This is a genomic window from Streptomyces sp. NPDC090025, from assembly GCF_044748125.1.
Lineage (GTDB): Bacteria > Actinomycetota > Actinomycetes > Streptomycetales > Streptomycetaceae > Streptomyces.
The window spans coordinates 1-110,817 of the sequence record NZ_JBIVFL010000001.1; the positions used below are offsets into that span (position 1 = coordinate 1).

Genomic DNA, 110,817 nt, shown 5'->3' on the forward strand with positions numbered 1-110,817 from the left:
TGGAAGCCCAGTAATGGGTGGAGCTGACCGGTACTAATAGGCCGAGGGCTTGTCCTCAGTTGCTCGCGTCCACTGTGTTTGTTCTGAAGCAACGACCGTGTGTTTTTCCGGTCGAACTTCATAGTGTTTCGGTGGTCATAGCGTTAGGGAAACGCCCGGTTACATTCCGAACCCGGAAGCTAAGCCTTTCAGCGCCGATGGTACTGCAGGGGGGACCCTGTGGGAGAGTAGGACGCCGCCGAACAATCATTGTGGGAAAGCCCCGCACCTTATGGTGCGGGGCTTTTCTGCGTTCCGGGGCATTTTTCCGGACCAATTTACCGGACCAACTTTTGCGGCTCAGTCCGCCGGGGACACCAGGCCCGTGTCGTACGCCAGGATCACCGCCTGGATGCGGTCGCGGGAGCCGGTCTTCGCGAGGACGCGGGTGACATGCGTCTTCACCGTCGATTCGGCGAGGTGGAGCCGGGCCGAGATCTCCGTGTTCGTCCAGCCCCGGCCGATGACCGTGAGGATCTCGTGCTCGCGCTCGGTGAGGCCGGCGAGGCGCGGGTCCTGGCTCCGGCGGACCACGGCGGGTTCGGCGGCCGCGGGCTTCGGGAGCGGGCTCGGCAGATGGTGGATGTAGGTGTCCAGGAGCCGGCGGGTGAGGCTCGGGGCGACCACCGCGTCGCCGCTCGCGACCGCGCGGATGCCCGCGAGCAGCTCCTCGGGCTGGGCGTCCTTCACCAGAAAGCCGCTGGCGCCCGCGCGCAGGCCCTCGTACGCGTACTCGTCCAGGTCGAAGGTGGTGACGATCAGGACGCGGGTGCGGGCGCCGGTGGCGACGACACGGCGGGTGGCCTCGATGCCGTCGAGGCCCGGCATCCGGATGTCCATGAGGATCACGTCCGGGCGGTGCCGGTCGGCGAGGCGGACCGCCTCCGTGCCGTTCGCCGCCTCGTCGACGACCGTCATGTCGTCCTGGCTCTCCAACAGCATGCGGAAACCGAAGCGTTGCATCGGCTGGTCGTCCGCGATCAGCACGGTCGTCACGGGCGGGAGTCCTCCTGAGTGGGAGCGGGAAGGTGAGCCGGAAGGCGGGCGGGAAGGCGGAGCCTGACCTGCCAGCCGGTGCCACCGGTCGGCGGCGGGCCGCATTCGAGTGTGCCCTCGTAGAGCGCCGCCCGCTCGCGCATTCCGGCGATGCCGTTGCCGTTGCCGTTGGCGTGGACGCCGTCGATGCCGTCGATGCCGTCGATGTGCCGGCCGCGGCCGGTGTCGGTGACCGTGACGACGAGGCCGCCGTCGTCCGGAGCCGGGGCCGGAGCCAGCGTCACCGTCGCGGTGGCGGCCGGGCCGCCGTGCTTCAGGGTGTTGGTCAGGGACTCCTGGACCACCCGGTAGACCGTCAACTGGGCGCCGGGCGGCAGCGGGTGGGCCGGTGCGGCGAGGTGCGCGTCGACCGGGAGGCCCGCCCTCCGTACGCCGTCGATCAGGGCCGGGAGTTCGTCGAGACCCGGCTGGGGGCTCCGTACCGCCGTCTCCTCGTCGCCGAGGACACCGAGCAGCCGACGGAGTTCGGCCAGGGCCTGCCGGCTGGTGGTGCCGATCGCGTCGAGGGCCTGGGCGGCCCGCTCGGGGTTCTTGGCGGCGGCGTAGCGGCCGCCGTCGGCGAGACCGGTGATCACGGCGAGGTTGTGGCCGATGATGTCGTGCATCTCGCGGGCGATCCGGGCGCGTTCGTCGGCCGCGGCGAGCCGGACCTCCTGGTCGCGCTCCTCCCTGCGGGAGCGGACGGTGATGCCGAGCAGCGCGACGAAGAGGTACGACCACACGGCCGGGGAGGCGTGCGCGTCCCAGGTGTCGGCCTGGAAGCGCAGACCGCCGATGACGAGCGGCGGTACGAGCAGCGCGGCCGCCCACAGCAGGGCGCGGGGCGGGCGGGTCAGGGCGATGTGGAACAGCGGGATGACCTGGAGGAAGGCGCCCTGCAGGAACGCGCCGGACACCTCGCTGACCAGGGTCGCCGCCGCCATCACGACGAGCGCCGCCGTCGGGTGGCGGCGGCGCAGGTGGAGCGGGAGTGCGAGGGCCAGGCTGACGGCGACGACGAGCCAGGACGGCACGGTCGGGTCGGCGGCGACGGACCGCCAGCCGCCCGCCGCGTCGACGAGCGCGGCGACCGTCCAGGTGCCGGTCACCGCCGTGTCCCACACCCACGGTCGTACGGCGTCGAAGGCCCGGGCCCGGGCGAGGAGCCGACCGATGTAACGGGTGGGGCCCGTGGTGCTGACGCTCGTGGTGCTGACGTTCGTGGTGCTGGTGGGTGGCTTCGGGGGCTCGGCGCGGGTCACCCGTACATCCTCGTCGGTGGGCGCGGGGCGGGCGTCGTACCAGGGTCGTACGCGCGGGGCGGGGGCGTGCCCGGGTCGTACCGGAGTCGTACCCGGGGGCGTACCCGCAGCAGGCCCGAGGGACAAAATTGCTTGTCAGGGGGCGTGTCGATGGTGAGGATCGGCGCATGGACTATTCAATTCGCAGCATTCGCGCCGACGAGTGGGAGCGGGTGCGTGAGCTGCGGCTCGCCGCGCTCCAGGACCCGGTCGCGCACATCGCCTTCCTGGAGTCGTACGAGGACGGGCTCGGCCGTTCCGACGCGTTCTGGCAGGAGCGGGCGGCGGGCGCCGCCGAGACGGGCGACGGGCAGGTGCGGCAGTTCGTGGCGGAGACGGTGGACGGGCGCTGGGTCGGCACGGCGTCGGTGCTCGTCGAGCGCGCGGGGGTGGAGTCGTACTTCGGGGACGTGCCGGCGTGCGAGCAGACGCATGTGGTCGGGGTGTTCGTCCGGCCCGAGGCGCGCGGTGCCGCGATCGGGGTGACCGACGCGCTGTTCCGGGCTGCGGTCGACTGGTCGTGGGGGCTCGCGGAGCCGGTGGTGGAGCGGGTCCGGCTGTATGTGCACGAGGACAACGCGCGTGCCGCCGCCTTCTACCAGCGCTTCGGTTTCGTCGCGACGGGCGCGCGGATGGCGACGCCGGGCAGCGACCACCTGGACGAGGTGGAGTACGAGGTGCGCAGGGAGACGGGTCAGGGCGCCGGGGTGTGAGCGGCTGGTGGCGCTGGCTGGAGGAGCGGACGCGTGCCGAGGTCGACGCGGACGTGCTGCGGGACCGTCGGATGTCGGCGGTGAAGTCGGTCTGGGAGGCGCTGCGTCCGTTGGGCGTCGGCCTTCACGAGGCCGAGGCGGTCGTCCACGCCCGGTACGAGGCGCTGGGTGACCGGGTGCGGCGCACGCCGCCGGATCCGCTCGACCTGCCCTCGCTGGTGGCCCGCGCCGAGGCGCTGCCCGGTCGGGTGGTGGCGGTGGAGGGGCTGTGGGACGGCGACACCGTGCACGACTGGTTCGTGGTGCTGGTCGCGGTCCTGGCAGAGCCGGACGGGGAGTCGGACGGGGAGTCGAGGGGGGGAGGGTGAACTGGCGGTCGTGTACCGGCGGGCCGGTGATCCTTCGCCCGGGGCGGCGGCGGCCGTGGCCGGGCGGGCGCTGGCCGAGCGGCTCGGGGTGCCGTTCCACTTCGCCTCCCCCGAGGTGCCGGACGATCGCCTGCCGCGGTGGCGGGAGCTCTGACGGGCCCGGCCGCCCGGTGTCCCCTCGCCTTGGCAGGGGTGGAGCGGCGGAGCTGCGACTGATCGGGGCGGGGCTCGCGGAGGCGCTGCAGACGATCCACCGCAGCGGTCTGGTGCACCGGGACCTCAAGCCGTCGAACGTGCTGGTCACCGAGGACGGGCCGCGGATCATCGACTTCGGCATCTCGAAGGCCCTGGAGGGTGCGACGGCGCTGACCGGGACGGGGCTCGTGGTCGGGACGCCCGGCTTCATGTCGCCGGAACAGGCCCTGGGGCGGCCGGTGGGCGCGCCGAGCGACGTCTTCTCGCTGGGCGCGGTGCTGGCCTTCGCGGCGAGGCGGGAGGGGCCGTTCGGGGTGGGGAGCGTGCCCGCGCTGCTGTTCCGGGTGGTGCATGACGAGCCGGTGCTCGACGGGGTGCCGGAGGAGCTGCTCGGTGTCGTACGGCGCTGTCTGGCGAAGGACGCGGGGGCGCGGCCGACGGCGGACGAGTTGGTGGCGTGGCTGGGAGGTGGAGGCGGTGCGGAGGCGACCGTGACGGTGACGGTGGCCGGGTGGGGGCCGGAGCCGGGGGCTGTGGAGCCTGTGGCGCCTGTGGTCACCGAGGTGTCGGAGCCTCCTGAGCCGCCCGTACCGCCGTCGCGGGTCGTCCGGCCCAGGCCCAGGGGTGAGGTGGACCGGGGGTGGCTGACGCCGGGGCGGTTCGCCGCGATCGGTGGGGCGGTGCTGTGCGTCGGCGGGGTGCTGGTCGGGCTGGTGATGAGTCAGCCGTGGCTGCTCCTGGTCGCGTTCGTCGTCGGGCTTGTCCTGATGGCCAACGGAGTGGCCAGGAGCCGATGACGGCGCCCGGAGGGACGAGGAGGCGGAGGCGGGCGTCTTGGTCCCGTACGCGGGCCGAGCGGTCCTTCAGAGCTGGGGGAGGGGTTCGGGCCAGCGGGCGCGGGCCTGTTCCTGGGAGCGCATCAGGGCGAGGGTCGGCAGGCCGAGGTCATGGCCGGTGGCGGTGAGCTCGGGGAGCCGGGGGAGCGGGGCGACGGCGGCGACGTCGTCGAGGACCAGGGTCAGTGGTGGGTCGAGCCGACCGTCGGATGACCGTGCGGCCATGCGGCGGCCGTGCTCGACCACGCTTGCGGCGAGCGCGGTCAGGAGGGGCATCGCGCCCGGGTGGGTGCGCGGGTCCTCGATCGGTTCACCCACCACGTAAAGGGTGCCCTGCTCGGCGACGAAAGATGCGAGCGTGAGCGAGTCAGTTCGATTCGGCGTGCATGCCTGCCGGATGTGGACGGACGACAGGACGGACAGCGCGCGCGCCGTCAGTTCCTGGGCGGCGGCCCGGCGTTCGGGGTGCGCGGTGAGGGCGGATTCGAGGAGTCCCGCGTGGCCCGCGGCGGCCTTCTGGTGGGTGCGGAGGATCCGTACCGGTTCGTGGGCGTCGGTGCCCTGGGCCCAGCGGTGCACCTGCTTGAACGGCCGGCCGTCTACGGCGGCGGCGTGCAGCCAGCAGCGCAGGAGCGTTTCGGCGGTGTCGGCGACGGCCGCGTCGAGCCGGGCCTGCGGGCGTACCGGCGCGAGCAGCGCCGCCGCCCGGTCGCGGGCGGTGTCCGGGTCCTCGCACTGCTCGGACGGGCTCCAGTGCAGCCGGGCCGGGGTGTCGCAGAGGTGCGAGGGGTCGTAGACGAGGACCGGGCCGAGTTTGCCGCGGGCGTCCTTGGTGTCGGCCCACAGGGCGGGGTCCGAGGTGACGACCAGGACCGCGCCCTCCGCGTCCCGTACCGCCTGGGTGGCGAGCGGGCGGCGGGCGGCGGCGGGGGCGTAGACGATCCGGGGGGTGGCCACCGGCGGGGTGGGCTCGGGTGCGGGGGTGGGTGCGAGCCCGGGTGCGGGCTCGGCGAGGTCCACGGGGGTACGGGGCGGGGGCGGGGCCTGTAGCGGGGCCGGGGGCTCGTACGGGTGCGGCTCCGGGCGCTGCTCGCGCTCGGCGCGCCGCGCGCCCTTCCCGTACGCCGCGCCCTTCCCGTACGCCATCCGCTTCTCGTACGCGCCCGCCCGTCGGCTCGCGCGGACCGTGCGCCAGCGGGCGAGGGTGCCGAGGGCGAAGACGGCGAGCACGGCGAGGATCATCGCCTCGCCGATGACCAGGCCCCAGAACAGGCCGTAGCCGGAGAGGGCGCCGGGCGGGGTGGCCGGCCAGGCGGCGGGGAGGTCGGTCGGGGCGGTGAGCAGGGAGCGCAGCGCGGGCGGGGTGGCGGTGAAGGTGACGCCGGGCGGCCAGCCGCCGTGCGCGAGGAGGCCGGAGAGGCCGGTCGCCGTCCAGATCAGGACGGCGAGGGCGAGGAGGAGGGCGAGCAGTCCGACGACGAGTCCGTCGGGGATGCCGCCCTCCTTCCGTGCTTCCCGTGCCTCTCTGCTCATCTCATGCCGTCCTTCGTGCCGCCGTCCGTGCCGTCCTTCGTGCCGCCGTCCGTGCCGTCGTTCATGCCACCGTCGACTGCGAGGGGTTGTTCATCTGCTGCTCGATGAGCATGGCCCGCTGCTCGGTCTCCCATTCCAGTTCGGGGTCGCCCGGGTGGGAGGACTCGGTCATGGCGCGGTCGGTGTAGACGAGCGGGCGTTCCTTCTCGGTGATGAGGTGTTTCACCACCTGGACGTTGCCGTTGACGTCCCAGACGGCGATGCCGGGGGTGAGGGTGGGGATGATCTCGACCGCCCAGCGGGGCAGGCCGAGGACCCGGCCGGTGGAGCGGGCCTCGTCGGCCTTCTGGGCGTAGATGGTGCGGGTGGAGGCCATCTTGAGGATCGCGGCGGCCTCCTTGGCGGCGGCTCCGTCGACGACGTCGCTGAGGTGGTGGACGACGGCGACGAAGGACAGGCCGAGGCGGCGGCCGAACTTGAGCAGACGCTGGAACAGCTGGGCCACGAACGGGCTGTTGATGATGTGCCACGCCTCCTCGACGAGGAAGATGCGCTTCTTCCGGTCGGGGCGGATCCAGGTGTGTTCCAGCCACACGCCGACGATCGCCATGAGGATCGGCATGGCGATGGAGTTGCGGTCGATGTGGGAGAGGTCGAAGACGATGAGCGGGGCGTCGAGGTCGATGCCGACGGTGGTGGGGCCGTCGAACATGCCGCGCAGGTCGCCGTCGACGAGCCGGTCGAGCACCAGGGCGACGTCGAGGCCCCAGGCCCGTACATCGTCTATGTCGACGTTCATGGCCTCGGCGGACTCGGCCTCGGGGTGGCGGAGTTGCTCGACGATGTCGGTGAGGATCGGCTGGCGTTCGGTGATGTGCTCGGTGACGAAGGCGTGGGCGACCTTGAGGGCGAAGCCGGAGCGTTCGTCGAGGCCGTGGCCCATGGCGACTTCGATGATGGTGCGGAGCAGCGCGAGCTGGCCGGTGGTGGTGATGGCCGGGTCGAGGGGGTTGAGGCGGATGCCGGAGTCGTTGGCGACCATCGGGTCGAGCCGGATGGGAGTTATTCCCAGCTCCTGCGCGATGAGGTTCCATTCGCCGACGCCGTCCTCGCCCTGGGCGTCGAGGACGACGACCTGGCGGTCGCGGAAGCGGAGCTGGCGCAGCACATAGGTCTTCTCGAGCGCGGACTTGCCGTTGCCGGACTCGCCGAGGACCAGCCAGTGCGGGGCGGGGAGCTGCTGGCCGTACAGCTGGAAGGGGTCGTAGATGTACCCCTTGCCGCTGTAGACCTCGCGGCCGATGATCACGCCGGAGTCGCCGAGGCCGGGGGCCGCGGTCGGCAGGTAGACGGCCTGGGCCTGGCCCGTGGAGGTGCGCACGGGCAGGCGGGTCGTCTCGACCTTGCCGAAGAGGAAGGAGGTGAAGGCTTCGGTGAGGACGGACAGCGGATCTCGCATCGGTCTGTGCCCCTTCGGCCCTAGCGGCGGATGCCGGTCGCGAACGGCAAGGTGTTCACAAAGGCCCGGTGGTGCTCGCGGTCGCACCATTCCAGCTTGAGGTAGGACTTGCCGGCGGAGGCCCTGATCGTGCGCTTGTCCCGGGCCAGGGCTTCGGGTGAGCGCGCCGATACGGTGATGTACCCGACGAGGTTGACGCCGGCCGCGCCGCTGGCGAGATCTTCACCCCGCTGGTCGAGTCGCCCGTGGGCGGCGATGTCGCGGGGGTCGACGGTTCGGTTCATCTTGGCCTGGCGGGACGCCTCGGCCTCGTCGTTGGTCTTCTCGGTGAGCATGCGCTCGATGGCCACTTCGGTGGGCTCCAGGTCCATGGTGACGGCGACGGTGCGGATGACGTCGGGGGTGTGGACGAGGAGCGGGGCGAGGAAGTTCACGCCGACGGGGGTCATCGGCCATTCCTTGACCCAGGCGGTGGCGTGGCACCAGGGGGCGCGGGTGGTCGACTCGCGGGTCTTGGCCTGGAGGTACGTCGGTTCCATCGCGTCGAGTTCGGCCGGCCAAGCGTTTCGTTTCGTCATGGCCTGGATGTGGTCGATGGGGTGGTCCGGGTCGTACATGGAGTGCACGAGGGAGGCGAGCCGGGACTGGCCGAGGGGCTGGCGGACGCGGATGTCGGCCTCGGCGAGGCGGGCGCAGATGTCGGTGAGTTCGCGGGCCATGACGACGGCGAGTCCGGCGTCGCGGTCGAGGCGGCGGGTGCCGGCGGCGTGCCGGGTGGCGCGGGCCATGGCGTTGGCCTCGGCGGCGAGTTCGCGGGTGTAGTGCATGCAGGCGACGAGGTAGGCGCGGTGCTGCTCGCTGGAGGTGGAGACCATGGACTGGAGCTGGTCGTAGGACTCCTGGAGCCAGCCGGGGGCCTGGTGGTCGCCGCGCTGGGCGACGTCCTTGGCGTGGGCGTCGGGGTCGGCGGGCAGGGTGCGGGCGAGCATCTGCAGGCGGGTGACGAAGCCGTCGCCGTTGGCGACGTGCTTGAGGAGGGTGCCGAAGCGGTCGACGAGGGCTTCCTGGTCCTCGGAGTCGCGCAGGCCGACGCCGGGGCCCTCGATCTCGATGGCGGCGGTGACGGTGCGGCGGTCGGCGTGCAGGAGCACGGCGATCTCGTCGGGGCCGAAGGGGGCGGCGAGCCAGCTGATCCGGCCGATGCCGGGGGGCGGGCCGATCTCGATCTCGCGGCCGTCGAGGCGGGTGCCGGATTCGGCGGCGGTGGAGCGGTAGGCGGTGCCGCGCTTGAGCATCCGCTTGTAACTGCGGTTGATCTCGAACCACTTGTAGAGCGTGCGGTGCTTGTACGGCACGTAGACGGCGGCGAGGGCGAGCATGGGGAAGCCCATGAGCAGCACGATGCGCAGGGACAGGACGGGGACGATCAGTCCGCTCATCATGCCGAGGAAGGCGCCGGCGATGATGAGCGCGATCTCGCCGGTCTCGCGGTTCTTGCCGACGATCGCGTTCGGCCGGGCGCGGCCGATGAGATACGTGCGGCGGGGCGAGACCGGCTGGGACTGGGTCGTCAACGCCCTGCACCTCCTGCTCCTGTGTTCTTGCTGATGTTGCCTGTGCCGCTGTTACGGCTGGTGTGCGGGGTGCCCGCGGTGGGGCTGCCGCTGCGGGGGGCGGGCGGTGGGGTGCCGCCGCCTCCGGTGCCTCCGCCGCCCTGGCCGCCTCGGCTGCTGTGGGCGGCGACGCCGCCGGAGAGCGGGTTGGCGGGGCGGGGAGCCGGAGTGGCGCCGCCTCCGCCGCCGTCGCCTCGGCTGCTGTGGGTCTTGATGCCCTGGGAGACGAGGGAGGCGGGGGAGGAGATGACGGCGGCGGCGGTGTTCTCGCCCGCGCGGTGGAGGCGGTTGTTGCGGGAGGCGATGATCTCGTCGCCGAAGCCGGGGACGAAGCGGTAGATCATCGCGGAGGCGAAGATCGCGAGCAGGATGATGGCGAGGCCGGAGACGACGGCGGAGAAGGAGTCGGGTCCGGTGCCGGAGGAGAGGGCGCCGGCGAGGCCGAGGACGATCACGATGACCGGCTTGACCAGGATGACGGCGATCATGATGCCGGCCCAGCGGCGGACGTGGCCCCACATGTTCTTGTCGACGAGGCCGGAGTAGACGACGACGCCGAGGAGGGCGCCGACGTAGAGGAGGACGGCGCGCAGGACGAGTTCGAGGTAGAGGACGCCTGCGGCGAGGACGGTGACGAGCGAGACGATGATGAGCATGATCGGCCCGCCGCCGATGCTGTCGCCCTTCTCCAGGGCTTGTTTGAAGCTGCCGAAGAAGACGTCGGTCTGCTGGCCGGTGCCGGAGGCGATGACCTCGGTGATGGCGTCGGTGGCGTTGACGACGGTGTAGAGGATGAGGGGGGTGAAGGCGGAGGCGAGGACGGTGAGCCAGAGGAAGCCAACGGCTTCGGAGAGGGCGGTGGCGAGGGGGACGCCGCGGATGGCTCGCTTGGCGACGGCGAGGAGCCAGAGGAGGAGGGTGAGGAAGGTGGCGGCGGCGAAGACGATGGCGTAGCGGCCGAGGAATTCGAGGTTGGTGAAGTCGACGGTGGCGGTGCTCTTGACGGCGGAGGAGAGGGTGTCGACGACCCAGGCGGCGGCTTTGGCGCAGCCGTTGGCGAGGGAGGAGAGGGGGTCGAGGGAGGCGTTGGGGTCGTCGAGGCGGGGCGCTCCGCCGCTCGGGCCTTGACCGTTCTCGCAGTACTCGCGGGCGGGGCCGACGATGAGGTCGCACTGGCCCTTGCCGGACGGCGACGGTGTCGGGGTTCCCGGGGGTGTGGGGGTCGGTGTCGGCGCGGCGTAGGCGCGGGCGGCCAGCAGGACGGCGGTCGTCTGGACGGCCACCAGGGCGGTCGTCAGCCGGAGCGGCAGACGGGAGTCAGCGCGCATAGGTGAAGCCTCCGAACTCCTGGACGGCCTTGGAGATGACGTCGGCGTCGGACGCGACGCGGTCGCCGTTCACCGGGGCGGGGCCTTCCTTCTGGGCGAAGGAGTCGAGCTTCCAGTCGCCACCGGTCCACCGCAGGGCGAGGGTCATCGTGAACCAGTCGTTGGTCACGGGGTTCTTCGAGCCGACCCCGGCCGTACCGAACACGCCGGTGCACCACACCTCGACGGTGGCCGTGTTCTGGTCGAACCGGGTCACCTTGGTGCCGACGGGCGCGGTGCGCGACACATAGGTCATCCCGGCGGCGGCATTTCCCTGGGCGTCGAGGCCGAGCTTGTCGAGGAACTCCTTGCTGTACGCCTCGTTCAGCCTGGACTCCATCTCGGCGGCCTTGTCCTCGGCGAAGACCCCGCGCACGATGTCACCGCGCCGGTCGGGCTTGAGGATGTCCGCGGAGACCAGCGCCACCGCGTAGTTCGCCGCCGCGCTCTGCGCCCCCTGCTCGTCCCGCGCGAAGCCCGCCGCGATCGCCCCGTTCTTACCCGTCACCGGGGCCACCCCCGTCGGGTTCGTCGGCGCCGCCGAGGCGGGGCCGGTGGCCTGGGGGGAGCCTGCGGTCGGGGGGTCGGTGGGGTCGCCGCCGCGGTTGGCGAGGGCGATCGCCGCGATCAGGAGGGCCACCACGCCGAGCACCGCGAGCAGCGAGCGGGAGCCGCGGCCGGTGGGGCGGGGGGTGCCGGGGGTCGGGTCGGGGAGGCGGGTGCGGGTCTGGCCGTCGTGCTCTTCGCCGAAGCTCATGCCGGGTACGCTCCCTCGACCGTTCGCGGGTACGACGAATGGCGGGCTGGTTGCCGCGCGGGCGCGGCGTGGTGACTGGACATCAGGGAACGCGACCTCGTTGGTGAGAAACGGGTTAGACGGCCATCCCGTACACGATGGTGAAGAGCGTCCCCAGGGAGCCGATGATGAAGACTCCGGTCAGTCCGGCCACGATCAGGCCCTTGCCCTGTTCGGCGCTGAAGGTGTCGCGGAGCGCGGTGGCGCCGATCCGCTGCTTGGCCGCGCCCCAGATGGCGATGCCGAGACAGAGCAGGATGGCCACGGCCATCACGACCTCGATCATCACCTTGGCCTCGGCGCCCAGGCTCCCGAAAGGCCCCCAGTTCGGGGCGATTCCACCGATGATGGTGGTGATGTCGCCCTTCTCGGCCGCCAGGTACATGTAACTCACCGCCCCTGTTGGGTAGTTCGTCGCCCATGCCCGATGGCATGGGTCGTCGACCCTATCTTCGCTGATGAAACCGCCCGCGTGTGACGGCTTGGCGGCTCTCTTTACCCGATCCCCGTACACATGACCGATCCGACCGTCTTGACCTGCGATGGGGCGGCCGGTTCTGCGCGAGGGAGCGTATGGTCACTCTGTGTATCACGGGGGGTGACTCCGGGCAATGATTGTCGTTGTGGCACCTTTGGGGCGCCGTCCGGGTGTCCGGACGGGGATCCGGATCCGGCCGGGAGCCGGACACTTCCCGGACGTCCGGTTCGTCCACGCCCGGAAGTGACGGGCCGCCACCTAGACTGGTCCGACGGGGTGTCCAGAGCCGTACTGGCCGGAGCCGAGGGGTGGTTGACGGTGCGTAAGGCACGCGGGGCGTGGCTGCTCGGCGGCGGGGCGATCGGGGTCTGTCTCTCCTTCGTCGCGCTGCTCGTCGTCGGTACCTACTCCGCCGCGGCCGGGATGCTCGGCGGCGGGGGCGGCAAGAACGGGACCGTGGCGCTCGCGAAGGGCGCCGTGCCCGCCGCGTACCAGGCTCTGGTGCAGAAGTGGGGCAACCTCTGCCCGGCGCTCAACCCCGCGCTGCTCGCCGCGCAGCTGTACCAGGAGAGCGGCTGGAACCCCACGATCGTGTCGCCCGCCAACGCCCGTGGCATCGCGCAGTTCATCCCCGGCACCTGGGCCGCGCACGGCATCGACGGGGACGGCGACGGGGACCGTGACGTGTGGGACCCGAAGGACGCGATCCCGTCGGCCGCCTCGTACGACTGCGAGCTGGCCGGCTATGTGAAGAAGGTCCCGGGCGACAACACGAACAACATGCTGGCGGCGTACAACGCGGGCGCCTACCGGGTCATCAGGTCCGGCGGGGTGCCGCAGATCCGTGAGACCCAGCACTACGTGAAGATCATCCGGTCCCTGGAGAAGAGCTTCGCGCGGCCGGTCGGCCGGGTCGATCCGTCGCGGCAGGCGGCCGGGGCGATCTACTACGCGCAGCAGAAGCTGGGCACGCCCTATCTCTGGGGCGGCACCGGCACGGCCGCGCAGGGCGGCCGGTTCGACTGCTCGGGGCTCACCCAGGCGGCGTACCAGTCGGTGGGCATCGAGCTGCCACGGGTCGCCAACGACCAGTACAACGCGGGGCCGCACCCGAGCCGGGACGAACTGCTCCCGGGCGATCTGGTGTTCTTCTCGGACGACCTGACCAACTCGCGGGCGATCCGGCACGTCGGCATCTACGTCGGCGGCGGCTACATGATCGACGCGCCGCGCACCGGGGCCGTCATCCGCTTCGACCGCATCGACACCCCGGACTACTTCGGCGCCACCCGGGTCACCGAGGACGGCGCGGCGGCACTGCCCACGCATCTGCCGCAGCAGGCGTGAGGGCGCCACGCAGCGTGAGGCTACGGCCCTGGGCTGCGACGGGGCGTCACCTTTGGGTAACGTCGTAGTGATCTTGGGCGGTGAGCGGAACGCTGCCCTCGAACGGATCGTTTCCCGATCCGACCGTTCTGACCACGGGGGTTGGACACTCGCACACGACAAGCAAGGGGCGGCGGCAGATGGCTGGACTCGCATCGGACGGTTCGAACCCCGATGTCAGCCTGCTCTACGACATCAACGGGCTGGCGAAGGCCGCCCCGCCGTGGTTCGACCGCGTCATGGAGTTCGTCGGCGAGTACGGGATCATGCTCGCCCTCGTCCTCGTCGTGCTCGGCTGCTGGTGGAGCGTGCGCCGCCGCGGCACCGTCAACGACTCGGTGACGGGCCTCGCCGGACTGCTCTGGGCGCCGCTCGCGGCCGGCATCGCGGTGCTCGTGAACATCCCGATCCGCGGCTTCGTCGAACGGCCCCGCCCCTTCAAGGACCACCAGGGACTCGAGGTCCTCATCGGCGGCAAGACCGACTTCTCCTTCGTCAGCGACCACGCCACCCTCGCGATGGCCCTCGCCGTCGGGGTGTTCGTCGCCCACCGCAGGTACGGGCTGCTCGCCATCGGCCTGGCCCTCGTCGAGGGCTTCTGCCGGGTCTACATGGGCGTCCACTATCCGACCGACGTGCTCGGCGGGCTCGCCCTCGGCACCGCGGTCGCCCTGCTCCTCGCGCCGCTCGCGCTCGCCCTGCTCACCCCGCTGGTCTCCGCCGTCGCCCGCGCGCCGCGGGCCGGCCGCCTGGTCCGCTCCCGGCGCGCCGGGGACCGGCAGCCCGCGCTGGCCGGGACCGCCGTCATCCCCGACCCCCGGCTCGGGGCCCAGGCCGGGCCGGGCAACGGGGAGAACGACCTCGCCGCGTAGCACCCCGCAGCAGCCCGGAGGCGCCCGGCCGACGGGCCATCAGGGGGAGCTGTCGTCCGCGGCCGCCGACGCCAGATGCTCCGGTACGTCCCGGCGCGCGCGGTCGCGGGATCTTCGGGCCGGGCCGCGCCAGCCGCAGCTGCAGGAGGCGAACGCGAACGGACCGTTCTCGGCCGTCGTCGCGTGGTGCCGGGAAGACGAAGGGTGCTGGTCGGAGAGGGGCTGCGGAGGCTCCGCGGACTGCTCGTGCACGTCAACCACCGTACTGCGCGTGACGACCGGTCCCGACCATCGTTATCCGGTGGGCGGGATCCGGACAGCGGCCGTAGGGACGGCATTGGGGGTCGGCGAGCGATGGTGCTGCGGAGCGGACGCACGGGCGGGGCATGGGCCGTGGCCGCCACCCTGATGGTCGGCGGCTGTGCCGCCCCCACCGACGACGCGCCCCCCGGCGGCGGCGACCCGGCGAGCAGCGTCCGCGACGCCGCCGAGGCACTGGCCAGGGCCGGTACGGCCAAGGCCAGCACCTCGATGGAGATGGCGTCCGGCGGCACCCGGGTCACCATCCGCGGCGAGGGCGCCTACGACTTCCGCCGCCGCACCGGCACCCTGCGGGTGGTGCTCCCCAAGGACGCGTCCGGCGAGAGCGCGCACCGCCCGATCACCGAGCTCCTCGCGCCCGGCGCGCTCTACATGAAGAACCGCGGCGCCGGGGTCCCCGCCGACAAGTGGGTACGGGTCGACACCACCACCCTCGACGACGGCAACCTCGTCACCGGCGGCGCCACCGACCCGGCCGCCGCCGCCGAACTGCTGCGCGGCGCCCGCAAGGTGACCTACGTCGGCGAGGTCGACCTCGCCGGGGCCAGGGTCCGGCACTACCGGGGCGTCGCCGACCTCGCCGAGGCCGCCCGGCTCGCCGCGCCCCAGGTGCGCGGCGCGCTCGCCGCCGCGGCGAAAGGGTTCACCACCGACGCGGTGCCCTTCGACGCCTATCTGGACGAGGCCGGCCGGCTGCGCAAGGTGCGCCACCAGTTCAGCTTCAGCAACCAGGGCCGTACGGTCGCGGTCGCCTCGACCACACTCCTGTACGGGTTCGGGACCCGGGTGACGGTACGGCTGCCGGCCCACGGGGACATCTACGCCGGACGGATCAAGGCGTAGGGCACCCCCTCTAGGACGGGTGCGTCATCGGCAAATGGTCCGGACGTGTCATGTGCGGTGCGTAGGGCGCTCCCTACGCTGGGAGACCGATGACGGCAGAAGAGGGGAAAGCGCATGGCTCCGCCGCCCGGTACCGCGATCGCGCTCGGCGACCCCGAGTGCGTGGCCCTGGCCGAAATCGAACTGTGCGGTGAGCTGATCATCGCGGCCTCGGCGATCGAGGAGGAGCGGCTGAGCGCCGACCGCATCGACGAGGTGCTGCGGGTGCTGCGGGTCGGCACGGACGGCGGACAGGGCGGACGGGACGGATAAGGCGGACAGCCGGGAGCCGGTGGCTCGTCGCCGGTGGCCGGTCGCCGACGGCCGGAGGCAGCTGCCCCGGCCGACGGCTCCGGTCAGGTCCGCAGCATCCGCGCGATCGCCTTCGTGGCCTCCTCGACCTTGGCCTCGATCTCGTCGCCGCCCTTGGTGGCCGCGTCCGCCACGCAGTGCCGCAGGTGCTCCTCCAGGAGCTGCAGCGCGAAGGACTGCAGCGCCTTGGTGGAGGCGGACACCTGGGTGAGGATGTCGATGCAGTAGGTGTCCTCGTCGACCATCCGCTGCAGACCGCGGATCTGGCCCTCGATCCGGCGCAGCCGCTTGAGGTGTTCGTCCTTCTGCTTGTGGTAGCCGTGCACGCCGTGGTCGTGGTCGGTACCGGCCGCGGCGGCTCCGCCGGAAGCAGGGGTCTCGGGGGTGGCGGTCTCGGGGGTGAGCTGGTCCGCCTCGGTGGTCGTCATCGCGTCCCTCCGTTGTCCAGAAAGGGTGTGTATACCCCTCGTGGGTATATGGTACCGAGCCCCGCGAAACGGGGCGGGGGCCCGTGCAGATCACTGTGCCTGATGGGCGACACTGAAGGGACGCCGGTTAGCCGTGGCCGGATGATGCGCCTAGCATCAGCCTGACCGAAACCCAGCACCCCGAGGACCCCACGTGCGATTTCGTCTGACCCCCAGGGAGACGAGCTTCTACGACATGTTCGCCGCGTCCGCGGACAACATCGTCACCGGCTCGAAGCTCCTGATGGAACTGCTCGGAGCGGACGCGTCCGCCCGGGCCGAGATCGCGGAACGGATGCGGGCAGCGGAGCACGCCGGCGACGACGCGACCCACGCCATCTTCCACCAGCTGAACTCCTCCTTCATCACGCCGTTCGACCGCGAGGACATCTACTCCCTCGCGTCCTGCCTCGACGACATCATGGACTTCATGGAGGAGGCCGTCGACCTGGTCGTCCTCTACAACATCGAGGAGCTGCCGAAGGGCGTCGAGCAGCAGATCGAGGTGCTCTCGCGGGCGGCCGAGCTGACCGCGGAGGCGATGCCGAACCTGCGGACCATGGCGAACCTCACGGAGTACTGGATCGAGGTCAACCGGCTGGAGAACCAGGCCGACCAGATCCACCGCAAGCTGCTCGCCCACCTCTTCAACGGCAAGTACGACGCCATCGAGGTGCTGAAGCTCAAGCAGGTCGTGGATGTCCTCGAAGAGGCGGCGGACGCGTTCGAGCACGTGGCGAACACGGTGGAGACCATCGCCGTCAAGGAGTCCTGAGGCTTCGTGGACACCTTCGCCCTGATCGTGACCATCGGCGTCGCGCTCGGCTTCACCTATACGAACGGCTTCCACGACTCCGCCAACGCCATCGCCACCTCGGTGTCGACCCGGGCGCTGACCCCGCGGGCGGCGCTGGCCATGGCCGCGGTGATGAACCTGGCCGGTGCGTTCCTCGGCAGCGGCGTCGCCAAGACCGTCAGCGAGGGCCTGATCGAGACCCCGCACGGCGACAAGGGGATGGGCATCCTCTTCGCCGCGCTGGTCGGCGCGATCATCTGGAACCTGGTCACCTGGTACTTCGGACTGCCGTCCTCCTCCTCGCACGCCCTGTTCGGCGGCATGGTGGGCGCGGCGCTCGCGGGCGGCACGGAGGTCATCTGGTCGGGCGTGCTCGACAAGGTCGTCATCCCGATGTTCGTCTCGCCGGTGGTCGGTCTGATCGCCGGTTACCTGGTCATGTGCGCGATCCTGTGGATGTTCCGCAAGGCCAACCCGCACAAGGCGAAGCGCGGTTTCCGGATCGCGCAGACCGTCTCGGCGGCGGGCATGGCGCTCGGCCACGGTCTGCAGGACGCCCAGAAGACGATGGGCATCGTGGTGATGGCCCTGGTCATCGCCGATGTGCAGCAGGCGGGCGACGAGATCCCGGTCTGGGTGAAGATCGCGTGCGCCGTGATGCTGTCGCTCGGCACCTACGCGGGTGGCTGGCGGATCATGCGGACCCTCGGCCGCAAGATCATCGAGCTGGACCCGCCGCAGGGGTTCGCCGCGGAGACCACCGGTGCGTCGATCATGTTCGGCTCGGCGTTCCTCTTCCACGCGCCGATCTCGACGACCCACGTGATCACCTCCGCCATCATGGGCGTCGGTGCGACCAAGCGGGTCAACGCGGTCCGCTGGGGCGTGGCCAAGAACATCATCCTCGGCTGGTTCATCACGATGCCGGCCGCAGCTCTTGTCGCCGCGCTGAGCTACTACGTCGTCGCGCTCTTCTTCGGCTGAGGCCGGGCGGCAGCCCCGTACGGTACGGACAAACGAACAGCGGCACATGGTTGGGCCCGGCTCCCCTGAGGGGAGCCGGGCCCGGTTCGTCGTACGGCGGCACCGCCATGCAGCGCCGTACAACGTGTTTATCCGAAGCGGCCGGAGATGTAGTCCTCGGTCGCCTGGACGCTCGGGTTGGAGAAGATGCGCTCGGTGTCGTCGAGCTCGATCAGCTTGCCGGGCTGGCCGACCGCCGCCAGGTTGAAGAAGGCGGTGCGGTCGGAGACGCGGGCGGCCTGCTGCATGTTGTGCGTCACGATGACGATCGTGAAGCGCTCCTTGAGCTCGCCGATCAGGTCCTCGATCGCCAGCGTCGAGATCGGGTCGAGGGCCGAGCAGGGCTCGTCCATCAGCAGGACGTCGGGCTCGACCGCGATGGCGCGGGCGATGCACAGACGCTGCTGCTGACCGCCGGAGAGGCCGGAGCCCGGCTTGTTCAGGCGGTCCTTGACCTCGTTCCAGAGGTTCGCGCCCTTGAGGGAGCGCTCGACGATGTCGTTCAGCTCGGACTTCTTGTACGAGCCGTTGAGGCGCAGGCCCGCCGCCACGTTGTCGAAGATCGACATGGTGGGGAACGGGTTGGGGCGCTGGAACACCATGCCCACGGTGCGGCGCACCGAGACCGGGTCGACCCCGGCGCCGTACAGGTTCTCGTCGTCCAGCAGCACCTTGCCCTCGACGCGGCCACCGGGGGTGACCTCGTGCATCCGGTTCAGGGTGCGCAGGAAGGTGGACTTGCCGCAGCCGGACGGGCCGATGAAGGCAGTCACGGAGCGGGGCTCGACGGTCATCGAGATGTCGTCGATCGCCTTGTGGGCGCCGTAGTACGCGGAGAGGCCGCTGACGTCGATTCGCTTGGCCATCTGAATCACTTCCAGTTCGCCGCGGTCAGCGGCCGGTCTTGGGGGCCTTCCAGCGGGCGATGCCGCGGGCCACCATGTTGAGGATCATGACGAAGGCGATCAGGACGAGCGCTGCGGCCCAGGCACGGGCCACGGCTGCGTCGGTGCCGACCGAGTACTGCTCGTACACGTAGAGCGGCAGGGAGGACTGGGCGCCTTCGAAGGGGTTCGGGTTGATGAGCTTCGTACCGAACACGAGGAGGAGTACGGGGGCCGTCTCGCCGGTGATGCGGGCGACCGCGAGCATGACGCCCGTGGTGATGCCGCCGATCGCGGTGGGCAGGACCACCTTCAGGATCGTGCGCCACTTCGGGATGCCGAGGGCGAGGGAAGCCTCGCGGAGCTCGTTCGGGACGAGCTTCAGCATCTCCTCGGTGGAGCGGACGACGACCGGCATCATCAGGATCGCGAGGGCCATCGAACCGGCGAACCCGGAAGGACCGAAGTCCAGCATCAGGGTCCACGTGGTGAGGACGAAGAGACCCGCGACGATCGACGGGATGCCCGTCATGACGTCGACGAAGAAGGTGACCGCCTTGGCGAGCCGCCCCTTGCCGTACTCGACCAGGTAGACCGCGGTGAGCAGACCGATCGGCGCGGCGATCAGGGTGGCGATGCCGACCTGCTCGATGGTGCCGAGCAGCGCGTGGTAGATGCCGCCGCCGGCCTCGGCGTCGAGGACGCCGTTCATCGAGTGGGTCAGGAAGTAGGGGTCGAGCGCCTCGACGCCCTTGCTGATCGTCACCCAGGCGAGGGAGACCAGCGGGACGACGGCGAGGACGAAGCAGACCCAGACGAGGCTGGTCGCGACGCGGTCCTTGGCCTGGCGGGCGCCTTCCACCTTGGTGGTGATGGCGAACGTGCCGATGACGAAGAACAGGGCGGCGATCATGCCCCACTGGACCTTGCTGGTCCAGCCGGCCGCGAGGCTGAGGCCGATCGCGGCGGCGATGGAGCCTATGGCGATGGCGATCGGGGTCCAGCGCGGGAGCTGGGCCTGCGCGAGCGGGCGGCGGGCGGCCACGGAGACCGGACGATCCTGTATGGCGTGGCTCATGCGTTCGCCCCCGAGTACTCCTTGCGGCGCGCGATGATCATGCGCGCGGCGCCGTTGACCAGCAGCGTGATGACGAAGAGGACGAGACCGGAGGCGATCAGGGCGTCGCGGCCGTACTCGTTGGCCTCGTTGAACTTCGCGGCGATGTTCTGGGCGAAGGTGCCGCCGCCCGGGTCGAGCAGGTGGCCCGAGAGCACGAAGCTGGGGGAGAGGACGACGGCGACGGCCATCGTCTCGCCGAGGGCGCGGCCGAGGCCCAGCATGGAGGCGGAGATGATGCCGGAGCGGCCGAAGGGCAGCACCGACATGCGGATGACCTCCCAGCGCGTGGCGCCGAGGGCGAGCGCGGCTTCCTCGTGCATCTTCGGGACCTGGAGGAAGACCTCGCGGGACACGTTGGTGATGATCGGGAGGATCATGATCGCCAGCAGGATGCCGACGGTGAACATGTTGCGGGCGACGCCGTCGCTGGCCTTGTCGAAGATGTAGGTCCAGCCGAAGTACGTGTCGAGCCACTTGTTCAGGCCGCCGAGGTAGGGCACGAGGAAGATCGCGCCCCAGAGGCCGTAGATGATGCTGGGCACGGCGGCGAGCAGGTCGACCACGTACGCGAGCGGCTTGGCCAGCTTGCGCGGGGCGTAGTGCGAGATGAACAGCGCGATGCCGATGGCGACCGGCACGGCGATGGCCATGGCGATGATCGACGAGACGATCGTGCCGAAGGCGAGCACGGCGATGCCGAAGACCGGCGGGGTGCCCGCGGGGTTCCACTCGAAGGTGGTGAAGAAGTTGGCACTGTCCTTGGAGATGGCCAGTGCGGAGCGCCAGGTGAGGAAGCCCGCGATGGAGGCCATGATCACGAGGAGCGCGATGCCGGAGCCCTTGGAGAGGCCGCTGAAGACGCGGTCACCGGGGCGGGTCGCGCTCTTGGCGCGCCGGCTCCTTTGTATGTCGGGTGTGTCGGGTGTGGTCGTAGCCATCTGAGTTCTCCGGTCTACGGGGCCGGTACGGATGACGTACGGCCCCTGGCGGCGGTGCACCGGATGCCGGGAACGGCCCCCCTACGGGAGGAGGAGGGCCGTCCCCGGTCGGGGGTCAGGACAGGGTGGGGACGATCGTGCGGACCTTGGCGGCGATCTCCGCGGGGAGCGGGGCGTAGCCGGCGTCGGTGAGGACCTTCTGGCCCTCCTCGCTGACGGTGTAGTTGAGGAACGCCTTCAGGGTCGGCAGGGTCTCCGCCTTGTTGCCCTTGTCGCAGGCGATCTCGTACGTCACCAGGGTCAGCGGGTAGGCACCCTCGGCCTTGGTGGTGTAGTCGAGGGACAGCGCCAGGTCGCTGCCGGTGCCCTTGACCTTGGCCGCGGCGATCGCCTTGGAGGCGTTCTCGGCGGTGGCGGCGACGGGGGCGGCGGCACCGGTGTTCAGGCTGACCGTGCTGATCTTGTTGGCGGTCGCGTAGGAGAGCTCGAAGTAGCCGATGGAGCCCTCGGCGTCCTTGACCGCGGTGGCGACACCGGAGGAGCCGCTGGCGGCCTGGCCGTCCTTGGCGGGCCACGACTTGCTCTTCGGGTCGTACTTCCAGTCGGCCGGGGCCGCGGCGGAGAGGTACTTGCCCAGGTTCTGGGTGGTGCCGGACTCGTCCGAGCGGTGGAACGCCTGGATGGTGGAGTCGGGCAGCTTCGCGCCGGAGTTCAGCTTGGCGATCGCCGGGTCGTTCCACTTGGTGATCTTGTTGTCGAAGATCTTCGCCAGGGTGGGGGCGTCCAGGACCAGGTTGTCCACGCCGTCCAGCTTGTAACCGATGGCGATGGGGCCACCGACCATCGGCAGGTTGACGCCCTTGCCGCCGGTGCAGATCTTCTGCGAGGCCGCGACCTCTTCGTCCTTCAGGGCGGAGTCGGAACCCGCGAAGGTGACCTGGCCCTGGTTGAACTTGGTGATACCGCCACCGGAACCGATGGGCTGGTAGTTGATCTCGACGCCGGAGCAGGCGGCCTGGAAGTTCTTGACCCACAGGTCCATCGCGTTCTTCTGCGCGCTGGAGCCGGCGGCAAGCAGCTGGCCCTTGGCGCCGTCGCACTTGATGTTCGACGCGGCGGCGGAGGTCTTGTCGCCACCCTTGGTGGGCTCGCTGTTGTTGTCCGAACCACACGCCGAGAGCATGAGCGCGCCGGAAACGACGAGGGCACCGATCGCGGAGGCGCGAAGCCCGTTCTTACGCGAAAGCTTCACTTTCGGCTGTTCCTTCCAGAATTCGCCTGCCGTGGACCTTTGCTGTCCAGAACGTTGTACGGCGGCGTGTGTCGGGGTGATCGGTGCACCACTGAGGCGTGCACCGTGTACAGCCGAAATTAGGCAGATCAGGTGAAGCGGTCGACGGGGGAGAGTGAACGGAAGGTGAACCGTGCCGTAAGTGCGGGTGCGTCATCCTCGGACGCCAGCAGAACCCGCCTCGGGGGTGGTCGGGGACCCCGATTCCGTGATCGTCCCGTTACCGAACGGTAGCGGCGAGCAGCGCGTCGAGCAGTTCCCGGTCCCGCGGCTGCGTCAGCCGCTCCCTGGCCTCGGCGGGCGGCAGCCAGCACACCGCGTCGACCTCGTCCGAGGGCGTGAACGCGCCGCCGAGCGCGCGGGCGGCCCAGTAGTGGACCTCCTTCGGGCGGCCGTGCGCCAGATAGGAGACGGAAGGCAACCGCGCGCCCAATTCGCAGAACTGGCCGGTCTCCTCCTTGACCTCACGCAGCGCGCACGCCGCGAGGGTCTCCCCGCGCTTCAGCTTTCCCTTGGGATGCGACCAGTCGCCGTACTTGGGGCGGTGCACGAGGGCGACCTCGATGCCCGGGCCGGCCGCGCGGGAGGCGGCCGGGGCCGGCCCGGGTGAGGCGCCGGGTGTGACACCGGGCGCGGTGCCGGGCGCGGTGCCGGGTGTGGCGCGCATGGCCGGAACCGGGCGCCACAGCACACAGCCCGCCGCCAGGATCACGACACCGCCGGCGCCGCCGTGCGCGACCACGCGCGCTGGAAGGCGAACCGGGCCGCCTCCACCTCGTGCCGCTGGTCCGCGTGCAGCACGCCCAGCGCGTACGCCGTCGCCGGGGCGATCCGAGGGGTACGGGCCGCCGCCGCCGCGGCGCCCGCCGCCTCGGCGGCGTCCCGGTGCTGGTCGAGCGCCCGCCCGGCCTCCCGGAGCACCGGATCCTGCTCGGCCGTGCCGTGCACCACCTCACCCGCGTACCGGTGGAGCCGCAGCAGGCTGCGGGTCTGGTGCCAGGGCGCGTCCTGCGCCTCGCCCGCCGCGAGCGCCAGCGCCTCCGCGTTGTACGGGTGGGCGGCGCGGCTCAGCGGCAGCACCCCCACCTGGTCGAGCAGCCGGTGCTCGACCACCGTCGCGGGCGCCCGCAGCACCTCGGTCGCCCGGGCCGCGCCCGCCGGGCCGAGCGGCACCTCGGACGCGAGCAGCGCCACCGCGTCGGCCACCGCGTGGAACCGGGACGAGCCCAGGGCCTGGAGCGCGGCGGAGTGCGCGCGGGTCCTGGCGAGCGTCAGCTGGCGTTCGAGCAGCGCGCCCGCCCGGGCGGCGCCGACGGTCAGGCCGCGGGCGCCGTCGCCGGCGCGGGCCGCGGGCACCCCGCCGGGACCCGCGTGCCCGGTGCCGTCACCGGCGAGCCGGGACAGCGCGTCGAGCAGCCGGACCAGCCGTGAGGTGCAGGCGTGTTCGAGGGCCAGGGTGCCGGACAGCCACGCCAGTTCGGTGCGCAGCTGGTCGGCCCAGGCGGCGTCGAGCAGCGGCCGGAAGGTGTGCAGGGTGCCGCTGATCCGGCGGGCGGCGGCCCGCAGCGTACGGGCGGCCTCCTCGGCGCCCGCCGTGTCGGCGCCGCTCTCGGTGTGCAGCCGCAGCCCGCGCAGGAAGTCCGCGGCCCGCGCGTGCAGATAGGGGGCGAGCACCTCGCCCGCCGAGAGCTCGGGCGAGAACTCCGCCACGAGCCCGGACGAGAGCCCGGGGGCGAGCCCGGGGGCGTGCTCCGGCGTGTGCTCGGGCGGGGCCGCGAGACCGGCGGCGCCCTTGCCGCCCGCCGCCCGCCGCCCGGCCCGGGCCGGTGCGGGGGAGGTGAGGACGGCGGGGGCGGCGGGGACGGCGGGGAAGCCGGACGAGGCCGTGCCGGACGTCATGGTCGAGACCGCGGGCGTACCGTCCGGGGCGAGGCCCGGCGGGGTGTCCGAGGTGATGTCAGGGTTGTGCACGCCGGCGCCTCCGCGCGTCGATGAGCATCTCCTGGACGTGCCGGAGCGGCTGGCCCTCGGGGTCGGTCGCGTGCCGCGTCCAGTTCCCGTCCGGGCCGAGGTGCCAGGAGGAGGTGGTGTCGGACATCCCGGTCTCCAGGAGCCGGGTCAGGGCTGCCCGGTGGGCGGGGTCGGAGACCCGGACCAGGGCTTCGATGCGCCGGTCCAGGTTGCGGTGCATCATGTCGGCGCTGCCGAGCCACACCTCCGGTTCGCCGCCGTTGCCGAAGGCGAAGATCCGGGAGTGCTCCAGGAAGCGGCCGAGCACCGAGCGGACCCGGATGTTCTCGGACAGGCCCTCGACGCCCGGCCGTACCGCGCAGATGCCGCGGACCCAGATGTCCACCGGCACCCCCGCCTGGGAGGCGCGGTAGCAGGCGTCGATGATGGCCTCGTCGACCATCGAGTTGACCTTGATCTTCACGTACGCCGGGCGGCCCGCGCGGTGGTGCGCGACCTCCTTGTTGATCCGCGAGACCAGGCCGTCGCGGAGCGACTTGGGCGCCACGAGCAGGCGCCGGTAGGTCTCCCGGCGGGAGTAGCCGGAGAGCCGGTTGAACAGGTCGGACAGGTCCGCGCCGACCTGCGGGTCCGCCGTGAGCAGCCCCAGGTCCTCGTACAGCCGGGCCGTCTTCGGGTGGTAGTTGCCGGTGCCGACGTGGCTGTAGCGGCGCAGCACGTCACCCTCCTGGCGGACCACCAGGGACAGCTTGCAGTGCGTCTTCAGGCCGACCAGGCCGTACACGACGTGACAGCCCGCCTCCTCCAGCTTGCGGGCCCACTTGATGTTGGCCTGCTCGTCGAAGCGCGCCTTGATCTCGACCAGGACGAGGACCTGCTTGCCGGACTCGGCCGCGTCGATCAGGGCGTCGACTATCGGGGAGTCGCCGGAGGTGCGGTACAGGGTCTGCTTGATCGCCAGGACGTCCGGGTCGGCCGCCGCCTGCTCCAGGAACGCCTGCACGGAGGTGGAGAAGGAGTCGTACGGGTGGTGCAGGAGCACGTCGCGCTCGCGCACCGCCGCGAAGATGTCCGGCGCCGACGCCGACTCCACCTCCGCCAGGTCCCGGTGGGTGCCCGCGACGAACTTGGGGAACTTCAGCTCCGGCCGGTCGAGCGACGCGATCCCGAACAGGCCCGTCAGATCGAGCGGCCCGGGCAGCGGATACACCTCGGCGTCCGAGATCTTCAGCTCGCGCACCAGCAGGTCGAGCACGTACGGGTCGATCGACTCCTCGACCTCCAGGCGCACCGGCGGACCGAAGCGGCGCCGCATGAGCTCCTTCTCCAGGGCCTGGAGCAGGTTCTCCGCATCGTCCTCCTCGACCTCCAGGTCCTCGTTCCTGGTCACCCGGAACATGTGGTGCGCCAGCACCTCCATGCCGGGGAACAGCTCCTCCAGGTGCGCCGCGATGACGTCCTCCAGCGGGACGTAGCGCTCCGGGGACGCCTCCAGGAACCGGGAGAGCAGCGGCGGGACCTTCACCCGGGCGAAGTGGCGGTGGCCGCTGACCGGGTTGCGGACCACGACCGCGAGGTTCAGGGACAGGCCCGAGATGTACGGGAAGGGGTGCGCCGGGTCCACGGCCAGCGGCGTGAGCACCGGGAAGATCTGCTGCCGGAACAGGGTGAAGAGGCGCGCCTGCTCCTTCTCGGTCAGTTCCGGCCAGCGGATGAGGTGGATGCCCTCGTCCGCGAGCGCCGGGGCGACGTCCTGCTGGAAGCAGGCGGCGTGCCGGGCCATGAGCTCGCGCGAGCGGGTCCAGATCAGCTCCAGGACCTCGCGCGGCTGGAGGCCGGAGGCCGAGCGGGTGGCGACGCCGGTCGCGATGCGGCGCTTCAGACCGGCGACCCGGACCATGAAGAACTCGTCGAGGTTCGAGGCGAAGATCGCCAGGAAGTTCGCGCGCTCCAGGAGCGGCGTGGTCGGGTCCTCGGCCAGCTCCAGGACCCGCTCGTTGAAGGCGAGCCAGCTGCGCTCGCGGTCGAGGAAGCGGCCGTGCGGCAGCTCGCCCGCGGCGAGGTCCTCCTCGTACGCGTCGAGGTCGGCGTCCAGATCGGGGTCCAGGTCGCCGCCGGTGGCCGTGCCGCCGTTGACGGCGTGCGGGCGGTGGGCGGCTATCGCGCCGAGGGCCGGGTCGGCGGCGGAGCGCGGGGCCGTCGCCTTGGTGCCCTTCGCGTTCTTGTCGCTCTTGTCGCTCTTCTTGCCGGACGTGGCGGAAGCGGGGGTGGACGGCTGGACCGGGACCTCGGCGGGCTGCTGGTTCATGGCCCCATTCTTCCGCGCGAAGGGCTGGTCGGGCGCGTCGGAGCGGGCCGCGGTGGAGGGGAGCCTCCCCTTGGGAAGTCTTCCCTTCAGGGGGGCGGGCACGGAGCGCTTCATTGCGTGAGCGTCGCAAGCGCGTCTGAATGATGGGTAACGAGGACATGTCCTCCGGGAATATGGGGCTGATCGAGGGTGGGGCGTTTTCCGGCCCTCTGGAGGCCCGTGCGCGGGGGTGCGCCGGGGGTGCGCGGTGGGTGCGCGGGGGCCGGGCCGGGGGTGGGTCCGGGACTGCATGATTGACGGCGCGGGGCGCGGCCACAAGAGACCTGGACGCCCTGTTTTCCCCGCCCCGCACATCACGCTCCACGTCCCGGACCCACCCCCCGGCCCGCCCCCCGCTTCTCGCCGTTCTCGGGTTACGGCAGTCGGGACCGCAGGACCCGGAAGGCCGCGTAGAGGGTGAGCGCGGCGATCGTCAGGACGATGCCGGTCTCGATCAGCTGGGTCGGCCAGAAGTGCGACACCGGGTGGTAGTCGGTGTAGCGGGTGGTCACCTGGTGGTCGGCGAGGCAGCTGTCGTACGCCGTGTTCCATGCTCCGTCGGACCAGGTGCCGCCGGATTCCGCGGCCCGTTGTGCCGGTGACCAGCAGGCCGACCCGTCGAAGCGGGCACCGGAGGCCGTGAGCAGGCCGGAGTCGACGGTGAGGGCGTCGTGGGGCAGTTCGGGATAGCTGCCGATGGGGGAGGCCGGGCCGGTCGCCCGGGTGGTCGGCAGGAAGGACCAGCGCAGCGCGCCGAGCGTGAGCAGGATCAGGCCGGTGATCGTGCCGGTCGCCGCCATCGCGAGCAGCGTGCGCCGGATCAGCTGGCCGACGAGCGCGCCGACGGCGACCGCCGCCAGGTCGTACGCGATCAGGACGATGCCGCTCGCCTCGTACGGGCCGCGCTCGCCCCACTGGCCGAGGGCGGTGCCGTGGATCCGGGTCCAGCCGAGGTGCCAGACCGCGAGGAGGGGAAGGGTGCCCGCGAGCAGGGCGGCGGTGACGGTGAGGAGTTTGGCGCGCAGCCAGGCCGCCGGGGTCACCGACTGGGTGAGCGCGAGCCGGTGGGTGCCGGTCTCGAACTCGCGGGCGATCAGCGGGCCCGCGACGAACGCGCCCGCGAGGAGGGGGAGCAGCAGGAGTGCCGGACCGGCGTTCTCCATGGCCCAGGTGAGGGTCTGGTACGCGGTGTTGTCGTCGCTGGTGGCCGGGTGACGGGCGTCCCAGATGCGGAGGGCGGTCATCGCGGCGGCCGCGAGGAGGACGGCGGTGAGGGCCGCCCAGAGGACGCGGCGGTGCTGGCGGGCCGTCAGCCAGGCGGTGCCGTGGAGTCCGTGGAGTCCGTTGGGGCTGGTCATGCCGCTGCTCCTTCCGTGCCGTGGGGCGTGCGGAGGTGGGCCAGGAGGAGGTCCTCCAGGGTGGGGTCGGTGATCTGCCAGGTGTCCGCGGCCGGTGCCGGGGCCTGGCGGCGGACCAGGGCGGTGAGCTGACGGCCCGTCGTGCGGGACTCGATCACCGAGCCGGGGGCGAGCCGGTCGGCCGCCGCGGCCGGGCCGGTGAGCAGGGCGTGTCCGGCGAGCAGGTCGTCGACGGCGCCGTCGAGGCGGATCCGGCCGTCCTGGAGCAGGAGGAGGTGGTCGCAGGCGCCTTCGAGCTCGGTGAGGATGTGCGAGGACATCACGACCGTGGTGCCGTGTTCGGCGGCCTCGGCCATCAGATGGCCCATCAGCTGGTGCCGGGCGAGCGGGTCGAGGTCGCTCATCGGCTCGTCCAGGAGCAGCAGTGCTGGCCGTTTGCCGAGGGCGAGCGCGAGGGCCAGGCGGGTGCGGTGGCCGCCGGAGAGGTCCCGTACCAGGGTGTCGGGGCGGGCCGCGTCGGCGAGGATCCGGGCGGCGACGGCCGGGTCCCAGCGGCCGGGGTTGAGTTCCCGGCCGAGGCGGAGGGTGTCGGCGACGGTGAGCCGGGGGTAGAGCGGCTTGTCCTGGGCGACGTAGGCGAGTTCCTCGCGGGGCGGGGCGGTGACGGTGCCCTCGGTGGGGCGCAGCAGGCCCGCCGCGAGGGCGAGCAGGGTGGACTTGCCCGCGCCGTTGGGTCCGACGAGGGCGCAGATCCGGCCGGCGGGCAGGGTGAAGGCGCAGTCGCGCAGCGCCCAGGGCCGCTGCCGGGAGCGGGGTCCTCGGCCGTAGCGCAGGCCGAGACCGGTCGTGGCCAGGGATATGTCGTGGGTCATGCGAGGGCCCCCTCGTTCGGGTCGGCCGGATGGGTGGCGTCGGGCGGCTGCTGGGCGGGCGCGGGCTCGTCGGGGAAGTGCTGGTCCAGTACGGCGGTGAAGAGCGCGGCCACGTCGTCGCGGTCGAGTCCTTCGGTACGGGCCCGCCGGGCCCAGTCGGCGAGTTCGCCGCGCAGCGGCGAGTCGGCGGGGCCGGTGCCGAGGGTGGCGCGGACGAAGGTGCCGAGGCCGCGGCGGCCCTCGACGAGTCCTTCGCGCTCCAGTTCGCGGTAGGCCTTGAGGACGGTGTTGGGGTTGATCGCGGTGGCTTCGACCACCTCGCGGGCGGTCGGCAGCCGGTCGCCCGGCTCCAGCAGGCCCATCCGGAGGGCCTGTTTGGTCTGCTGGACGATCTGGAGGTAGGTGGCGACCCCGCTGCGCCGGTCGATGCGGTAGGCGAGCACCTGAACGTCCACCACCCTTTCACTAAGGAAGTAGTGAAAGGGTGGTGGAAAGGAGGGGCGGTGTCAACCGTCTCCTGGCGAGAGACAGTGCCGACCGCCCCCGGTCGACCCCTTGATGAGGAAGGGTCAGGACTCCGTGCGGTACATGAGGTCGACCTCGTGGGTCCGGAAGCCCAGGCCCTCGTACACCCGCACCGCCGCCGTGTTGTCCGCGTCGACGTACAGCATCGCCGTCGGCAGCGTCTGCGCCGCCAGGTGCCGCAGGCCGGTCGCCGTCAGCGCCTTGCCGAGGCCGCCGCCCTGCGCGTCCGGCGAGACCCCCACCACGTACACCTCGCCGAGCTGCTCCGCCGCGTGCGTCTTGGTCCAGTGGAAGCCGATCAGCTTCCCGTCCCGCTCGGCGAGGAAGAAGCCCTTCGGGTCGAACCACGGCTCCGCCATCCGGTCGTCCAGGTCCCGCTGGGTCAGCGAGCCCTGCTCCGGGTGGTGCGCGAACGCCGCCGCGTTCACCGCGAGCCAGGCCGTGTCGTCCTGGCCCGGTACGAAGGTGCGCACGGTGACGCCCTCGGGCCACACCGGCTCCGGGATGTCGAGCGGCACCAACGGGCGGCGCAGCTGGCGCAGTTCGCGGAACAGGGTCAGGCCGAGCACCTGCGCCAGGTGCCGGGCCGCCGACTTCCCGCCGTGCGCCCAGACCCGCAGCCGCTTGCCGGACGCGTCGAGCAGCGCGGTGCCGAGCGCCCGGCCGTGGCCGCGGCCGCGCTGCGCCGGGTGCACCACCAGCTCGGCCGCCGGGGCCTCGACCGGGTCGGTCTCCTCCAGCTGGGCGTAGCCGTACAGCCGGGGTCCGACCGTGAGCAGCAGGTGCCGGACGCCCGCGCGGCTGCCGTGCCGCAGGTACAGCCGGCCCTGCTCGGAGACCGCGTGCACGCCGTCGGCCTCGTCGGCGGCCGCCAGGAGGTCGAGGACGTCCGCCACCTGCTCGGGGCTCAGCGCGTCGTGAGTGGTGATCTGCCGGCCGGGCTCGAGGGCCGGCGCCACGTCGTCGGAAGTCATGCCCAAGAGCCTACGGCGGTGCCGGGAGGTGCTGTGGGAGATCGTCAGGACACTGTCAGGTGGGCGGGCGGCGGCCTCGCGGGCGGGCAACGGCAACCAGCTCGTAACCCGTGACCCCCTGTTGCGCTACGCGCGTTGACCATAGGCTGCGCGGGCAGGACCGGAGTCGTAGGAACTGGGGAGACATGGCAGCGACACGGAAGAAGAACACGGCGGTGCGGCGGATTCTCGTCGCGGGGGCGGGGCTGGCCACCGTGGGCGCGCTGGTCGCCGCGATGCCGGCCGGTGCCGCGCAGGACCGCGCCGACTCGGCCTCGTACGGCCACGGCCACGGCAAGGGGCACGGCAAGGACTGGGGGCGGATGGTCGACGTCCAGCTCCTGTCCTTCAACGACCTGCACGGCAACCTGGAGCCGCCGGCCGGTTCCTCCGGCCAGGTCGTGCGGAACAAGGCCGACGGCACCACCGAGAAGATCGACGCGGGTGGTGTCGAGTACCTGGCCACCCATCTGCGCGACGCGCGCAAGGGGAATCGTTACTCCATCACGGCCGGTGCCGGTGACCTGATCGGTGCCTCGCCGCTGCTGTCCGGTCTGTTCCACGACGAGCCGACCATCGGCGCGCTGAACAAGCTGGGCCTCGACGTCACCTCGGTGGGCAACCACGAGTTCGACGAGGGCGCCAAGGAGCTGGCCCGGATGCAGAACGGCGGCTGTCACCCGACGGCCGGCTGTTTCGTGCCCGGCAAGAAGTTCAAGGGCGCCGACTTCCCGTACCTCGCGGCCAACGTGACGAACGAGAAGACCGGCAAGCCGATGCTCGACCCGTACTTCATCTGGGAGAAGAACGGCGTCCGGATCGGCTTCATCGGCGTGACCCTGGAGGGCACCCCGAACATCGTCACCGCCGAGGGCGTCAAGGGCCTGAAGTTCGGCGACGAGGTCGAGACGATCAACAAGTACGCCAAGGTCCTGGAGCGCAAGGGCGTCAAGTCCATCGTCGCCCTGGTGCACGAGGGCGGCATGCCCGCCTCGGCCTCGGTCAACTACGACTGCGACAGCCCCGGCGCGGGCGACGGCATCTCGGGCCCGATCACCGAGATCGCCAAGAACGTCACCCCGCAGGTCGACGCCCTGGTCACCGGTCACACCCACCAGGCGTACGTGTGCAACATCCCCGACCCGTCGGGCAAGCCGCGCCTCGTCACCTCCGCCTCCTCGTACGGCAAGGTGTTCACCGACACCACGCTGACCTACGACCGCCGCACCAAGGACATCGTCCGCACCGCGGTGGCCTCGGCGAACAAGGTCGTCACCCGTGACGTGCCGAAGGCGCCGGACCTCACCAAGCTGATCGACGACTGGAAGGCGCTCGCCGCCCCGGTCGCCAACCGCCCGCAGGGCTACATCGCCGCCGACATCAACGGCCGCGGCTCCTCGGCGTACGAGAAGCCGCTCGGCGACGTCATCGCCGACGCCCAGCTGGAGGGTCTCGCCCCGGCCGACAAGGGCGGCGCCCAGCTGGCCCTGATGAACCCGGGCGGCATCCGCGCCGACCTGGTCCACAAGGCGTCCGGCGCCGAGGGCGACGGCGTGGTGACCTATGGCGAGGCGTTCACCGTCCAGCCGTTCACCAACATGATGAACGTGGTCGACCTCTCCGGCGCGAACGTGATCGCCGCGCTGAAGCAGCAGGTCAGCGGCGCCAACCTGAACTCGATCAAGATCCTCCAGGTCTCCAAGGGCCTCACCTACAAGCTCGACATGACGAAGACGGGCGCGGACCGCGTCGTCGACGGCACCATCAAGCTGAACGGCGAGGCGATCGACCCGGGCAAGACCTACCGGGTCGCGATGAACGAGTTCCTGGCGGGCGGCGGCGACGGCTTCCCGGCCCTGGCCACCGGCACCAACAAGCTCGTCGGCGCCTCCGACCTGGACCTGTTCAACGCCTACCTGGCGGCCCACTCCTCGGCGACGGCCCCGCTGGCGGTGCCGGCGGCGGACCGGATCACGGTCGTGCAGTGACCCTGGTGCCGTAAGGGCTGACGTCTGAAGGAGGAGGCGGGGCCGCCGAGCCGGCGGCCCCGCCTCCTCCTTTTTTGAGTTTGTACGGAATTCAAGTTTTGGTAACCTCGGCCGACTTTGACACCTCTGGGGAGGGGACGCACAGCGTGCGAGGACTGGGTACGGGGGGCGGGCGCCTGCGCCGGCCGAAGGCCCTGGCGGCGATCGCCTTGGCGACGGCGCTGCTTTCGGTGGCACCGGTGGCTCAGGGAGGAGCGGCGGGACCGTTCGGTCCGGGCGCGGCCTGGGCGGCGGAGGGGCCGGCCGAGACGGTGTTCCCGGCGGAGTTCAGCGCGGATCCCTCTGCGGGTGTGATTCCGGCGGCCGGGCTGACGGGCTTCGTGCAGGGCAGGGACAGGCCGCAGTGGGTGTCGTTCGCCGACGGCTCGCGCAAGGAGCTCCCGTGGTGGGCATGGCAGGGCAAGCCCACCGGCAGCGATGCCGTGATCCGGGTCGAGGGACTGAGCGGGAACATCTACGACCCGAAGAGCGGGACCGAGACTTTCCTCCCGATTCCGCAGGACCGGTACCACCTCGGGACGATGGGCCTCGGCGTCGTCACCCGGACGAGGACGGCCCCGCACGACCTCATCCTCCGGTACGCCGTTCAAGGTGTCGTGCGGGACAAGCAGTTGTCCGGGCTGCCCGCGGGAACGTACGTCGGCAGCGTCCACGCGGGGGCGAACGGGCACGGCTTTCTCGCCATCTACGGGTCCCGAGGGGGTGGCGCAGTGGGCTGGGTCGACGACTCCTTCGCCCTGCGCCCCTTGTCGGCGGATCTCACGGGGGACCGCTGGAAGCACTGGTACGACGCGGTGATCGCGGACCGGTTCCTGCTCTATCCGACAGGCGACCGGCTCCAGATCTGGGACGTGACGGGCGACTGGTCCGGACCTGAGGCGACGATGCCGTGGAGCGGCGGCACGCCGGTCGCGTTCCTCGGCGGCCAAGTGCTCGCCCGTGTGCCGGGCGCGAGCCCGGACGCCCCGGCCGTCCTCGTCGCCCGGTCCGTCGCCGACGGCACCGAGCGTCAGGTCCTCGACCAGGTCATCGGGAACACCCAGGTGAGCGCAGACGGCAGCACGGTGGTGGCGGCCCGCCAGGGTGCGGGGACCGAGCGCACGCTGCATCTGGTGCGTGTGCCGGAGGGCGGCGGCGTGCCGGTCGCGACGCGGCTCGGGGACGTTCCGCCGGTGCGGACCGACATTCAGAGCATCTCGCTGGGGCAGGGCGTCCTGCGCTCCACCGACGTGGTGGCGGGCAACGGCACCAGGATCCGGTCGGCGGAGCTTCCGGTCGACGGCGGGCCCGCCGCCACGGCCCGTGCGGACCTCGGTGTCGACCCCCACGTGGCCGGCAACTGCGGGTACAGCGCGAACTGTCAGGCCGGGGTACCGACCGGTGACGGCCGGGTGGTGCACCAGGACGAGGGCGATGGCGACGGGCTCGTCGTGCTCGGCGCGGACAACAAGCTTCCGGCGCAGCCGCTGCCTGGCGTCGACAAGGCGTGGCCGCCGGCGGCCTCGGGCCGTTTCGTGGCCTACCGCACCTGGGATCCGAAGGACACCGGTGTGGTCTACGACCTCGACACGCGACGGATCGTGCTGCGTCGGCCGGACACCGGCCCCGTCGCCCTCGACGGCGGCACGCTGTGGGCGGCGTCCGCCAAGCCTGACGCGCGGGTGACCGCCGTGGACGTACGCACGGGTGCCGTCCTGCGGAGCCTGCGACTCACCACCGCCTCCTGTTACCTCTCCACCCTCCAGGTGCGGGGCAGCTACCTGTACGGGACCTGCGGTGACGGCAGCGCCCACCTGCGGGATCTGCGGACCGGCCAGGACGTCCAGCTGCCCAAGCACCAGCTCGCCTGGCTCGGCGACGGCTACCTGGCCTACGCGCAGGACCGCGTGGTCTCGGCCCTCGCCCTCGACGGCACCGGCCGCACCCGGGTGCTCGGCACCACGAGCAAGACGGGCACGGTGGCCGTCGACCGCTTCGGCGGTCATGTCGCCTTCGCGGACGACGAGGACCGTATCCACGTCGTCCCCACCGGCTTCCCCGCCACCGCGCTCGCCGCGCTCGACGCCGAGACGCCCGAGGTGCTCGACCGCGCTTCGGCCGGTGCGTCCTGGGCCGCGAGCTGGTGGCTGAGCAAGCCCGCCGCCTCGTGGACGCTGACCGTGAAGGACCGCGATGGGGCCGTGGTCAGCGCCACGAGCGGTGGTGCGGTGCGCGGCCGGGTGGACGCGGGCTGGAACGGCCGTACGGCCGACGGTGGCGACGCGGCCGACGGCCGCTACACCTGGGAGCTCAGCGCCGTCCCCGCCGACGGGGCCGGTCCCGAACTGCGCACCAGCGGCGAGGTGTTCGTGACCCGCGCCGGGCGTGGCACCTACCGGCCGGTCGCACCCGCTCGGCTGCTCGACACCCGGGCCGGGCTCGGTGCCGCCAAGGCGAAGGTCGGCCCGGGGCAGTCGGTGACGCTCCAGGTCGCCGGGCGCGGCGGGGTCGCCGCCACCGGGGTGTCGGCGGTGGTTCTGAACGTGACCGCGACGGCCCCGACGGCGTCTACGTTCGTGTCGGTCCACCCGTACGGCACGCCCCGGTCCAGTGCCTCGAACCTCAACGTGGCTGCCGGGCGCACGGTGTCGAACCTGGTGACCGTTCCGGTCAGGGACGGCAAGGTGACGCTGTACAACCGTGCGGGCAGCGTCGACCTGATCGCCGATGTCTCCGGTCACTACACGCTGAGCGGTGAGGGCGACCGGTTCCTGCCGGTGGAGCCCGCGCGGGTGCTCGACACCCGGGCCGGGCTCGGTGCCGCCAAGGCGAAGGCGGGTGCGGGCCGTACGGTCTCCGTCCAGGTCGCCGGGCGGGGCGGGGTGCCCGCGACGGGCGTGTCGGCGGTGGTCCTGAACGTGACCGCGACGGCCCCGACGGCGTCGACGTTCGTGTCGGTGTACCCGTACGGCACGGCCCGGTCCAGTGCCTCCAGCCTCAACCCGCCCGCGGGCGGGACGGTGGCGAACTCGGTGATCGTGCCGGTCAGGGACGGCAAGGTGACGCTGTACAACCACGCGGGCAGCGTCGACCTGATCGCCGACGTCTCCGGCTACTTCACGGCCGGGAACACCGGCCGCGGGTCCGCGTTCACGCCGCTGGCCCCGGCTCGGGTGATGGACACCCGGCAGGGTCTCGGCGGCCGCACGCTCGGTCCGGCGCGGAGCGTCGCGCTGCCGGTGGCGGGGCTCGGCGGGGTGCCGAAGCAGGGTGCGTCGGCCGTGGTCCTGAACGTGACCGCGACCGACGCGACCGCCACGACCTATCTGGCGGCCACCACCCGCCCCGGGACCCCGAAGGTCTCGAACATCAACCTGCCGAAGGGCGGGACGGTGCCGAACCTGGTGGTGGTGCCGGTGGTTGACGGGAAGCTGTACCTGTACAACCACGCGGGCTCGACCGATGTGATCGTGGACGTGTTCGGCTACTACGGCGGCTGACTCACGCAGACCTGAACCGTGTACGGGCCCGGCTTTCGCCGGGCCCGTACCGGCATCGGCCGCACGGCCCGGTCCGTACACGGTTCACCAAGGCGTCCCCCACCTAGGTCTGGCAGGGGCACGTCAATGACTGCGATAGTGCGGGCATGGACCGACGACGCTTTCTCGCGGGTACCGCCGCCACAGCCGGTGCCGCGCTCCTCGTAGGGGCCGGTGCCGGCTCCGCCCGGGCGGCCACCGTCCTCGGGACGCAGGACTGGATGGCCGCCCACGGCGACTCCACCCCGCTCCAGAGGCTCACGATCCCCGGCACCCACGACACCGGCGCCCGCTACGGCGGGCCCTGGACCGAATGCCAGAACACCACCGTCGCCCAGCAGCTCGACAGCGGCATCCGCTTCCTCGACGTGCGCTGCCGGGTCACCGGCGGGTCCTTCGCGATCCACCACGGGGCCGCCTACCAGAACCTGATGTTCGGCGACGTCCTCGGCGCCTGCTGGGACTTCCTCGCCGCGCACCCCACCGAGACCCTGCTCATGCGGGTCAAGCAGGAGTACTCGACCGACTCCGACGCCACCTTCCGCGCGATCTTCGACGACTACCTGGACAACCGCGGCTGGCGCCCGCTGTTCCGGATCGCCGACGGCGTGCCCACCCTCGGGCAGGCCCGCGGCAAGGTCGTGCTGCTCGCCGACAACGCCGGACTGCCCGGCCTGCGCTGGGCCGACAGCGCCTACTTCGACGTCCAGGACGACTACCAGGCCGAGCCCTTCGCCAAGTGGCCCAAGATCCGCGACCAGTTCCGCAAGGCCGCGGGCCGGACCGGCCCCTTCCACGTCAACTTCGTCTCCACCGCCGCGGGGCTCCCGCCGCGCTGGAACGCCGACCGGCTCAACCCGCAGGTGCACGCCCTGCTCGACGGCGAGGGCGCCGCCTGGAAGGGCCTCGGCATCGTCCCGATCGACTTCCCCAACACCCGCTCAGGACTGGTCGAATCCCTCATCCGGCACAACTGACCCACCCGCCGGCGCGGCGGGCTCGGGCGGCGGGGTCGGTGCCCCCGGCAGCCGTACCGTCGCCACCGTCCCGCCGCCGTCGGCCGCCGCCAGCGCCACCGAACCGCCCGCCCGGCCCACCGTCCGCGCCACGATCGACAGACCGAGCCCGGACCCGGGCAGACTGCGCGCCGACGGCGAACGCCAGAACCGGTCGAAGACGTGCGGCAGCTCCTCCGGCGCGATCCCGGGCCCGTGATCCCGTACGGTCAGCTCACCGCGCATCAGCCGCACCTCGACCGTCCCGCGCGGCGGCGAGAACTTCACCGCGTTGTCCAGGACGTTGACCAGCGCCCGTTCGAGCGCCGCCGGTTCCGCCCGGACGTACCAGGGCGCCAGATCCGTCTCGAAGACCAGCTCGGGACCGCGCAGCCGCGCCCGGTCGAGCGCCGACCGCAGAATGGTGTGCAGCGGTACGACCTCCAGCGGGCCCGGCGCCGCCGCCTCAGGCCGGGACAGCTCCTGGAGATCGCCGATCAGCGCCGCCAGCTCCGTCATCTGCGCCTTCACCGACGCCATCAGCGCCCGCCGGTCCTCCGGCGGCAGCGCCCGCCCGGTCTGCTCGCTGCGCGCGAGCAGCTCCACATTGGTCCGCAGCGAGGTCAGCGGCGTCCGCAGCTCGTGCCCCGCGTCCGCGATCAGCTGCGCCTGCCGGTCCCGCGAGGTCGCGAGCGCCGCCGTCATCGCGTTGAACGAGCGCGACAGCCGGGCGATCTCGTCCTCGCCCTCCACCGGGATCCGCACCGTCAGATCCTCGGTCGCCGCCACGTGCTCGACCGCCCCGGTCAGCCGGTCCACCGGGGCAAGACCGGTCCGCGCCACCCACAGACCGGCCGCGCCCGCGCCGACCACCCCGATCCCCGACACCAGGAGCAGCACCCAGCCCAGCGTCGACATCGAGTTGTCGATCTCCGACAGCGGCCGGGCCAGCGAGACCGCCTGCCCCGGCCTGCTCGGGTCGTCGTAGGTGTAGACGCGCATCTCGCGCCCGTCCTCGTCCTTCGTGGTGTGCAGCGTCTCGGCGAGCAGCCCGCGCGCCACCTCCACGTCCGCGGTCTGCGCCGGGATCGGCGCCTTCCCCGAGGTGCACACGCCGCCGCCGGCCAGCACGATCTGCACCGTGTACGGGGGCAGCGGCGGCACCTGGGTGCCCTGCCGGCAGCCGGTCAGGACCAGGTTCAGATAGGAGTTGTCGACCTTGCTGCCGCGCAGCGAGGAGTCCAGCTCGTGCTCCAGCTGCGCCCGGGTCACGAACCAGCACGCGAGGGACACGGCGGCCACCGCCACCGCCACGGCGAGCGCCGTGAGCAGCGCGAGCCGGGAGCGCAGCGGCCGGGTCCTGAACCAGGCGGCGGCCCGTACGGCCGGATTCGTCACTCCGGACCTCCGGTGACCGGGCCCGTGGTGGCCGGGCCCCCGGTGACCGGGCCCGTGGTGGCCGGACCGGTGCCGCCGCCGACACCGGAGGAGCCCGTGCCCGCGCCGCGCAGCACATAGCCGACCCCGCGCACCGTGTGCACCAGGCGCGGCTCGCCGCCCGCCTCGGTCTTGCGGCGCAGGTACATCACGTACACGTCCAGCGAGTTCGAGCTCGGCTCGAAGTCGAAGCCCCACACCGCCTTCAGGATCTGCTCCCGGGTCAGCACCTGCCGGGGGTGCGCCAGGAACATCTCCAGGAGGGTGAACTCGGTGCGGGTCAGCTCCACCGGCCGCCCGCTCCTGGTCACCTCGCGGGTCGCCAGGTCCATCCGCAGGTCGTCGAACGACAGCACGTCGCCGCCCGGGCCGTCCGCCGACGGCCCGCCCGCCGCCGCGGCCGCGTACGAGCTGCGCCGCAGCAGCGCCCGGATCCGCGCGAACAGCTCGTCCAGCTCGAACGGCTTCACCAGATAGTCGTCGGCGCCCGCGTCGAGCCCGGTGACCCGGTCGCCGACGGTGTCGCGGGCGGTCAGCATCAGGATCGGCACGGTCGAACCGCCCGCCCTGATCCGCCGGGCCGCCGTCAGCCCGTCCATCCGGGGCATCTGCACGTCGAGGACGACGAGATCGGGGCCGTACGACTCCATCGCGGCGAGCGCGTCGAGCCCGTCGACGGCGTCCCGCGTGTCGTACCCCTCGAAGGCGAGGCTGCGCCGCAGCGCCTCGCGCACCGCGGGCTCGTCGTCGACGATGAGAATGCGCTCGGCGCCGTTCGTGTGCTCGTCGGCCCCGCCGGGCCCAGCGCTCCCACCGTGCCCGCTCCCGCCACCGTGCCCGCCGCCCGCGGTGCTCTCGTGGTGTCCCGTGTGTCCCGTCGTCATGGGATCAGCGTCGCATGCGTCCCGTCGCCCGAGGTCAGCTGCCGCTGCCCGAGCGCAGGCTGTCGAGATCGGCCTTCACGGTGTTCACCGGGATCGCGAATCCGAGGCCGACGCTGCCCGCCGACGAACCCGAGGAGGAACTGGGCGAATACATGGCCGAATTGATTCCGATGATCTCGCCGTTCATATTGATCAGCGCGCCGCCGGAATTCCCGGGATTGAGCGAGGCGTCGGTCTGGATCGCCTTGTACGTGGTCTTCGACGAGCCGGTGTCGCCGTTGAACTGCTGGCCGCCGAACTCGAACGGCCAGCCCTGCCGCGGGTCCCACTGCTGCCCGCCGCCACCGCTGCCGTCCTGGCCGCCGCTTCCGTCGCCGCCGTTGCCCCCGCTGCCGCCGTCCTCCTTGGCGACGGTCACATCGCGGTCGAGCGCGGAGACGATGCCGCTGGTGACGGTGCCGGTCAGGCCCTCGGGGGAGCCGATCGCCACGACCTGCTCGCCCACCGCGAGCTTGGACGAGTCACCGAGCTTCGCCGCCTTCAGGCCGGACGCGCCCTGCAGCTTGATCAGCGCCAGGTCCTTGTCGGGGTCGGTGCCGACCACCTTGGCGTCGTAGGTCTTGCCGTCCGAGAGCCGCACCTTGATCGAGGAGGCGCCGGAGATGACGTGGTTGTTGGTGACGATCTCGCCGTCGGAGGTGATGATCACGCCCGAGCCGGTGGACTTGCCGGAGTTCGAGCTCGCGGAGATCTCCACGATCGACGGGGCGACCGCCTGCGCGACCCCGGCGACCGTGCCCTTGCTGCTCGCCGAGACGTTGGTGCCGTTCACACCGCTCGCCGTGGCGCCACCGCCGTCGGAGGTCCACCGCTCGACGAGGGTCGCCGTACCGCCGCCGACCGCCGCGGCGGCGATGGCCACGGCCGCGAGCAGACCCACACCGCGCCGGGCCCTGCGGTGCGGGGTGGGCACCGGGCCCGCCCCGGCGGCCGGCGGGCCGGGGTCGGCCGGGGGACCGAAGGGCGGGACCCGGCCGCCGGAGGCGGCGTAGGAGGCGGCCGCCTCGTACGAGGCGGCCGAGGGCCAGACGGTGGTGCCGGGCTCGGTGACGATCGGCTCGACCGGCCGCTCGACCGGCCGCGTCGGCTCGTGGCCGGACGGGTAGCCGGACCCGGACTCGTGGCCGGGCTCGTAAGCCGGCTTCGGCGGGTAGTACGGCTGCTGCTGCGGCTGGGGCTGCTCGTGGTCCGTCATGGCTATGACTCTCGGAGCCGTACATGAGAACCGTCTGAGGGGGGAGTGAGAAGCCCGACAGAAGCCCGTATGCCCGAAATAAAGGCCCCTTCGGGCCCAGGGCGGGCCCCGGGCCCTGGCGGCTCAGCCGCAGCCGCAGGAGCGGCGCACGATCAGCGCCGAGGGGAACTGCTTCACCCGCTCCCGCCGCGAGCCCGCGACCCGCAGCGAGTCGTCGAGCACCAGGTCCACCGCGGCCCGGGCCATCGCCGGGCGGTCGGAGTAGACGGTGGTCAGCGGCGGATCGGCGAGCGCCGCCTCCTTGACGTCGTCGAAGCCCGCCACCGCGAGCTCCGTCGGCACGTCGATGCGCAGCTCGCGCGCGGCCCGCAGCACACCGAACGCCTGGTCGTCGGTCGAGCAGAAGATCGCCGGCGGCCGGTCCGGGCCCGCGAGCAGCGAGAGCGCCACCCGGTAGGCGTCGTAGCGGTTGTACGGGGCCTCGAAGAGGCGCCCCTCGACGGACCGGCCCGACTCCAGCATGGCCCGCCGCCAGCCCTCGACGTGGTCGGCGACCGGGTCGCCGACGGCCGGGGTGTTCGGCACGCCGCCGAGGCACGCCACGTACGGGTGGCCGTGCTCCAGGAGGTGCCGGGTGGCGAGCTGGGCGCCGCCGATGTCGTCGGTGACGACGGCGACGTCGTCGAGCGCCTCGGGCCGCTCGTGCAGCAGCACGACCCGGGCGTCCCACGCCTCGATCTCGCTCGCGGCCTGCTCGCTCATGCCCTGGCTGACCAGGATCAGACCGGAGACGCGCATGCCGAGGAAGGCCCGCAGATAGTGGATCTCGCGCTCGTCGCGGTAGTCGGAGTTGCCGACCAGGACCATTTTCCCGCGCTCGGCGGCGGCCTGTTCGACCGCGTGCGCCATCTCGCCGAAGAAGGGCTGCCGGGCGTCCGGCACGATCATGCCTATGAGGTCGGTGCGCCGGGAGGCCATCGCCTGCGCCACCCGGTCGGGCCGGTAGCCGAGCTCCTTGATCGCGGCGAGGACACGCTCGCGCGTGGCCGGGGCGACCGGCCGGGGTCCGTTGTTGATGACGTAGCTCACGACCGCGGTCGAAGTACCCGCCAGTCGCGCCACATCGTCCCGCGTCACCTTGGCCACGTGCGGGAGTCTACGCGTGGTGACCTTGCCTCCGGCAGGGCCCGCTGTGGCATACGCCACGTCGGACGTAGCCCGGGGGAGTGAGCCACGGCGCGGCTTCCTTGACGAGCGCCCCCTTGCGCCCCTGCCGGGCCCGGCGGCGGTGCGCTCACCCGTCCGGGGAGCGCCTCCCCGGAGGGCCGTCCCCGGAGGGCGGTGACCGTAGGTCCCCGGAGGCCGGGCCCCCGGGGATCTCCCGTACGCGGATCTCGCGTACGGGAATCTCGTACGGCTCAGAGCTCGGCGCGCGAGCCCGCCCGCGCGGCCCGCTCGACCGCGTCCTGGCGGGTGCTCGGCCGGGTGCCGGAGGACCGGCCGCCCGCCGCGCCGCGCGGGTCGTCGGACGCCGCCGCGCGCTCCGGCTTCTCGGGCGTGACGAAGCGGTAGCCGACGTTGCGCACGGTGCCGATCAGCGACTCGTGCTCGGGGCCGAGCTTCGCCCGCAGCCGCCGTACGTGCACGTCCACCGTGCGGGTGCCGCCGAAGTAGTCGTACCCCCACACCTCCTGGAGGAGCTGGGCGCGCGTGAAGACCCGGCCCGGGTGCTGGGCCAGGTACTTGAGCAGCTCGAACTCCTTGAAGGTCAGGTCGAGCACCCGGCCCTTCAGCTTCGCGCTGTACGTCGCCTCGTCCACCGACAGGTCACCGTTGCGGATCTCCATCGGGGAGTCGTCGGCGCCGAGCTGCTGGCGGCCCATCGCGAGCCGCAGCCGCGCCTCGACCTCGGCGGGGCCCGCCGTGTCGAGCAGCACGTCGTCGATGCCCCAGTCGGCGGTGACGGCGGCGAGGCCGCCCTCGGTGACCACCAGGATCAGCGGACAGCCGGGCCCCGTGGAGCGCAGCAGCTGGCACAGCGAACGCACCTGGGGAAGATCGCGCCGCCCGTCGACGAGGATCACGTCGGCGCCGGGGGTGTCCACCAGGGCGGGGCCCTCGGCGGGCGCCACGCGCACGTTGTGCAGCAGCAGGCCGAGGGCGGGCAGCACCTCGGTCGAGGGCTGGAGGGCGTTGGTGAGGAGCAGCAGCGAGCTCATCGCGGCTCACCTGCCCGGGCCACGATCGTCGGTCGGTCGTGCTTGGTTCGCTCGTCCATACGTCGGTTCCTCCTCGGTCCCTGCGAGGACGTGGTGTGGCTCTCGCGCGCCTTGAGAGCTTTTGTTCATCTGGCCGTAACAACGGTCGGAAAACACAAAAGGACCCGGGGGCCGCATTGCCCGGATCCTCTGGCAAGCAGAATAGCCCACATGAGTTCCGAGGCAGAGGGGCGATTTCACATCGTGGATGTCTCTCAGATCACTTCCAGTCCTCTGCGGGACACGATCCGTACGGATCTGCGTACGGATGACGGTGTCCGGATCGAGGCGATTTATCAGCCGTGCACCGCAAGTGTCACCGATCCGGCGGTCACCGCGACGGCGGTCACCGGGACGGACTCGTCCCGCGCCGTGCCGGTCCCCGGGGGCCCGGCCGCCCTGACCTCCTCCACCGCCGTGGTCGTCGCACATGGGTTCACCGGCTCGGTCGACCGGCCCGCGCTGCGCCGCGCCGTCCGGGCCTTCGCCCGGCACGCCGCCGTCGTGTCCTTCTCCTTCCGGGGCCACGGCCGCTCCGGCGGCCTCTCCACGGTCGGCGACCGTGAGGTCCTGGACCTGGCCGCCGCCGTCCGCTGGGCCCGTGAACTCGGCCACGCGCGCGTGGTGACCGTCGGCTTCTCGATGGGCGGCTCGGTGGTGCTGCGGCACGCGGCCCTGGAGCGGGGCACCGGCGCGCACACGGACGCGGTGGCGGCGGTGAGCGCGCCCGCGCGCTGGTACTACCGGGGCACGCCGTCGATGCGCCGGGTGCACTGGGTGGTGACCCGGCCGGTGGGGCGGCTCGTCGGCCGGGTGGGCCTCGGCACCCGGATCGACCGCAAGGACTGGTCGCCGGTGCCGCTCGCCCCGTACGAGGCGGTGCCGCTGATCGCGCCGACCCCGCTGCTCGTGGTGCACGGCGACCGCGACCCGTACTTCCCGGTCGACCACCCGCGGATGCTGGTGGACGCGGCCGCGGCGGCCGGGGCGCCCGCCGAACTGTGGCTGGAGCGGGGCATGGGCCACGCCGAGAACGCGGCGGGTGAGGAACTCCTCGACCGGCTCGGGGCCTGGCTGGCCCGCCCATAGCCCATCATGGGGGGCGGCGCGCACACGAACGAAGGGAGTGCCGCTATGGCAGCGGGAACCATCCGCTACTGGGCGGCGGCCAAGTCCGCCGCCGGGGTCGCCGAGGAGCCGTACACGGCGGAGACCCTCGCGGAGGCACTGGCGGCGGTCCGCGAACGGCACCCCGGCGAGCTGACCCGGGTGCTGCGACGCTGTTCGTTCCTCATCGACGGCAACCCGGTCGGGACCCGCGCGCATGAGACGGTACGGCTGGCGGAGGGCGGCACGGTCGAGGTGCTCCCCCCGTTCGCAGGAGGGTGAACCGCACACCATGAGCAGTGATCAGCAGTACCCGCAGTATCCGTACGAGCCCGAGGGTCAGCCGTACGACCCGCAGGTCACCCAGACGTGGGAGGGCCAGACCTGGGACACCCAGTTCCAGCCCACCGTCCAGCCCCGGCCCCAGTCCCAGCCCACCACCCCGTTCCCGCAGCAGGGGCAGAGCATCGCCCAGCCGCTGCCGCCGGAACTGCCGTACGAGCAGCAGCCGTACGGGCAGCAGGGACAGGCGTTCGGGCAGCAGGGAAACGAGCAGTCGTACGGACAGGCGTACGGGCAGGGCCAGGCGTACGGGCGGCAGGAGTACGGCCAGGGGTACGGGTACGAGGCCGCCGCCCCGGCGCCGGAGCCCGCGTACGCCCCGGCCGCCCCGCACGCCCCGGCGTACGACGGCGGGTACGAGCCGGCCGGCCATGAGGCGACCGGCTACGAGACGACCGGCTATGAGGCCGCCGCCCAGGAAGCCGCCCCCTACGCCTCCGTACCGGCGACGGCGGCCGAGCCCGTGGTCCCGGCTCCCGCGCCGGAGCCCGCGGCCCCCGGCGCCGACGGCGGGCCCGCCTACTCGCCGCCCACCCTCTCCGGCAACACCCGGGTCACCGACGCCCAGCGGGCGCGGGCCGAGGGCCGGTCGCCGGTCATCGAGCCCGGGCTCCAGCCCGCCGCGCTGACCGCAGGACTCGGCGTGCTGCTCGCGGTGGGCGCGGCCGTCGGCCCGTACGGGCTGCTCGTCCCGCTGCTGCTGCTCCAGGCGGTCACCGCGGCCGGCTGGTTCCGGCTCAACGGCATGTGGCCCGCCCGGCAGGGCATCGCGCTCGCCTTCCTCGGCGGTGTCGTCGCGGACGCGGCGCTGCTCGCGGTCGGCCGGGAGCACGCGCCCGGCGCGATCATCGGCACGCTCGGCGTCTGGGTGCTGCTCACGCTGGTGCTCCAGCTGCGCAGCCACGCCGATCCCGACGAGCGGATGTACGGCCTGATGGCCACGGTCGCGTCGGCGGCGCTGACGATCCTGGCCACCGGACACCTCGGCGCGGAGCCGGACGCGGTCGTCGTCGGCGCCCTCGCGGTGGCCGCGGCGGCCGTCGCCAAGGCGCTGCCGCTGCCGGGCCCGGTCTCGCTGGTCGTCGCGCTGCTCGCGGCGGCGGGCGCCGGGATCGCGGCCGGCGGCCTGACCGACCTGGGTTCCTCGGGCGCGCTGCTCGGCCTGGGCGCCGGGGTGTGCGCCCTGGTGGGCCTGCGGGCGGCCAGCTACGACTACCCGTCGCGGTTCGTGCACATGACGGCCGGTGTCGCCCTTCCGCTGACCGCCGCCGCGCCCGCCGTCTACCTGCTCGGCCGCGCGCTCGCCTGATTGCTTTCGGGGCCGCCCCCGGGACCGCCCCGACGGCCCGCCGGGAACCGACCGGCCCTCCGACACGTCGATCTTCGTGTCGGGGGGCCGGTTTTTCGTGCCTGCCCCCGACCTGTCGGGGAAAGGGGCTGTGACGTATGCGGGCACTGCGGGTGGTGCTGATCCTGGCCGTGGTGCTCGGTGGTCTCGGGGTCGGCGCCGACCGGGTCGCCGCCTCGTACGCGGAGTCCGAGGCCGCCGCGACCGCGCGCGTCGGAGCCGTCCGGCCCGAGTCGGCGGACGTCGACATCAAGGGCTTCCCGTTCCTCACCCAGGCCGCCGACCGGCGCTTCGACGAGGTCGAGGTGCGACTGACCGGGGTACGGGCGCAGGCGGGCGGCCGGCCGGTGCGGATCGGCGAACTGGCCCTGGACCTGCGGGACGTCACCCTCGACGGGGACTACGCGATCGACCGCGCGGGCCGCGCGGACGGCACCGCCGTGATCGGCTACCCCGACCTGGAGGCGGCCTCGGGCCGCGAGGCCCGCGTCGAGTACGGCGGTACGGGCGGTGCGAACGGTACGAGCGGTACGGGCAAGGGCGCGGGCGCCGGGAAGCTCAAGGTCACGGGCGGGGTGCGGATCCTGGGCCGGGAGATCACCCGCAGCGTGCTGTCCTCGGTGACCCTGGTGAACGGCGACACGATCCGGGTGCGCGCGGACGAGGTGCCGGGCGAGGGCATCCCGGGGCTCGAGGGCCTGGTGCGGGAGCGGACCGACTTCGACCGGAAGATCGAGGGACTGCCCAAGGGCGTGCGGCTCACGAAGGTCGAGGCGCGGCCCGACGGCCTGGTGGCGACGGTGGCGGGCCAGGACGTGTCGCTGCGGGTGAGCTGAGCGCGGGCTGGGCGGGCTGGGCACGGACTGGGCGGGCTGGGCACGGACTGGGCGGGCTGGGCACGGACTGGGCGCGCCCGCGCGTTCCCGGTCGCCGGGGGGACCGCCCGGCGATCACACCTTTGATCACATCGTGAGACGGGTCTGTCCGATCCGTAGAAACCTTCGGCGAGCCGGGTGGCGCGGGGCCCTCGGGGGTGATCCGTACCCTTTTCTGATCCCGCATGTTGGATGATCGAGTCTCAAAATGCGACACGACGGTGACACGGCCGCCTGTCCGTCCCTACGATCGAGGGCATGAAGCGACAGGCGGATCTCACGAAGCGGCGGGCAGTAGACCTGTGCCGCGTCGCCGCCATGCTCTGTCGCTCAGTCTGAGCGGGACCGTACGCGTCCCGCATTCCCTCAGGCCCTTCGACGTGACGTCGGGGCCGCCCCTGCGCAGCCGTACGCCGCCGTCGCCGCGCGCCGACGCGTACCCGCACCACCCCGCACGAACCGCCGCACACTGCCCCGGAGGAGAAACAGCATGGCTCGCAGCGACGTCCTGGTCGACGCCGATTGGGTCGAGGCCAACCTCGACAACCCCCAGGTCGCCCTGGTCGAGGTGGACGAGGACACCTCGGCGTACGACAAGAACCACATCAGGAACGCGATCCGGATCGACTGGACGAAGGACCTCCAGGACCCGGTCCGCCGTGACTTCATCGACCAGGAGGGCTTCGAGAAGCTCCTCTCGGCCAAGGGCATCGGCAACGACACCACGGTCGTCCTCTACGGCGGCAACAACAACTGGTTCGCCTCGTACGCCTACTGGTACTTCAAGCTCTACGGCCACCAGGACGTGAAGCTCCTCGACGGCGGCCGCAAGAAGTGGGAGCTCGACTCCCGCGACCTGGTCGACGGCGCCGAGGTCCCCAGCCGCCCGGCCACCGAGTACAAGGCCAAGGCCCTGGACACCTCGATCCGCGCGTTCCGCGACGACGTCGTGGCCGCGATCGGCACCCAGAACCTTGTCGACGTGCGCTCGCCCGACGAGTTCTCCGGCAAGCTGCTCGCCCCGGCGCACCTCCCGCAGGAGCAGTCGCAGCGCCCGGGCCACGTGCCCTCGGCCCGCAACATCCCGTGGTCGAAGAACGCCAACGACGACGGCACCTTCAAGTCGGACGACGAGCTGAAGGCGCTCTACGCCGACGAGCAGGTCGATCTGGCGAAGGACTCCATCGCCTACTGCCGCATCGGCGAGCGCTCCGCGCTCACCTGGTTCGTGCTGCACGAGCTGCTCGGTGTCGAGAACGTCAAGAACTACGACGGCTCCTGGACCGAGTACGGCTCCCTCGTCGGCGTGCCGATCGAGCTCGGCGCCGCGAAGTAACCCTTCGCCCCCGCCTCACCCCTCTCCTCGACCGTAAGGATTCCCATCATGTGCGGAGCGCAGCCCGGCGGCCCCGACGCCTCGACCATCAAGCCCGGTGAGACCACCATCCAGGGCTATGTGACCAAGGACGGCCAGCCGGTCACCGGCTACGTCCGACTCCTGGACTCCACCGGCGAGTTCACGGCCGAGGTCCCGACCTCCGCCACCGGCCAGTTCCGCTTCTACGCGGCCGAGGGCACCTGGACCGTCCGCGCCCTGATCCCCGGCGGCACCGCCGACCGTCAGGTCGTGGCGCAGCACGGCGGCCTCGCCGAGGTCGCGATCGCGGTCTGATCGCGGACTGACCGGGGTCCGATCGCGGTCCGATCGCGGTCTGATCGCGGTCTGATCGCGGTCCGACCCGAAGGGTCACTCATGACGGCCGAGGGGCCGTGCCTCCTGGGGGGTTGGACGCCGAACCAGGACACGAGGCACGGCCCCTCGGCTTTCCCGTGTTCCTCTGGGCGGGGGGGGCCTTCGCGGTCGTACGCTGAAGGTGTGTACGCACGGCGACGGCGTGTCTACTTCTGGATGATGGGCGTCTGCCTGGTGCTTTTCGTGGGCGCCTGGGCTGTGGTGCGGCTGTTCTCGGTGCCGGCCGCCATCGCGATGTGCGTGGTCGCGATGCTGATCCCGCCGGTGGCCGCGATGACCGCGAACCGGCGGGGCCCGGACGACCGCTGGTGGGACGACCCGTCCGGGGACCGGCAGTCCGACGACTGGTGGGACGAGCTCGACGGCAAGAAGCGCAAGGATCCCTGAGGCGGGACTCGGCGGACTGGGACTCGGTGGACGGGTCTCAAGGGACGAGGGCCTGGATGTCGTCAGTAGACGAGGGCCTGGGTGTCGTCGGCCATGACCTCCTGGACGAAGACCTGCGCGCCCGCGATGCGGATGCCCTTCAGGACGTCGTCCTCGGTGATCTCCCGGCGGGTGGCGCACTGGGTGCACAGGGTCACGCGGCCCGCCGCGAGGATCGAGTCGATCAGGTCGGGGAGCGGGGCGGCGTGCGGCAGGTCGAACTCGGCCGCGCGGCCCGGCAGGGCGAACCACGAGGACTCGCCGGTCAGCCAGAGGGAGACCTCGACGCCGCTCGCCACCGCGACGGCGGCCACGGTGAATGCCTGGGAGCAGCGTTCGGGAGCGTCGGCTCCCGCGGTCACCTTGAGCACGAGTTTCTTCGCCATATACCGAACTGTAATGCGGTGGTCGGCAACCTCATGCGGCTCTCACGTGTCAGCTAGGCACGCGGATAACGGAATCCGCGCTTCTAGTCTCGTGGGGGGACTGTTTTGGAAGCCACAGAAGTGGTGCAGACCGCATCGAATCCACCGGATGCCGAGCCGATCCCGGAGCGGACCGCGCCCGCGCCGCTCCCGGAACCCGCATCGCTGCCGGTTTCCGCGCCGCCGCGCCGCCTCGGCCGTACGCTCGCGCTGATCGCCGTCGCCGCCGTCCTCGGCGTCGTCGGCGGTACGGCGGTGGGCTACGGCATCCAGGCCGACCGCGAGCCCACCGCGCTGCCCGCGCTCAACCAGCCCGCTCTCGCGTACCCGGCCAAGCCGCTGCCCAAGGGCCAGGAGCCGACGCCGCTCTCGGCGGCCGAGGACCGGCAGACGGCGCGGAACGGCGATCTCGTGAAGCTGCTGCTGCCGAGGCCCGCGGGCGCGAAGGCCGCCGGGACGGGGGACAAGCCCCGGTGGATGACGACCGCCGAGTTCGCGAGCGAGTACGAGTTCCCCGGCCGGGCCTTCGACGGCCTCGTCGATGACGGGATCCGCCGGGTCGCGGGGACCGGGTGGATGACCGGCGACACCAAGGTGGTCACGATCCGCCTGGTGCAGTTCCGGCCCGAGGACGGGGCCCACGCCGCCGACTGGGCGTCCGACCAGCGGGAGAGCGTCGCCGGTGACGCGGTGAGCAGCGGGCCGCTCAAGGGCAGCGCCGACGGCCGGGCCTATGTGGAGCCGGTGAAGCGCGAGGCGGGCTACGAGGACATGTACTGGGCGCGCGGGATCGTCCACCGGGGCGACCTCCTCCTGGAGGTCTTCGTCATCGACACCAAGAAGATCGGTCTGAACGAGATCACCTCGCTCACCGAGCGGCAGCTGGGGCGCCTGTGAACGCGGAGAACGTGAACGACACGGAGAACGTGAACGACACGGAGAACGTGAACGACGCGGAGAGCCTGGAGAGCGCGGAGAACGTGACGGCGGCGGCTCAGCCGCAGGAGCCGGAGCAGTCTCAGCCGGAGCAGCAGCCGCAGCCGGAGCAGGACACCGCCGCCCCGCCCCGCCGCCCCGCGCGGCGCCTCTTCCCGTACGTCCTCACCGGCGTCCTCGTCCTCGGCGTCGCCGGCGGAGCCACGTACACCGGTGTCACGGTCGCCTCGGCCGAGCGCCACGCGCCGACCATCGCCTGGGAGGAGCCGCCGGTCACCAGCAAGGACCCGGCGGCCGCCGCCGACCGTGGCCGCGCCTCGACGCCGCTGAGCAAGCTGCTGCTGCCGGTGCCCGACGGCTACGGACTCGGCCCGGACATCGACAAGTACGGCAACGACACCGAGATCAGCGCGCGGGACGCCCGGGCGCTGGTCAAGGAGGGCGGCAAGGGCCTCAGCGGCAAGAAGCGCCGGGAGTTCGACCGGCGCATCGACAAGCTCGGCATCGAGGGCATCGCGCTGCGCTCGTACGTGTCCCGCACCGACGCCTCGGCGCCGGTCGTCGAGGTGACGGTCGTGCATCTGAAGGACAAGAAGCTCGGCGCCGAGCTGCACCGGTTGCGCAGCGACCTCGCCGACCTGTTCGAGCTGCCCAAGGGCCCGAAGATCCCCGGGTACAAGAACGCCTCCTGCTGGACCGCGCCGCCGCCCGAGGACAAGAAGGAAGCCCGGAACGGCGTCGCGACCATGGTCTGTTCCGCGTCCGAGTCGGAGTACACGGTGCAGGTCACGGCCAGCGGCAGCAGGCCGCTCGACACGTCCGCCGTCGCGAAGCTGGTGCGGCAGCAGCTCGACCACATCAAGTCCCCGGGGGAGTACGTATGACCGAGCCCGCGCCCACCGCCGAGGCGCCCGAGACCGGCGTCGAGGTGTCCGAGCCCACCGCCCAGGTGTCCGAGCCCGGCATCGAGCCCACCCCCGCCGTCCGCTCCGGATCCGGCTCCCGCTCCCGGAGGGTCCTCGGCGCCGTCGCCCGGTGGACCGCCGCCGTCGTCGTCTGCGGCGGGCTCGGGGCGGGCACGGCCGCCGCGATCACCTCCATGGACCGCACCGACGTGCCCGGTCTCGCCACCGCGAGCGACGGCCGCTGGGACTACCCGAAGCTGAGCCTGCCGGCCCTGCCCGAGGGCTCCCCGCGCCCGTTCTCGGACAGCAACCCGGCCGAGGTGCACCACGCCGACCTGCGCGCGCTGCTGCTGCCCGCGCCCGCAGGCGCGACCGTCGACCCGAAGCTGAACGGCGGCTGGGTGAGCGTCGACCAGTACCTCGCCGTCTACGGCAAGGACAAGCGCGCCGCGCTGAAGCAGGCCCTGGACGACTCGGCGCTCCGGCACGTCGCCGCCCGCGCCTGGACGATGCCGGACGGCACCCGCAGCACCATCTACCTGCTGCGTTTCACGTCCGCCGACTTCTCCGAGGCGTTCAAGGACGACGCCGTCGAGGCCGGCTCGTCCTCGCCGGTGCTCCTGGACGGGGTGCAGGGCGTCGAGACCGACGCGCTCGGTGACGACATCGACGTCACCGACACGGCCGTCTACGGGGTGACCGAGAAGGAGCCGTACGGCCCCGAGCAGACCCGTTGGGGCTACGTCCAGGCCGGTGACACGCTGGCCCTGATCGTCCAGTCCCGCGCGGGCGAGGCGGCCCCGGTCCCGTTCCGGCAGACGGTGACCCTGCAGAACCAGCTGCTGGGCTGACGCCCACCGCCTTCGGAGATCAGCCGGAGATCAGCCGGAGACCCGTCGGAGAACAGCCGGGGATCCGTCGGAGATCCCCCGGCGAGACCCACCTCACCGAGAGGGCCCGGCCCCCGCCCACTAAGCTGGGGGCCGGCCCGTCCGCCTTCGCCGCTCACCGAGGAGCACCAAGTGATCGTCTTTTTCGAAGTCCTGCTCGCGCTGGTCTGCGTCGCGGTGCTCGCCTTCGCCGGTCTGGCCGTGAAGAAGCTGTACCAGGGCCAGCGCTGAACCCCCTCCACACAGATCGCCTGAGCTGCTCATGATCCAGATTCCGTCCGACCTCAACCCGGGGCTCGTCCCCCTCGCGTTCCTGCTCGGTACGTGGGAGGGCGCGGGTGTCTCCGACTTCCCCGGCGCAGAGAAGTGCAACTTCGGTCAGTCCGTGACCTTCAGTCACGACGGCCGTGACTTCCTCGAGTACCACTCGCACTCGTGGGTGCTCGACGCCGACGGCAACAAGGTCCGCCCGCTGGAGAGCGAGAGCGGATACTGGCGCATCGACAAGGACCGCAAGGTCGAGATCGTCATGGTCCGCGACCAGGGCGTCGTCGAGGTCTGGTACGGCGAGCTCGCCCACCAGAAGCCGCAGATCGACGTCGCGACCGACGCCGTCGCCCGCACCGAGGCGTCCGGCCCGTACAGCGGTGGCAAGCGGCTCTACGGCTACGTCAACAGCGACCTGATGTGGGTCGGCGAGAAGGCCACCCCAGAGGTGCCGCTGCGCCCCTACATGTCGGCGCACCTGAAGAAGGTCGTCACGCCCGAGGAGGTCGCCGAGATGGCGCGCAACCTCGGCGACCTGCCCGAGGACGGCATCGCCTTCTTCAAGTAGGAGATCGCGGGCCCGCCCGTTCGGCCGCCACGCCCTCCTACACTGGGGGCGTGGTGAGCACCGACTGGAAGAGCGACCTGAGGCAGCGCGGCTACCGGCTGACGCCTCAGCGCCAGCTTGTCCTGGAGGCGGTGGACGTGCTGGAGCACGCCACCCCCGACGACATCCTCGTCGAGGTACGCAAGACCGCCTCCGGGATCAACATCTCCACCGTGTACCGGACCCTGGAGCTCCTGGAGGAGCTGGGTCTGGTCAGCCATGCCCATCTGGGGCACGGCTCGCCGACCTACCACCTGGCCGACCGGCACCACCATCTGCACCTGGTCTGCCGGGACTGCGCCGAGGTCATCGAGGTGGACGTGGAGATGGCCGCCGATTTCACCGGCAAGCTCCGCGAGACCTTCGGCTTCGACACGGACATGAAGCACTTCGCGATCTTCGGCAGGTGCGAGGGCTGTACGGCGAAGACGGCGAAGACGGAGGCGGCGGAGGTGGCGGAGGGTGCGGCGCCCCCCGGGTCGGCCGAGGCGCCTCCGACGGCTCCGTCCTAGCCGACGGCTCGGTCCTGGCCGTCGGCCGGCCTTGAACGAATGTCCCCGCCGGGACGCCGTCGCGTAGTCGTACGCTTTTCCCATGAAGAGCCAGCGCCCCGTGCCGAAGAGCCCTCTGCTGTCCCTGCCCGGCGCCGTCGCCGCCGAAGGCCGGGACGAAGGTGTCGCCGCGCACTACGGCGATCTGTTCCGCGAGCAGCGGACCCTCGCCGACGGCACCGGCTTCGTCGACCTCTCCCACCACGGCGTCCTCACCGTCACCGGCGACGACCGGCTGAGCTGGCTGCACCTGCTGGTCACCCAGCACGTCAGCGAGCTGCCCGTGGGCCAGGCCACCGAGGCCCTGGTCCTCTCCGCGAACGGCCACATCGAGCACGCCCTGTACCTCGTCGACGACGGCGAGACGACCTGGGCGCACGTCGAGCCGGACACGGTCGGCGAGCTGATCGCCTACCTGGAGTCGATGAAGTTCTTCTACCGGGTGGAGGTCGCCGACCGTACCGACGACTTCGCCGTCGTCCACCTGCCGGCCGGTTCGATCGCCGAGCTGCCCGCGGGTGCCGCCGTACGGGAGACCGCGCACGGCCGTGACCTGTTCCTGCCGCGCGCGGACCTGGAGGCGTTCGCCGCCTCGCACGGGCCGGCCGCCGGCATCCTCGCGTACGAGGCGCTGCGCGTCGAGGCGCACCGGCCGCGGCTCGGGTTCGAGACCGACCACCGGACCATCCCGCACGAGATCGGCCTGATCGGCAGCGCCGTGCACCTCCAGAAGGGCTGCTACCGCGGCCAGGAGACGGTCGCCCGGGTGCAGAACCTCGGCAAGCCGCCGCGCCGCCTGGTCTTCCTGCACCTGGACGGCAGCGAGGTGCTGCTGCCGGGGCACGGCACGCCGGTGCGGCTCGCGGCGGACGGCGAGGAGGGGCGCCAGCTCGGCTTCGTGACGACGTCGGCGCGCCACCACGAGCTGGGCCCGATCGCGCTGGCCCTGGTGAAGCGGAACGTGCCGGTGGACGCCGACCTGATCGTGGGGACGACGGCCGCCGCGCAGGAGACGGTCGTCGAGCCGTAGGACCGCACCGGCCCCCGGCCCCCCCCCGGTCGGCGGTGTCCGGTCGGGGGCGGTCAGACCTCGGGCAGGTCAGACCTCGGGCAGGTCAGACGTCGAGCAGGACCGTGAACGGGCCGTGGTTCGTCAGCGACACGCGCATGTCCGCGCCGAAGCGGCCCGTCTCCACGTGCGCGCCCAACTGCCGCAGCTGGGCCACCACCTCGTCGACGAGCGGCTCGGCGACCGGGCCGGGCGCGGCGGCGTTCCAGGTGGGGCGGCGGCCCTTGCGGGCGTCGCCGTACAGGGTGAACTGGGAGATCACGAGCAGCGGCGCGTTCACGTCGGAGCACGACTTCTCGCCCTCCAGCACCCGGACGGACCAGAGCTTTCTGGCCAATTGCGCCGCCTTCTCGGGGGTGTCCTCATGGGTCACCCCGACCAGGACGCACAGCCCTTCGCCGACGATCTCGCCGACGGTCTCCCCTGCGACGACGACGCTCGCGCCGTCCACCCTCTGCACCACTGCTCGCATGCGGACCAACCTACCGATCGGGTCCCCGATCGACACGGGGAGGGCCGAACGGGTGCAGACCGCCTGCGTCGGCCGGGTCCACGGTGGCACCATGCCTGTCAGGCGGTGCGGTTCCGCACCGGTCGAGGGGACGATTCACATGAGTGCATCTGGCACCGGGCACACGCCGTCCGGTTCCGTACCGCTGACCCGCGTCGGCGGCACCGCCCGTACGGTCGACGGCAGTGCCGGTTCCGGTGCGGGTTCCGGCACCGCCGCCGCCGGTTCCGGCACCGCTGCCGCCGCCGGTTCCGGTGGTGGGTCCGGTTCCGCCGGTGGTTCCGGGGGCTCCGGGGGCTTCGTCGGGCGTCCGCCCGTGCAGCGGAGTGCCGAACCCGATCTGCCGGAGCGGCCCGCCCAGCCGGATCTGACCGGGCTCCGGCTGCCCGAGCTGCGGACGCTGCGCCGCGACGCGCAGGGCGACGAGGCCGACCTCAGCTACGTACGACGGATGCTGCAGGGCCGGATCGACATCCTGCGGGCCGAGCTGGCGCGGCGGACGGACCCGGAGGCGCCGGTGCTCGACCGGCTCTCCGAGATCCTCGCGGACACGCCGTCCCGGCGGCAGGGCGCGGTGGCGCGTTCGGCGCGGCACGTGACGCTGTCGACGCCGCGCAGCGAGGAGTACCGGCGGCTGGCGACCGAGATGCTGTCGGAGGTCGAGCTGTCGGACCTGACGGCGCGTACGGACGAGGAGCTGCACGCCGCGATGGGGCGGCTCGCCGGGTACGAGCAGCAGGTGTCGCGGCGCAGGCAGCAGCTCCAGCACACCGCCGACGACTGCAGCGCGGAGATCGCCCGCCGCTACCGGGAGGGCGAGGCGCAGGTCGACGACCTGCTCGCGTGAGGGGTGCGGGCCGAGGCCGCGGGCTGGGACGGCCCGGGGTCCCGGCGCCCGGGGGTGAAACTCGGGTGCGGGGGCCGGAGTCGGGCGCATAGCCTCGCGGGATGAGCCTTGAGCGTCTTGAGCTGCGCGCGATCGACGAATCGGAGTTCCGGGACTGGCTGCGGGCCAAGAAGGTCGCCTTCCAGCAGCCTCCTGTGGTGTCCGACGAAGAGGTCGCGGACCGGTTGCCGCACCACGACCTCAGCCGGACCTACGGCGCGTTCGACCGGGGCCGGCTCGTCTCCACGTTCCACTCCTTCGACCAGCGGCTGAGCACGGTCGGCGGCGCCGAACTCGCCGCCGACGCGGTCAGCGGGGTCTCGGTGCTGCCGACCCACCGGCGGCGCGGGCTGCTCAGCCGGGCGATGAACGCCGACCTGGCGCTGGCGAAGGAGCGCGGCGACGCGTGCGCGACGCTGATCGCCGCCGAGTACCCGATCTACGGGCGGTTCGGCTTCGGGGCGGCCACCTGGATCACCGAGTGGGAGATCGACGTCACCCGCGCCGGTCTGGACCGCCGCTGGGCGGGGCCGACCGACGCGGACGGCGGTGGCCGGATCGACCTGGCGGACGGCGCCGAGATCCGCGCGATCGGCCCCGGTCTGCACCGCCGGCTCGCCGCGGGCCGGGCGGGCATCACCCAGCGCACGCCGCGCGACTGGGACTACGGCACCGGCCACGACGCGGTGCTCAGCACCCCGTGGACCGAGCCGTTCTACGCCGTCCACCGCAACGCGGCCGGGGAGCCCGAGGGCTATGTCTCGTACCGCTCGGAGGACCGCTGGAGCGACGGCAAGCAGCCCACGAACACCGCGACCGTGCGCGATCTGATCGCGGCCACCCCGGCCGCCGAGCGGGCGCTGTGGCGGTTCGTCTGCTCGGTCGACTGGATCACCCGGGTGCGTACCGGGTACCGCGCCGCCGACGACCTCGTACCGGGGCTGCTGCCGGACGCGCGGGCCGCGAGGGTCGTGACCCATTCCGACATGCTGTGGGTGCGGATCCTGGACGTGCCGAAGGTGTTCGAGCCGCGGACGTACGGGACCGAGGGCAGCCTCGTGCTCGATGTGCGGGACGCGGCCGGTTTCGCGGCCGGGCGGTTCCGGCTCGACGCCTCGCCGAAGGGCGGCGCGTGCACGCGGACCGACGCGGCGCCCGATCTCGTCCTGGACGTGGCGGAGTTGGCGACGCTGGCGCTCGGCGACGCGTCGGCGGTACGGCTCGCCGCGCTGGGCCGGATCGAGGAGGCGTCGGCGGGCGCGGCGGCCCGGGCGGACCTGCTGATGCGGACGCCGCGCCGACCGTGGAGCATGGACTTCTTCTGACGGGCACGGGTGCGGACACGAGTACGGGCACGGGCACGGACGAGTTCGAGTTCGAGTTCGGGTACGGGTTCGAGTACGGATTCGGGTACGGGTACGGCGAGGTGGAGGTGGCCGCGTGAGCGGGCTGCGGGAGCTGAAGAAGGAGCGGACGCGGCAGCTGCTCTCCGAGGTGGCCATCGGGCTGTTCCTGGAGAAGGGCTTCGAATCGGTGTCGGTCGCGGAGATCGCGGCCGCCGCCGAGGTGTCGAAGCCGACCCTGTTCCGGTACTTCCCGGCCAAGGAGGACCTGGCGCTGCACCGGTTCGCCGACCACGAGGACGAGCCCGCGCGGGTGGTGAACGCCGCCCTGGCCGACGGGGTGCCGCCGCTCACGGCGCTGCGCGACCACGTGCTCGCGGGCCTGGAGCGGCGGGACCCGGTGACCGGGCTGAACGACGACCCGCGGATCCTCGCCTTCCTGCGCCTGCTGTACGGCACGCCCGCCCTGGTGGCCCGGATGGCCGCGTACCAGAGCCGCTCGGAGGAGCTGCTCGCCGCCGCGCTCGGCGGGCCCGACCCGCTGGCGGCGCGGCTCGCGGCGGCGCAGATCGTGGCGGTGCAGCGGGTCCTGGCGCACGAGAACGTGCGGCGGATCATGGCGGGGGAGCGGGCGGCGGCGCGGCTGCCGGGGGCGGTGGCGGCGGCCCGGGAGGCGTTCCGCGGCCTTGAGCGGGGTCTGCCCTGCTGAGCGCGCCCGGGCGGTCTTGAGCGGGGTACCAGCCACTTCACCCGGTAAAAAACTTAACCGAGTAATGCTTTTCGTCTACGCTGGCGGTATGAAGTCCTCCCGCCGGCCGCCCCCGCACGCCCTTCGTCCCCCGTCCGATGCCCGTCCCTCGTCCGACGTCCGGCCCCCGTCCGATGCCCGTCCCTCGTCCGATGGCCGCCCTGTGACGGACGAGTGCCCTCTGGCGGACGCCTGCCCCGAACCGGACGGGCTCCGCCAGGACCTGGAACGGGAGCGGGCCCACCACGAGGACTGCCGGGCCGCGCTCGTCCGGATGACCGAGGGCGTCGAGGAACAGGTCGTCGTCGGCGAGGACACCGCCGCGTCAGGCGCCGACGCGGAGGTCCTCGGCTATGCGCTGCGCAGCCGGGCCAAGGTGTTCCGCGAACTGCCGCCGGGCCCGCTGTTCTTCGGGCGCCTCGATCTCGCGGACGGCCAGGTCCACCACATCGGGCGGCGCCGGGTCGCCGAGCATCCGGCCGCGCCGCCGCTGGTCGTCGACTGGCGCGCGCCGGTCTCCCGCGCGTACTACCAGGCGGGACCGAAGGACCCGCAGGGCGTCGTACGGCGGCGGCGGTTCGGCTGGGCGCCGGGGAGCCTGGGGGAGTCGGCGGACCTCACGGCCCTGGAGGACGAACTCCTGGCGGACGAGCTCCTGGCGGACGAGTTCCTGACCGGCGGCTCGGGTGCGGGCGGGGGCGTGAGCGCGCTGCTCGCGGGGGAGATCGAGCGCCCGCGCGTCGGCCCCATGCGGGACATCGCCGCGACCCTCCAGCCCGAGCAGGACGCGCTCGTACGGTCGGGGCCCGCCGCCTCCCTGTGCGTGCAGGGCGCGCCGGGCACCGGCAAGACGGCCGTCGGCCTGCACCGTGCCGCGTACCTTCTCTACACCCATCCGCAGCGGGTCAAGGGCTCCGGGCTGCTCGTCCTCGGCCCCAGCCGCACCTTCCTCTCCTACATCTCCGAGGTGCTGCCCGCGCTCGGCGAGACCGGGGAGCGGCAGTCCACCGTCCTGGAGGAGATCGCCCGGCACGAGGTGCGGGCGACGGACGACGAGGCGGCGGCGCGGATCAAGCACGACGTGCGGATGGCCGAGGTGCTGCGTGACGTGCTCTACGCGCGCGTGGACCCCGCTCCGGCGCGGGACGTGGTGGTGCCGGACGGCTCGTACCGCTGGCGGGTGCCGGCCGCCGAACTCGCCGCGATCGTCGCGGACGTACGGGAGGAGGCGCCGCCCTACGCGATCGGCCGGGAGCGGGTGCGGGCCCGGATCGTGCGTTCCCTGCAACTGCGCGCCGAGCGCAGGGCCGGTCCGCAGCCTGGCGCGTGGGTGCGCCGGGTCGAGCGGGCCCGGCCGGTGTCGGCGGCGGTGGAGGCGTGCTGGCCGAAGGTGACGCCGGAGGAGGTGCTCGCGGAGTTCCTGGCCGCGCCGGGGCATCCGCTGCTCGCGGCCCCGGAGGCGGCGGCGCTCCGCCGCCCGGAGCCGCCGCGCTCGCACCGCGTGGCCCGCTGGAGCGCGGCCGATCTGGTGCTCCTCGACGAACTGGCCGGACTGCTCGAACGGCCCGCCGGGTACGGCCACCTGGTCGTCGACGAGGCCCAGGCCCTGTCGCCGATGGAGTGCCGGGCGATCGCCCGCAGGGCCGGTTTCGGTTCCCTGACGGTCCTCGGCGACCTGGCGCAGGGCACCACCCCGTGGGCGGCCGGGGACTGGCGCGAACAACTCGCCCACCTGGGCAAGCCCGACGCCCCGGTGATCCCGCTGACCACCGGCTACCGGGTCCCGGCGGCCATCGTGGACCTCGCCAACCGGCTGCTGCCGGAGCTCGGTACGGGGGTTCCGGCGGGGCGTTCGCTGCGCGGCGGGGGCGCGGTGACCGTACGTCAGGCGGGGGGAGGGGCGGCCGGGGAGGGCCTGGTGGGTCTGGTGGGTGCCGTGGTGGCGGCGGTGCGGGACGCCCTGGCGGAGGAGGGCTCGGTGGGGGTGATCGGCCCGGAGGCCCTGGTGCCCGCCCTGCGCGCCGCACTCGCCGAGTCCGCGGGTTACCGCGAGTCCGGTTTCTCCGAGCGGGTGACGGTCGTCCCGGCCGGTCTCGCGAAGGGCCTGGAGTACGACCACGTGGTGGTCGCGGAACCCGCGGCGATCGTCGCCGCGGAGCCGCGTGGCCTGCACCGGCTGTACGTCGTCCTGACCCGGGCGGTGTCCCGCCTCGACCTGGTCCACGTGGAGCCGCTGCCAGCGGCGTTGCGGGAAGCGGTCACGAGGTGACCCCGGCGGTGGGGCGGGCGGCCTCGGTACGCACCTGGGGCTGGGGCTGGGGCTGGGGCTGGGGCCCGGCCTCGGGGCGGGGGGTGCGGAGCACGAACCAGGCGAGGGCGAAGGCGGCGACGAGGAGTGCGGCACCGACTCCGAAGGCGAGGTGGAAGCCGCCGGTCAGGGCTTCGGCGGCGGGGCGGCCCGCGGTGGTCAGGGACTCGGTGCGGCCGGCGGCGAGGGTCGACAGGACGGCGACGCCGACCGCCATCCCGATCTGCTGGGTGGTGTTGAAGAGGCCGGAGGCGAGCCCCGCGTCCTCGTCCCGTACGCCCGACATGGCGAGCGAGGTGAGCGCGGGCAGCGCGAGTCCGAACCCGGCCGCGAGCAGCATCACCGGGAGCAGGTCGACGGCGTACGAGGCCCGCACCGGCACCCGGGCGAGCAGCGCGAGCACGCCGAAGAGCAGGACGAGGCCGGTGAGGAGCACGTTGCGCTCGCCGAAGCGGGCGATCAGCCGGGCGGCGAGGCCGAGGGCGACGGCGCCGATCACCGCGGCGGCGGGGAGCATCGCGAGACCGGTGGCGGTGGCGCCGTAACCGAGCACCTTCTGGAGGTAGAGCGCGACGAGGATCTGGAAGGAGAACAGCGCCGCGACCATCAGCATCTGGACCAGGTTGGCGCCCGCGACCGGGCGGGAGCGCAGCACGCGCAGCGGCATCAGGGGCTGGGCGGCCTTGGCCTGGCGGATCAGGAAGCCCGCGAGGAGCGTGCCGGCGAGGGCGCCGAGACCGAGGGTGTGGGCCGAACCGGGGCCGTACTCCTCGATCTTGACGACCGCGTAGATGCCGAGGGTGAGGCCGGAGGTGACGAGCAGCGCGCCGAGGACGTCGGCGCCGCGCCGGGCGGTGGTGCCGGGCGGGGTGGCAGGCGGGGTGGCGGGGTCGGCGGGGAGCGCGGGCAGCGCGAGGAGCAGGGCGGCGGCGCCGATCGGCAGGTTGATGAAGAAGATCCAGTTCCAGGCGAGGGCGTCGGTGAGCAGTCCGCCGAGCACCTGGCCGATGGAGGCGCCCGCGGCGCCGGTGAAGCTGAACACGGCGATGGCCTTGGCGCGTTCGCGGGGTTCGGTGAAGAGGGAGACGAGGATGCCGAGGCTGACGGCGGAGGCCATGGCGCTGCCGACGCCCTGGAGGAAGCGCGCGGCGATCAGGACGGCGGGTGAGGCGGCGACTCCGGCGAGCAGCGAGGCGGCGGTGAAAACGGCGGTTCCGGCGAGGAACATCCGCTTGCGGCCGAAGAGGTCGCCGAGGCGGCCGGAGAGGAGGAGCAGGGCGCCGAAGGCGATGAGGTAGGCGTTGACGACCCAGCTCAGGCCGGCCGGGGTGAAGCCGAGATCGGCCTGGATGGCGGGCATGGCGACGGTGACGATGCTGCCGTCGAGGACGGTCATCAGCATGGCGGTGGCGAGGACGCCGAGGGCGGTCCATCGGGAAGTCATGGCGGTTCTCCTGTCGGATGTGGCGACAGGTAGGACGCTAGCAGATAGTTCTGTTGCGGACTATCTATCTCGGATTCAATTGTGGGTGGGCGCGCGCGGGGCCTCTCGGTCTACTTGCTCTGGCGTGCCCTGCGGGCGGTGTGCGGGCCCTCGGCGGGGGTCTCCAGATGGCCGGTGGCCAGCCGCTTCAGCGCGCGGAGCAGTACCTCGCGCTCGTCGGCGGGCAGCGCGTCGAGGGTGCCCGCGTGCACCCCGTCGACGATCGCCTGGCTCCGCCGGGCGACCTCGGCCCCCTTCGGGGTCACCGCGATGATCCGCGCCCGCCGGTCGGCGCTCGACGGCCGCCGCTCGGCGAGTCCCGCCTTCTCCAGGGCGTCCACGGTCACCACCATGGTCGTCTTGTCCATGTCCCCCAGCTCGGCGAGCTGCGCCTGGGTCCGCTCCTCCTCCAGGGCGTGCGCCAGCACGCAGTGCATCCGCGCGGTCAGCCCGATCTCGGCGAGACCGGCCGCCATCCGCGTGCGGAGCACGTGGCTGGTGTGGTCGAGGAGGTAGGAGAGATCGGGCTCGGTCCTGAGGGGCGCCATGGCAGTCATACGGCCAGGGTAACGAAGACCGTTCCGTTGCGGACGATCGACGAGGAAACGATCGAGCCGGGGGGCCCGCGCCGGTGGACCCGCGCCAGGTGGACCTGCGGTGCGGGCTCACCGGCGCGGACTTCGCGGCGGTCAGGGCCTGGCTGGTGGGGCCAGCGGGGCCAGCGGGGCCAGCGGGAGCGCCTAGGCCCGGGGCTGGTTGAAGCGGAGCATGTTGCCCGCCGGGTCGCGGAACGCGCAGTCGCGGACGCCGTACGGCTGGTCCATCGGCTCCTGGAGGACCTCGCCGCCCGCCGCGCGGATCTTCTCGAAGGTCGCGTCGACGTCGTCCGTACGGAAGATCACCCCGCGCAGCATCCCCTTGGCGAGCAGCTCCGCGGCGGCCTGGCGGTCGGCGGCGGGGGCGTTCGGGTCGGCCAGCGGGGGCTCAAGGACGATCTCGACGTCCGGCTGGTCCGGCGAGCCGACGGTCACCCACCGCATGTTCTCGAAGGACACGTCGTTGCGGACCTCGAGACCGAGGGCGTCGCGGTAGAAGGCGAGCGCCTTGTCATGGTCGTCGACGGCGATGAAGCACTGGGAGAGGTTGATGGTGTTCATGCCGACGACGCTACGAGGCGCCCCGGATTTCCGCTTCTCCGTTCCTGACCGGTTGCCGGCACCGGTTGCCGGCACCGGTTGCCGGCACCGGTTGCCGGCAACCGGTGGGTGGACCGCTCGTCGATCAGGCCCCGTCGCCGGTCGCCCCGCCCGGTGTTCGCGTTGTTCACGTCGCCCGCGTCCCCCGCGTCGGCCGGGTCAGGAACATCGCCACGCACGCCGGGATCGGCTCCCCCGCCGTGTGGTCCCGCGCCCGGTACGCGCTCGGGCTCTCGCCGACCAGCTCCGTGAACCGGGTGCTGAACGACCCCAGCGACGTACACCCCACGGCGAAGCAGACCTCCGTCACGCTGAGGTCGCCGCGGCGCAGCAGCGCCTTGGCCCGCTCGACGCGGCGGGTCATGAGATAGCTGTACGGGGTCTCCCCGTACGCGGCCCGGAAACTGCGCTGGAAGTGCCCGGCGGACATCAGCGCGGCGCGGGCGAGCGCGGGCACGTCCAGCGGCTCCGCGTAGTCCCGGTCCATCATGTCGCGGGCGCGGCGCAGGCGGGCCAGGTCGTCGAGGCTCGGCGGAGTCACAGTCCCCAGGATGGCACGGGCCGCGGACAGCGGGCCGGGAGTTTTCCACAGGCTGGGGGTTGTCCACAGGTGGTCACGAATCGAGAAGCAGCGGGGCGCCCGGCCGCCTAGCCTGGCTGTCAGAACAGCCGCGGCGAGAACCGCCGAGCCGAGCCGCCGGGCCGCCAAGCCGCACACCGTACGCCGCACACCGACCGACCGCATCGCCGATCGCCGATCACCGATCACTGATCACCGCAGGGCGCAGGGAGACGAGACACGATGACCAAGCCGCACGCCGCCGACAGCCACGATCTGATCCGCGTGCACGGTGCCCGCGAGAACAACCTCCAGGACATCAGCATCGAGATCCCGAAGCGCCGCCTCACGGTGTTCACGGGTGTTTCCGGCTCCGGCAAGAGCTCGCTGGTCTTCGACACGATCGCCGCCGAGTCGCAGCGACTGATCAACGAGACGTACAGCGCCTTCGTGCAGGGCTTCATGCCGTCCCTCGCCCGGCCCGACGTCGACGTGCTCGACGGTCTGACCACCGCCATCACCGTCGACCAGCAGCGGATGGGCGGCGACCCGCGCTCCACCGTCGGCACCGCCACCGATGCCAACGCGATGCTGCGGATCCTCTTCAGCCGTCTCGGCACCCCGCAGATCGGCGGCCCGAAGGCGTTCTCGTTCAATGTCGCCTCGATGAGCGGCGCGGGCGCGGTGTCGGTCGAGAAGGGCGGCCGTACGGTGAAGGAGCGCCGCAGTTTCACGGTCACCGGCGGCATGTGCGCGCGTTGCGAGGGCCGCGGCTCGGTCACCGACATCGATCTGAGCGCGCTCTACGACGACTCGAAGTCGCTCGCGGAGGGCGCGCTGACGATCCCGGGCTACACGATGGACGGCTGGTACGGGCGGATCTTCAGTGGCAGCGGTTTCTTCGACATGGACAAGCCGATCCGTCGCTACACCAAGCGCGAGCTGGCCGATCTGCTGCACCGCGAGCCCACCAAGATCAAGGTCGAGGGCATCAACCTCACCTACGAGGGGCTGATCCCCAAGCTGCAGAAGTCGATGCTGTCGAAGGACGTCGACTCGCTCCAGCCGCACATCCGGGCGTTCGTGGAGCGCGCGGTGACGTTCATGGTGTGTCCCGACTGCGACGGCACCCGGCTCAACGAGGGCGCGCGGTCCTCGAAGATCGGCGGGGTGAGCATCGCGGACGCGTGCGCGATGCAGATCAGCGATCTCGCGGAGTGGGTGCGGGGGATCGAGGACCCGGCGGTGGCGCCGCTCCTGGAGACGCTGCGGCAGACGCTCGACTCGTTCGTGGAGATCGGCCTCGGCTACCTGGCGCTCGACCGGCCCTCGGGCACGCTGTCGGGCGGCGAGGCGCAGCGGGTGAAGATGATCCGGCACCTGGGGTCGTCGCTGACGGATGTCACGTACGTCTTCGACGAGCCGACCACCGGTCTGCACCCGCACGACATCCAGCGGATGAACGAGCTGCTGCTGCGGCTGCGCGACAAGGGCAACACGGTGCTGGTGGTGGAGCACAAGCCGGAGACGATCGCGATCGCCGACCATGTGGTGGACCTGGGTCCGGGCGCCGGTACGGGTGGTGGCACGGTCTGTTTCGAGGGCACGGTGGCGGGGCTGCGGCGCAGCGGGACGGTGACCGGGCGGCACTTCGGCGACCGGGCGTCGATCAAGAAGTCGGTGCGGGAGGCGACCGGCGCCCTGGAGATCAGGGGCGCGTCGGCGAACAACCTCCAGGGTGTGGACGTCGACGTCCCGCTGGGTGTGCTGGCGGTGGTGACGGGTGTCGCCGGTTCCGGCAAGAGCTCGCTGGTGCACGGGTCGATCCCGGCGGGTGCGGGCGTGGTGTCGGTCGACCAGGGGGCGATCCGCGGTTCGCGGCGCAGCAACCCGGCGACGTACACGGGGCTGCTCGACCCGATCCGTAAGGCGTTCGCCAAGGAGAACGGCGTCAAGCCGGCCCTGTTCAGCGCCAATTCGGAGGGCGCGTGCCCGACCTGCAACGGCGCCGGGGTGATCTACACGGACCTGGCGATGATGGCGGGGGTGGCGACGGTCTGCGAGGAGTGCGAGGGGAAGCGGTTCCAGGCGTCGGTCCTGGAGTACCACTTCGGCGGCCGGAACATCGCGGAGGTGCTGGCGATGTCGGTGGCGGAGGCGGAGGAGTTCTTCGGCGCGGGCGAGGCCCGTACGCCGGCCGCGCACCGGATCCTGGAGCGCCTGGTCGACGTGGGCCTCGGCTATCTCCATGTCGGCCAGCCGCTGACCACCCTGTCCGGCGGTGAGCGGCAGCGGCTGAAGCTGGCCACGCACATGGGGGACAAGGGCGGCATCTACGTCCTGGACGAGCCGACCGCCGGTCTGCACCTGGCCGATGTCGAGCAACTCCTCGGTCTGCTCGACCGGTTGGTGGACTCCGGCAAGTCGGTGATCGTGGTGGAGCACCACCAGGCGGTGATGGCGCACGCCGACTGGATCATCGACCTGGGCCCCGGCGCGGGCCACGACGGCGGCCGGATCGTCTTCGAGGGCACCCCGGCCGACCTGGTCGCCGCCCGCGGGACCCTGACGGGCCGCCACCTCGCCGACTACGTGGGCGCCTGACCCGTGCCCGTGCCCGTGCCCGTGCCTGTGCCCGTGCCTCCGTCCGTGCCCGTGCCTCCGCCCGGGCCCGCCGCCGTCGAGGTGCCGACGCTGCGCGCCCCCGCCGGCCTGACCCTGCGCCCGTGGCGCCTCGCGGACCTTCCCCTGGTCCGCGAGGCGTCGCGGGACCCGTACATCCCGCTGATCACGACGGTCCCGGTGCCGTGCACGGACGCGGCGGGCGAGGCGTTCGTCCACCGCCAGTGGCAGCGGGCGACCGACGGCGCCGGATACCCCTTCGTCATCGAACTCCCCGACACCCGCCCCGCCGGCACGGTCGGCCTCTGGCTCCGCGACCTCCCCGAGGGCCGCGCCACCCTCGGCTACTGGCTCACCCCCACCGCCCGCGGCCACGGCGCGGCCACCACGGCCCTGACCACGGTCACCACCTGGGCCCTGACGACCCTCCGCATCCCCCGCCTCCAACTCCACATCGAACCCTGGAACACCGCCTCCCTCCGCACCGCCGAGAAGGCGGGCTTCACCCGGGAGGGCCTGCTCCGGGACTGGCAGGAGGTGTCCGGCGAGCGCCGCGACATGTACGTGTACGCCCGCCTGGCCACGGACCCCGCCCCGGGCGGCCCGGACTAGGCGCCGGCCCCCGGCTAGGTGTCCTGAAGCGGCCGGTGGGTCTCCCAGAGACGTCGGAGCCCCTCAAGCTCGAGGCGGGGGAGGCTCGGCCTCGAACTGCGCCCGGGTCTCCGCCGCGCCGCCCACGAGCCGCGCCACCGCGGTCAGCAACTCCTCGGGCGCCTCACTGAGCGACGAGACGCTGAGCTCGGCCTTCGCCCCATGGCCCTCAAGGACGCAGTCGGCCCACCCGGCCCCGGTCAGCGCCCAGCGGATCCGGATCCCGGCCGTCACGCGCGCGCCCCGCTGAGGCCGTCGAGGTCACGGGGGTCGCCGTACGGGGAGTTCATGCGCCAACGCTAGTGCTCTGACCGGGAACGTTCACCGGATGGGCGCGGGGTAGCCTGCGCCCGTGAAGGTCTATCCCCTCTGGCACATCGGCCACCAGAACGAAGCGGGCCCCGACGAAGAGACGATTCACCTCGACGATGAGGTCGTGTTCATCGACGAGCAGGACGGCGACGACGTCAAGCTGCTCGGTATCTACTCCTCCAAGGCCGCGGCACAGGAGCGGATGCGCCGCGCGCGTCTCCTACCGGGCTTCGCCGACGAACCGGATTGCTTCCAGATCGGAGAGTACGACCTCGACGAGGACGATTGGACCGAGGGCTTTGTCCGCGTGCCGAGCTAGCTCCTCGGTCCGTGACCTTGCAGAGGCGGGCCGTTCATGTCGCTACGGTGAGCATCCTTCCTCCCCAGCGCAGGCCCTTCTCTTGGATGTCCGTCTCATCCAACCGGTTCCGGCCCCGCCGACGTCAACCCGGTGAAGGTTCCCGTTCAGAGCGCTAGGCGGGCGCCGCCCCGGCCGTCATGCGGATTCGCCGCCGCCGACGAAGTCGTCCGAGCGGTGCAGCAGGGCTTCGGCGTGCCCCGGTGCCCAGCTGCCCCGGTGACCCGGTGACCAGACAGACTGAGGCGCCTTGGCGAGGCCCGCTGAGCTCGGCGGCGAGCCGCCGACGCACTCACGGACCGTCCGCCCGGGCTCACCGATCCCGGACGGACCGGCCCGGCTGTCACGAGAGAGGTGGAGTGTGACCCGCGAGGACCTCATCGCTCTGCTGGGGGAACAGACCTCGGCATGCGGGCCTGCCCGCGACGCTCTGATCGCCGGGGGTTGCTTCGTGGTCTGGGACGGACTGGTCCCCGCCAACCGGCACGCCGGTGTGTTCGGGAGGCGCATGCGCACGGCCGCTCGGCGCGGACACGCGGTCGGGGGCCTTGCCGCCACCGTCGACATCCTCCGACGGGCCGGGGAGGAACCGCTCCGCACCGGTCTCATCCACTCCGTGGACCTGTCGTCCGTGTTCACGATCTTCCTGAACGCCTCGGGGGCCGAGGTCCTGGCCTGCGCCGGCGGGCCCCGGCCCAACCCCCTCGGCGAGGACGTTGTGCTTCGGCACGTTCATCGCGGGCAGGAGGGCGGGGAGGGAACTGGTGCAAGCAACTGCTTGCAATAGTTAGCGGGAGCTGGCAGGGTACGGAGCATGGCTTCACTCAACGTCGGAAATCTCGGTGAGTACCTCCGCGAGCAGCGGCGGACCGCGCAGTTGTCCTTGCGGCAGCTCGCCGAGGCGGCGGGGGTGTCGAATCCGTATCTGAGTCAGATCGAGCGGGGGCTGCGCAAGCCCAGTGCCGAGGTGTTGCAGCAGGTCGCGAAGGCGCTGCGGATCTCCGCCGAGACGCTGTACGTGCGCGCCGGGATTCTCGACGAGAAGGAGCGGGACGAGCTGGAGACGCGTGCCGTCATCCTGGCCGATCCGTCGATCAACGAGCGGCAGAAGCAGGTGCTGCTGCAGATCTACGACTCCTTCCGCAAGGAGAACGCCGCCGAGCAGGCCGCCGAACAGGCGGAGCGGCAAGCAGAGCAGCAAGCAACGCAGCAAGCAGAGCAAGCGCAGCCCACCGACGCGTAGCACTTCCGGGAGGACCACGACCATGGCCATCATCGACGAACTCCGTACCCCCCTCTACTTCGCCGCCGGCACCGCCGAGCTCGCCGTCAAGCAGGCCCGCAAGGTGCCCGGTCTCATCGAGCAGCTGGCCGCCGAGGCGCCCGCCCGTATCGAGGCCGTGAAGAACACCGACACCAAGGCGGTCCAGGAGAAGGCCCAGGCGAAGTTCGCCGAGCTGGTCGGCGGCATCGACACCGACCTGAAGAAGCTCGGCGAGCAGGCCCAGGACCTGGCGCTGCGCGGGGTCGGCGTCGCCGCCGAGTACGCGGTGAAGGCGCGCGAGAAGTACGAGGAGCTCGCCGCTCAGGGCGAGGAGGCCGTCAAGGGCTGGCGCGGCGAGGTCGCCGAGGAGATCACCGAGATCGCCGTCGCCGTCGAGCCCGAGGAGTCCAAGGCCGAGGACGCCAAGGCCGCCGAGGACGCCGAGGACGCGGGCATCAAGGCCGAGGAGGCCGAGGCCCAGGAGGCCGACGCGGCGGCCGCCGAGGCTCCCGCCGCCAAGAAGGCCACCCCCCGCAAGGCCACCACCCGCAAGGCGCCCGCCAAGAAGGCCGCCGCCGAGCAGTAGGCACGAGGACCGGCCCGCCCGGGCACCAAACCCGGTGTCCCGGGCGTTGAACCGGTACCTTGGCCGCGAGGCGCTCCCCCCGACACACCTAGGCGGTGCTCAGCATGCTGGCGAACAGCTTCGACTCGCTCCTCTCCCTGGTGACCTTCCTGGTCTTCACCGGCTTCGCCATCACCGCGTTCGTGTTCGCCGCGATGGCGCGCGAGGACGCCTACCGCGCCGCCGACAAGCAGACCAAGAAGTTCTGGCTGATCCTCCTCGGCATCAACCTGATCCTCAATCTGCTGCTGCCGATGCTCTTCCTCCAGATCGCCGGGCTCATCGCCGCCATCGTCTTCATGGTCGACGTGCGCCCCGCGCTCCGCGGGGTCACCGGCGGCGGCGGTCGCCGAGGCGGCTCCAGCAGCGACGGCCCGTACGGCCCGTACAACGGCGGTCGGTGACCGGAAGGCGACCCGACGGCGAGGAACACGGCGAGGAACACGGCGAGGAAGACGGCCCGGGCCCCGGGTACGGACAGGCAGACGGCTACGCCTCCGTCTCCGCGTACGCGACTACGCCCGGGCCTTGTCGCGTTCCAGCGCCAGCACCGCCACGTCGTCCGTCAGCTCGCCGCCGTTCAGCGACCGCACCTCCGTCACCGCCGCGTCGAGCAGTTCCTCGCCGCGCAGGCCCGCCGCCAGCTGCCGGTTGATCATCCCGAGCATCCCCTCCTGGCCGAGCCGGGGCGTGCCCGGGCCCGCCGAGCGGCCCTCGATCAGCCCGTCCGTGTACATCAGCAGGCTCCACGCGCCGCCCAGCTCCACCTGCCGGCGCGGCCAGCGGGCGCGCGGCAGCAGGCCGAGGGCCGGGCCGCCGTTCTCGTACGGCAGGAGCTCGGCGGCCCGCCCCTGGCGCGCGATCAGCGGCGCGGGGTGCCCGGCCAGGCACAGCCCGGCGCGCCGCCCGTCCGCCGAGATGTCGACCGTGCAGAGCGTCGCGAAGATCTCGTCGCTCTCGCGTTCGTGCTCCAGGACCTGCTGGAGCGTCGAGAGCAGCTCGTCCCCGCACAGCCCCGCGAAGGTCAGCGCCCGCCACGCGATCCGCAGCTCGACGCCGAGCGCCGCCTCGTCCGGGCCGTGCCCGCAGACGTCGCCGATCATCGCGTGGACCGTGCCGTCCGGGGTGCGGACGGTGTCGTAGAAGTCGCCGCCGAGCAGCGCGCGCGACCGGCCCGGCCGGTAGCGGGCGGCGAACCGCAGGTCGGAGCCCTCCAGGAGCGGCGTCGGCAGCAGCCCGCGCTCCAGGCGCGCGTTCTCCTGGGCCCGCAGCCGGGACTCGGCGAGCTTGATCTTCACGACGTCGTTGCGCTTGCGCTCGACCGCGTAACGGATCGCCCGGCTCAGCAGCCGCCCGTCCAGCTCCTCGCGGAACAGGTGGTCCTGCGCCCCGACCCGTACCGCCTCCGCCGCCAGCTCCGCGTCCGCCGACGCGGCGAGCGCCAGTACGGCGTGCCGCGGCGCGAGCCGCAGGATGTGCCGGAGCGGTGCGAGCAGGTCGTCCTCCGCCCCGCGGGGGGAGGGCAGGGAGAGGTCGACGAGCACGCAGTGCACGTCGTCGGTGAGGAGCCGCTCCGCCTCGGTGAGGTTGCGGGCGGTGCGGATACGGACCCGGGTCCCGGCCGCGTCGAGCAGCTCGGGTACGGCGAGGGCGCCCGCGGGGTCGTCCTCGACGACCAGGAGCGTGAGGTCGTGGGCGGTGCCGGGCGTTCCGGGTGCCGCGGGAGAATCGATTCTCTGGCGCGGTACGGGTACGGGCATCGGTCTGGGTTCCTTCCCTCCCCCCGAGGGCCGGCACCGACCATAGCGGTAGCGCGCGGGCCGACGGAATGGCGATCACGTTCTGAACCGCCACGGCGGTATGGCATATGCCACGGAAGGGGAGGTAGCCGCCACGGGGAGCGGGCCGGGCCGCGCGGCGAGGATGACGAACCTCACTCGGAAGAAGACCGGAGGAAGGCCGGAGGAAGATCGGAGGGGGATCGGGGTGCGGGCCTCCCAGGGGGCCCTGCTGCTGCCCGTCGCCGCGCCTCAGGGGCCCGGGCGCTTGGCCCGGACGGGCCCGGCCCCGCCCACGCGGACCACTCCGCGCCCCGCGCCTCCCGGACCCGGGCCACGGGATCCGGGACAGCCCTCAGCTCGGGCGCGCCCCGCCCTCAGCTCGGGCGCACCACGCCCAGGATCTCCATCGAGCCCGCGCCCGCGATCGTGACGTTCCGGCCCGGGCGCGGCGCGTGGACGATCGCGCCGTTGCCCACGTACATGCCGATGTGGCTCGCGTCCTTGAAGTAGACGATCAGGTCGCCGGGGCGCATGTCCTTGATGTCCACGTGCGGCAGCAGCCGCCACTGCTCCTGCGAGGTGCGCGGGATCGGGCGACCGGCCGAGGCCCAGGCGGACTGCGTCAGACCCGAGCAGTCGTACGAGCCGGGTCCCTCGGCGCCCCACACGTACGGCTTGCCGATCTGCGCCGTCGCGAACTCCACCGCGCGCCGCGCCTCCGGGGTCGCCTTGCCGGTCAGGCCCTTCAGGACGCCGGAGTTCACCCAGGCGGTCTGCGCCCGGTACTGCGCCTGCTCCTCCAGGCGGAGCAGCCTGGCCCGCTCCTCGGCGGCGAGCTGCGACTCCAGCTTCTTCGCGGCGTCGATCTTGCTGTTGATCTCCTTGCGCGCCGCGGCCTGCTTGAGCCGGTTGTCCTCCAGCTTGGTCCAGTTGACGCTGGCGTCCGTGGTGTACGTGGTCAGCAGTTCCTGCTCGGCGGTCAGTTCGGCCAGCAGGTCGGAGGTGGCCTTCTGGCCCTCCTTGAGGCGCCCGGCGTTGTCGAGGAAGAGCTGCGGGTCGTTCGTGAGGACGAACTGGGCGCCGTCCGGCAGCCCGCCGTTGCGGTACTGCGCCCGCGCCGCCGCGCCCGCCCGCGCCTTGAGGTCGTCGATCCGCTTCTGGCCGGACACCACCATCCGGGCCAGCTTCACGATCTCGCCCGACTGCTCCTTGGCCTTCTCCTCGGCCAGGTTGTACGCGTCGGTGGCCACGGCCGCCTGCCGGTACAGCCCGTCGATCTCCTGGCGGACCTCTTCGAGCGTCTTCTTCGGCTGGGTCGGCGGCGGGGGCGGCAGTGGCGCCGCCGATGCCTGCAGGGTGAGCGCGGGCGAGGCGAGCACCGTCAGGGCGCAGACCACGCCGAGCGTGGCGATGGCATGGCGGCGTCGGTTCACTGGCTCCCCCTCAGGACACCGGATGCGGCGCGGGACCGGGTCCTGCCCCCCACCACGGCTGACTTCTCACTTCTGACTTCTTCTGTTTGCCGCCCATGGCCAGCAAACCTGATTTACCGTCAGTAACTTGCTCGTGACCTTCGCGATGGTGCCACGCGAGCCCTGAAAGCAACAGGGGCAAGCGGGGCCTGTCGGGTCACTTCTCCCCCACCCTGGACGATCGTTTCGGCCCCCGCGTTCCCCGGACCGGGGAAATTAAGGGGCAGTTCGGCAAGTCGACGCCCACGACCCCGATTCGACGCCCCCAGGTCACGTACCCGTACACCTACGGGTACGTCCACGGGTACGCATCCGGGGACGCCCACCGGTCACCTACGGGTACGCCTCCGGGTCCGCCCACCGGCCACCTACGTGAAGGGCTCGGCGTCGTCCGACCGCGCCCGCTCACCCTACGCGGCGCGGTGCCAGCGCCTCCCAGCGGACCGTCACCTCGCCCTGTCGCCACCGCCGCGGACCGTCCGTCAGCGGCCAGTCCGCCGCCAGGTCGCGGACCGAGCGGATCCAGCGCTGGCGGGCGCCGTAGGAGGCGTACGGGGCCGCCGCCGCCCATGCCCGGTCGAAGTCCCGCAGGAAGGCGTGCACCGGTTCGCCCGGCACATTGCGGTGGATCAGCGCCTTGGGCAGCCGCTCCGCCAGGTCCGACGGCCGGTCGAGCGAACCGAGTCGGGTCGCGAACGTCACCGTGCGCGGGCCCGAGCGGTCGAGGGTCACCCAGACGTGCCGGCGGCCGATCTCGTCGCAGGTGCCCTCGACGAGCAGGCCCTCGGGTGTGAGCCGGTCGCACAGCCGCAGCCAGACCGCCGCGACCTGCTCCTCGTCGTACTGCCGCAGCACGTTCGCGGCCCTGATGAGGGCGACCCGGCCGGGGACGGGGAGCTCGAAGCCGCCGTGCCGGAAGGTGAGCCCGTCCCGTTCGTACGGCTTCGCGGCCGCCACCCGGGCCGGTTCGATCTCGATGCCGACGACCTGGGTGCGGGGGTCGGCGGTGCGCAGCCGGGCGAGCAGTTCGACGGGGGTCCAGGGCGCGGCCCCGTACCCGAGGTCGACCGCGAGCGGCGGCTCGGGGGAGCGGCGCAGGGCCGGGCCGTGGGTGGCGGCGATCCAGCGGTCCTGGCGGCGGAGCCGGTTGGGGTTGGTGGTCCCGCGGGTCACGGTGCCGACCGGGCGGGCGGTGGCGGTGGGGCGGGTGGTGCGCGGGGCCATGGAACGAGCCTAACGAGCCTGAGGGCCGGTCCTGGCCGGTCCGGGGTGGTCCGCGGAGTGGTCCCGGACATAGGGCCTCCCCCTCACCCGTAACAAATTGGCAAAACACCCTCCCAGCGGAAATGAAAGGAACCGTTCCGGTGTTCTGGCGACCTGGAGGGTGCGAGCGCTCTCCCTCTGCCATGCCCGACAGCGGAAGGACCGCCGACGTGAGCCAGTACGTGTCCCGGTTCGCCGGCACCCTGGCGGCGCCGCCCCGGATCCGGATTCCCGGCCGGCAGCGCGGCCCGCGCCGTGTGGCGATGCTCAGTGTCCACACCTCGCCGCTCCACCAGCCCGGCACCGGCGACGCCGGGGGCATGAACGTGTACATCGTGGAGCTCGCCAAGCGCCTCGCCGCGATCAACGTCGAGGTCGAGATCTTCACCCGCGCCACCACCGGCGGCCTCGCCCCGGTCGTCGAGCTGGCGCCCGGCGTGCTCGTCCGGCACATCGACGCCGGCCCCTATGAGGGCCTCGCCAAGGAGGAGCTGCCCGCCCAGCTGTGCGCCTTCACGCACGGCGTGATGCAGGCGTGGGCGGGCCACCGGTCCGGCCACTACGACCTGGTGCACTCCCATTACTGGCTCTCCGGCCACGTCGGCTGGCTCGCCGCCGAGCGGTGGGGCGTCCCGCTCGTGCACACCATGCACACCATGGCCAAGGTCAAGAACGCGGCGCTCGCCGAGGGCGACACGCCCGAGCCCGCCGCCCGGGTGATCGGCGAGACCCAGATCGTCGAGGCCGCCGACCGCCTGATCGCCAACACCGCCGAGGAGGCGGACGAGCTCTCCCGCTTCTACGAGGCGGACCCGGGCAAGATCGCCGTGGTGCACCCCGGCGTCAACCTCGACCACTTCCGGCCCTCCGACGGCCGCGCCGCCGCCCGGGCCAGGCTGGGACTGCCCGTCGACGCCTTCATCCCCGCGTTCGCCGGCCGGATCCAGCCCCTCAAGGCCCCCGACATCCTGCTGCGCGCCGCCGCCCTGCTCATCGACCGCGACCCCACGCTGCGCTCCCGGATGGTGGTGCCGGTGGTCGGCGGCCCCAGCGGCAGCGGCCTCGCCAAGCCCGAGGGGCTGCAGAAGCTCGCCGCGAAGCTGGGCATCGCCGACGTCGTGCGGTTCCACCCGCCGGTCGGCCAGGACCGGCTCGCCGACTGGTTCCGGGCGGCGAGCGTCCTCGTGGTCCCCTCGTACAGCGAGTCCTTCGGCCTGGTCGCCATCGAGGCGCAGGCGGCCGGCACCCCGGTCGTCGCGGCGGCGGTCGGCGGTCTTCCGGTGGCGGTACGGGACGACCTGACCGGCTTCCTGGTGCAGGGCCACGACCCGGCGGACTACGCCCGCGCCCTCGAACGCTTCGTGGCCGACCCCTCCCTCTCCGGCCGGATGGGCGCGGCGGCGGCCCGCCACGCCGGTTCGTTCGGCTGGGACACGGCGGCCTCGGGCACGGCGGACGTCTACACGGCGGCGATGCACGACCACCGGGCCGCGCACCACGACCACCGGCCGCGCGAGCACCGCCGTCGCGTACGCTCGCACCATGGCTGAGGTCGAGGCTGACAGCGCGGAGAGCACGCGGCGGACCGTCGAGGACACCCTCAAGGACGCGGAGCTGGAGTGGGAGTCCCCCGAACCGGGCTCCTACGTCGTCAAACTCCCGGGCACCCGCAAGCTGTTCACGACCCTCTCGCTGCGCGTCGGCCGCCACTCCCTCTCCCTCAACGCCTTCGTCGTCCGGCACCCTGACGAGAACGAGCCCGCCGTCCACCGCTGGCTGCTCGAACGCAATCTGCGGCTGTACGGGGTGAGTTACGCGATCGACCGGCTCGGCGACATCTACCTGGCCGGAAAGCTGCCGCTGGCCGCCGTCACCCCGGAGGAGCTGGACCGGCTGCTCGGGTCGGTCCTGGAGGCGGCGGACGGCGACTTCAACACCCTCCTTGAGCTGGGGTTCGCGACCGCGATCCGCCGGGAGTACGCCTGGCGGGTGTCGCGCGGCGAATCGACGCGCAATCTCGACGCGTTCAAGAATCTGACCCAGGGTCCGGCCCAGCGGACCCAGCGGACCGAGCGGCCCTCCGGCGAATCGACGAACTGACTCGTTCCCGCCCCCTTCCGGTAAGGGCGGGGCGATGCCATGCTCGCGCCCAACGCAGATCTGAACACTGTTCATATACATGAAGGGTGGGGTCGGGTTCATGGCACTCGGCAGGCACGGCAGGATCAGCAGAAGGACGTTCGTCGGCGGGGCGACGGCGGTGGCCGCCGCCGCGACGGCGACCGGGTTCGGGACCGCGACGGCCACCGCCGCCCCCGCTCCCGGAGCCGCCCCCGCTTCCGGAGCCGCCCCCGGCCCCGGCCCCGTCCCCGCTCCCGGTCCCTCGGGTCTCTGGGCGGAGTACCTGGACGCCCCCTACACCCACCCCCAGATCCCCTACGTGGGCGCCGCGGGCGCCCGGGGCGGCGAGGGCCGGATGCCGCGCCCGCCGGTGGTCGCCGACGTCCGTGCCTACGGGGCCACCCCCGACGGTTCGACCGACTCGACCCCGGCCATCAACCGGGCTCTCGCGGCGGCCGGCCGGCGGGGCGGCGGCACGGTGCTCGTGCCGCCCGGCACGTACCGGATCGACGGCTACATCCACATCGGCGACAGCGGCGTGGTGCTGCGCGGCGCGGGCTCCGGCCGGACCACCCTCAAGGCCACCCGCAGCCTCACCGAGCTGATCGGCGTCTACGGCTCGCGCTACGGCGGCGACAAGTCCGCCTGGTCCTGGGCCGGTGGCCTGATCTGGCTGTCGCCGCGGGCCCGGCACACCTCCCTGGTGGCCGCCGTCCAGGCGAAGGCATGGCCCTTCGAGGGCTGGACCGGCAACAAGCGCGACGAGTGGACCACCCTCACCACCGTCCGCCCGGCCCGCCGCGGCGACCGGACGATCACCGTCGACGACCCGGGCGCGCTGTGCCGAGGCCAGTTCGTGGTGCTGCGGCTCGCCGACGACGCCGACCACACCCTCCTGGAGCACATGGCGGGCGGCGGTGCGGGCCCCGAGTCGTACGTCTGGGACGACAAGACCAAGCTGACCAGCTACGTCCCCTACGAGTGGCCCGTACGGGTCCGGTCGGTGCGCGGCCGCCGGGTCACCCTGGAACGGCCGCTGCCGCTCGACGTACGCCCCGCATGGGACCCCCGGCTCATCTCCGGGTACGCGCCCCTGACCGGCTCGGGGGTCACCGGGCTGACCCTGGAGGCGGTGGAGACCCCGCAGTCCCCGCATCTGCTCGACAAGGGGTACAACGGCGTCACGTTCCAGTGCGCGTACGACTGCTGGGCCGAGGACGTGGTGGTCCGGCACGTCGACAACGGCTTCGGGCTCGTCGCCGCGTCCGCCTGCACCCTGCGCCGTACCGCCGTCGAGGGGCGCGGCTCGCACCACCCGTACTTCTGCCGGGAGGGCGCGCACGACAACCTGATCGAGGACTTCAGGATCGCCGCCCGTACGGTCCCCGCCCCGGCCGGCACGCAGCTGCACGGCATCAATGTCGAGGGGCTCTCCAGCTACAACGTCTGGTCGCGCGGCCTGATGGAGATGGGGACGTTCGACACCCACCGGGGGATGCCGTTCGCCAACGTGCGCACCGAGATCACCGTGGAGAACAACGGGCGCCACGGCGGCGACGCCTCGGCGGGCCCGCTCTACGGCGCGCGCTTCGCGCACTGGAACGTGACGGTGACCAACGGCAGGGCCGGGCTCGTGAAGATCGACACGGTGGCGCCGTACAGCGCGACGGTCGGGATCAGCGAGGTGACCGAGTTCGACCAGACGGACGTGCCGGACTTCGCGGGCGAGCTCCACGCGCGCGTGGAGGCGTACGGCGCGCCCGGCGCCGTACGCCCCCGGAACCTCTACGAGGCGCAGCGGTGGTCGGTGGACCTCAGGAGGAGCTGACGGCGGTGCCGGTCTTCTTGTCGGCGGTGCCGGCCTCGGTCATCGTCTTGCTGTTGGCGTCCGTCACGGCGTCCGTCACCGCGTCCGTCACGGCGTCCGCCTCGGCCTCGGCGAGGACGGACGCGAGCCGGGTCCGGTAGCCGACGGCGGCGACCGCGCCGATGACGGCGCAGGAGATCCACAGGACGTTCGGGCCGGGGCCGTCGACGATCGCGCCGGCCAGGATCGGGGCGACGAATCCGGCCACCGCCCAGGACATGCCCATGACGCCCTGGTAGCGGCCGCGGGCGTGCTCGGGGGCGAGACGGGCGGTGGCGGCGGCGTTGGTGGGGACGTGGATCATCTCGCCGATCGTCCACACGATGACGGTCGCGGCGAACGCGACCGACGTCCCGGCGAGCGCGGTGGCGCCGGTGCCGACGGCGAAGAGGAGGGAGGAGACGGCCAGCAGGGCGACCGGGGACCGACGCTCGGTGATCTTGTTGACGAGCAGCTGGAACGCGACGATCACGATGCCGTTGACGGCGATGACGATGCCGTACGCGGAGGGGTCGAGGCCCTTGCCGGTCATGGTGAGCGGCAGGCCGATCCAGGGCGCGGTGAAGACCAGGCAGACCAGCAGGTTGAGGCCGACCAGGGTGCGGAAGGGCGCGTCGCGCAGCACGGTGAGGATGCTGACCTTGTCGGCGGCGCCGACGCCGTCGGATCCGGCCGCGCCGCCCTTGCCGGTGACCGCGGCCTCGGGGCGGGTCTCGGGGAGCCGCAGGAAGACGATCAGGGCGCACAGCGCGGTGGCGGCGGCGTCGACGAGGAAGAGGGTGCGGTAGCCGAGGACGATCGCGGCGCCGCCGCCGATGGCGGCGATGGCGAAGCCGAGGTTGAGGGCCCAGTAGTTGAGGGCGTAGGCGCGGCGGACGTCGTGCTCGGGGACCAGGTCGGCGATGGTGGCGTTGATCGACGGCCGGACGCCCTGCATGGCGACGCCCATCAGCAGGACGACGGCGGCGACGCCCCAGGCGCTGGTGACGACGGCGAGCAGCGCGGCGCAGGTGGCGGCCGCCAGGTGCATGGAGACCATGGTGGGGCGGCGGCCCCAGCGGTCGGTGAGGAAGCCGCCGAGCGGGGAGCCCGCGACGCCGCCGAGGCCGTGGAGGGCGACGACGAGTCCGGCGAACCAGGCGGAGTGGCCGAGTTCCTGGGTGAGGTAGAGGGAGAGGAAAGTCAGGACGAAAGCCCCGGTCCGGTTGACCAAGGTCGACAGCCAGAGCCACCAGAACCCGCCCGGAAGTCCCGAGACGGTGGTGCGCGCTGATCGTCTGAGCGAGTCGATGGACATGTGAGGCCGGCCCCCTGGCGTGTGTAAGTCCCGCTACGTGCATGCGTAACTTACGAGGGTCTTTCGGCCATGCGCCAGCGAATTGACGGCGCGCGTCAATCGTCGCCGGTCGATTAGGCTCGGGACCATGGCCGACGCACCGTACAAGCTGATCCTCCTCCGCCACGGCGAGAGCGAGTGGAACGCGAAGAACCTGTTCACCGGCTGGGTGGACGTCAACCTCACCGAGAAGGGCGAGAAGGAGGCGGTCCGCGGCGGTGAGCTGCTGAAGGACGCCGGTCTGCTCCCCGACGTGCTGCACACCTCGCTGCAGAAGCGCGCCATCCGCACGGCGCAGCTCGCGCTCGAGTCCGCCGACCGCCACTGGATCCCGGTCCACCGCTCGTGGCGCCTGAACGAGCGCCACTACGGCGCGCTCCAGGGCAAGGACAAGGCGCAGACGCTCGCCGAGTTCGGCGAGGAGCAGTTCATGCTGTGGCGCCGTTCCTACGACACCCCGCCGCCGCCGCTGGCCGACGACAACGAGTTCTCGCAGGCCCACGACGCCCGCTACGCGACGATCCCGCCGGAGCTGCGCCCGCGGACCGAGTGCCTGAAGGACGTCGTCGAGCGGATGCTCCCGTACTGGTACGACGGCATCGTCCCGGACCTCCTCACCGGCCGCACGGTCCTCGTCGCCGCCCACGGCAACAGCCTCCGTGCCCTCGTGAAGCACCTCGACGGCATCTCGGACGCCGACATCGCGGGCCTCAACATCCCGACGGGCATCCCGCTGGCCTACGAGCTGGACGAGAACTTCAAGCCCCTGAAGCCGGGCGGCACGTACCTGGACCCGGACGCGGCGGCTGCGGCGATCGAGGCCGTGAAGAACCAGGGCAAGAAGTAACCCTGACGCAGGAGAGAACCCCCGCTCGCGGCTCGGCCGAGGGCGGGGGTTTCTTCGTGCCGGGGGCCGAGGCAGACTGGACCGGCTGTGAGGGCAGGTCCCAGCTCGTTCTGGCGAACTCGGCCTCCGCAGAGGGCCCGGTCTGGGCGGGGCTCGGGCGCGGGTCGGTCAGTCGAGCCAGACGACGACCGCGTCCTTGGCCTCGGCTGCCGCCGTGAGGTAGGCCGTCAGGTCGGCGAAGGTGTCCCTGGCCCATTCCAGCGAGGCGCGGTCGGGCCAGGACTGGGGATAGATCTCCGCCGTGACGAGGTCGTTCGGGTCGACGCCGTCGATGAGCTGGTCGTACGTCAGGCGGCGCAGCGCGTCGGGGGCGAGCCGGACCCGGTCGGCGGGGAGGTGGCGGGGTGGGCCGTAGCCCCAGTCGTCGGCGTCGCCGAGGGGCTGCTCGCCGTGGACGACGTTCACCGGGAAGTCGGCGCGGGCCAGCAGAAACTCCAGCAGGTGCCAGGTCTTGTGCGTGGTGAAGTGCCGGGACCCGGTCGGCGCGCCGGCCTCCCCGTGAGGTTCGTCCTCCCCGTCGAGGAGAGCCTCGGCGAACTCGAGGGCCCACTCCGGGTCCGCCGTTGCCCGCTCCCATTCGGCCGCCGTCAGGCGGATGTACTCGCCGTTGATGCTCATGCCCGGAGGCTAAGGGCGGCCACTGACACCGTCGTCGGGCCCGTGGGGCCGTGGGTCCGGGCCGGGTGACGGGAGTGTCGCGGGATTGCGACAGGTGGTGGCCGGATCTCGCGGGTGGGGAGCGGGCGTTGCTACGTTCCCGGCGAGGGTGCGGCCGGGGCGGTCGCCGTCGATCAGGGGGAGTTCCGAGATGACCGTACGACGCTTCAGACCTGCTGTCATCGCCGTCACGGCGGTCGCGCTCGCCGTGGTGGTGACCGGGTGCGACAGCGGGGGCAAGAGCGACAAGGGGGCCGCCGCGGCATCCCCGTCGAAGACGACCCCCGTACCGGTCGCCAAGCCCGCTGTCGCGCCCGAGCCCTCGTCGAAGGCCGCCACCAAGAACAAGAGCAGCAACAGCAAGAAGAAGTCGGCGAAGTCGGCGAAGCCCTCCGGCGGCGGTGGTGGTGGCGACTGCGTCACCGCGCCGCCCGCGCCCGAGGCGTACGACCCCGACGAGTTCGCCCTCTACCGGACCGAGGACCTGCCGGGCACCCCCGGCACCCCCGGCATGGTCAACCTGGTCGTCCAGCACGGTGCTTGGGGCTGTCCGGGCGCGGGTGGCGCCGGGGACGGGGACGGGCGGCCGTTCGTCGGCAGTGGGGAGGAGAGCCGCTGGGCCATCGCCAAGGACGCGCAGGTCACGGCCACCAACCCGATCCTCTCGACGTCCGAGAGCAAGCCGATCACCGTGCACGAGCTGACCAGTTGGGTCGCGACCCACCCCGACTCCGGGCTCGTCTTCCGCTACACGACCGGTGCCGACGGCGCCATCCACCGCCTGGAGCAGGTCTACGCCCCGTAGGGACCGGTGAGGGAAGGGCGCGCTGTGCGGCCGGACGGGTGAGAGAGAAACCTTCCGGCCCCGACGTGCCGCATGGCGGGTGCGCCGGGGGCGTAGAGCTGCGGGTGAACGGTGAACCCCCACCTTCCACATGAACCACACGAAACGAGAACCCCCGTGCGCCTTCGGCACACCCTCGCCGCCACCTGCGGTGCCCTCGCCCTCACCGCCGTCCTCGCCACGCCCGCCCACGCCGCCACCGGCGAGTTCGGCTACCAGGTGACCGGCCTCGACGGCCGGCCCCTCGGCGTCACCCTGGTCGACCCCGACAGCGACGTCTGCGTCACCCTCCCCGAGGTCGCCGACCCGGGCTCCTCCGAGCCCGCCTTCGCCCCGCACAACAACACCGACGAGTGGGCGATCGTCTTCACCGCGCCCGACTGCTCCGGCGACTCCTGGACCCTCCGGCCGTACGGGCGTCCCGCCTCCGACCGGCTCAAGCTGCGCTCGGTGGTCTTCCTGAAGGGTGAAGGGCTGACGGGCTGACCCCCGACCCGCCCCGACCCGCCCGCTGCCCGGGCCCGAGGGCGCGCCTCTTCAAGGAGCGGCGCGCCCTCACCCGTACGGGCTAGGGTCGCGGCCATGATCAGCGCCGCGCTCCGCCTCGAACCGGTCACCCCCGACACCCTTGACGCCGCCCTCGACCTGCGGGTCCATCCCCATCAGGAGCAGAACGTCGCCCCGGTCGCGCGCTCCCTCGCCACCGCGTACGCGTACGGCGAGACCGCCTGGCCGCGGCTGATCTTCGACGGGGACGAGCTGGTCGGCTTCCTGATGGCGTTCGTCGACATCCAGTGGAACCCGGAGCAGGACCCGGACGACCGGCGCAGCGGGCTGTGGCGGCTGAACATCGGGGCCGAGCACCAGGGCAAGGGGTACGGGCGGTTCGCCGTCGACGCGGTCGCGGCGGAGCTGCGGCGGCACGGCGCGACCCGGATGTACCTCAGCTGGCACGAGGGCGAGCACGGGCCCGGTGGCTTCTACCGGCGGCTCGGCTTCCGCGAGACCGGTGAGCTGAGCGGCGACCAGACGGTCGGAGTCCTGGACCTGGATCTGGACCTGGACCAGGACTGAGACCCCCGGAGAGCGAAACCGGGAGCGGAATCGGAGAGCGGAATCGGAGAGTGGGAGCAAAGCGCGGTGCGGGCCCGCCGGATGGCGGGGCCCGCACCGGAGCCGACGTCCACGAGTACGAGCGCGTCGCGCGTCTACGAGGAGCAGCCGCCGCACTGGCACGGTCCGCCGGACTGGCAGCCGCAGCCGCAGCCCGAGCCGCAGCCGCAGGCGCCGAGGACGGGCAGGAACTCCGCGTCACGCGGAAGGGTGATCTCCTGCTGGGGTTCGGTGATCGGAGCGGATTCGGCCATGGGTCCCTCCCTGAGAGGCGTACCTCGCCTCCCCCCATTGGATGCCCAGTCACCAGGGCGCATCAACGGCGCACAGGTGTGCGAGCCGTCGTGTGCGCCCGCGTACCCGTCACGGTGAGCACAGCGGACACGGTGGCCCCGGCCGTCACTCCGGTCCCACCACCGCGCCCCGCGTCCCGTGCCCCGCGTCCGCCCCGCTCCCCGCCCCGCCCCGCCCCGCCCCGTGGATCCGGGCTACGCGCTCTCGACCGGCGAGTCCGACTGCTGCAGCTCGTCCGCGTGCTCACCCGTGACCAGGTAGACCACGCGCTTGGCGACCGACACCGCGTGGTCGGCGAAGCGCTCGTAGTAGCGGCCCAGCAGGGTCACGTCGACGGCGGTCTCGATGCCGTGCCGCCAGCGGTCGTCCATCAGGTGCTGGAAGAGCGTCCGGTGCAGCAGGTCCATCTCGTCGTCGTCCTGCTCCAGCTGCATGGCCAGATCGACGTCCTTGGTGATGATCACCTCGGCCGCCTTCGCCATCAGGCGCTGGGCCAGCTGGCCCATCTGCAGGATGGTGGCGTGCAGGTCGTTCGGCACCGCGCGGTCCGGGAACCGCAGCCGGGTCAGCTTCGCCACGTGCTGGGCGAGGTCGCCGGAGCGCTCCAGGTCCGCGCTCATGCGCAGGGACGTGACGACGATCCGCAGATCCGTCGCCACCGGCTGCTGGCGGGCCAGCAGCGCTATGGCCCGGGCCTCCAGGTCGTGCTGGAGGTCGTCGACCTTCTGGTCGGCGGCGATGACGCTCTCCGCCAGCTTCAGATCGGCGTCGAGCATGGCCGTCGTGGCGCGCCCGATCGCCGACCCGACCAGGCGGGCCATCTCGACCAGGCCCTCGCCGATCGAGTCCAGTTCCTCGTGGTACGCGTCACGCATGGATGTCGTCCCTCTCTACCGTCTGACTACGCCAGTACGCATCGCGCCAACCAGTCAATGGGCGAATACGCTGTGTTCGGGAGCCCGGATCCCGGCTCGGTCGGGCCCTCACGCTTCTACGTTCGGTCCCGTACGCGTCGGGATCCACCCCCTCACATGAATCGCTTCTTGCCACCAGGTGAACTATGGGCGACCTGGGCCTCAGAGTGTGCCCGAACAAGTGAACCGGCGCAGTCCCCTCGGTGAACTCTGAGCGACGAGTGTTCGAGGAGCCACTCGGACGGCTGGGAGAGTGTCGTCCGTCCCGCATAACCTGGATGGCATGGACGTGAACGCGGCGGTTGCCGCATTGGCCGCTATCGCCGGAGTATGCACCGGCGTGATCGCCATGCTGGCATTCCGCTGGAGCGAGCGCGACCAGGCGCGACCGACCCGTACCTCATTGCACACCGACGCCGTGCTGCCGCCCGGCGTCGACACGGTGCTCTCCGTGCTCCGGTCCTCCGCGGTGGTTCTCGACGAGAGCGACTCGGTGGTCAAGGCGAGCTCGGCGGCGTACGCGCTCGGCCTGGTCCGTGGCGGGAAACTGGCTGTGGAGCCGATGCTCAACATGGCCAGGGACACCCGCCGTGACGGAGAGATACGACAGGTCGAGCTCGACCTGCCCCGGCGCGGGACCGGCCGAGGGGAGGCGCTCGCCGTCTCCGCCCGGGTCGCCCCGCTGGGGTCGCGACTGGTGCTGCTGCTCGTCGAGGACCTGACCGAGGCCCGTCGTATCGAAGCGGTACGGCGCGACTTCGTCGCGAACGTGAGCCACGAGCTGAAGACGCCGACCGGCGCCCTCTCGCTGCTCTCCGAGGCGGTCATGGACGCCTCGGACGACCCCGAGGCGGTCACCCGCTTCGCCGGCCGGATGCAGATAGAGGCGACCCGGCTCACCAACCTCGTACAGGAGCTCATCGACCTCTCACGGGTGCAGAACGACGACCCGCTGGAGGACTCCGAGCCGGTACGGGTCGACGAGCTGGTCGCCGAGGCGATCGACCGCTCCCGGCACACCGCGTCCACCAAGCAGATCACCATGGCTTCCGGCGGCACCGCCGACCTGCACGTCTGGGGCAGCCGCGGCCAGCTGGCCGCCGCCCTCGGCAACCTGGTCGAGAACGCCGTCAACTACTCACCGGCCCGCACCCGGGTCGGGATCGCCGCCCGCCGCGTCGCGGCACCCGGTGGCGACCTGATCGAGATAGCCGTCACCGACCAGGGCATCGGCATCTCCGAGAAGGACCGGGAGCGCGTCTTCGAGCGCTTCTACCGGGTCGACCCGGCACGCTCCCGCGCCACCGGCGGTACGGGCCTCGGCCTGGCCATCGTGAAGCACGTGGCCGCCTCGCACGGCGGAGAGGTTACGGTGTGGAGCACCGAGGGCCAGGGTTCGACCTTCACCCTTCGACTGCCGGAGGCGGGAGCGGCGCGGAACCGCCGCTCCGACGGCGCCTTCGCCGGTGCTCCCCATGACGACTTCGCCGACGAGACCACCGACCTCGACGACATCGACGACATCGACGAGTTCGATGGCGTGGACGAGGTGGAGGGCGTCGACGAGCCCGCCGGTGCCCACCCCGCCGCCCACCCCACAGACTCCGGCTCCGCCCCCGTCACCTCCGGTGCCGGTGCGGTCGCCGGTCCCGACGACGGCTTCGACCGCGACTCACGTCCCGCCTCCGCCTCCGTCCCCACCGCTCCCTCCCCCACCCCGAACTCATGACCGAACCACTCCCTGCCCCGGAGGTCCTTCCGTGACCCGTGTGCTTGTCGTCGAGGATGAGGAATCCTTCAGCGACGCCCTGTCGTACATGCTCCGTAAGGAGGGATTCGAGGTCGCCATCGCGGCGACCGGCCCCGACGGCCTCGACGAGTTCGAGCGCAACGGAGCGGATCTCGTCCTCCTCGACCTGATGCTGCCGGGCCTGCCCGGCACCGAGGTCTGCCGCCAGCTGCGCAGCCGCTCCAACGTCCCGGTGATCATGGTGACCGCCAAGGACAGCGAGATCGACAAGGTCGTCGGCCTGGAAATAGGAGCCGACGACTACGTGACGAAGCCGTTCTCCTCGCGGGAGCTGGTCGCCCGCATCCGCGCGGTGCTGCGCCGCCGCGGCGAGCCGGAGGAGATCACCCCCGCCGCCCTTGAGGCGGGCCCGGTCCGCATGGACGTCGACCGCCACGTGGTGACGGTCGCGGGCGGCAAGGTCGACCTCCCCCTGAAGGAGTTCGACCTCCTGGAGATGCTGCTCCGCAACGCGGGCCGCGTCCTCACCCGCATGCAGCTGATCGACCGCGTCTGGGGCGCGGACTACGTCGGCGACACGAAGACGCTCGACGTCCACGTCAAGCGCCTCCGCGCCAAGATCGAGCCGGACCCGGGCGCGCCGCGGTACCTGGTCACGGTCCGTGGCCTGGGCTACAAGTTCGAGCCGTAGGCCATAGGTCGTTCCACGGCCCCTGGCCGGACGGAGTCCGGCGCAGCGTCCCGACGCCCGTGAGGCCCCCTGGGGCCGAGCGGTGCGAGGGGCGCCGTACGGGCAGGGGTTCGAGCCCGACCCGGGCGCGCCGCGGTACCTGGTGACGGTGCGTGGCCTGGGCTACAAGTTCGAGCCGTAGGCCATAGGCCGTTCCACGGCCCCCGGCCGTACGGGCAGGGGTTCGAGCTGTCAGCCGTAAGCGGTCAGCTTTACCGGCCCTCCGGCCGGAAACGTGAGAGGAGGGGCGTCCCCATCGGGGGCGCCCCTCCTCTCACATGTTCCGTCAGTGGCCGGCGGTCGCCGTCGCGGTCGCCGTGGAGGACGGCGTCGCGGTGCCCGAGGGGGTCGCCGGAGGCGTCGTGGCGGTCGCCGGGGGCTTCGGGAGCTCGGCCGGGCCGAAGTCCTTGAAGTAGCTGCTCGCCGGGACGACGAAGGCGCTCAGCGCCACGTCACCGGTCTTGCTGAGCTTGAAGACGACCTTCTGCGCGTCGCCGTTCTTCGCGGCCTCGTGGCCGTTCTCGATGGTGGCGGACGCGTTGCCCTGGCCGCCGATCACGACCGAGCCGCCGGCCGGGACGACGATCGGGCCCGCGCCCTCCTTCGCCTTGAGCTTCACCGTCGCGGTGGTGCCCGGAAGGGTGATCGACTCGACGGTCTGCGGGGCGCGGCCGTTGTTGAAGACGGTCGCGGCGACGACCGCGGGACCCGCGGCGCCGGGCTCGGGCTGGGTGATCACGAGCGCGTTCTGGATCTTGACGTCGTCCACCGTGACGGCGGCGTTGTCAGGCCGCACGCCGAGCGTCTGTGCGTCGTTGCCCGCACCACAGGCGGACAGCGCGGCGATCGAGAACACGATGGCAGTGGCGGCGAGGGCGCCGCGTCGAAGGCTGCGGCTCACGGCGGCGGCATCTCCTAGGACGAACGGACAGGCTAAGGAACGGCTAAGGGTGTGTCAGCGGGCTTAGGTTACCGACCCTCACTCTCCGTCCCGCACCCGACCCGCCCCAACGCGCCCCCACCCGCTGTCCGAGCCCGGCCCGAGCCCCGTCCGAGCCCCGTCGCACGGTCGGCCCGAGCCCGGCCGGAACTCGGTCGCACGGCCCGCCCGGACCCGGTCCGGACCCGGTCCGTGGCCGGGAAGCCGCCCTCCGGTGGCCGGAACGCGACGCATTGCCCCCGTTGACCCCGCGTTCACATAACCGTCGTGATCAATTCGGCCACCGTCCTCGCATTCCACCGCCCGCCCCTCCCACGCGCCATTCGGGAAACGCCGTTGATCAATTTCGGAATCCATCCGTACGGGTGAGCGATCCTCGAACGGAGTACGTGAAGCGGGCCACATCGAACCGGGCAAACCAGGGCATCGCCGCCCCCTCCAGCCCCTCCCGGGCGCTGTAACCCGGGTGTTTCTCTCCGTCGACGCAGCGGCTCCGACCTGCGAAAAACGCCTTGCGGAAGCCCTCCGCAGCACGTACGGAGCGTTGTTGTCAAGCCCCGAGATATGCCCTGACCTGCGAAAACGCCATTCAGAAGAAGCCGTATCCGTGTTACCCTGGATAGCCACGGAAGGGGTACCTGTCACATGACGTTCAAGGTTGGCGACACCGTGGTCTATCCCCATCACGGGGCCGCGCTGATCGAGGCCATCGAAACTCGCCAGATCAAAGGCGTGGACAAGACCTACTTGGTGCTCAAGGTCGCGCAGGGCGACCTGACGGTTCGTGTCCCGGCGGACAACGCGGAGTTCGTCGGAGTGCGCGACGTGGTCGGGCAGGACGGGCTGGACCGGGTCTTCGAGGTGCTGCGCGCGCCGTACGCCGAGGAGCCGACGAACTGGTCCCGTCGTTACAAGGCAAATCTGGAGAAGCTCGCCTCCGGCGATGTCATCAAGGTCGCCGAAGTGGTGCGTGACCTGTGGCGTCGTGAGCGGGAGCGGGGTCTGTCCGCCGGTGAGAAGCGCATGCTCGCCAAGGCTCGCCAGATTCTGGTGAGCGAGCTCGCGCTCGCGGAGAACACGAACGAGGACAAGGCCGAGGCACTCCTCGACGAGGTGCTCGCGTCCTGACGCACGCACACGCACATTGACGCCTACAGACTGACGCCTGGCTCAACCGCCATGCCCAGCACTTGCGCACCACGCACACCATGCCGCGGTGCCCGATGACACGTTGCGACTCCGCAGCGCCGTCGCCGGGCACCGCGGCATGTTCGTCTCTTCTTTTTTCCCGACCCCCTACGGCCCCGACCACGGCCACGGCCCCGACCGCGACCACCGTCCACAGCGGCTCGCACGGCGACGCCTCGACCGTCGTCACGGAAAGGGCCCGGTCAAGGCGTCGCGGCAAGCCTGCTGACGCCATACCCACGTCGCCCGCGGAAACAAACCTGCCGGAGTGCAACCGATGACAGACGAAGCGCGTCCCGCGCGTACCGCCGTGGTGATCCCCGCGGCAGGCCGGGGCGTGCGCCTCGGCCCGGGCGCCCCCAAGGCGCTCCGCGCGCTGAACGGCACCCCCATGCTCATCCACGCCGTCCGGGCGATGGCCGCCTCCCGCGCGGTCTCCCTGGTGATCGTGGTCGCGCCCGCCGACGGCGCCACCGAGGTCAAGAACCTGCTCGACGCGCACGCGCTGCCCGAGCGGACCGACTACGTGGTCGTCCCCGGCGGCGACACCCGCCAGGAGTCCGTCCACCTCGGCCTCAAGGCGCTCCCCGACGACATCACCACCGTCCTGGTGCACGACGCCGCCCGCCCGCTGGTGCCGGTCGACACCGTCGACACGGTCATCGAGGCGGTACGGGACGGGGCCGTCGCCGTCGTCCCCGCGCTGCCCGTCGCCGACACCGTCAAGGAGGTCGAGCCCGCCGAGCGGCCCGGCGACGCCGAGCAGGTCGTCGCCACCCCGGTACGGGCCCGGCTCCGCGCCGTACAGACCCCGCAGGGCTTCGACCGCGAGACCCTGGTCAACGCCCACCTCACCGTGGCCCTCACCGGCGACGGCGCCACCGACGACGCCGGCATGGTCGAGAAGCTCGGCGCGCCCGTGGTGGTCGTGCCGGGGCACGAGGAGGCGTTCAAGGTGACCCGCCCGCTGGACCTCGTCCTCGCCGAGGCCGTACTCGCCCGCAGGAGGGCCAACGATGGCTTCTGAGCTCCCCGTGCTGCCCCGCACCGGCATCGGCACCGACGTGCACGCCTTCGAGAAGGGCCGCGAGCTGTGGTGCGCGGGCCTGCTCTGGACCGACGCCGACAGCGACGGATACGGCCTGGCCGGGCACTCCGACGGTGACGTCGCCGCGCACGCCGCCTGCGACGCGCTGTTCTCGGCCGCCGGGATCGGCGACCTCGGTGCGCACTTCGGCACCTCGCGGCCCGAGTGGTCCGGCGCGTCCGGCGTCACCCTGCTCGCCGAGGCGGCGCGGATCGTGCGTGCCGAGGGGTACGAGATCGGCAACATCGCCGTGCAGGTCATCGGCGTCCGCCCGAAGATCGGCAAGCGCCGCGCCGAGGCGCAGCAGGCGCTCTCCGAGGCGGCCGGCGCGCCGGTCGCCGTCTCCGGCACCACCACCGACGGCCTCGGCCTCACCGGCCGCGCGGAGGGCCTGGCGGCCCTGGCGACCGCCCTGGTGTACCCGGCGCCCCGCGCGTAGGGCCGGAGAACGCGAACGGGAGCGGGGGGTGAGCCGGCTCGTCCCCCGCGCACCCCCGCGCACCCACCGCCCCACCTCCGCGCGCCCACCACGCACCAGGCCCCCGAAACAGACCCCCCAAGGGGTCGCAACGCACTACCCCCCGCCCACTACCCTGGTGTGGTGACCATTCGCCTGTACGACACCAGCGCCCGGCAGATCCGTGACTTCACCCCGATCAAGCCGGGCTGTGTCTCGATCTACCTCTGTGGTGCGACCGTGCAGGCCGCCCCGCACATCGGGCACATCCGTTCCGGCCTGAACTTCGACATCATGCGCCGCTGGTTCGCCTACCGCGGCTACGACGTCACGTTCATCCGCAACGTCACCGACATCGACGACAAGATCATCACGAAGGGCGCCGACCAGGGCCGCCCCTGGTGGTCCATCGGGTACGAGAACGAGCGCGCGTTCAACGACGGCTACCAGGCGCTCGGTTGCCTGCCGCCGACGTACGAGCCGCGCGCCACCGGGCACGTCACCGAGATGGTCGAGATGATGCGCGGCCTGATCGAGCGCGGGCACGCCTACGAGGCCGACGGCAGCGTCTACTTCGACGTGCGGTCGTTCCCGGGCTACCTGGAGCTGTCCAACCAGGACATCGACGACCTGCGCCAGCCTTCCGAGGACGGCATCACGGGCAAGCGCGACCCGCGCGACTTCGCGATGTGGAAGGCGACGAAGCCGGGCGAGCCCGACTGGGAGACGCCGTGGGGCCGCGGCCGCCCGGGCTGGCACCTGGAGTGCTCGGCGATGGCCCACAAGTACCTGGGCTCGGCGTTCGACATCCACGGCGGCGGTCTCGACCTGATCTTCCCGCACCACGAGAACGAGATCGCCCAGGCGAAGGCGTTCGGTGACGAGTTCGCCCACTACTGGGTGCACAACGCCTGGGTCACCATGAGCGGCGAGAAGATGTCGAAGTCGCTGGGCAACAGCGTCCTCGTCGCCGAGATGGTGAAGAACTGGCGCCCCATCGTGCTGCGTTACTACCTCGGCACCCCGCACTACCGCTCCATGATCGAGTACAGCGAGGAGTCGCTGCGCGAGGCCGAGGCGGCGTTCGGGCGGATCGAGGGCTTCGTACAGCGCGCCACGGAGAAGGCCGGGTCGCCCGTCGCCCCGGCCGCCGAGGTGCCGCCCGCCTTCGCGGAGGCGATGGACGACGACCTGGGCGTGCCGCACGCGCTGGCGATCATCCACACCACCGTCCGCCAGGGCAACAGCGCGCTGGCCGCCGACGACAAGGACGAGGCGGTCGCCCGGCTCGCCGAGGTGCGCGCCATGCTCGGCGTCCTCGGGCTCGACCCGCTCGACCCGCACTGGGCCGAGGAGAGCGACCGGGGCGAGGAGCTGCACGGCGTCGTCGACACCCTGGTGCGGCTGGTGCTCGACCAGCGCGAGGCCGCCCGCGGCCGCAAGGACTGGGCGACCGCGGACGCCATCCGGGACCAGCTCAACCAGTCGGGCCTGGTCATCGAGGACAGCCCCGACGGGCCCCGGTGGACACTGGGCAACCGCTAGACGACCGATGAATGTGCCGTCCGGGCCTCCGGGCGGCACACTTCACTTACGGAACGCACCGAACGCATCGAACGCATCGAACGCACCGAACGTACGGAACTCACCGAACGCGCGGAATTCACGGACGTCGTACGCAGCACGTACGCGGCAGTCAGAGGAAACAGGTAGTAGTCATGGCCGGGAACAGCCAGCGCAGGGGACGACGTACGTCCAACAAGAAGGGCGCGACGATCGGCAGCGGTGGCCAGCGGCGCAAGGGGCTCGAAGGCAAGGGCCCGACGCCCAAGGCCGAGAACCGCAAGGGCCACAAGGCGTTCCGCGTCTCCAACGCGATGGCCAGGAACGCGGCCAAGCGCAAGCCCGTCGTCCGCCGTGGCGGCAAGGGCCAGTCGGAGATGGTCGTCGGCCGCAACCCGGTCTTCGAGGCGCTGCGCGACGGCGTGCCCGCCACGACGCTCTACGTCCAGCAGTTCATCGACAACGACGAGCGGGTGCGCGAGGCCCTGAACCTCGCCACCGGACGCGGCAACATCAACATCATGGAGGCGCCGCGCCCCGAGCTGGACCGGATGACCAACGGTCTCAACCACCAGGGTCTGGTCCTGCAGGTGCCGCCGTACGAGTACGCGCACCCGGAGGACCTGGCCGAGGCGGCGTACGAGGACCGCGAGGAGCCGCTGATCGTGGCGCTCGACGGGGTCACGGACCCGCGCAACCTGGGCGCCGTGGTGCGTTCGGTGTCGGCGTTCGGCGGCCACGGCGTGGTCGTGCCGGAGCGGCGCGCGGCCGGTATGACGGCCGGTGCGTGGAAGACGTCGGCCGGTACCGCGGCCCGTACGCCGGTGGCCCGTGCCACCAACCTGACCCGCTGCCTGGAGCAGTACCAGAAGGCGGGCCTCACGGTCGTCGGTCTGTCCGCGGACGGCGACACCGAGGTGCACGAGCTGGAGGCGCTGGGCGGTCCGGTCGTCATCGTGGTCGGCTCCGAGGGCAAGGGCCTGTCCCGGCTCGTCGGCGAGACCTGCGACTACCTGGTCCGGATCCCGATGCCGGGCGGCGCCGAGTCGCTGAACGCCGGTGTCGCGGCGGGCGTGGTGCTGTACGAGGCGGCCCGCCGCCGGATGGCCTGACCGGCGCGAGAACCCGCGCCCGGCCCACGCTCGTACGGGCTGAGTACGGGCTGACCCGAACGGGCGAAACGTCCCGGCCGTGATCTTGACGGGCCCCCGACATTTGGGGGCCGTCAAGGCAGTGTCCTAACCCCACATCACTCGGTTAGATGAGTGTGGACACCAGAACGCCCCGGCCGGGGTTCGACGATCAGCCCGCGCTGAGCATGGTCAAGGTGGATTCCGATCCCGCCCAGGTGATCGTGAACCACGCCAGCTTCCGTGTGCGGCTCGCGCCGGCCCAACTGCCGAAGGCCGCCGTGACCCCGCGGCTCGCCGCGCTCGCCGGAGCCGCCGGTGCGGGCGCGCTCGCGGGTGCCGGCGCGGAGGGGGGCCGTCGCAGGCCCGTCGTATGGACCGGGAAGTCGGCGCCCGGCGCGACCGGGCTGCTGCAGGCCGTCCGCGCGTCCGCCGGGGCCGAGCGCACGGGCGGCGTCTCCACCCTGGAGCCGCCGACCCAGACCACCCAGACCATTCCGCGCATCGACGACACGATGCCGACGCCCGTGGTGCGCGGCGGCGGACCGGGCGGCGCGGCCGAGCCGCCCGGTCCGCTGCTGCCGCCGATGCGGCGCGCCGAGGGCGCGTACGACGATCTGTACGAGATCGGGCCCGACGGCTATGACGACGCCGACGGCCCCGAGGGCGCCGACCAGCGGGCCCGTGCCGCGCACCGGCACGGCTCCGACCCGGTGCGCCACGCGTACTACCCGGGCCGCCGGATGAACCTCGGGGTGGTGCTGCTGCCGCTGCGGGTGTTCCTCGGCTTCATCTCCATCTACGCGGGCATGGGCAAGCTCTGCGACCCCGTCTACTTCGACGGCGGCGAGCGCGGCTCGATGGTCAAGTGGCTGCATTCGCTGCACCCGTGGGCGCTGGCCGAGCCGCTGCGCGACTTCGCGCTCCAGCACCCGGTGGGCGCCGGGCTCACGGTCGCCTTCCTCCAGGTCGTGGTCGGTGTGCTGACCGTCCTCGGTCTGTGGCAGCGGGTCGCGGCCGTGGTCGGGGCGCTGCTGTCGGCGGCGCTGATCCTGACCGTCAGCTGGAAGACCGTGCCGGTGTACGACGCGCCGGACATCATCTATCTGGCCGCCTGGTCGCCGCTGATCATCGCGGGCGCGCCGGTCTACTCGATCGACGGCCGCCTCGCGGGCGAGGCGTGGCGGACCCTCGGGCCGCGCTCCGAGCTGTGGGAGCTGCGCCGCCGGGTGCTGCGGCGCAGCACGGTGGTCGCGGCGGTCGTGGTCGGTCTCACGCTGCTCATCGGCTCGATGCTGGGCGGCGCGGTGCGCTCGTCCCAGATGGTCACGGTGCCGGGGCCGAACGAGGACCCGGCCAACCACCTGCCGGGCGAGCCGCTGCCGCAGGAGCCGGGCACCGGCAGCCCGTCCCGTTCGGTGTCGAAGAGCCCGAAGCCGTCGGCGACCAGCGGGGCGAGCGGGTCGGACGAGAAGTCCGATGACGAGGAGAAGGCGAAGCCCTCGGAGTCGGCCCGGGAGACCCAGCGCAGTGAGCGGCGCACGCCGACCGCGACGCAGGGCAGCGGCACTCGCACCCCGAGCCAGTCGCGTACGGCGGCTCCGCCGTCCTCGTCCGGTTCGTCGAGCGCGTCCGCCGGTTCCTCGTCGGGTTCGTCGTCCGGCGGGTCGGGTTCGGGCGGCAGCGGCGGCAGTCCGAGCGGCAGTGGCGGCTCCTCGGACGGCGGTTCGTCGTCGGGCGGGGCGCGGAACCCGATCGGTGGCCTGCTGGGCTGAGACGGGCGGCCCGGCCGGAGGCCCCTCAGGGGCCTCCGGAGGGGCCAGGGGTACGACGAAGGGCCCCGGGTGTCGACGGACACCCGGGGCCCTTCGTCGTACCCCTGGAGCAGGGAGCAGGGAGCAGGGAGCAGGGGGCGGCGGGGCTCAGCCCTGGGCGGCGAGTTCCTTCGCGGCCTCGGTGAGGTCCTTGGCGGTGTCGATGGCCCGCCAGTAGGCGCCCTGGGGCAGCGGGAAGCCCGCGAGGCGGCGCTCGCGGGCCAGGCGCGGGAAGGTGGTCCGCTCGTGGTCGCCGAGGTCCGGGAGGAGCTCGGTGAAGGCGGCGGAGAAGACGTACACGCCCGCGTTGATGAGGTACGGCGACGGCGGCGACTCGATGAAGTCGGTGATGTGCCCGAACGCGTCGGTCTCGACGGCGCCCCAGGGGATCCGCGGCCGGGCCAGGGCGAGGGTCGCGGTGGCGTCGCGCTCGGTGTGGAACTCGGCCATCTCGCGCAGCGAGAAGCGGGTCCAGATGTCGCCGTTGGTGGCGTACCAGGGCTGGTCGGGCTGGGGGAGGTGGGCGGCGGCGTACTTGAGGCCGCCGCCGCGGCCGAGCGGCTCGGACTCGACGACCGTCGTCACCTTGAGCGGCAGGTCGGCGCTCTCCAGCCAGTCCTGGAGCACCTCGGCGAGGTGGCCGCAGGAGACGACGGCGTCGGTGACTCCCTCGGCGGCGAGCCAGGACAGCTGATGGCCGATGATCGGGGTCCCGGTGCCCGGGATCTCGACCATCGGCTTGGGGCGGTCGTCGGTGTACGGGCGGAGCCGCGAGCCCTGGCCGCCCGCCAGGACCACGGCCTGGGTCGGCGAGGTCGGGGAGGTATGCATACCCGGAACGATATGCGGCCCGGGCCCGGGTCAGCTCGCGTGCAGGACGCCGTAGGCGAAGGACGTGTCGCAGACCGGGCGGGAGAAGGACTGGGCGCGGGTCGGGCCGAAGCGGTCGACGGCGGCGGCGCCGAGGGCGCGGGCGATCGACATGCAGTGCTTGGCGAGCGACGGGCGGTTCTCCACCTCGCGCTGGAGGTGGGTGAGGGCGACCGCGGGGTCCTTCTCCTGAAGCTCTGCGAGGAGCTGGTCGCGGAGAATATCCTGCGGGGCACGGGACTTGGCCCGGGTGGACACGTCCGTGGAGGACGCGGTCAGCATCTGGGTCCCGGCGCCCTGGCCGGCCCACGGGACGGCGGACACCGCGAGCGTCCCGGAGAGCACCAGGACGACGGGCAGGACGAGGGCGAGAGAGCGGCCGATTCGGCGGGCAGTGTGCGTCACGGAGGCGAGCGTAGCGGCCGGTAGTGATATGGCGACATTTAGTCACTCTCGCGGGGGATGGTTCGAGGCGGCTTTTCGAATTCCGTGTTGACGCGGAGGGGTGGGGCCGGGGGCGAATGCCCAGTTCTGCCGGGGTTTTCGTCGGGTTCGGGATTCATGCCCGCCGGTACGCGAACGGCCCCGCCCCCGCAAGCGGGGGAAGGGCCGTACGGAAGCGCTGTCGGGTACCCGGGTCGGTCGGGTACCGGGGTCAGTCGGTGAGGCGCTCGCCGGTGGAGGTCGAGAACACGTGCAGCTCGCCCGCGCGCGGGACGACGTGCAGCGTGGTGCCCTTGGCGGGGACCTCGCGGCCGCCGACGCGGACCACGATGTCCTTGTCCTCGCCGCCGACGCGGGTGGAGCCGTAGACGAAGCCGTCGGAGCCGAGCTCCTCGACCACGTTCACGGTGACGGCCAGGCCGTCCTTGCCGGTCGGGCCGGACACGTCGAAGTGCTCGGGGCGGACGCCGACGGTGACGGTGGTGTCGCCCTTGGCGGCCGCGGCGGCGATGGCGTCACGGGAGACCGGGACGATGCTCTCGCCGAACTTCACGCCGCCGTCGGTGATCGGGACCTCGATCAGGTTCATGGCGGGGGAGCCGATGAAGCCGGCGACGAAGAGGTTGGCGGGCTTGTCGTACATGTTGCGCGGCGAGTCGACCTGCTGGAGCAGACCGTCCTTGAGGACGGCGACCCGGTCGCCCATGGTGAGGGCCTCGGTCTGGTCGTGCGTCACGTACACGGTGGTGATGCCGAGCCGGCGCTGCAGGCTGGCGATCTGGGTACGGGTCGAGACGCGGAGCTTGGCGTCGAGGTTCGACAGCGGCTCGTCCATGAGGAAGACCTGGGGCTCACGCACGATGGCGCGGCCCATGGCGACACGCTGGCGCTGACCGCCGGAGAGCGCCTTCGGCTTGCGGTCGAGGTACTCGGTGAGGTCGAGGATCTTCGCCGCCTCCTCGACCTTCTTGCGGATCTCCGCCTTGTTGACGCCGGCGATCTTCAGGGCGAAGCCCATGTTGTCGGCGACGGTCATGTGCGGGTAGAGCGCGTAGTTCTGGAACACCATGGCGATGTCCCGGTCCTTGGGCGGCAGGTGGGTGACGTCGCGGTCACCGATGCGGATGGCACCGGCGGTGACGTCCTCGAGACCGGCCAGCATGCGCAGGGAGGTCGACTTGCCGCAGCCGGAGGGGCCGACGAGAACGAGGAACTCGCCGTCGGCGATCTCGATCTCCAGCTCGTTGACGGAGGGCTTGTCGGCGCCCGGGTAGACCAGGGTCGCCTTGTCGTAGGTGACGGAAGCCATGGTGATGTGTGTCCCTTCACCGGCAGGAACGTGCCGGACGATCCGTGTAAAGGAAGGATTGAGGTCTAGTCCACTTGGGTGAACTGCTGGTGACGCTACCTCGTGCTGTCCGTTCTGTGAACAGTCCGAAGGTCACGAGTCCGCAGGGCACGGGAATTCCGGCCGGGGGCGGGCGGGCGTTCGTTACACTGCACTCGCTGCCTCCTTAGCTCAGTTGGCCAGAGCACCGCTCTTGTAAAGCGGGGGTCGTCGGTTCGAACCCGACAGGGGGCTCCATGACCAGGACCGAGGCCCTGTCGTCCGCGCGGGCGACAGGGCCTCGGTCTTTTGGCGGGTGGGTGTGGGTACCGGGTGGGTACGTGGAGAGGGGCCTGCGGGACATGAGTCGTCGCCCTGGGGGAACGGCCGGGCTCTGGGCCGAGGCCCAGCGCCAGCAGCAGCGCCGGTACGAGGCGGAGGCCCGGGCGCGGCGGGAGTACGAGCGGCAGCAGCGCGCCCACGAACGGGACCTGGCGCGCGGCCGTCGTGAGCAGCAGGCGGCCTACCGGCAGCAGCGGGACGCCGAGGCCAGGCGGCGCACCGAGGAGATCGAGGCGCGGGTCGGGGCGCTGCAGGGGCTGCTGGTCACCGGCTGCCGGGCGCCGGCCTTCCGGGCGTCGGCGCTGGTCCGCGCCGAGTCGGCGGAGACACTTGAGCCGTTCCAGCCCGGTCCGCTCGCCCATCCCGTGCCCATGCCGGACCCGGGCCGGTACCAGGCGCAGGGCGGCTGGACGGCCCAGCAGCGGGCGCAGGCGCAGGCGGCGGCACGGGCACGGTTCGAGAGCGACTGGCACGCGGCGCAGGCCGCGGAGGCGCGGCGGCTGCACCAGCTCGCGGACTACCGGCAGCGGTACGACCAGTGGGCGCACGAGCGGCTCGCGGAGATCCGGCGGCACAACGCGGGCATCGCCGACATGACGGCGGCCCTGCGGCAGCGGGACCCCGAGGCCGCGGTGGAGTACTTCTCGGCCGCCCTGTACGCGTCCGCCGCCTGGCCCGAGGGCCTGCCGCGGCAGGTCGCCGCCGCGTACGACCCGGGGGCGCGCCAGCTCGTACTGAACTGGGAGCTGCCCTCGTACGACGTGGTGCCCGAGGTGAAGTCGGTCCGCTACATGCCCACCGTGGACCAGGAGAAGGAGACTCCCCGCCCCGCGGCCCAACGCCGGTCGCTGTACCGGGACGTGCTGGCGCAGTGTCTGCTCCTGGTGCTGCACGAGCTGTTCGCGGCCGACGAGTTCGGGGCCCTGGAGTCGGTCGCCCTGAACGGTTTCGTGGACGATCACGACCCGGCGACCGGCAGGCGCGCGCGGCTCTTCCTGGCGACGGTCATGGCGCCCCGGGCGACGTTCACGGGGCTCCACCTGGCGCAGGTGAGCGCCGCCGACTGTCTGGTGGACGGGTTGCGGGGGCAGTTGTCCGCCCGGCCCGACCAGCGTGCCGTGGTGCGGCCGGGCCGGGTGCCCGAGGACGTCGGCGACGACGTCGTCACGCACGGCGGGGACGACGAGCCCGACCTGTACGCCATGGATCCGATCGCGTTCGAGGCGCTGGTCGCGGAGCTGTTCCGGGCCATGGGCATGCGGGCCGTGACGACCCAGCGGTCGAACGACGGCGGCGTCGACGTCGACGCCCTGGACCCGGCCCCGATCCGGGGCGGCAAGATCGTCGTACAGGTGAAGCGCTACCGGAACACCGTGCCGCCCAGCGCGGTGCGCGACCTGTACGGCACGGTCCAGGACGCCGGGGCGAACAAGGGCGTGCTGGTCACGACGTCCGGGTTCGGTCCCGGCTCGCACAGGTTCGCCGACGGCAAGCCGCTGGAGCTGGTGTCCGGTGGCGAGCTGGTCGATCTGCTGCACCGGTACGGGCTGCGGGGGAGGCTGGGTTCCGGGGCCGATCCTGCCGGTTCTGGTTCCGGTTCCGGTGTCGGTGCCGGGGGCTCCGTTCCCGCCCAGCGGACCCAGTCCGACTCCGCGACCGCACCCGCGGCCGACTCCGTGACCGCACCCGACCACAACACGCTGGGCATGTCCTGGGCGGGCGAGGTCGCGCTCGACGTGTGCGCGCTCGTCTGCGCGGGCGGCCGGGTCCTGGACGACGACCATTTCGTCTTCTTCAACAACCCCAGGACACCGGACGGCGCCGTCCGCGCCCGCCCGGCCACCGCGCCGGACAAGGCCGCGCTCCAGGTCTCCTTCGACGCGCTCGCCGACCGGTCCGACCGGCTCGTGCTCGTCGCCGCGATCGATCCCGAGGTCAACCCCGACGCGGACCTGACCGGGTTCACCGACGCCCGCATCCGGCTGCTCGACGGGTCGGGAGCGGAGCTCGGCCGCCTTGAGGTGTCCGACGGGCGGGCCGGGGAGACCGCGCTGGTGCTCGGGTCGTTCCGGCGCCGCGCCGGCGGCGACTGGGACTTCGTCGTCGGGGGCAAGGGGTACCGGGGCGGTCTTGAGGAGTTGATCCGGGACTTCGGCATCGACGTCGCCTGATCGCCCGTCGAGGCCGCCGGGCCGGGGCCGCCGGGCCGGGGGCGGCGGGCCGGGGGTGCGCGGCGTCAACCCCGTATGGTGGTAGGCCGGTTGACGGACCGGTCGACGCGCGATGGGTACGGCGAACGGGGAAGGTGCGGGCATGGCGGTGAGGTATCGGGTGTCGCCGCGCGGGGGCATGGGGGTGCACCGGGACATCGCTTCCGCGCTCGCCGCCGCGGCCCGGCGGGGGCGGCCCGCGCGGGTGGAGATCGGGCCCGGGCGGTATCCCGAACTCCTCGTCGTACGCGGTGAGGTGGAGCTCGTCGGGACCGGCGAGCCCGGCTCCGTCGTGGTCGGCAGGCCCGGTGGCGTCGTGTGCGAGACGGCCGGTGCGGTGCAGCTGCGGGGGCTCGTCGTCGTGGCGCAGGACGCCGACGCCGTGCACTGCCGGACGGGCACGCTGACCCTGGACCGTACCGAGGTACGGGCCCCCGGCGCAGCCGCCGTGCACGCCTGGCCCGGCACCGCGGCCACCCTGCGGGACAGCGTCTTCCGGTTCGGCCGGGTCGCGATCGTCGGCGCCGACGGGCTGGTCGAGCGGTGCGTCTTCGAGGACGCCGCCGACAACTGCCTGGCCGCCGTCGACGGCGGCCGGCTCGTGGCCACCGACAGCCGGTTCGCCCGCAGCAGGCTGCACGCCGTGCGGATCAACCACGGCCGCGGCGAGGTCGTCCGCTGCGCGGTGACCGGCACCGGCGGCGCGGCGCTGATCGCCGACGGCGGATCCGAACTCACGGTCGCCGACTGCGCCGTCGACGGCGTGAACCGGGAGGCCATCGCCTTCACGGAACGCTCCCACGGCTCCGTCGACCGCACCCGCGTCACCGACGCCGAGCACGGCATCGCCGTCAACGACGGCTCCGACGCACTGGTCCGCGACAGCTCGTTCGTCCGCTGCCGGGACACCGGGATCAACGTACGGACGGCGGGCCGCGGCCGGTACGAGAACTGCGAGGTCGCCGACGCGGGCAACGTGGCCGTGTTCGTCACCGACGGCGGCGCCCCCGAGCTGCACGGCGGCCGGATCGCCGACGGCAACGTCGGCATCGTCGTCTCGGGCAACCGCAGCCGGGGCCGCTTCACCGGGGTGCGCGTCGAGGACATGACGGGCGTCGGGCTCCGCGCGTACGAGGGTGGCAAGGCCGTCTTCGAGCAGGTCATCGTCGAGCGCTGCGCCACCCATCTGGAGACCCGGGGCGACGCGGGCACCACGGCCGAGGTCAGGGGCGGCCGGTTCGTCGACTTCAGCCTGTCCGCGGTGGAGGCGCTCGGCCAGTCCCGGGTGACGCTGCGGGACGTGACCGCCGAGCGCGGCATGGTCGGCTTCGCGGTCGCCGAACAGGCCCAGCTCTTCGTGCACGACTGCGTGGCCCGCGACCTGACGTCGAGCGGGGCCGCCGCCATGGGCAAGGGCCGGCTGGTCGCCCGGAACCTCACCGTGACCGGCTCCGAGGCGATCGGCCTGATGGGCTCCGAGACCGGCGTCCTCGACGTCAGGGACAGCGAGTTCACGGACTGCGCGGCCGTCGGCGTCCTGGTGGTGGGCGACTCGGTGGCCCGCCTGGTGGACTGCGGGGTCTCCGGTACGGGTGAGGCGGCCGTCCACCACAGCGGCCACGTCGACCTGGTCGGGCTGCGCACCGAACTGCCGGTGACACGGATGAAGAAGGAGAACCACCCGACGCCGACGATCGTCAACCAGTACGGGCCGGTGTTCAACGGGGTGGCCCAGGGCATCCAGATCGCGTACGGCAACCACGGCCCGGTCGAGCAGCACCAGCATCATCACCATCACCAGCAGGCGCCACGGCCCCGGCCCGGATCACGGCCCGGGCCCGGGTCACGGCCATGGACGGACGAGGACGGCTCTTCCCATGGATGAACGACGCGCAGGGCAGGGCGGGGACGTGAACGGCCCGGTGTTCCACGGGCCCGCCCGCGAGATCCAGATCGCCTACGGCAACGAGAACGTCACCCAGAACCAGCAGATCAACACGGCGCCCGCCGCCTCCGCCGAGCACGAGGAACTCCTCGCGCTCGTCCGGGAGTTGCTGGCCCGTCTGCCGCACGTCGACCTCGCCGAGCAGGACCGCGAGGACACCCGCGCGGCGGCCGAGGACGTGATCGCGGAGATCACCGGCCCCGAGGCCGCCGAACCCGGCCGGCTGCGCCGCGCCCTGACCATGCTGCGCGGCGCCCTGGCGCCGGTGGCCACCGGGGTGGCGGCGGGCGCGACGGCGGGTGCGCAGGACTGGGCGCGGGCGGCGATCGAGGGGCTGGCGGGGGCGGTCTGACGCGCCCGTTGGACCCCTACGGGGTGCCGGGCATCCCGTACGGGATCAGCGGGCCCCGGCCCCTGGGGGCCCGTACGGGATCGGCCGCCGCCCTCAGCGGCCCGACAGGCGGTTCGCGACCACCGCGATGCGGTCGGTGCTCGCCGAACGGGCCGCCGTCTCGCGGCGGTCGGCGGCGCGGAAGGCCGCGTACATGGTCTGCACGCCGAGCCAGCGCAGCGGCTCCGGCTCCCACTTGCGCACCCGGTGGTTCACCCAGGGCAGTTCCGTCAGTCCGGTGCCGCCCGCCTGGCCCGAGTCCTGCTGGATGAGGTCGCGCAGGGTGCGGGCGGCGAGGTTGGTGGTGGCGACGCCGGAGCCGACGTACCCGCCCGCCCAGCCGAGGCCCGTGGAGCGGTCCAGGGTGACCGTCGCGCACCAGTCGCGGGGCACGCCGAGCACCCCGGACCAGGCGTGCGCGATGCCGAGCCCGGCGAGCTGCGGGAAGAAGCGGATGAGGATCTCGCGCAGCGCCTCGACGGTACGGGGCTGGGTGCGGCCGTCGTTGTCGGTCCTGGAGCCGTAGCGGTAGGGCACGCCCCGGCCGCCGAGCGCGATCCGGCCGTCGGCGGTGCGCTGCGCGTACATGTAGGCGTGGGCCATGTCGCCGAGGGTCTCCAGGCCGGTCCAGCCGATGGACTCCCACTGGGCGTCGGTGAGCGGTTCGGTGGCGATCATCGAGGAGTTCATCGGCAGCCAGGTGCGGCGCTGTCCGGCGAGGGAGGCGGTGAAGCCCTCGGTGCAGCGCAGCACGTAGGGGGCGCGGACGGTCCCGTAGGGGGTGACCGCGTGCTTGGGGCGGATCTCGGTGACCGGGGTGGACTCGTGGACGGTGACGCCGAGCGCCTCGACGGCGGCGGCCAGGCCCTTGACCAGCTTCACCGGGTGGAGGCGGGCCCCGTGCGGGGTCCAGGTGGAGCCGACGGCGCCGGAGACCTTGACGCGTTCGGCGGTCTCGCGGGCGCCGTACAGCTCGCGGTCCTTCTCGCCGAAGGCGAGCTCCCCGGCGTGGAAGTCCTTCAGCCGGGCGAGCTGGGCGGGGGTGGTGGCGACCTCCAGGACGCCGCCGCGGTGCAGATCGGCCTCGATGCCCTCGGCGGCGCACACGTCGAGGACCTCGCCGACGGTGTCGTTCATGGCGTGCTGGAGGCGTACGGCGGCCTCGTGGCCGTGCTCCTTGGCGTAGCGGTCGCGGCCCGCGATGCCGTTGTAGAGCCAGCCGCCGTTGCGGCCGGAGGCCCCGTACCCGCAGAAGGACGCCTCCAGGACGACGATGTCGAGGAACGGCACGGCCTTCTTCAGGTAGTACGCCGTCCACAGGCCGGTGTAGCCGCCGCCGACGATGACGACGTCGGCGGTCCGGTCGCCGGGCAGCGGCTCGCGCGGGGTGTCGGTGCCCTCCTGGGCGTACCAGAAGGAGATGCCGCCGTTGACGGTGCCGCCGGTGCCGCCGGTGCCGCCGGTGCCGGCCGTTCTGATCGTGGTCATGCCCATCCCTCGTCCGCTTCCCGCGTGTCACTTCCCGCGTCCCCGGTCAGGTCCGTGCACGCCGGTCCGGGGCCGTGCGCGGGAGGTTACCGGGGCCTTGGTCCCGTGGATACGGGCCTTTCGGCGCGGGGGCGGGGGCGGCGCGCGGCTTAGCTTCGAGAGTACGGATTTCGTCGTTTCCGGAAGGACTCTGCCATGCGTGTACGAGGGACTGGGCGCGCGGCCGTCGCGGCTGTCGTGGCCGGTGTCATCGGCCTTGCCGCGGTGGGGTGTTCGTCGGGCTCGGGGTCCGGGGACGCGGCGGACGCGGCGCTGACGGTGGCCGCCGCCGACCACGCGGATGTGCTGTCGAAGCTGCCCGCGGCCGTCGACGGTACGAAGATCGTCGTCGGGAAGAAGGACGCGCCGCACGTGGTGACGGTGTTCGTCGACCCGCGGTGCAGCTACTGCGCGAAGTTCGAGGGCGGCTCGGGCACGGTCCTCGCGGAGCAGGCCGGGCAGGGCAAGATCAAGGTCGAGTACGTGATCGCCTCCTTCCTGGACGGGAAGACGGGCGGCGACGCGTCGGCGCGGGCCGCGAGCGCGATGCGGGCGGCGGTGGACGCGGGGACGGGCAAGTTCGCCGCGTACCAGGCGGCGGTGTTCGCCAGCCAGCCGGAGGGCGAGTCGAAGGACGGCTTCTCCACCGACCATCTGCTGAAGATCGCGGACACGGTGCCGGGGCTGCGCGGCGAGGCGTTCGACAAGGCGGTGCGGGACAACACGTACAAGACGTTCGCCGAGGGCGCGGAGAAGACGTTCCAGGAGTCGGGGGTCGGCGGCACGCCGACGGTGCTCGTGGACGGGAAGGCGCTGACGGCGGGGAGCGGTCTGTACGACGCGAAGCAGTTCTCGCAGGCGCTGCGGGACGCGGGCGTGGCCTGAGTCCTTCGGCCGGATTTTTCCGGCGGCGGAGGACCTGGGGCCGCTCTAGGCTCGGTCGGGTGATCGAGATCCCGGTGGAACTGGCGGCGTCGCAGGAGAAGTACAACGGGGCGGCGGGGAAGGCGTTCATCGCCGCCCTGCCCGGGCGGGCCGAGGAGTTCCTCGACCGGTGGGGGCTGCGGGTGACCGGGCCGTCCATGCACGGGGTCGCCTCGCTCGTGCTGCCCGTGGAGCGGGCGGCGGACGGGGTGCCGGCGGCGTTGAAGCTCCAGCTCCTCGACGAGGAGAGCGAGGGCGAGCCGGTCGGGCTGCGGGTGTGGGCGGGCGACGGTGCCGTACGGCTCCTCGACCACGATCCCGGGACCGGCACGATGCTCCTCGAACGCGCCGACGCGAGCCGCCATCTGTCGCGGCTCGGCCTGCCCGGCGGGCCCGCGGACGCGCGGGCGGCGGTGGAGATCCTGGCGGACCTGCTGGCCCGGCTGGTGGCCGTACCGGCGCCGGAGGGGCTGCGGCGGCTCGGTGACATCGCGGACCGGATGCTGGCGGACACCCCGGCGGCCGCGGCGCGGCTCGGCGCGGCCGACGCGGCGCTGCTGCGGGACTGCGCGGCGGCGGTGCGCGAGGTGGTGGGCGAGCCGGGGGACCGGCTGCTGCACTGGGACCTGCACTACGACAACATCCTGGCGGCCGAGCGCGAGCCGTGGCTGGCGATCGACCCGAAGCCCTTGTCCGGCGACCCGGGCTTCGACCTGCTCCCCGCCCTGACGGACCTCTGGGACGGGGCCGCCCCGGACCCGGCGGAGGTCCGCTGGCGCTTCGACCTGCTGACGGAGCGGGTGGGTCTTGACCGGGACCGGGAGCGGGCGCGGGCGTGGACGCTGGGGCGGGTGCTGCAGAACGGGCTGTGGGACGTGGAGGACGGGGAGGTGGGGTTGGACGAGGGGCAGGTGGTGATCGTGGGGGCGTTGGTAGGCCGGTGACCGGTGACCGGTGACCGGTGACCGGTCACCGGCGGCAGGGGGCCGGGGCTGGTTGTCCATGGCGCGGACGGTGCTGGCCAGGCGGGCCGGGCGCGGGCACGCTGTCCTCATGATCCGTACCGCCACGCCCGCCGATGTCCCCGTCATCCACCAGCTCGTCCGCGACCTCGCGGAGTACGAGAAGGCCCTGGACGAGGTCCGCGCCACCCCCGCCCAACTCCACGAGGCCCTCTTCGGCCCCCAGCCTGCGGCCTACGCGCACGTCGCCGAGACCGCCGACGGCGAGGTCGTCGGCTTCGCCCTGTGGTTCCTGAACTTCTCCACCTGGCGCGGGGTCCACGGCATCTACCTCGAAGACCTCTACGTCCGCCCGGACCTCCGCGGCGGCGGCCACGGCAAGGCCCTCCTCACCGAACTCGCCCGCCTGTGCGTGGCGCGCGGCTACGAGCGCCTCGAATGGTCGGTCCTCAACTGGAACGCCCCGTCGATCGCCTTCTACGAGTCCCTGGGCGCGCGCCCGCAGGACGAGTGGTCGGTGTACCGGCTGACGGACGAGGCGCTGCGCGAGCTGGGGTCGTAGCCGGGCTGCCCGGCCCGATCGAACGACGGACGAGGGGCGGCGCCGTGGCGCGGACCGAGTACTACGACGATCCGGGGGCTCCCGAGCCGAACAGTCTGGTGGTGGCGGCTTCGGCCGTCGTCGTCGACGGGGAGGGGCGGATCCTGTTGCAGCGGCGGGCCGACAGCGGGTTGTGGGCGCTGCCCGGGGGCGGGATGGAGAGGGGGGATTCGTTGCCGGGGGCGGCCGTTCGGGAGGTGGCGGAGGAGACCGGGCTTCAGGTGGAGATCACGGGGCTGGTCGGCACGTACACCGATCCGCGGCATGTGATCGCGTACAGCGACGGCGAGGTGCGGCGGCAGTTCAACGTGTGCTTCACCGCGCGCGTGGTGGGCGGGGTGCTCGGGGGGTCGGAGGAGTCGACCGAGGTGCGGTTCGTCGCGGTCGACGAGCTGTCCGGGTTGCCCATGCATCACACGCAGCGCTTGCGCATCGCGCATTTCCTGGAGCATCGGGCCGAGCCGTATCTCGGCTGAACTGAGGCTTTTCTCCGGGGAGTTGGAGGGCTAGCCTGGCGGCATGCACCCTGGTACTCCAGGCGCATAAAGGGAGCCGGCCCCGCCGGTTAAAGGGGAATCGGCGGGGCCGAGCCCTCACCAGACGGGGCGGACCACCCCTTTGTCCGCCCTGGCGGCAGGCCATGTGGTCAGCCGCAGTCCTGGAGTAGGAGGGTGCGAGATGGCTACAAAGGAAAAGGAGTCGTGGATCAAGGAGCTGGCCTCCCGATTCGCCGTCGCACTGGCCGCCAAGGCCGTGTGGGCCGCGATCCTGAGGATCACCCTGCGCGATGACGCCTGAGTAGCACATCCGGTCGGGCGGCGCGGGCGCCCCCCCCCCCCGCGGGCCCCCGCCCCCCCCCCCCCCGCCCCCCCCCCCCCCCCCGCCCGTACCGCCATCGAGGCCGACGACCCCCGCGCCCCCTTTCGCGGGGGTCGTCCTCGTGCCCCGTCCCCGGCTTCCTGTAGGAAGAGGGCATGGACAACGACATTCAGCAGCGGTTCGCGCGCATCACCGGCTTCATCGAGGCGCGGCTCACCCCGCTGTTCGACCCCGCGAACGGCAAGGACCACGGGTTCGGCATGGACGACACCTCGCGGGCGCTGCGCGCGCTCCGCTACAGCGTGCAGGCCGCCTCCGCCGTCAACGGGCTTGTGGAGAAGCGGGAGTCGGCGCCGGAACTGCGGCAGGTGGTGGATCAGGCGCTGGAGCAGAACTGGGACGTGCTGCGGTCCATCGCCCGGATGTGGGAGGACCACCCCGAGTTCCTGAAGGAGTTCAAGGGACACTCCTGGGACGTCGTCGGAGTGTGAGGCAGCGCCCTCCCCGGGCGTCTAGGGGGTGTCCGGTGGATCAGGGTCCGGCCCCGGCCATGATCCACCGGACACGGCCTAGGGGATCAGGACGACCTTGCCCACCGTGCCCCGGGTCTCCAGGGCGTGGTGGGCCGCCGCCGCCTCGCTGAGGGGGTAGGACTGGACCGCCGGGCGCAGGGTGCCGGTCGCGGCGGCCGACAGGGCGGCGAGTTCGAGGTTCCGGATGTCGCCGCCCGCCCGCTGGATCATCGCCGGGCCCAGGACGGACCGGGACGTGATGCCCCGGGCCGTCAGCTCCTCCTCGGTGAAGGTGAGCGGTCCCTCGTCCGGGCCTTCGCCCCGCCAGCCGAACACCAGGTGCGTGCCGCCCGGGCCGAGCAGGTCCACCGCCGCCCGGCCGGTCGGGCCGCCGACCGAGTCGAACACCACCGTCGCCGCCCGCCCGTCCAGCGCCTCGTCGAGGAACGCGCGGACCTCCGCGGGCCAGCCCTCGCGGGTGTAGTCGACCGCCAGGTCCGCGCCCTCCCCGCGGACCCGTTCCACCTTCTCCGGGCCGCCCGCCAGGCCGATCACCACCGCGCCCGCGTTCTTCGCGTACTGCACCAGCAGCGTGCCGATCCCGCCCGCCGCCGCCGGGACGATCGCCACCGACCCCGGCCCGAGCTCCGCGAACTGCAGGATGCCGAGCGTCGTACGGCCGGTGCCGATCATCGCGACCGCCTCCGGTTCGCCCAGGTGGTCCGGGAGTTCGTGCAGCCGGGCCGCGTCCGTGACGGCCAGCTCGGCGTACCCGCCCGGCACCATTCCCAGGTGCGCCACCACCCGCTTGCCCAGCCACGACGGGTCGGTGCCCGCGCCGAGCGCGTCCACCGTGCCCGCGACCTCGCGGCCCGGCACGGTCGGCAGCACGGCCGGTGCCGGGAACGGCCCCGACGCCCCCTCCCGCAGCGTCGTGTCGAGGACGTGCACCCCGGCCGCCGCGACCTTCACCCGGACCTGGCCGGGGGCCGGGACCGGGGCCTCGACCTTCTCGTACGTGAGGTTCTCGGCCGGGCCGAAGGCGTGCAGGCGGACGGCGTGCATGGTCGGAGTGGTCGTCGGCGTGGTCGTCGCGGTGTTCATGGTGGGGTCCCCCGGTCGGCTGGGTGGGCGTGCGGACAACGACCAGGGTGTGACCTCAAGCTCGGTTGAGGTCAAGGGATTCCGCCCGACCCGTTCGCGTCCGGCCCGTTCCCGCCCGGCCCGTTCGCGTCCGCAGCGCCAGCGACACCGCCTCCACCGCGCTCGTGAACGACACCTCCGCCAGCATCCCCGGCGCCGCCACCTGGTCGCCCACCAGATACACCCCGTCGCCCCGGTCGATCGCGGGCCGGTCGCGCCAGGTCGTGCCGGGACGGTCCACCGCACCCGTACGGCCCTGGGAGACCGACTCGCGCCGCCACACCGTCCGCTCGCGCCAGCCCGCGAACCCCAGGTCGAGCAGCCGCTCCGCGTGCGCCACCCCGTCCGCCTTCGACTCGCCGGGACCGATCGGCAACTGGGCCTGCAGCAGTTCCTCACCGGCCGGGGCGAGCCCCGGGTCCTGCGTGGTGAAGCGCTCCACCCAGCCCGGCGCGTCCAGGTCCGAGATCGCGAACGGGTCCCCCCGGCGCGACCGCAGCGCCAGATCGACCAGGACCGTGCGGCCCGACTCCCAGGTCAGACCCGGGTCGCCGAGCAGCCGCGCCGCCGAGGGCAGCGCCGTCGCCACGATCACCGGGCCGTCCGCGACCGGCAGCGTCTCGACGCGCGCCGAGGTCTCCAACCGGACGCCGAGCTCCCACGCCCGGGCCGCCATCCGCTCGATCAGCCGCCCCCAGCCGCCCTTGATGAAACGTGCCTCCGGCGGGACCGACGCGGCCCGGCGCAGCCGCTCCTGCACGAAGCGGGCCGACAGCGCGCCCGGGTCGTGGTGGTACAGCGCCACCCCGCTGTACGCGGCCGCCGCCTCCGCCGTCTCCCGGCCCGCGAGCTCCGTCGCCCACGTCCGGAAGTCGACGTCGACCGGCGCCTGCCGCCCGTCGCGCAGGGTCTGCCGCACCATCGCGAGCGGCGGTACGCGGCGCAGCGCGCCCTTGTGGTGGAAGCGGATCCTGGTCGGCGCGAGGGCGGGCAGCGGCGCGAGCTCGCCGAGCAGCCCGCGCTGCCGCAGCCAGGTCCAGTGCGGGCCGCCGTTGTAGAGGGCGTGCGGGCCCTCGTTCACGCGGTACGGGCCGTCGGCCGTACGGGCCCGGCCGCCGAGGGTGCCGTGCGCCTCGTACAGGGTGACCCGCGCGCCCGCCTCGGCGGCGGTGAGGGCCGCCGTGAGACCCGCGAAACCGCCGCCGACGATCGTGATGTTCCGTGTCATCTTCCGTATCCCTCTGCTCGCTCCGCTGCTTGCCCGAGTGGTCGGCGCCCGGGCGACACCCCTGCGACGGATCGGGGGGCCGCGTCCGTGACATCGCGGCGGGGCGACTGTCAGTGGCGTGCGTCACGATGGGCGGTGTGAGTACGAAGAGGACGAAGCAGGTGGCGAAGGCGCGCAGGCCCGAGGTGCGGCTGCCCGAGCTGACGGTGTACGAGGGCGGGCTCGACCCGGACGGGGACTACGACGGGCTGCGGTTCGCCGGGCTCGACCTGACCGGGCAGGACGGCGGCGGCGCGCGGTTCCTGGACTGCGCGCTGCGCGACTGCGGGCTTGACGAGGCGCGGCTGACCTCGGCGCGGTTCCTGGATTCGGTCCTCGAAGGGATACGGGGTGTGGGCACCGACCTCGGCGGGGCGACGCTGCGGGACGTGGAGCTGGTGGACGCCCGGCTCGGCGGCACCCAGTTGCACGGGGCGGTGTTCGAGCGGGTGTGGATGCGCGGCGGCAAGGCCGACTATCTGAACCTGCGGGCGGCCAAGTTGAAGGACGTCGTCTTCGAGGGGTGCGTGCTGAAGGAGCCGGACTTCGCGGGCGCGGCCCTGGAGCGGGTCGAGTTCGTCGACTGTGTGCTGGTCGGCGCCGACTTCAGCGGGGCGAGGCTGAAGGACGTGGACCTGCGCGGGGCGCAGCGCCTGGAGATCGCGCGCGGGGTCGACGCGATGGCCGGGGCGGTCATCTCCACCGGGCAGCTGCTCGACCTGGCGCCGGTGTTCGCGGCGCAGTTGGGGGTGCGGGTGGAGGACTGAGCCCCGGCGGTACGGACCTGAGGGCCCCTCGTACGGGCCCGCCCGGGCGCAGGGAAGGCGCGGGCTCAGGGAATACGGGCTCAGGGCAGGCGCGGGAAGCGGGCCTGGAGGTCCCAGATCACCGGGTTGTCGGCCAGGCCCTCGTGCATGTCGGTGAGGTCGGCGACCAGGTCGTGCAGGAAGTCGCGGGCCTCGCGGCGCAGCGAGCGGTGGCTGAAGGTGAGCGGTGGCTCCTCGCCCGGCATCCAGTCGGCCTCGACGTCCACCCAGCCGAAGCGGCGCTCGAACAGCATCCGGTCCGAGGACTCGGTGAAGTCCAGCTCCGCGTACTGCGGCTGGGCGGCGCGGCTGCCGCGCGGGTCGCGGTCGAGCTGCTCGACGATGTCGCACAGCGCCCACGCGAAGTCGAGCACCGGCACCCATCCCCAGGCTGTGGACACTTCCTGGTCCTTGACCGTGTCCGCGAGGTACACGTCACCGCAGAACAGGTCGTGCCGCAGGGCGTGCGTCTCCGCCCGCCGGTAGTCGGTCTGCGGCGGGTCGGGGAAACGGCGGGAGAGGGAGTAGCCGATGTCGAGCACGCCCCGATGGTGTCACGCCTTGTGGACGGCCCGCGCCACCCGGGGCCCCAGCCAGCGCTTGAGGCGGCGCAGCGGTTCCAGGCC

At 72.4% G+C, this 110,817-nt stretch carries 109 protein-coding genes, 1 tRNA gene, 1 rRNA gene and 1 pseudogene (1 of these 112 only partly in view); 63 read left to right on the top strand and 49 right to left on the bottom strand.

What is annotated here, in order from left to right; all coding sequences use genetic code 11:
* Positions 1 to 127 precede the first annotated feature (127 nt).
* A 5S ribosomal RNA gene (gene rrf / locus ACIPXM_RS00005) occupies positions 128 to 244 on the top strand.
* A gap of 95 nt (positions 245 to 339) precedes the next feature.
* Here the strand turns inward: rrf and ACIPXM_RS00010 are convergent.
* Both ACIPXM_RS00010 and ACIPXM_RS00015 read right to left on the bottom strand, forming a co-directional pair.
* Positions 340 to 1,035 (bottom strand): response regulator, encoded by a 696-nt coding sequence (locus ACIPXM_RS00010; RefSeq protein WP_401649805.1) that lies wholly within the window; start codon positions 1,033 to 1,035, stop codon positions 340 to 342.
* Positions 1,032 to 2,336 carry a sensor histidine kinase gene (locus ACIPXM_RS00015; protein ID WP_401649809.1) on the bottom strand — a complete coding sequence of 435 codons (1,305 nt, stop codon included), beginning with the start codon at positions 2,334 to 2,336 and terminating at the stop codon, positions 1,032 to 1,034. Before ACIPXM_RS00015 ends, ACIPXM_RS00010 begins: the two co-directional genes overlap by 4 nt.
* A gap of 167 nt (positions 2,337 to 2,503) precedes the next feature.
* On the opposite strand from ACIPXM_RS00015, the gene ACIPXM_RS00020 reads away from it, so the two are divergent.
* The 4 genes from ACIPXM_RS00020 to ACIPXM_RS00035 are packed head-to-tail and all read left to right on the top strand — an operon-like array spanning position 2,504 to position 4,448.
* Entirely contained in the window at positions 2,504 to 3,088 is a 585-nt protein-coding gene (locus ACIPXM_RS00020) for a GNAT family N-acetyltransferase (protein WP_401649812.1), read from the top strand.
* Positions 3,085 to 3,456 carry a hypothetical protein gene (locus ACIPXM_RS00025; protein ID WP_401649815.1) on the top strand — a complete coding sequence of 124 codons (372 nt, stop codon included), beginning with the start codon at positions 3,085 to 3,087 and terminating at the stop codon, positions 3,454 to 3,456. Before ACIPXM_RS00020 ends, ACIPXM_RS00025 begins: the two co-directional genes overlap by 4 nt.
* A gap of 10 nt (positions 3,457 to 3,466) precedes the next feature.
* The gene (locus ACIPXM_RS00030) at positions 3,467 to 3,610 is read left to right on the top strand and encodes a hypothetical protein (RefSeq protein WP_401649818.1); all 144 of its coding nucleotides are present in this window, start codon (positions 3,467 to 3,469) and stop codon (positions 3,608 to 3,610) included.
* A gap of 16 nt (positions 3,611 to 3,626) precedes the next feature.
* Positions 3,627 to 4,448, top strand: coding sequence for a serine/threonine-protein kinase (locus ACIPXM_RS00035; RefSeq protein ID WP_401649820.1), 822 nt, complete (start codon positions 3,627 to 3,629; stop codon positions 4,446 to 4,448).
* A gap of 66 nt (positions 4,449 to 4,514) precedes the next feature.
* Here ACIPXM_RS00035 and ACIPXM_RS00040 read toward each other — a convergent pair whose 3' ends face one another.
* The 6 genes from ACIPXM_RS00040 to ACIPXM_RS00065 all read right to left on the bottom strand — a co-directional run bounded on the left by ACIPXM_RS00040 (position 4,515) and on the right by ACIPXM_RS00065 (position 11,640).
* Complete coding sequence (locus ACIPXM_RS00040; protein ID WP_401649823.1) at positions 4,515 to 6,020, bottom strand: type VI secretion protein; 1,506 nt, start codon at positions 6,018 to 6,020, stop codon at positions 4,515 to 4,517.
* 61 nt (positions 6,021 to 6,081) lie between these two features.
* Positions 6,082 to 7,479: an ATP-binding protein gene (locus tag ACIPXM_RS00045; protein WP_401649825.1), complete on the bottom strand. Its 1,398-nt coding sequence runs from the start codon at positions 7,477 to 7,479 to the stop codon at positions 6,082 to 6,084.
* Positions 7,480 to 7,499: 20 nt separating this feature from the next.
* Entirely contained in the window at positions 7,500 to 9,053 is a 1,554-nt protein-coding gene (locus tag ACIPXM_RS00050; RefSeq protein ID WP_401649828.1) for an SCO6880 family protein, read from the bottom strand.
* Entirely contained in the window at positions 9,050 to 10,420 is a 1,371-nt protein-coding gene (locus ACIPXM_RS00055; RefSeq protein WP_401649831.1) for a hypothetical protein, read from the bottom strand. The genes ACIPXM_RS00050 and ACIPXM_RS00055 overlap by 4 nt, the downstream gene beginning before the upstream one ends.
* Complete coding sequence (locus tag ACIPXM_RS00060) at positions 10,410 to 11,216, bottom strand: hypothetical protein (RefSeq protein WP_401649834.1); 807 nt, start codon at positions 11,214 to 11,216, stop codon at positions 10,410 to 10,412. Before ACIPXM_RS00060 ends, ACIPXM_RS00055 begins: the two co-directional genes overlap by 11 nt.
* 115 nt (positions 11,217 to 11,331) lie before the next feature.
* Entirely contained in the window at positions 11,332 to 11,640 is a 309-nt protein-coding gene (locus tag ACIPXM_RS00065; RefSeq protein ID WP_046908545.1) for a hypothetical protein, read from the bottom strand.
* Positions 11,641 to 12,045: 405 nt separating this feature from the next.
* On the opposite strand from ACIPXM_RS00065, the gene ACIPXM_RS00070 reads away from it, so the two are divergent.
* Entirely contained in the window at positions 12,046 to 13,080 is a 1,035-nt protein-coding gene (locus tag ACIPXM_RS00070; protein WP_401652401.1) for an NlpC/P60 family protein, read from the top strand.
* 179 nt (positions 13,081 to 13,259) lie between these two features.
* Positions 13,260 to 13,991 carry a phosphatase PAP2 family protein gene (locus ACIPXM_RS00075; RefSeq protein ID WP_401649837.1) on the top strand — a complete coding sequence of 244 codons (732 nt, stop codon included), beginning with the start codon at positions 13,260 to 13,262 and terminating at the stop codon, positions 13,989 to 13,991.
* A gap of 39 nt (positions 13,992 to 14,030) precedes the next feature.
* Here ACIPXM_RS00075 and ACIPXM_RS00080 read toward each other — a convergent pair whose 3' ends face one another.
* Positions 14,031 to 14,243: a hypothetical protein gene (locus tag ACIPXM_RS00080; RefSeq protein ID WP_401649839.1), complete on the bottom strand. Its 213-nt coding sequence runs from the start codon at positions 14,241 to 14,243 to the stop codon at positions 14,031 to 14,033.
* 102 nt (positions 14,244 to 14,345) lie between these two features.
* Here ACIPXM_RS00080 and ACIPXM_RS00085 point away from each other — a divergent pair, with 102 nt between their 5' ends.
* Both ACIPXM_RS00085 and ACIPXM_RS00090 read left to right on the top strand, forming a co-directional pair.
* The gene (locus tag ACIPXM_RS00085) at positions 14,346 to 15,155 is read left to right on the top strand and encodes a hypothetical protein (RefSeq protein ID WP_401649842.1); all 810 of its coding nucleotides are present in this window, start codon (positions 14,346 to 14,348) and stop codon (positions 15,153 to 15,155) included.
* Between the two features lie 114 nt (positions 15,156 to 15,269).
* On the top strand, positions 15,270 to 15,467 hold the full coding sequence (locus tag ACIPXM_RS00090; RefSeq protein ID WP_401649845.1) for a hypothetical protein: 198 nt from the start codon (positions 15,270 to 15,272) through the stop codon (positions 15,465 to 15,467).
* 83 nt (positions 15,468 to 15,550) lie between these two features.
* Here the strand turns inward: ACIPXM_RS00090 and ACIPXM_RS00095 are convergent, their stop codons facing one another.
* Positions 15,551 to 15,934 carry a metal-sensitive transcriptional regulator gene (locus ACIPXM_RS00095; RefSeq protein ID WP_401649848.1) on the bottom strand — a complete coding sequence of 128 codons (384 nt, stop codon included), beginning with the start codon at positions 15,932 to 15,934 and terminating at the stop codon, positions 15,551 to 15,553.
* A gap of 193 nt (positions 15,935 to 16,127) precedes the next feature.
* Here ACIPXM_RS00095 and ACIPXM_RS00100 point away from each other — a divergent pair, with 193 nt between their 5' ends.
* Both ACIPXM_RS00100 and ACIPXM_RS00105 read left to right on the top strand, forming a co-directional pair.
* Positions 16,128 to 16,748 (top strand): DUF47 domain-containing protein, encoded by a 621-nt coding sequence (locus tag ACIPXM_RS00100; protein ID WP_401649851.1) that lies wholly within the window; start codon positions 16,128 to 16,130, stop codon positions 16,746 to 16,748.
* Between the two features lie 6 nt (positions 16,749 to 16,754).
* A complete protein-coding gene (locus ACIPXM_RS00105) occupies positions 16,755 to 17,753 on the top strand; it encodes an anion permease (RefSeq protein ID WP_401649854.1) in 999 nt (332 codons plus the stop codon).
* Positions 17,754 to 17,881: 128 nt separating this feature from the next.
* Here ACIPXM_RS00105 and pstB read toward each other — a convergent pair whose 3' ends face one another.
* The 11 genes from pstB to mshD all read right to left on the bottom strand — a co-directional run bounded on the left by pstB (position 17,882) and on the right by mshD (position 30,072).
* Complete coding sequence (gene pstB / locus ACIPXM_RS00110) at positions 17,882 to 18,658, bottom strand: phosphate ABC transporter ATP-binding protein PstB (RefSeq protein WP_401649858.1); 777 nt, start codon at positions 18,656 to 18,658, stop codon at positions 17,882 to 17,884.
* A gap of 25 nt (positions 18,659 to 18,683) precedes the next feature.
* Positions 18,684 to 19,754: a phosphate ABC transporter permease PstA gene (gene pstA, locus ACIPXM_RS00115; RefSeq protein WP_401649861.1), complete on the bottom strand. Its 1,071-nt coding sequence runs from the start codon at positions 19,752 to 19,754 to the stop codon at positions 18,684 to 18,686.
* Positions 19,751 to 20,734 carry a phosphate ABC transporter permease subunit PstC gene (pstC, locus tag ACIPXM_RS00120; RefSeq protein ID WP_401649863.1) on the bottom strand — a complete coding sequence of 328 codons (984 nt, stop codon included), beginning with the start codon at positions 20,732 to 20,734 and terminating at the stop codon, positions 19,751 to 19,753. Before pstC ends, pstA begins: the two co-directional genes overlap by 4 nt.
* Positions 20,735 to 20,849: 115 nt before the next feature.
* Positions 20,850 to 21,986, bottom strand: a complete 1,137-nt coding sequence (pstS, locus tag ACIPXM_RS00125) for a phosphate ABC transporter substrate-binding protein PstS (RefSeq protein ID WP_401649866.1) — start codon at positions 21,984 to 21,986, stop codon at positions 20,850 to 20,852.
* A gap of 259 nt (positions 21,987 to 22,245) precedes the next feature.
* Positions 22,246 to 22,692: an NUDIX hydrolase gene (locus ACIPXM_RS00130; protein WP_401649869.1), complete on the bottom strand. Its 447-nt coding sequence runs from the start codon at positions 22,690 to 22,692 to the stop codon at positions 22,246 to 22,248.
* Positions 22,693 to 22,733: 41 nt separating this feature from the next.
* Positions 22,734 to 23,996: a CHAD domain-containing protein gene (locus tag ACIPXM_RS00135; protein WP_401649872.1), complete on the bottom strand. Its 1,263-nt coding sequence runs from the start codon at positions 23,994 to 23,996 to the stop codon at positions 22,734 to 22,736.
* On the bottom strand, positions 23,983 to 26,304 hold the full coding sequence (locus ACIPXM_RS00140) for an RNA degradosome polyphosphate kinase (protein ID WP_401649873.1): 2,322 nt from the start codon (positions 26,302 to 26,304) through the stop codon (positions 23,983 to 23,985). The genes ACIPXM_RS00135 and ACIPXM_RS00140 overlap by 14 nt, the downstream gene beginning before the upstream one ends.
* Before the next feature lie 413 nt (positions 26,305 to 26,717).
* The gene (locus ACIPXM_RS00145; protein ID WP_401649876.1) at positions 26,718 to 27,701 is read right to left on the bottom strand and encodes an ABC transporter permease; all 984 of its coding nucleotides are present in this window, start codon (positions 27,699 to 27,701) and stop codon (positions 26,718 to 26,720) included.
* Positions 27,698 to 28,573 carry an ABC transporter ATP-binding protein gene (locus ACIPXM_RS00150; RefSeq protein ID WP_401649879.1) on the bottom strand — a complete coding sequence of 292 codons (876 nt, stop codon included), beginning with the start codon at positions 28,571 to 28,573 and terminating at the stop codon, positions 27,698 to 27,700. Before ACIPXM_RS00150 ends, ACIPXM_RS00145 begins: the two co-directional genes overlap by 4 nt.
* Positions 28,570 to 29,016, bottom strand: coding sequence for a GntR family transcriptional regulator (locus tag ACIPXM_RS00155; protein WP_401652403.1), 447 nt, complete (start codon positions 29,014 to 29,016; stop codon positions 28,570 to 28,572). The genes ACIPXM_RS00150 and ACIPXM_RS00155 overlap by 4 nt, the downstream gene beginning before the upstream one ends.
* 126 nt (positions 29,017 to 29,142) lie before the next feature.
* The gene (gene mshD, locus ACIPXM_RS00160; RefSeq protein WP_401649882.1) at positions 29,143 to 30,072 is read right to left on the bottom strand and encodes a mycothiol synthase; all 930 of its coding nucleotides are present in this window, start codon (positions 30,070 to 30,072) and stop codon (positions 29,143 to 29,145) included.
* Between the two features lie 185 nt (positions 30,073 to 30,257).
* Here mshD and ACIPXM_RS00165 point away from each other — a divergent pair, with 185 nt between their 5' ends.
* The 3 genes from ACIPXM_RS00165 to ACIPXM_RS00175 all read left to right on the top strand — a co-directional run bounded on the left by ACIPXM_RS00165 (position 30,258) and on the right by ACIPXM_RS00175 (position 36,654).
* Complete coding sequence (locus tag ACIPXM_RS00165; RefSeq protein ID WP_401649885.1) at positions 30,258 to 32,099, top strand: bifunctional metallophosphatase/5'-nucleotidase; 1,842 nt, start codon at positions 30,258 to 30,260, stop codon at positions 32,097 to 32,099.
* A 239-nt stretch (positions 32,100 to 32,338) separates the two neighbouring features.
* Positions 32,339 to 35,638: a FlgD immunoglobulin-like domain containing protein gene (locus tag ACIPXM_RS00170; RefSeq protein ID WP_401649888.1), complete on the top strand. Its 3,300-nt coding sequence runs from the start codon at positions 32,339 to 32,341 to the stop codon at positions 35,636 to 35,638.
* 146 nt (positions 35,639 to 35,784) lie between these two features.
* A complete protein-coding gene (locus tag ACIPXM_RS00175) occupies positions 35,785 to 36,654 on the top strand; it encodes a phosphatidylinositol-specific phospholipase C (protein WP_401649891.1) in 870 nt (289 codons plus the stop codon).
* On the opposite strand, the gene ACIPXM_RS00180 is transcribed toward ACIPXM_RS00175, so the two are convergent.
* The 5 genes and pseudogenes from ACIPXM_RS00180 to ACIPXM_RS00200 form a co-directional block, all read right to left on the bottom strand.
* A complete protein-coding gene (locus ACIPXM_RS00180) occupies positions 36,619 to 38,070 on the bottom strand; it encodes a sensor histidine kinase (protein WP_401649894.1) in 1,452 nt (483 codons plus the stop codon). The two genes, ACIPXM_RS00175 and ACIPXM_RS00180, sit on opposite strands and share 36 nt — an antisense overlap.
* 98 nt (positions 38,071 to 38,168) lie before the next feature.
* Positions 38,169 to 38,993: pseudogene (locus tag ACIPXM_RS00185) on the bottom strand (response regulator transcription factor); the annotation flags it as partial.
* A 34-nt stretch (positions 38,994 to 39,027) separates the two neighbouring features.
* Positions 39,028 to 40,248 carry a S1C family serine protease gene (locus tag ACIPXM_RS00190; RefSeq protein WP_401649896.1) on the bottom strand — a complete coding sequence of 407 codons (1,221 nt, stop codon included), beginning with the start codon at positions 40,246 to 40,248 and terminating at the stop codon, positions 39,028 to 39,030.
* A gap of 123 nt (positions 40,249 to 40,371) precedes the next feature.
* Entirely contained in the window at positions 40,372 to 41,394 is a 1,023-nt protein-coding gene (locus ACIPXM_RS00195) for a LacI family DNA-binding transcriptional regulator (protein WP_401649898.1), read from the bottom strand.
* A 272-nt stretch (positions 41,395 to 41,666) separates the two neighbouring features.
* Entirely contained in the window at positions 41,667 to 42,467 is an 801-nt protein-coding gene (locus ACIPXM_RS00200) for a response regulator transcription factor (protein WP_401649901.1), read from the bottom strand.
* 210 nt (positions 42,468 to 42,677) lie between these two features.
* On the opposite strand from ACIPXM_RS00200, the gene ACIPXM_RS00205 reads away from it, so the two are divergent.
* The 8 genes from ACIPXM_RS00205 to ACIPXM_RS00240 all read left to right on the top strand — a co-directional run bounded on the left by ACIPXM_RS00205 (position 42,678) and on the right by ACIPXM_RS00240 (position 48,318).
* Positions 42,678 to 43,595 (top strand): alpha/beta hydrolase family protein, encoded by a 918-nt coding sequence (locus tag ACIPXM_RS00205; protein ID WP_401649903.1) that lies wholly within the window; start codon positions 42,678 to 42,680, stop codon positions 43,593 to 43,595.
* Positions 43,596 to 43,640: 45 nt separating this feature from the next.
* The gene (locus ACIPXM_RS00210; protein WP_401649906.1) at positions 43,641 to 43,895 is read left to right on the top strand and encodes a MoaD/ThiS family protein; all 255 of its coding nucleotides are present in this window, start codon (positions 43,641 to 43,643) and stop codon (positions 43,893 to 43,895) included.
* Between the two features lie 10 nt (positions 43,896 to 43,905).
* The gene (locus ACIPXM_RS00215; protein ID WP_401649909.1) at positions 43,906 to 45,264 is read left to right on the top strand and encodes a hypothetical protein; all 1,359 of its coding nucleotides are present in this window, start codon (positions 43,906 to 43,908) and stop codon (positions 45,262 to 45,264) included.
* A gap of 137 nt (positions 45,265 to 45,401) precedes the next feature.
* The gene (locus ACIPXM_RS00220; RefSeq protein WP_401649912.1) at positions 45,402 to 46,139 is read left to right on the top strand and encodes a DUF2993 domain-containing protein; all 738 of its coding nucleotides are present in this window, start codon (positions 45,402 to 45,404) and stop codon (positions 46,137 to 46,139) included.
* Between the two features lie 297 nt (positions 46,140 to 46,436).
* Positions 46,437 to 46,517, top strand: a complete 81-nt coding sequence (locus ACIPXM_RS00225; protein WP_350497993.1) for a putative leader peptide — start codon at positions 46,437 to 46,439, stop codon at positions 46,515 to 46,517.
* 151 nt (positions 46,518 to 46,668) lie between these two features.
* Complete coding sequence (locus ACIPXM_RS00230) at positions 46,669 to 47,514, top strand: sulfurtransferase (protein WP_401649915.1); 846 nt, start codon at positions 46,669 to 46,671, stop codon at positions 47,512 to 47,514.
* 48 nt (positions 47,515 to 47,562) lie between these two features.
* A complete protein-coding gene (locus tag ACIPXM_RS00235; RefSeq protein ID WP_401649917.1) occupies positions 47,563 to 47,850 on the top strand; it encodes a DUF1416 domain-containing protein in 288 nt (95 codons plus the stop codon).
* A 204-nt stretch (positions 47,851 to 48,054) separates the two neighbouring features.
* Positions 48,055 to 48,318, top strand: a complete 264-nt coding sequence (locus ACIPXM_RS00240) for a DUF3099 domain-containing protein (RefSeq protein ID WP_401649920.1) — start codon at positions 48,055 to 48,057, stop codon at positions 48,316 to 48,318.
* Positions 48,319 to 48,380: 62 nt separating this feature from the next.
* Here ACIPXM_RS00240 and ACIPXM_RS00245 read toward each other — a convergent pair whose 3' ends face one another.
* Positions 48,381 to 48,743 (bottom strand): DsrE family protein, encoded by a 363-nt coding sequence (locus ACIPXM_RS00245; RefSeq protein WP_401649923.1) that lies wholly within the window; start codon positions 48,741 to 48,743, stop codon positions 48,381 to 48,383.
* 120 nt (positions 48,744 to 48,863) lie between these two features.
* Between ACIPXM_RS00245 and ACIPXM_RS00250 the strand changes: the two genes are divergently transcribed.
* From ACIPXM_RS00250 to ACIPXM_RS00275, 6 genes are all read left to right on the top strand, one after another.
* Positions 48,864 to 49,679, top strand: coding sequence for a hypothetical protein (locus tag ACIPXM_RS00250; RefSeq protein ID WP_401649926.1), 816 nt, complete (start codon positions 48,864 to 48,866; stop codon positions 49,677 to 49,679).
* 11 nt (positions 49,680 to 49,690) lie between these two features.
* A complete protein-coding gene (locus ACIPXM_RS00255; protein ID WP_401649929.1) occupies positions 49,691 to 50,602 on the top strand; it encodes a hypothetical protein in 912 nt (303 codons plus the stop codon).
* Positions 50,599 to 51,474, top strand: a complete 876-nt coding sequence (locus ACIPXM_RS00260) for a hypothetical protein (protein ID WP_401649932.1) — start codon at positions 50,599 to 50,601, stop codon at positions 51,472 to 51,474. Before ACIPXM_RS00255 ends, ACIPXM_RS00260 begins: the two co-directional genes overlap by 4 nt.
* Before the next feature lie 301 nt (positions 51,475 to 51,775).
* Complete coding sequence (locus ACIPXM_RS00265) at positions 51,776 to 52,348, top strand: FABP family protein (RefSeq protein ID WP_401649935.1); 573 nt, start codon at positions 51,776 to 51,778, stop codon at positions 52,346 to 52,348.
* Between the two features lie 50 nt (positions 52,349 to 52,398).
* On the top strand, positions 52,399 to 52,899 hold the full coding sequence (locus ACIPXM_RS00270) for a Fur family transcriptional regulator (protein ID WP_401649938.1): 501 nt from the start codon (positions 52,399 to 52,401) through the stop codon (positions 52,897 to 52,899).
* 82 nt (positions 52,900 to 52,981) lie between these two features.
* The gene (locus tag ACIPXM_RS00275) at positions 52,982 to 53,968 is read left to right on the top strand and encodes a YgfZ/GcvT domain-containing protein (RefSeq protein WP_401649941.1); all 987 of its coding nucleotides are present in this window, start codon (positions 52,982 to 52,984) and stop codon (positions 53,966 to 53,968) included.
* 85 nt (positions 53,969 to 54,053) lie between these two features.
* On the opposite strand, the gene dtd is transcribed toward ACIPXM_RS00275, so the two are convergent.
* Complete coding sequence (dtd, locus tag ACIPXM_RS00280) at positions 54,054 to 54,479, bottom strand: D-aminoacyl-tRNA deacylase (protein WP_401649944.1); 426 nt, start codon at positions 54,477 to 54,479, stop codon at positions 54,054 to 54,056.
* 139 nt (positions 54,480 to 54,618) lie between these two features.
* On the opposite strand from dtd, the gene ACIPXM_RS00285 reads away from it, so the two are divergent.
* From ACIPXM_RS00285 to ACIPXM_RS00300, 4 genes are all read left to right on the top strand, one after another.
* On the top strand, positions 54,619 to 55,365 hold the full coding sequence (locus ACIPXM_RS00285; protein WP_401649948.1) for an ABC transporter substrate-binding protein: 747 nt from the start codon (positions 54,619 to 54,621) through the stop codon (positions 55,363 to 55,365).
* 101 nt (positions 55,366 to 55,466) lie between these two features.
* Positions 55,467 to 56,729: a GNAT family N-acetyltransferase gene (locus ACIPXM_RS00290; protein ID WP_401649951.1), complete on the top strand. Its 1,263-nt coding sequence runs from the start codon at positions 55,467 to 55,469 to the stop codon at positions 56,727 to 56,729.
* Between the two features lie 115 nt (positions 56,730 to 56,844).
* Positions 56,845 to 57,456: a TetR/AcrR family transcriptional regulator gene (locus ACIPXM_RS00295; RefSeq protein ID WP_401649954.1), complete on the top strand. Its 612-nt coding sequence runs from the start codon at positions 56,845 to 56,847 to the stop codon at positions 57,454 to 57,456.
* 202 nt (positions 57,457 to 57,658) lie between these two features.
* Positions 57,659 to 59,764, top strand: a complete 2,106-nt coding sequence (locus tag ACIPXM_RS00300; RefSeq protein WP_401649957.1) for a HelD family protein — start codon at positions 57,659 to 57,661, stop codon at positions 59,762 to 59,764.
* On the opposite strand, the gene ACIPXM_RS00305 is transcribed toward ACIPXM_RS00300, so the two are convergent.
* The 4 genes from ACIPXM_RS00305 to ACIPXM_RS00320 all read right to left on the bottom strand — a co-directional run bounded on the left by ACIPXM_RS00305 (position 59,754) and on the right by ACIPXM_RS00320 (position 62,972).
* Positions 59,754 to 61,247: an MFS transporter gene (locus ACIPXM_RS00305; protein ID WP_401649960.1), complete on the bottom strand. Its 1,494-nt coding sequence runs from the start codon at positions 61,245 to 61,247 to the stop codon at positions 59,754 to 59,756. The genes ACIPXM_RS00300 and ACIPXM_RS00305 overlap by 11 nt on opposite strands.
* A gap of 110 nt (positions 61,248 to 61,357) precedes the next feature.
* Entirely contained in the window at positions 61,358 to 61,843 is a 486-nt protein-coding gene (locus ACIPXM_RS00310) for a MarR family winged helix-turn-helix transcriptional regulator (RefSeq protein WP_401649963.1), read from the bottom strand.
* 183 nt (positions 61,844 to 62,026) lie between these two features.
* A complete protein-coding gene (locus ACIPXM_RS00315; protein ID WP_401649966.1) occupies positions 62,027 to 62,443 on the bottom strand; it encodes a VOC family protein in 417 nt (138 codons plus the stop codon).
* A 166-nt stretch (positions 62,444 to 62,609) separates the two neighbouring features.
* Complete coding sequence (locus ACIPXM_RS00320; protein WP_401652405.1) at positions 62,610 to 62,972, bottom strand: helix-turn-helix transcriptional regulator; 363 nt, start codon at positions 62,970 to 62,972, stop codon at positions 62,610 to 62,612.
* Positions 62,973 to 63,284: 312 nt separating this feature from the next.
* Between ACIPXM_RS00320 and ACIPXM_RS00325 the strand changes: the two genes are divergently transcribed.
* Positions 63,285 to 65,645, top strand: coding sequence for an ATP-binding cassette domain-containing protein (locus tag ACIPXM_RS00325; RefSeq protein WP_401649969.1), 2,361 nt, complete (start codon positions 63,285 to 63,287; stop codon positions 65,643 to 65,645).
* A 45-nt stretch (positions 65,646 to 65,690) separates the two neighbouring features.
* Positions 65,691 to 66,275: a GNAT family N-acetyltransferase gene (locus ACIPXM_RS00330; RefSeq protein WP_401649972.1), complete on the top strand. Its 585-nt coding sequence runs from the start codon at positions 65,691 to 65,693 to the stop codon at positions 66,273 to 66,275.
* 63 nt (positions 66,276 to 66,338) lie between these two features.
* On the opposite strand, the gene ACIPXM_RS00335 is transcribed toward ACIPXM_RS00330, so the two are convergent.
* Complete coding sequence (locus ACIPXM_RS00335) at positions 66,339 to 66,548, bottom strand: hypothetical protein (protein WP_401649975.1); 210 nt, start codon at positions 66,546 to 66,548, stop codon at positions 66,339 to 66,341.
* 118 nt (positions 66,549 to 66,666) lie between these two features.
* On the opposite strand from ACIPXM_RS00335, the gene ACIPXM_RS00340 reads away from it, so the two are divergent.
* The 4 genes from ACIPXM_RS00340 to ACIPXM_RS00355 all read left to right on the top strand — a co-directional run bounded on the left by ACIPXM_RS00340 (position 66,667) and on the right by ACIPXM_RS00355 (position 69,277).
* Positions 66,667 to 66,945, top strand: a complete 279-nt coding sequence (locus ACIPXM_RS00340) for a hypothetical protein (protein WP_401649978.1) — start codon at positions 66,667 to 66,669, stop codon at positions 66,943 to 66,945.
* A gap of 853 nt (positions 66,946 to 67,798) precedes the next feature.
* Positions 67,799 to 68,227: a helix-turn-helix domain-containing protein gene (locus ACIPXM_RS00345; RefSeq protein ID WP_401649980.1), complete on the top strand. Its 429-nt coding sequence runs from the start codon at positions 67,799 to 67,801 to the stop codon at positions 68,225 to 68,227.
* Positions 68,228 to 68,249: 22 nt separating this feature from the next.
* The gene (locus ACIPXM_RS00350) at positions 68,250 to 68,834 is read left to right on the top strand and encodes a hypothetical protein (RefSeq protein ID WP_401649982.1); all 585 of its coding nucleotides are present in this window, start codon (positions 68,250 to 68,252) and stop codon (positions 68,832 to 68,834) included.
* Positions 68,835 to 68,938: 104 nt separating this feature from the next.
* Complete coding sequence (locus tag ACIPXM_RS00355) at positions 68,939 to 69,277, top strand: DUF2516 family protein (protein ID WP_401649985.1); 339 nt, start codon at positions 68,939 to 68,941, stop codon at positions 69,275 to 69,277.
* Positions 69,278 to 69,388: 111 nt separating this feature from the next.
* Here ACIPXM_RS00355 and ACIPXM_RS00360 read toward each other — a convergent pair whose 3' ends face one another.
* From ACIPXM_RS00360 to ACIPXM_RS00370, 3 genes are all read right to left on the bottom strand, one after another.
* A complete protein-coding gene (locus tag ACIPXM_RS00360) occupies positions 69,389 to 70,633 on the bottom strand; it encodes a PP2C family protein-serine/threonine phosphatase (protein WP_401649988.1) in 1,245 nt (414 codons plus the stop codon).
* 395 nt (positions 70,634 to 71,028) lie between these two features.
* A complete protein-coding gene (locus ACIPXM_RS00365; protein ID WP_401649990.1) occupies positions 71,029 to 72,087 on the bottom strand; it encodes a C40 family peptidase in 1,059 nt (352 codons plus the stop codon).
* Between the two features lie 444 nt (positions 72,088 to 72,531).
* Positions 72,532 to 73,350, bottom strand: coding sequence for a class I SAM-dependent methyltransferase (locus ACIPXM_RS00370; RefSeq protein WP_401649993.1), 819 nt, complete (start codon positions 73,348 to 73,350; stop codon positions 72,532 to 72,534).
* A gap of 209 nt (positions 73,351 to 73,559) precedes the next feature.
* Between ACIPXM_RS00370 and mshA the strand changes: the two genes are divergently transcribed.
* The 3 genes from mshA (at position 73,560) to ACIPXM_RS00385 (ending at position 77,338) form a co-directional block, all read left to right on the top strand.
* Positions 73,560 to 74,939 (top strand): D-inositol-3-phosphate glycosyltransferase, encoded by a 1,380-nt coding sequence (gene mshA / locus ACIPXM_RS00375; protein WP_401649996.1) that lies wholly within the window; start codon positions 73,560 to 73,562, stop codon positions 74,937 to 74,939.
* Positions 74,932 to 75,489, top strand: a complete 558-nt coding sequence (locus ACIPXM_RS00380) for a YbjN domain-containing protein (RefSeq protein ID WP_401649999.1) — start codon at positions 74,932 to 74,934, stop codon at positions 75,487 to 75,489. The genes mshA and ACIPXM_RS00380 overlap by 8 nt, the downstream gene beginning before the upstream one ends.
* 100 nt (positions 75,490 to 75,589) lie before the next feature.
* On the top strand, positions 75,590 to 77,338 hold the full coding sequence (locus ACIPXM_RS00385; protein ID WP_401650002.1) for a glycoside hydrolase family 55 protein: 1,749 nt from the start codon (positions 75,590 to 75,592) through the stop codon (positions 77,336 to 77,338).
* Here the strand turns inward: ACIPXM_RS00385 and ACIPXM_RS00390 are convergent.
* Positions 77,325 to 78,674 carry an MDR family MFS transporter gene (locus tag ACIPXM_RS00390; protein WP_401650005.1) on the bottom strand — a complete coding sequence of 450 codons (1,350 nt, stop codon included), beginning with the start codon at positions 78,672 to 78,674 and terminating at the stop codon, positions 77,325 to 77,327. The two genes, ACIPXM_RS00385 and ACIPXM_RS00390, sit on opposite strands and share 14 nt — an antisense overlap.
* A 127-nt stretch (positions 78,675 to 78,801) precedes the next feature.
* Between ACIPXM_RS00390 and ACIPXM_RS00395 the strand changes: the two genes are divergently transcribed.
* The gene (locus ACIPXM_RS00395; RefSeq protein WP_401650008.1) at positions 78,802 to 79,560 is read left to right on the top strand and encodes a phosphoglyceromutase; all 759 of its coding nucleotides are present in this window, start codon (positions 78,802 to 78,804) and stop codon (positions 79,558 to 79,560) included.
* 168 nt (positions 79,561 to 79,728) lie between these two features.
* On the opposite strand, the gene ACIPXM_RS00400 is transcribed toward ACIPXM_RS00395, so the two are convergent.
* Positions 79,729 to 80,238: a YfbM family protein gene (locus ACIPXM_RS00400; RefSeq protein ID WP_401650011.1), complete on the bottom strand. Its 510-nt coding sequence runs from the start codon at positions 80,236 to 80,238 to the stop codon at positions 79,729 to 79,731.
* A 190-nt stretch (positions 80,239 to 80,428) separates the two neighbouring features.
* Between ACIPXM_RS00400 and ACIPXM_RS00405 the strand changes: the two genes are divergently transcribed.
* From ACIPXM_RS00405 to ACIPXM_RS00415, 3 genes are all read left to right on the top strand, one after another.
* The gene (locus tag ACIPXM_RS00405; protein WP_401650014.1) at positions 80,429 to 81,082 is read left to right on the top strand and encodes a hypothetical protein; all 654 of its coding nucleotides are present in this window, start codon (positions 80,429 to 80,431) and stop codon (positions 81,080 to 81,082) included.
* Between the two features lie 156 nt (positions 81,083 to 81,238).
* Positions 81,239 to 81,607, top strand: coding sequence for a hypothetical protein (locus tag ACIPXM_RS00410; protein ID WP_401650017.1), 369 nt, complete (start codon positions 81,239 to 81,241; stop codon positions 81,605 to 81,607).
* 96 nt (positions 81,608 to 81,703) lie between these two features.
* Positions 81,704 to 82,195, top strand: coding sequence for a GNAT family N-acetyltransferase (locus tag ACIPXM_RS00415; RefSeq protein WP_401650020.1), 492 nt, complete (start codon positions 81,704 to 81,706; stop codon positions 82,193 to 82,195).
* Between the two features lie 134 nt (positions 82,196 to 82,329).
* On the opposite strand, the gene ACIPXM_RS00420 is transcribed toward ACIPXM_RS00415, so the two are convergent.
* Both ACIPXM_RS00420 and phoU read right to left on the bottom strand, forming a co-directional pair.
* Positions 82,330 to 82,488 carry a hypothetical protein gene (locus ACIPXM_RS00420; protein WP_401650023.1) on the bottom strand — a complete coding sequence of 53 codons (159 nt, stop codon included), beginning with the start codon at positions 82,486 to 82,488 and terminating at the stop codon, positions 82,330 to 82,332.
* A 234-nt stretch (positions 82,489 to 82,722) separates the two neighbouring features.
* The gene (phoU, locus tag ACIPXM_RS00425; protein ID WP_401650026.1) at positions 82,723 to 83,403 is read right to left on the bottom strand and encodes a phosphate signaling complex protein PhoU; all 681 of its coding nucleotides are present in this window, start codon (positions 83,401 to 83,403) and stop codon (positions 82,723 to 82,725) included.
* Positions 83,404 to 83,725: 322 nt separating this feature from the next.
* Between phoU and ACIPXM_RS00430 the strand changes: the two genes are divergently transcribed.
* Entirely contained in the window at positions 83,726 to 85,171 is a 1,446-nt protein-coding gene (locus ACIPXM_RS00430; RefSeq protein ID WP_401650029.1) for a sensor histidine kinase, read from the top strand.
* A 31-nt stretch (positions 85,172 to 85,202) separates the two neighbouring features.
* The gene (locus ACIPXM_RS00435; RefSeq protein ID WP_401650032.1) at positions 85,203 to 85,883 is read left to right on the top strand and encodes a response regulator; all 681 of its coding nucleotides are present in this window, start codon (positions 85,203 to 85,205) and stop codon (positions 85,881 to 85,883) included.
* 325 nt (positions 85,884 to 86,208) lie between these two features.
* On the opposite strand, the gene ACIPXM_RS00440 is transcribed toward ACIPXM_RS00435, so the two are convergent.
* Positions 86,209 to 86,823, bottom strand: a complete 615-nt coding sequence (locus ACIPXM_RS00440) for a DUF461 domain-containing protein (RefSeq protein ID WP_401650034.1) — start codon at positions 86,821 to 86,823, stop codon at positions 86,209 to 86,211.
* 684 nt (positions 86,824 to 87,507) lie between these two features.
* On the opposite strand from ACIPXM_RS00440, the gene ACIPXM_RS00445 reads away from it, so the two are divergent.
* The 6 genes from ACIPXM_RS00445 (at position 87,508) to ACIPXM_RS00470 (ending at position 94,062) form a co-directional block, all read left to right on the top strand.
* Positions 87,508 to 87,990 carry a CarD family transcriptional regulator gene (locus tag ACIPXM_RS00445; RefSeq protein WP_003953493.1) on the top strand — a complete coding sequence of 161 codons (483 nt, stop codon included), beginning with the start codon at positions 87,508 to 87,510 and terminating at the stop codon, positions 87,988 to 87,990.
* A gap of 337 nt (positions 87,991 to 88,327) precedes the next feature.
* On the top strand, positions 88,328 to 89,077 hold the full coding sequence (gene ispD, locus ACIPXM_RS00450; protein ID WP_401650037.1) for a 2-C-methyl-D-erythritol 4-phosphate cytidylyltransferase: 750 nt from the start codon (positions 88,328 to 88,330) through the stop codon (positions 89,075 to 89,077).
* Positions 89,067 to 89,576, top strand: coding sequence for a 2-C-methyl-D-erythritol 2,4-cyclodiphosphate synthase (ispF, locus tag ACIPXM_RS00455; protein ID WP_401650039.1), 510 nt, complete (start codon positions 89,067 to 89,069; stop codon positions 89,574 to 89,576). Before ispD ends, ispF begins: the two co-directional genes overlap by 11 nt.
* Positions 89,577 to 89,738: 162 nt before the next feature.
* Complete coding sequence (gene cysS / locus ACIPXM_RS00460) at positions 89,739 to 91,139, top strand: cysteine--tRNA ligase (RefSeq protein ID WP_401650041.1); 1,401 nt, start codon at positions 89,739 to 89,741, stop codon at positions 91,137 to 91,139.
* Between the two features lie 173 nt (positions 91,140 to 91,312).
* Entirely contained in the window at positions 91,313 to 92,269 is a 957-nt protein-coding gene (gene rlmB, locus ACIPXM_RS00465) for a 23S rRNA (guanosine(2251)-2'-O)-methyltransferase RlmB (protein ID WP_401650044.1), read from the top strand.
* Positions 92,270 to 92,418: 149 nt separating this feature from the next.
* The gene (locus ACIPXM_RS00470; protein WP_401650047.1) at positions 92,419 to 94,062 is read left to right on the top strand and encodes a DoxX family membrane protein; all 1,644 of its coding nucleotides are present in this window, start codon (positions 92,419 to 92,421) and stop codon (positions 94,060 to 94,062) included.
* A 147-nt stretch (positions 94,063 to 94,209) separates the two neighbouring features.
* Here the strand turns inward: ACIPXM_RS00470 and ACIPXM_RS00475 are convergent, their stop codons facing one another.
* The 3 genes from ACIPXM_RS00475 to ACIPXM_RS00485 form a co-directional block, all read right to left on the bottom strand.
* Positions 94,210 to 94,932, bottom strand: a complete 723-nt coding sequence (locus ACIPXM_RS00475; RefSeq protein WP_401650050.1) for an NDP-sugar synthase — start codon at positions 94,930 to 94,932, stop codon at positions 94,210 to 94,212.
* Between the two features lie 30 nt (positions 94,933 to 94,962).
* Positions 94,963 to 95,376 (bottom strand): hypothetical protein, encoded by a 414-nt coding sequence (locus ACIPXM_RS00480; RefSeq protein WP_401650053.1) that lies wholly within the window; start codon positions 95,374 to 95,376, stop codon positions 94,963 to 94,965.
* A gap of 250 nt (positions 95,377 to 95,626) precedes the next feature.
* On the bottom strand, positions 95,627 to 96,724 hold the full coding sequence (locus ACIPXM_RS00485) for an ABC transporter ATP-binding protein (protein ID WP_401650055.1): 1,098 nt from the start codon (positions 96,722 to 96,724) through the stop codon (positions 95,627 to 95,629).
* A 199-nt stretch (positions 96,725 to 96,923) separates the two neighbouring features.
* Here ACIPXM_RS00485 and ACIPXM_RS00490 point away from each other — a divergent pair.
* The 4 genes from ACIPXM_RS00490 to ACIPXM_RS00505 all read left to right on the top strand — a co-directional run bounded on the left by ACIPXM_RS00490 (position 96,924) and on the right by ACIPXM_RS00505 (position 101,591).
* Positions 96,924 to 97,000, top strand: a tRNA-Thr gene (locus tag ACIPXM_RS00490).
* A gap of 104 nt (positions 97,001 to 97,104) precedes the next feature.
* Positions 97,105 to 99,255, top strand: a complete 2,151-nt coding sequence (locus ACIPXM_RS00495; RefSeq protein WP_401650058.1) for a restriction endonuclease — start codon at positions 97,105 to 97,107, stop codon at positions 99,253 to 99,255.
* Between the two features lie 142 nt (positions 99,256 to 99,397).
* A complete protein-coding gene (locus ACIPXM_RS00500) occupies positions 99,398 to 101,179 on the top strand; it encodes a right-handed parallel beta-helix repeat-containing protein (protein WP_401650061.1) in 1,782 nt (593 codons plus the stop codon).
* Positions 101,172 to 101,591 (top strand): hypothetical protein, encoded by a 420-nt coding sequence (locus ACIPXM_RS00505; protein ID WP_401650063.1) that lies wholly within the window; start codon positions 101,172 to 101,174, stop codon positions 101,589 to 101,591. The genes ACIPXM_RS00500 and ACIPXM_RS00505 overlap by 8 nt, the downstream gene beginning before the upstream one ends.
* A 93-nt stretch (positions 101,592 to 101,684) precedes the next feature.
* Here ACIPXM_RS00505 and ACIPXM_RS00510 read toward each other — a convergent pair whose 3' ends face one another.
* Positions 101,685 to 103,118: an NAD(P)/FAD-dependent oxidoreductase gene (locus tag ACIPXM_RS00510; RefSeq protein WP_401650066.1), complete on the bottom strand. Its 1,434-nt coding sequence runs from the start codon at positions 103,116 to 103,118 to the stop codon at positions 101,685 to 101,687.
* A 195-nt stretch (positions 103,119 to 103,313) separates the two neighbouring features.
* On the opposite strand from ACIPXM_RS00510, the gene ACIPXM_RS00515 reads away from it, so the two are divergent.
* The 5 genes from ACIPXM_RS00515 to ACIPXM_RS00535 all read left to right on the top strand — a co-directional run bounded on the left by ACIPXM_RS00515 (position 103,314) and on the right by ACIPXM_RS00535 (position 106,954).
* On the top strand, positions 103,314 to 104,042 hold the full coding sequence (locus ACIPXM_RS00515; protein WP_401650069.1) for a DsbA family protein: 729 nt from the start codon (positions 103,314 to 103,316) through the stop codon (positions 104,040 to 104,042).
* Between the two features lie 59 nt (positions 104,043 to 104,101).
* Positions 104,102 to 105,025, top strand: a complete 924-nt coding sequence (locus ACIPXM_RS00520; protein ID WP_401650071.1) for an aminoglycoside phosphotransferase family protein — start codon at positions 104,102 to 104,104, stop codon at positions 105,023 to 105,025.
* 58 nt (positions 105,026 to 105,083) lie between these two features.
* Positions 105,084 to 105,605, top strand: a complete 522-nt coding sequence (locus tag ACIPXM_RS00525; protein WP_401650074.1) for a GNAT family N-acetyltransferase — start codon at positions 105,084 to 105,086, stop codon at positions 105,603 to 105,605.
* A gap of 44 nt (positions 105,606 to 105,649) precedes the next feature.
* Positions 105,650 to 106,120 (top strand): NUDIX hydrolase, encoded by a 471-nt coding sequence (locus tag ACIPXM_RS00530; protein WP_401650077.1) that lies wholly within the window; start codon positions 105,650 to 105,652, stop codon positions 106,118 to 106,120.
* A 498-nt stretch (positions 106,121 to 106,618) separates the two neighbouring features.
* Complete coding sequence (locus ACIPXM_RS00535) at positions 106,619 to 106,954, top strand: hypothetical protein (RefSeq protein WP_401650080.1); 336 nt, start codon at positions 106,619 to 106,621, stop codon at positions 106,952 to 106,954.
* A 78-nt stretch (positions 106,955 to 107,032) separates the two neighbouring features.
* Here ACIPXM_RS00535 and ACIPXM_RS00540 read toward each other — a convergent pair whose 3' ends face one another.
* Both ACIPXM_RS00540 and ACIPXM_RS00545 read right to left on the bottom strand, forming a co-directional pair.
* Entirely contained in the window at positions 107,033 to 108,040 is a 1,008-nt protein-coding gene (locus tag ACIPXM_RS00540) for a zinc-binding dehydrogenase (RefSeq protein ID WP_401652407.1), read from the bottom strand.
* 94 nt (positions 108,041 to 108,134) lie between these two features.
* On the bottom strand, positions 108,135 to 109,346 hold the full coding sequence (locus tag ACIPXM_RS00545) for an NAD(P)-binding protein (protein WP_401650084.1): 1,212 nt from the start codon (positions 109,344 to 109,346) through the stop codon (positions 108,135 to 108,137).
* 128 nt (positions 109,347 to 109,474) lie between these two features.
* Between ACIPXM_RS00545 and ACIPXM_RS00550 the strand changes: the two genes are divergently transcribed.
* Positions 109,475 to 110,152, top strand: a complete 678-nt coding sequence (locus ACIPXM_RS00550; RefSeq protein WP_401650087.1) for a pentapeptide repeat-containing protein — start codon at positions 109,475 to 109,477, stop codon at positions 110,150 to 110,152.
* An 80-nt stretch (positions 110,153 to 110,232) separates the two neighbouring features.
* Here ACIPXM_RS00550 and ACIPXM_RS00555 read toward each other — a convergent pair whose 3' ends face one another.
* Both ACIPXM_RS00555 and ACIPXM_RS00560 read right to left on the bottom strand, forming a co-directional pair.
* On the bottom strand, positions 110,233 to 110,733 hold the full coding sequence (locus ACIPXM_RS00555; protein ID WP_401650090.1) for a hypothetical protein: 501 nt from the start codon (positions 110,731 to 110,733) through the stop codon (positions 110,233 to 110,235).
* 12 nt (positions 110,734 to 110,745) lie between these two features.
* Positions 110,746 to 110,817 carry the end of an FAD-dependent monooxygenase gene (locus ACIPXM_RS00560; protein WP_401650093.1) on the bottom strand. Its footprint extends 1,176 nt past the window's final position, so the window shows 72 of its 1,248 coding nt (coding positions 1,177–1,248); its start codon lies off the right edge, out of view — the gene reads right to left on this strand; it ends in the stop codon at positions 110,746 to 110,748.

Bases quoted from the DNA above. Each gene is read 5' to 3' on its own strand.
- ACIPXM_RS00020 (WP_401649812.1), top strand. From the start codon at position 2,504: ATGGACTATTCAATTCGCAGCATTCGCGCCGACGAGTGGGAGCGGGTG.
- ACIPXM_RS00040 (WP_401649823.1), bottom strand. From the start codon at position 6,020: ATGAGCAGAGAGGCACGGGAAGCACGGAAGGAGGGCGGCATCCCCGAC.
- ACIPXM_RS00045 (WP_401649825.1), bottom strand. From the start codon at position 7,479: ATGCGAGATCCGCTGTCCGTCCTCACCGAAGCCTTCACCTCCTTCCTC.
- ACIPXM_RS00055 (WP_401649831.1), bottom strand. From the start codon at position 10,420: ATGCGCGCTGACTCCCGTCTGCCGCTCCGGCTGACGACCGCCCTGGTG.
- ACIPXM_RS00060 (WP_401649834.1), bottom strand. From the start codon at position 11,216: ATGAGCTTCGGCGAAGAGCACGACGGCCAGACCCGCACCCGCCTCCCC.
- ACIPXM_RS00065 (WP_046908545.1), bottom strand. From the start codon at position 11,640: ATGTACCTGGCGGCCGAGAAGGGCGACATCACCACCATCATCGGTGGA.
- ACIPXM_RS00075 (WP_401649837.1), top strand. From the start codon at position 13,260: ATGGCTGGACTCGCATCGGACGGTTCGAACCCCGATGTCAGCCTGCTC.
- ACIPXM_RS00085 (WP_401649842.1), top strand. From the start codon at position 14,346: ATGGTGCTGCGGAGCGGACGCACGGGCGGGGCATGGGCCGTGGCCGCC.
- ACIPXM_RS00090 (WP_401649845.1), top strand. From the start codon at position 15,270: ATGGCTCCGCCGCCCGGTACCGCGATCGCGCTCGGCGACCCCGAGTGC.
- ACIPXM_RS00095 (WP_401649848.1), bottom strand. From the start codon at position 15,934: ATGACGACCACCGAGGCGGACCAGCTCACCCCCGAGACCGCCACCCCC.
- pstB (WP_401649858.1), bottom strand. From the start codon at position 18,658: ATGGCCAAGCGAATCGACGTCAGCGGCCTCTCCGCGTACTACGGCGCC.
- pstA (WP_401649861.1), bottom strand. From the start codon at position 19,754: ATGAGCCACGCCATACAGGATCGTCCGGTCTCCGTGGCCGCCCGCCGC.
- pstC (WP_401649863.1), bottom strand. From the start codon at position 20,734: ATGGCTACGACCACACCCGACACACCCGACATACAAAGGAGCCGGCGC.
- ACIPXM_RS00130 (WP_401649869.1), bottom strand. From the start codon at position 22,692: ATGCGCGCCACACCCGGCACCGCGCCCGGCACCGCGCCCGGTGTCACA.
- ACIPXM_RS00140 (WP_401649873.1), bottom strand. From the start codon at position 26,304: ATGAACCAGCAGCCCGCCGAGGTCCCGGTCCAGCCGTCCACCCCCGCT.
- ACIPXM_RS00145 (WP_401649876.1), bottom strand. From the start codon at position 27,701: ATGACCAGCCCCAACGGACTCCACGGACTCCACGGCACCGCCTGGCTG.
- ACIPXM_RS00150 (WP_401649879.1), bottom strand. From the start codon at position 28,573: ATGACCCACGACATATCCCTGGCCACGACCGGTCTCGGCCTGCGCTAC.
- mshD (WP_401649882.1), bottom strand. From the start codon at position 30,072: ATGACTTCCGACGACGTGGCGCCGGCCCTCGAGCCCGGCCGGCAGATC.
- ACIPXM_RS00165 (WP_401649885.1), top strand. From the start codon at position 30,258: ATGGCAGCGACACGGAAGAAGAACACGGCGGTGCGGCGGATTCTCGTC.
- ACIPXM_RS00175 (WP_401649891.1), top strand. From the start codon at position 35,785: ATGGACCGACGACGCTTTCTCGCGGGTACCGCCGCCACAGCCGGTGCC.
- ACIPXM_RS00190 (WP_401649896.1), bottom strand. From the start codon at position 40,248: ATGACGGACCACGAGCAGCCCCAGCCGCAGCAGCAGCCGTACTACCCG.
- ACIPXM_RS00200 (WP_401649901.1), bottom strand. From the start codon at position 42,467: ATGAGCTCGCTGCTGCTCCTCACCAACGCCCTCCAGCCCTCGACCGAG.
- ACIPXM_RS00205 (WP_401649903.1), top strand. From the start codon at position 42,678: ATGAGTTCCGAGGCAGAGGGGCGATTTCACATCGTGGATGTCTCTCAG.
- ACIPXM_RS00210 (WP_401649906.1), top strand. From the start codon at position 43,641: ATGGCAGCGGGAACCATCCGCTACTGGGCGGCGGCCAAGTCCGCCGCC.
- ACIPXM_RS00215 (WP_401649909.1), top strand. From the start codon at position 43,906: ATGAGCAGTGATCAGCAGTACCCGCAGTATCCGTACGAGCCCGAGGGT.
- ACIPXM_RS00220 (WP_401649912.1), top strand. From the start codon at position 45,402: ATGCGGGCACTGCGGGTGGTGCTGATCCTGGCCGTGGTGCTCGGTGGT.
- ACIPXM_RS00225 (WP_350497993.1), top strand. From the start codon at position 46,437: ATGAAGCGACAGGCGGATCTCACGAAGCGGCGGGCAGTAGACCTGTGC.
- ACIPXM_RS00230 (WP_401649915.1), top strand. From the start codon at position 46,669: ATGGCTCGCAGCGACGTCCTGGTCGACGCCGATTGGGTCGAGGCCAAC.
- ACIPXM_RS00235 (WP_401649917.1), top strand. From the start codon at position 47,563: ATGTGCGGAGCGCAGCCCGGCGGCCCCGACGCCTCGACCATCAAGCCC.
- ACIPXM_RS00245 (WP_401649923.1), bottom strand. From the start codon at position 48,743: ATGGCGAAGAAACTCGTGCTCAAGGTGACCGCGGGAGCCGACGCTCCC.
- ACIPXM_RS00260 (WP_401649932.1), top strand. From the start codon at position 50,599: ATGACCGAGCCCGCGCCCACCGCCGAGGCGCCCGAGACCGGCGTCGAG.
- ACIPXM_RS00265 (WP_401649935.1), top strand. From the start codon at position 51,776: ATGATCCAGATTCCGTCCGACCTCAACCCGGGGCTCGTCCCCCTCGCG.
- ACIPXM_RS00275 (WP_401649941.1), top strand. From the start codon at position 52,982: ATGAAGAGCCAGCGCCCCGTGCCGAAGAGCCCTCTGCTGTCCCTGCCC.
- dtd (WP_401649944.1), bottom strand. From the start codon at position 54,479: ATGCGAGCAGTGGTGCAGAGGGTGGACGGCGCGAGCGTCGTCGTCGCA.
- ACIPXM_RS00285 (WP_401649948.1), top strand. From the start codon at position 54,619: ATGAGTGCATCTGGCACCGGGCACACGCCGTCCGGTTCCGTACCGCTG.
- ACIPXM_RS00290 (WP_401649951.1), top strand. From the start codon at position 55,467: ATGAGCCTTGAGCGTCTTGAGCTGCGCGCGATCGACGAATCGGAGTTC.
- ACIPXM_RS00305 (WP_401649960.1), bottom strand. From the start codon at position 61,247: ATGACTTCCCGATGGACCGCCCTCGGCGTCCTCGCCACCGCCATGCTG.
- ACIPXM_RS00310 (WP_401649963.1), bottom strand. From the start codon at position 61,843: ATGACTGCCATGGCGCCCCTCAGGACCGAGCCCGATCTCTCCTACCTC.
- ACIPXM_RS00315 (WP_401649966.1), bottom strand. From the start codon at position 62,443: ATGAACACCATCAACCTCTCCCAGTGCTTCATCGCCGTCGACGACCAT.
- ACIPXM_RS00320 (WP_401652405.1), bottom strand. From the start codon at position 62,972: ATGATGGACCGGGACTACGCGGAGCCGCTGGACGTGCCCGCGCTCGCC.
- ACIPXM_RS00325 (WP_401649969.1), top strand. From the start codon at position 63,285: ATGACCAAGCCGCACGCCGCCGACAGCCACGATCTGATCCGCGTGCAC.
- ACIPXM_RS00345 (WP_401649980.1), top strand. From the start codon at position 67,799: ATGGCTTCACTCAACGTCGGAAATCTCGGTGAGTACCTCCGCGAGCAG.
- ACIPXM_RS00350 (WP_401649982.1), top strand. From the start codon at position 68,250: ATGGCCATCATCGACGAACTCCGTACCCCCCTCTACTTCGCCGCCGGC.
- ACIPXM_RS00355 (WP_401649985.1), top strand. From the start codon at position 68,939: ATGCTGGCGAACAGCTTCGACTCGCTCCTCTCCCTGGTGACCTTCCTG.
- ACIPXM_RS00360 (WP_401649988.1), bottom strand. From the start codon at position 70,633: ATGCCCGTACCCGTACCGCGCCAGAGAATCGATTCTCCCGCGGCACCC.
- ACIPXM_RS00370 (WP_401649993.1), bottom strand. From the start codon at position 73,350: ATGGCCCCGCGCACCACCCGCCCCACCGCCACCGCCCGCCCGGTCGGC.
- ACIPXM_RS00380 (WP_401649999.1), top strand. From the start codon at position 74,932: ATGGCTGAGGTCGAGGCTGACAGCGCGGAGAGCACGCGGCGGACCGTC.
- ACIPXM_RS00385 (WP_401650002.1), top strand. From the start codon at position 75,590: ATGGCACTCGGCAGGCACGGCAGGATCAGCAGAAGGACGTTCGTCGGC.
- ACIPXM_RS00390 (WP_401650005.1), bottom strand. From the start codon at position 78,674: ATGTCCATCGACTCGCTCAGACGATCAGCGCGCACCACCGTCTCGGGA.
- ACIPXM_RS00395 (WP_401650008.1), top strand. From the start codon at position 78,802: ATGGCCGACGCACCGTACAAGCTGATCCTCCTCCGCCACGGCGAGAGC.
- ACIPXM_RS00400 (WP_401650011.1), bottom strand. From the start codon at position 80,238: ATGAGCATCAACGGCGAGTACATCCGCCTGACGGCGGCCGAATGGGAG.
- ACIPXM_RS00405 (WP_401650014.1), top strand. From the start codon at position 80,429: ATGACCGTACGACGCTTCAGACCTGCTGTCATCGCCGTCACGGCGGTC.
- ACIPXM_RS00415 (WP_401650020.1), top strand. From the start codon at position 81,704: ATGATCAGCGCCGCGCTCCGCCTCGAACCGGTCACCCCCGACACCCTT.
- ACIPXM_RS00420 (WP_401650023.1), bottom strand. From the start codon at position 82,488: ATGGCCGAATCCGCTCCGATCACCGAACCCCAGCAGGAGATCACCCTT.
- phoU (WP_401650026.1), bottom strand. From the start codon at position 83,403: ATGCGTGACGCGTACCACGAGGAACTGGACTCGATCGGCGAGGGCCTG.
- ACIPXM_RS00430 (WP_401650029.1), top strand. From the start codon at position 83,726: ATGGACGTGAACGCGGCGGTTGCCGCATTGGCCGCTATCGCCGGAGTA.
- ACIPXM_RS00445 (WP_003953493.1), top strand. From the start codon at position 87,508: ATGACGTTCAAGGTTGGCGACACCGTGGTCTATCCCCATCACGGGGCC.
- ispD (WP_401650037.1), top strand. From the start codon at position 88,328: ATGACAGACGAAGCGCGTCCCGCGCGTACCGCCGTGGTGATCCCCGCG.
- ispF (WP_401650039.1), top strand. From the start codon at position 89,067: ATGGCTTCTGAGCTCCCCGTGCTGCCCCGCACCGGCATCGGCACCGAC.
- rlmB (WP_401650044.1), top strand. From the start codon at position 91,313: ATGGCCGGGAACAGCCAGCGCAGGGGACGACGTACGTCCAACAAGAAG.
- ACIPXM_RS00470 (WP_401650047.1), top strand. From the start codon at position 92,419: ATGAGTGTGGACACCAGAACGCCCCGGCCGGGGTTCGACGATCAGCCC.
- ACIPXM_RS00475 (WP_401650050.1), bottom strand. From the start codon at position 94,932: ATGCATACCTCCCCGACCTCGCCGACCCAGGCCGTGGTCCTGGCGGGC.
- ACIPXM_RS00485 (WP_401650055.1), bottom strand. From the start codon at position 96,724: ATGGCTTCCGTCACCTACGACAAGGCGACCCTGGTCTACCCGGGCGCC.
- ACIPXM_RS00495 (WP_401650058.1), top strand. From the start codon at position 97,105: ATGAGTCGTCGCCCTGGGGGAACGGCCGGGCTCTGGGCCGAGGCCCAG.
- ACIPXM_RS00500 (WP_401650061.1), top strand. From the start codon at position 99,398: ATGGCGGTGAGGTATCGGGTGTCGCCGCGCGGGGGCATGGGGGTGCAC.
- ACIPXM_RS00505 (WP_401650063.1), top strand. From the start codon at position 101,172: ATGGATGAACGACGCGCAGGGCAGGGCGGGGACGTGAACGGCCCGGTG.
- ACIPXM_RS00510 (WP_401650066.1), bottom strand. From the start codon at position 103,118: ATGACCACGATCAGAACGGCCGGCACCGGCGGCACCGGCGGCACCGGC.
- ACIPXM_RS00515 (WP_401650069.1), top strand. From the start codon at position 103,314: ATGCGTGTACGAGGGACTGGGCGCGCGGCCGTCGCGGCTGTCGTGGCC.
- ACIPXM_RS00525 (WP_401650074.1), top strand. From the start codon at position 105,084: ATGGCGCGGACGGTGCTGGCCAGGCGGGCCGGGCGCGGGCACGCTGTC.
- ACIPXM_RS00535 (WP_401650080.1), top strand. From the start codon at position 106,619: ATGGACAACGACATTCAGCAGCGGTTCGCGCGCATCACCGGCTTCATC.
- ACIPXM_RS00540 (WP_401652407.1), bottom strand. From the start codon at position 108,040: ATGCACGCCGTCCGCCTGCACGCCTTCGGCCCGGCCGAGAACCTCACG.
- ACIPXM_RS00545 (WP_401650084.1), bottom strand. From the start codon at position 109,346: ATGACACGGAACATCACGATCGTCGGCGGCGGTTTCGCGGGTCTCACG.
- ACIPXM_RS00550 (WP_401650087.1), top strand. From the start codon at position 109,475: ATGGGCGGTGTGAGTACGAAGAGGACGAAGCAGGTGGCGAAGGCGCGC.